107 protein-coding genes and 7 tRNA genes (2 of these 114 only partly in view) are annotated in these 114,051 nt (G+C 55.4%); 66 read left to right on the top strand and 48 right to left on the bottom strand.

From position 1 onward, the window contains the following. Together bcp and G6Q29_RS13320 are read right to left on the bottom strand one after the other, a co-directional pair. On the bottom strand, window positions 1–157 hold the 5' portion of the coding sequence (gene bcp / locus G6Q29_RS13325; RefSeq protein ID WP_023314630.1) for a thioredoxin-dependent thiol peroxidase. It extends 314 nt beyond the left edge of the window; only the first 157 of its 471 coding nucleotides appear in the window; it begins with the start codon at window positions 155–157; its stop codon lies off the left edge, out of view. Further along, window positions 157–726: a glycine cleavage system transcriptional repressor gene (locus G6Q29_RS13320; RefSeq protein WP_000213743.1), complete on the bottom strand. Its 570-nt coding sequence runs from the start codon at window positions 724–726 to the stop codon at window positions 157–159. Before G6Q29_RS13320 ends, bcp begins: the two co-directional genes overlap by 1 nt. A gap of 145 nt (window positions 727–871) precedes the next feature. On the opposite strand from G6Q29_RS13320, the gene dapA reads away from it, so the two are divergent. From dapA to ypfH, 6 genes are all read left to right on the top strand, one after another. Further along, window positions 872–1,750, top strand: coding sequence for a 4-hydroxy-tetrahydrodipicolinate synthase (dapA, locus tag G6Q29_RS13315; RefSeq protein ID WP_165465968.1), 879 nt, complete (start codon window positions 872–874; stop codon window positions 1,748–1,750). A 16-nt stretch (window positions 1,751–1,766) separates the two neighbouring features. Next, the gene (bamC, locus tag G6Q29_RS13310) at window positions 1,767–2,801 is read left to right on the top strand and encodes an outer membrane protein assembly factor BamC (protein ID WP_165465967.1); all 1,035 of its coding nucleotides are present in this window, start codon (window positions 1,767–1,769) and stop codon (window positions 2,799–2,801) included. A 109-nt stretch (window positions 2,802–2,910) separates the two neighbouring features. Further along, window positions 2,911–3,624 (top strand): phosphoribosylaminoimidazolesuccinocarboxamide synthase, encoded by a 714-nt coding sequence (gene purC / locus G6Q29_RS13305; protein ID WP_001171626.1) that lies wholly within the window; start codon window positions 2,911–2,913, stop codon window positions 3,622–3,624. 120 nt (window positions 3,625–3,744) lie between these two features. Then, window positions 3,745–4,614: a KPN_02809 family neutral zinc metallopeptidase gene (gene ypfJ / locus G6Q29_RS13300; RefSeq protein ID WP_001303362.1), complete on the top strand. Its 870-nt coding sequence runs from the start codon at window positions 3,745–3,747 to the stop codon at window positions 4,612–4,614. Then, on the top strand, window positions 4,614–6,560 hold the full coding sequence (locus G6Q29_RS13295) for a tRNA(Met) cytidine acetyltransferase TmcA (protein WP_165465966.1): 1,947 nt from the start codon (window positions 4,614–4,616) through the stop codon (window positions 6,558–6,560). The genes ypfJ and G6Q29_RS13295 overlap by 1 nt, the downstream gene beginning before the upstream one ends. Before the next feature lie 73 nt (window positions 6,561–6,633). Further along, window positions 6,634–7,329 (top strand): esterase, encoded by a 696-nt coding sequence (ypfH, locus tag G6Q29_RS13290; protein ID WP_165465965.1) that lies wholly within the window; start codon window positions 6,634–6,636, stop codon window positions 7,327–7,329. Between the two features lie 78 nt (window positions 7,330–7,407). Here ypfH and G6Q29_RS13285 read toward each other — a convergent pair whose 3' ends face one another. Genes G6Q29_RS13285 through G6Q29_RS13275 form a run of 3 tightly spaced genes read right to left on the bottom strand, consistent with a single transcriptional unit; the run spans window position 7,408 to window position 9,117 of the window. Then, window positions 7,408–7,605 carry a YpfN family protein gene (locus G6Q29_RS13285; RefSeq protein WP_000383991.1) on the bottom strand — a complete coding sequence of 66 codons (198 nt, stop codon included), beginning with the start codon at window positions 7,603–7,605 and terminating at the stop codon, window positions 7,408–7,410. Window positions 7,606–7,629: 24 nt separating this feature from the next. Further along, window positions 7,630–8,757: a succinyl-diaminopimelate desuccinylase gene (dapE, locus tag G6Q29_RS13280; RefSeq protein ID WP_165465964.1), complete on the bottom strand. Its 1,128-nt coding sequence runs from the start codon at window positions 8,755–8,757 to the stop codon at window positions 7,630–7,632. Between the two features lie 3 nt (window positions 8,758–8,760). Further along, the gene (locus tag G6Q29_RS13275) at window positions 8,761–9,117 is read right to left on the bottom strand and encodes an ArsC family reductase (protein WP_165465963.1); all 357 of its coding nucleotides are present in this window, start codon (window positions 9,115–9,117) and stop codon (window positions 8,761–8,763) included. Between the two features lie 387 nt (window positions 9,118–9,504). Between G6Q29_RS13275 and ypfM the strand changes: the two genes are divergently transcribed. Further along, a complete protein-coding gene (gene ypfM / locus G6Q29_RS13270) occupies window positions 9,505–9,564 on the top strand; it encodes a protein YpfM (RefSeq protein WP_015572204.1) in 60 nt (19 codons plus the stop codon). Between the two features lie 109 nt (window positions 9,565–9,673). Here ypfM and acrD read toward each other — a convergent pair whose 3' ends face one another. After that, entirely contained in the window at window positions 9,674–12,787 is a 3,114-nt protein-coding gene (acrD, locus tag G6Q29_RS13265) for a multidrug efflux RND transporter permease AcrD (RefSeq protein ID WP_165465962.1), read from the bottom strand. Window positions 12,788–12,928: 141 nt separating this feature from the next. Further along, window positions 12,929–14,623: a nitrate/nitrite two-component system sensor histidine kinase NarQ gene (narQ, locus tag G6Q29_RS13260; protein WP_165465961.1), complete on the bottom strand. Its 1,695-nt coding sequence runs from the start codon at window positions 14,621–14,623 to the stop codon at window positions 12,929–12,931. A 152-nt stretch (window positions 14,624–14,775) separates the two neighbouring features. Here narQ and aegA point away from each other — a divergent pair, with 152 nt between their 5' ends. The 3 genes from aegA to G6Q29_RS13245 all read left to right on the top strand — a co-directional run bounded on the left by aegA (window position 14,776) and on the right by G6Q29_RS13245 (window position 18,563). Then, window positions 14,776–16,752, top strand: coding sequence for a formate-dependent uric acid utilization protein AegA (gene aegA / locus G6Q29_RS13255; protein WP_165465960.1), 1,977 nt, complete (start codon window positions 14,776–14,778; stop codon window positions 16,750–16,752). A gap of 67 nt (window positions 16,753–16,819) precedes the next feature. Continuing rightward, window positions 16,820–17,413 carry a GDP-mannose pyrophosphatase NudK gene (nudK, locus tag G6Q29_RS13250; RefSeq protein ID WP_165465959.1) on the top strand — a complete coding sequence of 198 codons (594 nt, stop codon included), beginning with the start codon at window positions 16,820–16,822 and terminating at the stop codon, window positions 17,411–17,413. A 106-nt stretch (window positions 17,414–17,519) separates the two neighbouring features. Beyond that, window positions 17,520–18,563 (top strand): DUF1176 domain-containing protein, encoded by a 1,044-nt coding sequence (locus G6Q29_RS13245; protein WP_165465958.1) that lies wholly within the window; start codon window positions 17,520–17,522, stop codon window positions 18,561–18,563. A gap of 76 nt (window positions 18,564–18,639) precedes the next feature. On the opposite strand, the gene ygjK is transcribed toward G6Q29_RS13245, so the two are convergent. The 6 genes from ygjK to ebgR form a co-directional block, all read right to left on the bottom strand. Next, complete coding sequence (gene ygjK, locus G6Q29_RS13240; RefSeq protein ID WP_165465957.1) at window positions 18,640–20,991, bottom strand: alpha-glucosidase; 2,352 nt, start codon at window positions 20,989–20,991, stop codon at window positions 18,640–18,642. Window positions 20,992–21,006: 15 nt separating this feature from the next. Continuing rightward, entirely contained in the window at window positions 21,007–22,065 is a 1,059-nt protein-coding gene (ygjJ, locus tag G6Q29_RS13235; protein WP_165465956.1) for a protein YgjJ, read from the bottom strand. 38 nt (window positions 22,066–22,103) lie between these two features. After that, window positions 22,104–23,540: an amino acid permease gene (locus G6Q29_RS13230; protein ID WP_047733471.1), complete on the bottom strand. Its 1,437-nt coding sequence runs from the start codon at window positions 23,538–23,540 to the stop codon at window positions 22,104–22,106. Between the two features lie 53 nt (window positions 23,541–23,593). Further along, a complete protein-coding gene (locus tag G6Q29_RS13225) occupies window positions 23,594–24,043 on the bottom strand; it encodes a beta-galactosidase subunit beta (protein WP_165465955.1) in 450 nt (149 codons plus the stop codon). After that, window positions 24,040–27,123 carry a beta-galactosidase subunit alpha gene (gene ebgA, locus G6Q29_RS13220; protein ID WP_165465954.1) on the bottom strand — a complete coding sequence of 1,028 codons (3,084 nt, stop codon included), beginning with the start codon at window positions 27,121–27,123 and terminating at the stop codon, window positions 24,040–24,042. Before ebgA ends, G6Q29_RS13225 begins: the two co-directional genes overlap by 4 nt. A 146-nt stretch (window positions 27,124–27,269) precedes the next feature. Then, on the bottom strand, window positions 27,270–28,253 hold the full coding sequence (gene ebgR / locus G6Q29_RS13215) for a transcriptional regulator EbgR (RefSeq protein WP_165465953.1): 984 nt from the start codon (window positions 28,251–28,253) through the stop codon (window positions 27,270–27,272). Between the two features lie 139 nt (window positions 28,254–28,392). On the opposite strand from ebgR, the gene G6Q29_RS13210 reads away from it, so the two are divergent. After that, complete coding sequence (locus G6Q29_RS13210) at window positions 28,393–28,725, top strand: tRNA-binding protein (protein ID WP_165465952.1); 333 nt, start codon at window positions 28,393–28,395, stop codon at window positions 28,723–28,725. Between the two features lie 87 nt (window positions 28,726–28,812). Here G6Q29_RS13210 and tkt read toward each other — a convergent pair whose 3' ends face one another. Then, window positions 28,813–30,801 (bottom strand): transketolase, encoded by a 1,989-nt coding sequence (gene tkt / locus G6Q29_RS13205; RefSeq protein ID WP_165465951.1) that lies wholly within the window; start codon window positions 30,799–30,801, stop codon window positions 28,813–28,815. Between the two features lie 19 nt (window positions 30,802–30,820). Next, entirely contained in the window at window positions 30,821–31,771 is a 951-nt protein-coding gene (gene tal / locus G6Q29_RS13200) for a transaldolase (protein WP_165465950.1), read from the bottom strand. Between the two features lie 286 nt (window positions 31,772–32,057). Here tal and maeB point away from each other — a divergent pair, with 286 nt between their 5' ends. After that, entirely contained in the window at window positions 32,058–34,337 is a 2,280-nt protein-coding gene (gene maeB, locus G6Q29_RS13195) for an NADP-dependent oxaloacetate-decarboxylating malate dehydrogenase (protein ID WP_165465949.1), read from the top strand. Window positions 34,338–34,421: 84 nt separating this feature from the next. Here the strand turns inward: maeB and hemF are convergent, their stop codons facing one another. Together hemF and amiA are read right to left on the bottom strand one after the other, a co-directional pair. After that, entirely contained in the window at window positions 34,422–35,321 is a 900-nt protein-coding gene (gene hemF / locus G6Q29_RS13190) for an oxygen-dependent coproporphyrinogen oxidase (protein ID WP_165465948.1), read from the bottom strand. Continuing rightward, window positions 35,321–36,196 (bottom strand): N-acetylmuramoyl-L-alanine amidase AmiA, encoded by an 876-nt coding sequence (gene amiA, locus G6Q29_RS13185; RefSeq protein ID WP_165465947.1) that lies wholly within the window; start codon window positions 36,194–36,196, stop codon window positions 35,321–35,323. The genes hemF and amiA overlap by 1 nt, the downstream gene beginning before the upstream one ends. Window positions 36,197–36,409: 213 nt before the next feature. Here amiA and G6Q29_RS13180 point away from each other — a divergent pair, with 213 nt between their 5' ends. The 10 genes from G6Q29_RS13180 (at window position 36,410) to pdxK (ending at window position 44,702) form a co-directional block, all read left to right on the top strand. Then, window positions 36,410–36,835, top strand: a complete 426-nt coding sequence (locus tag G6Q29_RS13180) for a GNAT family acetyltransferase (RefSeq protein WP_003861292.1) — start codon at window positions 36,410–36,412, stop codon at window positions 36,833–36,835. Continuing rightward, window positions 36,822–37,271, top strand: a complete 450-nt coding sequence (locus tag G6Q29_RS13175; RefSeq protein WP_165465946.1) for a DUF2919 domain-containing protein — start codon at window positions 36,822–36,824, stop codon at window positions 37,269–37,271. Before G6Q29_RS13180 ends, G6Q29_RS13175 begins: the two co-directional genes overlap by 14 nt. 63 nt (window positions 37,272–37,334) lie before the next feature. Next, the gene (locus G6Q29_RS13170) at window positions 37,335–37,910 is read left to right on the top strand and encodes an RpoE-regulated lipoprotein (protein ID WP_155024725.1); all 576 of its coding nucleotides are present in this window, start codon (window positions 37,335–37,337) and stop codon (window positions 37,908–37,910) included. A 92-nt stretch (window positions 37,911–38,002) separates the two neighbouring features. Beyond that, window positions 38,003–38,902 (top strand): Dyp-type peroxidase, encoded by a 900-nt coding sequence (locus G6Q29_RS13165; protein ID WP_165465945.1) that lies wholly within the window; start codon window positions 38,003–38,005, stop codon window positions 38,900–38,902. Between the two features lie 173 nt (window positions 38,903–39,075). Further along, window positions 39,076–40,089 (top strand): sulfate ABC transporter substrate-binding protein, encoded by a 1,014-nt coding sequence (locus tag G6Q29_RS13160; RefSeq protein ID WP_165465944.1) that lies wholly within the window; start codon window positions 39,076–39,078, stop codon window positions 40,087–40,089. Continuing rightward, window positions 40,089–40,922: a sulfate/thiosulfate ABC transporter permease CysT gene (gene cysT / locus G6Q29_RS13155; protein ID WP_165465943.1), complete on the top strand. Its 834-nt coding sequence runs from the start codon at window positions 40,089–40,091 to the stop codon at window positions 40,920–40,922. Before G6Q29_RS13160 ends, cysT begins: the two co-directional genes overlap by 1 nt. Continuing rightward, window positions 40,922–41,797: a sulfate/thiosulfate ABC transporter permease CysW gene (gene cysW / locus G6Q29_RS13150; protein ID WP_003861305.1), complete on the top strand. Its 876-nt coding sequence runs from the start codon at window positions 40,922–40,924 to the stop codon at window positions 41,795–41,797. The genes cysT and cysW overlap by 1 nt, the downstream gene beginning before the upstream one ends. Then, window positions 41,787–42,881, top strand: coding sequence for a sulfate/thiosulfate ABC transporter ATP-binding protein CysA (gene cysA / locus G6Q29_RS13145; protein ID WP_165465942.1), 1,095 nt, complete (start codon window positions 41,787–41,789; stop codon window positions 42,879–42,881). Before cysW ends, cysA begins: the two co-directional genes overlap by 11 nt. A gap of 67 nt (window positions 42,882–42,948) precedes the next feature. Continuing rightward, complete coding sequence (gene cysM / locus G6Q29_RS13140) at window positions 42,949–43,860, top strand: cysteine synthase CysM (RefSeq protein ID WP_165465941.1); 912 nt, start codon at window positions 42,949–42,951, stop codon at window positions 43,858–43,860. Window positions 43,861–43,865: 5 nt separating this feature from the next. Beyond that, window positions 43,866–44,702 (top strand): pyridoxine/pyridoxal/pyridoxamine kinase, encoded by an 837-nt coding sequence (gene pdxK, locus G6Q29_RS13135; protein WP_165465940.1) that lies wholly within the window; start codon window positions 43,866–43,868, stop codon window positions 44,700–44,702. Between the two features lie 44 nt (window positions 44,703–44,746). On the opposite strand, the gene crr is transcribed toward pdxK, so the two are convergent. From crr to cysZ, 5 genes are all read right to left on the bottom strand, one after another. Further along, window positions 44,747–45,256, bottom strand: coding sequence for a PTS glucose transporter subunit IIA (crr, locus tag G6Q29_RS13130; RefSeq protein WP_003861316.1), 510 nt, complete (start codon window positions 45,254–45,256; stop codon window positions 44,747–44,749). Between the two features lie 40 nt (window positions 45,257–45,296). Then, window positions 45,297–47,024 (bottom strand): phosphoenolpyruvate-protein phosphotransferase PtsI, encoded by a 1,728-nt coding sequence (gene ptsI, locus G6Q29_RS13125; protein ID WP_165465939.1) that lies wholly within the window; start codon window positions 47,022–47,024, stop codon window positions 45,297–45,299. Window positions 47,025–47,069: 45 nt separating this feature from the next. Beyond that, the gene (ptsH, locus tag G6Q29_RS13120; RefSeq protein WP_000487600.1) at window positions 47,070–47,327 is read right to left on the bottom strand and encodes a phosphocarrier protein Hpr; all 258 of its coding nucleotides are present in this window, start codon (window positions 47,325–47,327) and stop codon (window positions 47,070–47,072) included. 317 nt (window positions 47,328–47,644) lie between these two features. After that, the gene (gene cysK, locus G6Q29_RS13110; protein WP_006811453.1) at window positions 47,645–48,616 is read right to left on the bottom strand and encodes a cysteine synthase A; all 972 of its coding nucleotides are present in this window, start codon (window positions 48,614–48,616) and stop codon (window positions 47,645–47,647) included. A 163-nt stretch (window positions 48,617–48,779) separates the two neighbouring features. Further along, window positions 48,780–49,541, bottom strand: coding sequence for a sulfate transporter CysZ (gene cysZ / locus G6Q29_RS13105; protein ID WP_165465938.1), 762 nt, complete (start codon window positions 49,539–49,541; stop codon window positions 48,780–48,782). Window positions 49,542–49,770: 229 nt separating this feature from the next. Here cysZ and zipA point away from each other — a divergent pair, with 229 nt between their 5' ends. The 3 genes from zipA to G6Q29_RS13090 all read left to right on the top strand — a co-directional run bounded on the left by zipA (window position 49,771) and on the right by G6Q29_RS13090 (window position 53,055). Then, window positions 49,771–50,754 carry a cell division protein ZipA gene (gene zipA / locus G6Q29_RS13100; RefSeq protein ID WP_165465937.1) on the top strand — a complete coding sequence of 328 codons (984 nt, stop codon included), beginning with the start codon at window positions 49,771–49,773 and terminating at the stop codon, window positions 50,752–50,754. Between the two features lie 68 nt (window positions 50,755–50,822). Beyond that, entirely contained in the window at window positions 50,823–52,838 is a 2,016-nt protein-coding gene (ligA, locus tag G6Q29_RS13095; protein ID WP_165465936.1) for an NAD-dependent DNA ligase LigA, read from the top strand. A 1-nt stretch (window position 52,839) separates the two neighbouring features. Further along, on the top strand, window positions 52,840–53,055 hold the full coding sequence (locus G6Q29_RS13090; RefSeq protein WP_003861328.1) for a DUF3820 family protein: 216 nt from the start codon (window positions 52,840–52,842) through the stop codon (window positions 53,053–53,055). Here G6Q29_RS13090 and G6Q29_RS13085 read toward each other — a convergent pair. Further along, a complete protein-coding gene (locus tag G6Q29_RS13085) occupies window positions 53,052–54,047 on the bottom strand; it encodes a bile acid:sodium symporter family protein (RefSeq protein WP_165465935.1) in 996 nt (331 codons plus the stop codon). The two genes, G6Q29_RS13090 and G6Q29_RS13085, sit on opposite strands and share 4 nt — an antisense overlap. Window positions 54,048–54,136: 89 nt before the next feature. Here G6Q29_RS13085 and G6Q29_RS13080 point away from each other — a divergent pair, with 89 nt between their 5' ends. Further along, window positions 54,137–55,072: a LysR family transcriptional regulator gene (locus tag G6Q29_RS13080; protein ID WP_165465934.1), complete on the top strand. Its 936-nt coding sequence runs from the start codon at window positions 54,137–54,139 to the stop codon at window positions 55,070–55,072. Here the strand turns inward: G6Q29_RS13080 and G6Q29_RS13075 are convergent. The 5 genes from G6Q29_RS13075 to G6Q29_RS13055 all read right to left on the bottom strand — a co-directional run bounded on the left by G6Q29_RS13075 (window position 55,069) and on the right by G6Q29_RS13055 (window position 55,925). After that, complete coding sequence (locus G6Q29_RS13075; RefSeq protein ID WP_165465933.1) at window positions 55,069–55,410, bottom strand: FlxA-like family protein; 342 nt, start codon at window positions 55,408–55,410, stop codon at window positions 55,069–55,071. The genes G6Q29_RS13080 and G6Q29_RS13075 overlap by 4 nt on opposite strands. 137 nt (window positions 55,411–55,547) lie before the next feature. Continuing rightward, window positions 55,548–55,623 (bottom strand) — tRNA-Lys (locus tag G6Q29_RS13070). A 4-nt stretch (window positions 55,624–55,627) separates the two neighbouring features. Next, a tRNA-Val gene (locus G6Q29_RS13065) sits at window positions 55,628–55,703 on the bottom strand. 29 nt (window positions 55,704–55,732) lie between these two features. Continuing rightward, window positions 55,733–55,808: transfer RNA gene (locus G6Q29_RS13060), tRNA-Val, on the bottom strand. A 41-nt stretch (window positions 55,809–55,849) separates the two neighbouring features. Further along, window positions 55,850–55,925 (bottom strand) — tRNA-Val (locus G6Q29_RS13055). A gap of 258 nt (window positions 55,926–56,183) precedes the next feature. On the opposite strand from G6Q29_RS13055, the gene gltX reads away from it, so the two are divergent. Continuing rightward, window positions 56,184–57,599 (top strand): glutamate--tRNA ligase, encoded by a 1,416-nt coding sequence (gene gltX / locus G6Q29_RS13050; RefSeq protein ID WP_165465932.1) that lies wholly within the window; start codon window positions 56,184–56,186, stop codon window positions 57,597–57,599. Between the two features lie 51 nt (window positions 57,600–57,650). On the opposite strand, the gene G6Q29_RS13045 is transcribed toward gltX, so the two are convergent. Continuing rightward, window positions 57,651–58,037, bottom strand: coding sequence for a YfeC-like transcriptional regulator (locus G6Q29_RS13045; RefSeq protein WP_165465931.1), 387 nt, complete (start codon window positions 58,035–58,037; stop codon window positions 57,651–57,653). Window position 58,038: 1 nt separating this feature from the next. Beyond that, a complete protein-coding gene (locus G6Q29_RS13040) occupies window positions 58,039–58,401 on the bottom strand; it encodes a YfeC-like transcriptional regulator (RefSeq protein ID WP_165465930.1) in 363 nt (120 codons plus the stop codon). Between the two features lie 217 nt (window positions 58,402–58,618). Between G6Q29_RS13040 and G6Q29_RS13035 the strand changes: the two genes are divergently transcribed. The 3 genes from G6Q29_RS13035 to G6Q29_RS13025 all read left to right on the top strand — a co-directional run bounded on the left by G6Q29_RS13035 (window position 58,619) and on the right by G6Q29_RS13025 (window position 61,212). Next, window positions 58,619–58,694 (top strand) — tRNA-Ala (locus G6Q29_RS13035). A gap of 41 nt (window positions 58,695–58,735) precedes the next feature. Beyond that, window positions 58,736–58,811, top strand: a tRNA-Ala gene (locus G6Q29_RS13030). Between the two features lie 211 nt (window positions 58,812–59,022). After that, on the top strand, window positions 59,023–61,212 hold the full coding sequence (locus tag G6Q29_RS13025) for a sensor domain-containing phosphodiesterase (protein WP_165465929.1): 2,190 nt from the start codon (window positions 59,023–59,025) through the stop codon (window positions 61,210–61,212). Window positions 61,213–61,254: 42 nt separating this feature from the next. On the opposite strand, the gene nupC is transcribed toward G6Q29_RS13025, so the two are convergent. Next, complete coding sequence (nupC, locus tag G6Q29_RS13020; protein WP_003861341.1) at window positions 61,255–62,442, bottom strand: nucleoside permease NupC; 1,188 nt, start codon at window positions 62,440–62,442, stop codon at window positions 61,255–61,257. Between the two features lie 345 nt (window positions 62,443–62,787). Here nupC and G6Q29_RS13015 point away from each other — a divergent pair, with 345 nt between their 5' ends. Further along, complete coding sequence (locus tag G6Q29_RS13015) at window positions 62,788–64,026, top strand: Nramp family divalent metal transporter (protein WP_165465928.1); 1,239 nt, start codon at window positions 62,788–62,790, stop codon at window positions 64,024–64,026. Between the two features lie 33 nt (window positions 64,027–64,059). On the opposite strand, the gene G6Q29_RS13010 is transcribed toward G6Q29_RS13015, so the two are convergent. Both G6Q29_RS13010 and mgrA read right to left on the bottom strand, forming a co-directional pair. Further along, window positions 64,060–64,407 (bottom strand): DUF2502 domain-containing protein, encoded by a 348-nt coding sequence (locus G6Q29_RS13010; protein WP_165465927.1) that lies wholly within the window; start codon window positions 64,405–64,407, stop codon window positions 64,060–64,062. A gap of 126 nt (window positions 64,408–64,533) precedes the next feature. Beyond that, entirely contained in the window at window positions 64,534–65,532 is a 999-nt protein-coding gene (gene mgrA / locus G6Q29_RS13005; protein WP_165465926.1) for an L-glyceraldehyde 3-phosphate reductase, read from the bottom strand. Between the two features lie 186 nt (window positions 65,533–65,718). Between mgrA and ipdC the strand changes: the two genes are divergently transcribed. Continuing rightward, a complete protein-coding gene (gene ipdC, locus G6Q29_RS13000) occupies window positions 65,719–67,377 on the top strand; it encodes an indolepyruvate decarboxylase (protein ID WP_165465925.1) in 1,659 nt (552 codons plus the stop codon). On the opposite strand, the gene G6Q29_RS12995 is transcribed toward ipdC, so the two are convergent. Beyond that, a complete protein-coding gene (locus G6Q29_RS12995; protein WP_165465924.1) occupies window positions 67,378–68,613 on the bottom strand; it encodes an ion channel protein in 1,236 nt (411 codons plus the stop codon). It lies immediately after the preceding gene. Between the two features lie 205 nt (window positions 68,614–68,818). Between G6Q29_RS12995 and glk the strand changes: the two genes are divergently transcribed. After that, window positions 68,819–69,784 (top strand): glucokinase, encoded by a 966-nt coding sequence (gene glk / locus G6Q29_RS12990; RefSeq protein WP_165465923.1) that lies wholly within the window; start codon window positions 68,819–68,821, stop codon window positions 69,782–69,784. Window positions 69,785–69,818: 34 nt separating this feature from the next. Here glk and G6Q29_RS12985 read toward each other — a convergent pair whose 3' ends face one another. Continuing rightward, the gene (locus G6Q29_RS12985; protein ID WP_165465922.1) at window positions 69,819–70,550 is read right to left on the bottom strand and encodes a LytR/AlgR family response regulator transcription factor; all 732 of its coding nucleotides are present in this window, start codon (window positions 70,548–70,550) and stop codon (window positions 69,819–69,821) included. Between the two features lie 13 nt (window positions 70,551–70,563). Next, a complete protein-coding gene (locus tag G6Q29_RS12980) occupies window positions 70,564–72,261 on the bottom strand; it encodes a LytS/YhcK type 5TM receptor domain-containing protein (RefSeq protein ID WP_165465920.1) in 1,698 nt (565 codons plus the stop codon). A 29-nt stretch (window positions 72,262–72,290) separates the two neighbouring features. Between G6Q29_RS12980 and G6Q29_RS12975 the strand changes: the two genes are divergently transcribed. Continuing rightward, window positions 72,291–72,470: a hypothetical protein gene (locus tag G6Q29_RS12975; RefSeq protein ID WP_165465773.1), complete on the top strand. Its 180-nt coding sequence runs from the start codon at window positions 72,291–72,293 to the stop codon at window positions 72,468–72,470. Between the two features lie 177 nt (window positions 72,471–72,647). Next, window positions 72,648–73,883 (top strand): alanine transaminase, encoded by a 1,236-nt coding sequence (gene alaC, locus G6Q29_RS12970; RefSeq protein WP_165465918.1) that lies wholly within the window; start codon window positions 72,648–72,650, stop codon window positions 73,881–73,883. Between the two features lie 57 nt (window positions 73,884–73,940). Here the strand turns inward: alaC and ypdK are convergent, their stop codons facing one another. The 4 genes from ypdK to G6Q29_RS12950 all read right to left on the bottom strand — a co-directional run bounded on the left by ypdK (window position 73,941) and on the right by G6Q29_RS12950 (window position 76,720). Continuing rightward, window positions 73,941–74,012 (bottom strand): membrane protein YpdK, encoded by a 72-nt coding sequence (gene ypdK, locus G6Q29_RS12965; RefSeq protein ID WP_099458937.1) that lies wholly within the window; start codon window positions 74,010–74,012, stop codon window positions 73,941–73,943. A 358-nt stretch (window positions 74,013–74,370) separates the two neighbouring features. After that, the gene (gene lpxP / locus G6Q29_RS12960; protein ID WP_207309795.1) at window positions 74,371–75,291 is read right to left on the bottom strand and encodes a kdo(2)-lipid IV(A) palmitoleoyltransferase; all 921 of its coding nucleotides are present in this window, start codon (window positions 75,289–75,291) and stop codon (window positions 74,371–74,373) included. Window positions 75,292–75,643: 352 nt separating this feature from the next. Then, window positions 75,644–75,715, bottom strand: a tRNA-Arg gene (locus G6Q29_RS12955). 75 nt (window positions 75,716–75,790) lie between these two features. Next, window positions 75,791–76,720 (bottom strand): formate/nitrite transporter family protein, encoded by a 930-nt coding sequence (locus tag G6Q29_RS12950; RefSeq protein ID WP_165465914.1) that lies wholly within the window; start codon window positions 76,718–76,720, stop codon window positions 75,791–75,793. A 314-nt stretch (window positions 76,721–77,034) separates the two neighbouring features. Here G6Q29_RS12950 and mlaA point away from each other — a divergent pair, with 314 nt between their 5' ends. Then, window positions 77,035–77,787: a phospholipid-binding lipoprotein MlaA gene (mlaA, locus tag G6Q29_RS12945; protein WP_165465913.1), complete on the top strand. Its 753-nt coding sequence runs from the start codon at window positions 77,035–77,037 to the stop codon at window positions 77,785–77,787. Window positions 77,788–77,832: 45 nt separating this feature from the next. Here mlaA and fadL read toward each other — a convergent pair whose 3' ends face one another. Continuing rightward, window positions 77,833–79,161, bottom strand: a complete 1,329-nt coding sequence (gene fadL / locus G6Q29_RS12940; RefSeq protein WP_165465911.1) for a long-chain fatty acid transporter FadL — start codon at window positions 79,159–79,161, stop codon at window positions 77,833–77,835. A gap of 372 nt (window positions 79,162–79,533) precedes the next feature. On the opposite strand from fadL, the gene G6Q29_RS12935 reads away from it, so the two are divergent. The 4 genes from G6Q29_RS12935 to sixA all read left to right on the top strand — a co-directional run bounded on the left by G6Q29_RS12935 (window position 79,534) and on the right by sixA (window position 84,217). Continuing rightward, entirely contained in the window at window positions 79,534–79,818 is a 285-nt protein-coding gene (locus G6Q29_RS12935) for a YfcZ/YiiS family protein (RefSeq protein ID WP_165465910.1), read from the top strand. Window positions 79,819–80,064: 246 nt separating this feature from the next. After that, window positions 80,065–81,375, top strand: coding sequence for an acetyl-CoA C-acyltransferase FadI (gene fadI, locus G6Q29_RS12930; protein ID WP_165465908.1), 1,311 nt, complete (start codon window positions 80,065–80,067; stop codon window positions 81,373–81,375). Next, entirely contained in the window at window positions 81,375–83,522 is a 2,148-nt protein-coding gene (fadJ, locus tag G6Q29_RS12925; RefSeq protein WP_165465907.1) for a fatty acid oxidation complex subunit alpha FadJ, read from the top strand. The genes fadI and fadJ overlap by 1 nt, the downstream gene beginning before the upstream one ends. A 209-nt stretch (window positions 83,523–83,731) precedes the next feature. After that, window positions 83,732–84,217, top strand: coding sequence for a phosphohistidine phosphatase SixA (sixA, locus tag G6Q29_RS12920; protein ID WP_003861375.1), 486 nt, complete (start codon window positions 83,732–83,734; stop codon window positions 84,215–84,217). A gap of 47 nt (window positions 84,218–84,264) precedes the next feature. Here the strand turns inward: sixA and smrB are convergent, their stop codons facing one another. Next, complete coding sequence (smrB, locus tag G6Q29_RS12915; RefSeq protein ID WP_015572246.1) at window positions 84,265–84,816, bottom strand: endonuclease SmrB; 552 nt, start codon at window positions 84,814–84,816, stop codon at window positions 84,265–84,267. A gap of 145 nt (window positions 84,817–84,961) precedes the next feature. On the opposite strand from smrB, the gene prmB reads away from it, so the two are divergent. Genes prmB through G6Q29_RS12885 form a run of 6 tightly spaced genes read left to right on the top strand, consistent with a single transcriptional unit; the run spans window position 84,962 to window position 89,513 of the window. Then, entirely contained in the window at window positions 84,962–85,894 is a 933-nt protein-coding gene (prmB, locus tag G6Q29_RS12910; RefSeq protein ID WP_003861381.1) for a 50S ribosomal protein L3 N(5)-glutamine methyltransferase, read from the top strand. Window positions 85,895–85,954: 60 nt separating this feature from the next. Then, window positions 85,955–87,040, top strand: coding sequence for a chorismate synthase (aroC, locus tag G6Q29_RS12905; RefSeq protein WP_165465905.1), 1,086 nt, complete (start codon window positions 85,955–85,957; stop codon window positions 87,038–87,040). 2 nt (window positions 87,041–87,042) lie between these two features. Further along, the gene (mepA, locus tag G6Q29_RS12900; protein WP_165465903.1) at window positions 87,043–87,867 is read left to right on the top strand and encodes a penicillin-insensitive murein endopeptidase; all 825 of its coding nucleotides are present in this window, start codon (window positions 87,043–87,045) and stop codon (window positions 87,865–87,867) included. Beyond that, window positions 87,867–88,676, top strand: a complete 810-nt coding sequence (locus G6Q29_RS12895) for a sulfite exporter TauE/SafE family protein (protein ID WP_165465902.1) — start codon at window positions 87,867–87,869, stop codon at window positions 88,674–88,676. The genes mepA and G6Q29_RS12895 overlap by 1 nt, the downstream gene beginning before the upstream one ends. Further along, on the top strand, window positions 88,676–89,221 hold the full coding sequence (locus G6Q29_RS12890; protein WP_165465900.1) for an elongation factor P hydroxylase: 546 nt from the start codon (window positions 88,676–88,678) through the stop codon (window positions 89,219–89,221). Before G6Q29_RS12895 ends, G6Q29_RS12890 begins: the two co-directional genes overlap by 1 nt. A 13-nt stretch (window positions 89,222–89,234) precedes the next feature. Continuing rightward, the gene (locus G6Q29_RS12885; protein ID WP_165465898.1) at window positions 89,235–89,513 is read left to right on the top strand and encodes a YfcL family protein; all 279 of its coding nucleotides are present in this window, start codon (window positions 89,235–89,237) and stop codon (window positions 89,511–89,513) included. A gap of 58 nt (window positions 89,514–89,571) precedes the next feature. Here G6Q29_RS12885 and mnmC read toward each other — a convergent pair whose 3' ends face one another. After that, entirely contained in the window at window positions 89,572–91,569 is a 1,998-nt protein-coding gene (gene mnmC / locus G6Q29_RS12880; protein WP_165465896.1) for a bifunctional tRNA (5-methylaminomethyl-2-thiouridine)(34)-methyltransferase MnmD/FAD-dependent 5-carboxymethylaminomethyl-2-thiouridine(34) oxidoreductase MnmC, read from the bottom strand. 158 nt (window positions 91,570–91,727) lie between these two features. On the opposite strand from mnmC, the gene fabB reads away from it, so the two are divergent. Together fabB and G6Q29_RS12870 are read left to right on the top strand one after the other, a co-directional pair. Further along, window positions 91,728–92,945, top strand: a complete 1,218-nt coding sequence (gene fabB, locus G6Q29_RS12875; RefSeq protein ID WP_003861395.1) for a beta-ketoacyl-ACP synthase I — start codon at window positions 91,728–91,730, stop codon at window positions 92,943–92,945. A gap of 68 nt (window positions 92,946–93,013) precedes the next feature. Then, window positions 93,014–94,192 (top strand): MFS transporter, encoded by a 1,179-nt coding sequence (locus G6Q29_RS12870; RefSeq protein WP_165465895.1) that lies wholly within the window; start codon window positions 93,014–93,016, stop codon window positions 94,190–94,192. An 87-nt stretch (window positions 94,193–94,279) separates the two neighbouring features. Here the strand turns inward: G6Q29_RS12870 and flk are convergent, their stop codons facing one another. Further along, a complete protein-coding gene (flk, locus tag G6Q29_RS12865; protein WP_165465894.1) occupies window positions 94,280–95,284 on the bottom strand; it encodes a flagella biosynthesis regulator Flk in 1,005 nt (334 codons plus the stop codon). A gap of 111 nt (window positions 95,285–95,395) precedes the next feature. Between flk and pdxB the strand changes: the two genes are divergently transcribed. The 15 genes from pdxB to hisP all read left to right on the top strand — a co-directional run bounded on the left by pdxB (window position 95,396) and on the right by hisP (window position 109,476). Continuing rightward, window positions 95,396–96,532 carry a 4-phosphoerythronate dehydrogenase PdxB gene (pdxB, locus tag G6Q29_RS12860; RefSeq protein WP_165465893.1) on the top strand — a complete coding sequence of 379 codons (1,137 nt, stop codon included), beginning with the start codon at window positions 95,396–95,398 and terminating at the stop codon, window positions 96,530–96,532. A 67-nt stretch (window positions 96,533–96,599) separates the two neighbouring features. Further along, window positions 96,600–97,613, top strand: a complete 1,014-nt coding sequence (locus G6Q29_RS12855) for an aspartate-semialdehyde dehydrogenase (protein WP_165465892.1) — start codon at window positions 96,600–96,602, stop codon at window positions 97,611–97,613. Further along, complete coding sequence (gene truA, locus G6Q29_RS12850; protein WP_165465891.1) at window positions 97,613–98,425, top strand: tRNA pseudouridine(38-40) synthase TruA; 813 nt, start codon at window positions 97,613–97,615, stop codon at window positions 98,423–98,425. Before G6Q29_RS12855 ends, truA begins: the two co-directional genes overlap by 1 nt. A 28-nt stretch (window positions 98,426–98,453) precedes the next feature. Next, entirely contained in the window at window positions 98,454–99,113 is a 660-nt protein-coding gene (locus G6Q29_RS12845) for a DedA family protein (RefSeq protein ID WP_165465889.1), read from the top strand. A 154-nt stretch (window positions 99,114–99,267) separates the two neighbouring features. After that, window positions 99,268–100,173, top strand: a complete 906-nt coding sequence (accD, locus tag G6Q29_RS12840; RefSeq protein WP_003861408.1) for an acetyl-CoA carboxylase, carboxyltransferase subunit beta — start codon at window positions 99,268–99,270, stop codon at window positions 100,171–100,173. 70 nt (window positions 100,174–100,243) lie between these two features. Continuing rightward, window positions 100,244–101,512: a bifunctional tetrahydrofolate synthase/dihydrofolate synthase gene (gene folC, locus G6Q29_RS12835; protein ID WP_165465888.1), complete on the top strand. Its 1,269-nt coding sequence runs from the start codon at window positions 100,244–100,246 to the stop codon at window positions 101,510–101,512. Beyond that, window positions 101,502–102,188: a cell division protein DedD gene (gene dedD, locus G6Q29_RS12830; RefSeq protein WP_006811408.1), complete on the top strand. Its 687-nt coding sequence runs from the start codon at window positions 101,502–101,504 to the stop codon at window positions 102,186–102,188. The genes folC and dedD overlap by 11 nt, the downstream gene beginning before the upstream one ends. Before the next feature lie 240 nt (window positions 102,189–102,428). Continuing rightward, entirely contained in the window at window positions 102,429–102,917 is a 489-nt protein-coding gene (gene cvpA / locus G6Q29_RS12825; protein WP_000262116.1) for a colicin V production protein, read from the top strand. Between the two features lie 33 nt (window positions 102,918–102,950). Further along, entirely contained in the window at window positions 102,951–104,468 is a 1,518-nt protein-coding gene (gene purF / locus G6Q29_RS12820; protein WP_006811407.1) for an amidophosphoribosyltransferase, read from the top strand. An 89-nt stretch (window positions 104,469–104,557) separates the two neighbouring features. Beyond that, window positions 104,558–105,127, top strand: coding sequence for a UbiX family flavin prenyltransferase (locus tag G6Q29_RS12815; protein ID WP_015572254.1), 570 nt, complete (start codon window positions 104,558–104,560; stop codon window positions 105,125–105,127). Window positions 105,128–105,417: 290 nt separating this feature from the next. Further along, window positions 105,418–106,200, top strand: coding sequence for a lysine/arginine/ornithine ABC transporter substrate-binding protein ArgT (argT, locus tag G6Q29_RS12810; RefSeq protein ID WP_165465887.1), 783 nt, complete (start codon window positions 105,418–105,420; stop codon window positions 106,198–106,200). A 225-nt stretch (window positions 106,201–106,425) separates the two neighbouring features. After that, entirely contained in the window at window positions 106,426–107,208 is a 783-nt protein-coding gene (gene hisJ / locus G6Q29_RS12805; protein WP_165465885.1) for a histidine ABC transporter substrate-binding protein HisJ, read from the top strand. An 88-nt stretch (window positions 107,209–107,296) separates the two neighbouring features. Beyond that, complete coding sequence (locus G6Q29_RS12800) at window positions 107,297–107,983, top strand: histidine ABC transporter permease HisQ (protein ID WP_006811404.1); 687 nt, start codon at window positions 107,297–107,299, stop codon at window positions 107,981–107,983. Then, complete coding sequence (locus G6Q29_RS12795; protein ID WP_003861424.1) at window positions 107,980–108,693, top strand: ABC transporter permease; 714 nt, start codon at window positions 107,980–107,982, stop codon at window positions 108,691–108,693. The genes G6Q29_RS12800 and G6Q29_RS12795 overlap by 4 nt, the downstream gene beginning before the upstream one ends. 9 nt (window positions 108,694–108,702) lie before the next feature. Further along, entirely contained in the window at window positions 108,703–109,476 is a 774-nt protein-coding gene (gene hisP / locus G6Q29_RS12790; protein WP_032673977.1) for a histidine ABC transporter ATP-binding protein HisP, read from the top strand. A gap of 152 nt (window positions 109,477–109,628) precedes the next feature. Here hisP and G6Q29_RS12785 read toward each other — a convergent pair whose 3' ends face one another. The 4 genes from G6Q29_RS12785 to yfcG form a co-directional block, all read right to left on the bottom strand. Further along, window positions 109,629–110,138: a GNAT family N-acetyltransferase gene (locus tag G6Q29_RS12785; protein WP_165465883.1), complete on the bottom strand. Its 510-nt coding sequence runs from the start codon at window positions 110,136–110,138 to the stop codon at window positions 109,629–109,631. A 44-nt stretch (window positions 110,139–110,182) separates the two neighbouring features. After that, the gene (locus tag G6Q29_RS12780; RefSeq protein WP_165465882.1) at window positions 110,183–111,076 is read right to left on the bottom strand and encodes a TIGR01777 family oxidoreductase; all 894 of its coding nucleotides are present in this window, start codon (window positions 111,074–111,076) and stop codon (window positions 110,183–110,185) included. A 13-nt stretch (window positions 111,077–111,089) separates the two neighbouring features. Next, window positions 111,090–111,458 (bottom strand): dihydroneopterin triphosphate 2'-epimerase, encoded by a 369-nt coding sequence (gene folX / locus G6Q29_RS12775; protein ID WP_032673976.1) that lies wholly within the window; start codon window positions 111,456–111,458, stop codon window positions 111,090–111,092. Between the two features lie 75 nt (window positions 111,459–111,533). Beyond that, window positions 111,534–112,163, bottom strand: a complete 630-nt coding sequence (yfcG, locus tag G6Q29_RS12770; protein WP_165465881.1) for a GSH-dependent disulfide bond oxidoreductase — start codon at window positions 112,161–112,163, stop codon at window positions 111,534–111,536. A 140-nt stretch (window positions 112,164–112,303) separates the two neighbouring features. Here yfcG and yfcF point away from each other — a divergent pair, with 140 nt between their 5' ends. The 3 genes in view from yfcF to yfcD are tightly spaced (at most 56 nt apart) and all read left to right on the top strand, a layout consistent with a single transcriptional unit that may run on beyond the window. After that, window positions 112,304–112,948 (top strand): glutathione transferase, encoded by a 645-nt coding sequence (gene yfcF / locus G6Q29_RS12765; RefSeq protein WP_165465880.1) that lies wholly within the window; start codon window positions 112,304–112,306, stop codon window positions 112,946–112,948. A 56-nt stretch (window positions 112,949–113,004) separates the two neighbouring features. Continuing rightward, window positions 113,005–113,556: a phosphodiesterase gene (gene yfcE / locus G6Q29_RS12760; RefSeq protein WP_165465879.1), complete on the top strand. Its 552-nt coding sequence runs from the start codon at window positions 113,005–113,007 to the stop codon at window positions 113,554–113,556. A gap of 55 nt (window positions 113,557–113,611) precedes the next feature. Next, window positions 113,612–114,051 carry the 5' portion of an NUDIX hydrolase YfcD gene (gene yfcD, locus G6Q29_RS12755; protein ID WP_006811396.1) on the top strand. It continues 127 nt past the right edge of the window, so only the first 440 of its 567 coding nucleotides appear in the window; its start codon is at window positions 113,612–113,614; the stop codon falls past the right edge of the window.

The following is a 114,051-nucleotide window of genomic DNA, read 5'->3' as shown; positions in this document are numbered from 1 at the left end:
GACCGCAGGCCTGTACGGTACAGCCCGGGGTCATGGCTTTCGGGTAGAAATAGACCAGAACACGCTGTCCCTGGAAGTCGGTCAAATTTACTTGCTCGCCGTCTTGATCCGGTAAGCTAAATTTCGGTGCGATATCACCGGCTTTCAGTGGGTTCATTACTCAACTCCATCCTGTTCGTGCTGCGAATAATCGACGACGCTTATACTGCCTTGCGCGTGTAATTCTGTACAGAGGGCTTTGAACGCTTGCTCGATATTTGACGCATCCTGCGAGGCAGGGCTGTGTGCGGTAATTTGAATAAACAGCGTCGGGATTGCGTTTTCATCGCCCGGCTGCGTGCGGGAAACCAGTTCGGCAATGTTCATCTGATGGCTGTCAAACAGCGCCGTAAAACGTTCAATCAGATGAGGTGAATCAGGCACTTCAACCTGTACCCAGACCGTGGCAGGCAGCGCCGGACGCGGACGCGCGGTGGTGCGCTTCATCACAATCAGTAAATCCAGCTCTGCGCCTTTCAGCGGCAGGGTAGATTCGATGAGGGTAATGGCATTCCATGTTCCGGAAAGCAGCATAATGAACGTGAACTCTTCGCCGAGCATAGCCAGCCGGCTGTCTTCGATGTTGCAGCCGCAGCTGCTCACGTGGCGAGTGATGGTATTCACGATACCCGGCCTGTCAGCACCCAGCGCAGTGATAACCAGGTAATGTTGTGATGAGGTTGTCAAACCTGTTCTTCCTTTGCGTGGTTAAGTCTTCCTAAGGAAAGCATAAAAAAAACATGCATACAACCGCCTGAGAGCCTCAGGTCGCTTGCTTTTATTACAGTTCCAAACGTAACATTGAGGCTCTTGTTCGCACAGAGGATGGCTCATGTTCACGGGAAGTATTGTCGCGCTTGTTACACCGATGGATGAAAAAGGTAATGTCTGCCGGTCAAGCATGAAGAAGCTCATTGATTACCATGTCGCCAATGGAACCTCGGCGATCGTTTCGGTAGGGACTACCGGTGAATCCGCAACGCTGAGCCACGAAGAGCATGGCGACGTTGTGATGCTGACCCTTGAGCTGGCTGACGGGCGTATCCCGGTCATCGCGGGTACAGGCGCAAACGCAACGGCAGAGGCAATTAGCCTCACTCAGCGTTTTAACGACAGCGGCATTGTTGGCTGTCTGACGGTGACCCCTTACTACAACCGTCCTACTCAGGAAGGTTTGTTCCAGCATTTCAAAGCCATCGCTGAACATACTGACTTGCCACAAATTCTGTATAATGTGCCGTCCCGTACCGGCTGCGATATGTTGCCGGAAACCGTTGGCCGTCTCTCGAAAGTAAAAAATATTATCGGGATTAAAGAGGCGACAGGGAACTTAAGCCGCGTTCATCAGATCAAAGAGCTGGTTTCAGACGACTTTATCCTGTTGAGCGGTGATGATGCGACCGCGCTGGACTTTATGCAGCTCGGTGGTAACGGCGTGATTTCCGTGACGGCGAACGTGGCGGCGCGCGATATGGCTGACATGTGCAAGCTGGCCGCAGCCGGTCACTTTGATGAAGCTCGCGTGATTAATCAGCGTCTGATGCCGTTGCACAATAAATTATTTGTCGAACCCAATCCGATCCCAGTGAAATGGGCATGTAAGGAGTTGGGGCTTGTAGCAACCGACACGCTGCGTCTGCCAATGACACCGATTACCGATCGCGGTCGTGAAATTGTCGCTGGCGCGCTGAAGCATGCCGGTTTGCTGTAAAGTTTAGGGAGATTTGATGGCTTATTCAGTACAGAAGTCGCGCCTGGCGAAGGTTGCGGGTGTTTCGCTTGTTATGCTCCTCGCTGCCTGTAGTTCAGACTCGCGCTACAAGCGCCAGGTGAGCGGTGATGAATCCTATCTGGAAGCGCCGCCGCTTGCTGAACTTCACGCGCCTGCCGGCATGATCCTGCCGATCCAGAACGGTGATTATAATATTCCGGTTACCAACGGCAGCGGCCTGGTAGGTAAAGCGCTCGATATTCGTCCACCTGCTCAGCCTCTGGCGCTGGTGAGCGGCGCGCGCACGCAGTTCACCGGTGATACAGCTTCTCTGCTGGTGGAAAGCGCACGCGGTACCACGCTGTGGCCGCAGGTTGTGAGCGTCATTCAGTCGAAAAACTATACGATTGATAAACGCGACGATGCCAGCCAGACCTTAACCACCGACTGGATTGAGTGGAACCGTCTCGATGAAGACCAGCAGTATCGTGGTCGTTATCAAGTCTCCGTTAAGCCGCAGGGTTATCAGCAGGCGGTTACCGTTAAGCTGTTGAATCTTGAACAGGCAGGAAAACCGGTTGCCGATCCGGCCGCCATGCAGCGCTACAGTACTGAAATGCTGAACGTGATTGCCGCAGGTCTGGATAAGAACGCTACCGATGCCGCAAACGCCGCGCAGAACCGTAACGGCTCAACCTTTGACGTGCAGAGCGGTGCAGACGATACCGGCCTGCCAATGCTGGTGGTGCGTGCGCCGTTTAACCAGACCTGGCAGCGTCTGCCAGCAACGCTTGAAAAAGTGGGCATGAAGGTGACCGACAGCACCCGTTCAACGGGCAGCATCACAGCGACCTATAAGCCGCTGTCGGATAGCGCCTGGCAGGAGCTGGGGGCAAGCGATCCACAGCTGCCTTCCGGTGACTACAAAATCCAGGTGGGCGACCTCGATAACCGCAGCAGCCTGCAATTTATCGATCCGAAAGGACACACGCTGACCCAGGCGCAGAACGATGCGCTGGTTGCTGCCTTCCAGGCCGCATTCAGCAAATAATAGCGAGGGCTGGTTAATCCAGCCCTTTTTATTTTCGTGCTACGCAAACGTGTGCGTGGCATAATATGGCCAGTTTTGAATACAAATCATCACACCAGGAGTAATGAAGATGCAGAAGCAAGCTGAGTTGTATCGTGGCAAAGCGAAAACCGTATACAGCACGGAAAACCCGGATCTGTTGGTGCTCGAATTCCGCAATGATACGTCAGCAGGAGACGGCGCACGCATTGAGCAGTTCGATCGTAAGGGCATGGTGAACAACAAGTTCAACCACTTCATTATGACCAAACTGGCCGAAGCCGGTATCCCGACTCAGATGGAAGCGTTGCTGTCCGATACGGAATGTCTGGTAAAAAAACTGGATATGGTGCCGGTTGAGTGCGTGATCCGTAACCGTGCCGCAGGCTCCCTGGTGAAGCGCCTGGGCATTGAAGAGGGTATCGAACTGAATCCACCGCTGTTCGATCTGTTCCTGAAAAACGACGCTATGCATGACCCGATGGTCAACGAATCCTACTGCGAAACCTTCGGCTGGGTAAGCAAAGAGAACCTGGCGCGCATGCAGGAACTGACCTACAAAGCCAACGACGTGCTGAAAAAGCTGTTTGATGACGCGGGCCTGATCCTGGTCGACTTCAAGCTGGAGTTCGGTCTGTACAAAGGCGAAGTGGTGCTGGGCGACGAGTTCTCTCCGGACGGCAGCCGCCTGTGGGACAAAGAGACGCTGGATAAAATGGATAAAGACCGTTTCCGCCAGAGTCTGGGTGGCGTGGTCGAAGCGTACGAAGCGGTTGCTCACCGTTTAGGCGTTAAGCTCGACTAAACTGCGCATTTGCCAAAGGATGTGGGCATCCTTTGGCGTCTTATCCTTGTTTACTATGGTAATCCTTTCATTAACCGCCTACGATCATAGCTATTATAAATGGAATAGTTCGAGGTGTTTATGCGCTGGCAAGGGCGTCGTGAAAGTGACAACGTAGAAGACAGACGCAGCAGTGGTGGCGGTGGTCCGTCTATGGGCGGGCCAGGTTTCCGGTTACCCAGCGGCAAGGGCGGCATTATTTTGCTGGTCGTCGTGCTGGTGGCGGGCTACTACGGCGTCGACCTGACCGGTTTGATGACCGGTGAAACCGGGCAACAGCAGCAGTATTCTCAGCGCTCCATCAGCCCGAATGAAGATGAAGCGGCGAAATTTACTTCCGTTATTCTCGCGACGACCGAAGATACCTGGGGTCAGCAGTTCGAGAAAATGGGGCGGACCTATCAGCCGCCAAAACTGGTGATGTACCGGGGCGCAACCCGCACTGGCTGCGGCACCGGGCAGTCCGTTATGGGGCCGTTCTACTGCCCGGCGGACAGCACCGTCTATATCGATCTCTCCTTCTATGACGACATGAAAAGCAAGCTGGGCGCCGACGGCGATTTTGCTCAGGGCTACGTGATCGCGCATGAAGTCGGCCACCACGTGCAGAAGCTGCTCGGCATTGAGCCTAAAGTGCGTCAGATGCAGCAGAATGCTTCTCAGGCGGAGGTGAATCGTCTGTCCGTACGCATGGAGCTTCAGGCCGACTGCTTCGCTGGCGTCTGGGGACACAGCATGCAGCAGCAGGGCGTGCTGGAAACAGGCGATCTGGAAGAGGCCCTGAATGCCGCGCAGGCGATTGGTGACGATCGCTTGCAGCAGCAGAGTCAGGGGCGCGTGGTGCCGGACAGCTTCACCCATGGTACCTCAGAGCAGCGCTACAGCTGGTTTAAGCGTGGCTTCGACAGCGGCAACCCGTCACAGTGTAATACCTTCGGCAAAGCGATGTGATGCTGGGGTTTAAACAGCTGGTTAACCAGCTTCAGCGTATCGGGCACCGCCGGTTGGTGGTGCTTAGCGGCGATGAAGCGTGGACGTTGAGCCAGGCGACCCTACTGCGCGATACGTTACCTGGAGACTGGCTGTGGCTGGAGGAAAACCCCTCCAAGGCTATCAGTGGCCTGCTGGGACGTGAATACCTGCACGCCGTTTTTGACGCGCGTCGCTGGTTTGACGTCTCAGCCTTCGCCGCCCTCAGCGGGACCCTGCGCGCCGGAAGCCTTCTGGTGCTGCTGGTGCCGCCGTTCTCCGTCTGGGCTGACAGGCCAGATGCGGATTCTCTACGCTGGAGCGACAGCGCCGAGCCGATCGCCACCCCGCATTTTGTTCACCATTTTTGCCGTACGCTGGCTGCCGATTCAGATGCCATCGTCTGGCATCAACATCGTCCTCTGTGCCTATCCGTTACGCCGAATTTACCTGCCTGGCAGCCTGCCAGCGGTGAGCCGCAGCGCGAGCAGGCTGAGATCCTCGACGCTCTTCTGACCATGCCTGTGGGCGTGGCCGCCGTGACGGCACCGCGCGGACGCGGAAAGTCCGCCCTGGCGGGCATGTTGCTCAACGGCATTCAGGGTAGCGCTGTAGTGACCGCACCGGCAAAAGGGGCGACGGATGTCATCGCGCGTTTCGCCGGGGAACATTTTCACTTTATGGCCCCGGATGCGCTGCTGGCCTCCACAACAGAAGCTGACTGGCTGATCGTCGATGAGGCAGCCGCCATCCCCGGCCCGCTGCTGGAGAAGCTGGCGTCGCGCTTTCCTCGCGTGTTGCTGACCACCACGGTGCAGGGTTATGAAGGCACGGGCAGAGGATTCGTGCTGAAGTTCTGCGCCCGGTTCAGCGGGCTTCGGCGCTATACCTTATCCACGCCTGTTCGCTGGGCTGTCGGATGTCCCCTTGAGCGCATAGTGGCGAACGCGCTGCTGTTCGACGATGCGCTTATCGATCGCAAACCGGAAGGAGAGGTGTATTTAACGTCGCTGGAGCCTGAGATGTGGGAGAGCGATCCGGCGCGCTGGGCAGGCGTGTATGAGCTACTGTGTGCCGCGCACTACCGGACGTCGCCCCTCGATCTACGCCGGATGATGGACGCCCCAGGCCAGCACTTTGCTGTTGCTCAGGCGGGCGCGGAGATCGCGGGCGCGCTCTGGCTGGTGGAGGAGGGGGGATTACCCTCTGAACTTAGCCGCGCAGTATGGGCGGGCTTTCGTCGGCCGCGTGGAAATCTGGTGGCGCAGTCGCTGGCGGCGCACGGCGGTTCGCCGCTCGCGGCGACGCTGAAAGGCCGACGCGTCAGCCGCATTGCGGTGCATCCCCATCGCCAGCGGGAAGGCATCGGCCAGCGGCTGATCCGCAGCGCCAGAGGTGAAGATTATCTCTCGGTCAGCTTTGGCTATACCGACGAGCTTTGGCGTTTCTGGCGACAGTGCGGTTTTGTGCTGGTGCGAATGGGCAGCCACCGGGAAGCCAGCAGCGGGTGCTATACGGCGATGGCGTTGCTGCCGCTGAGCGAGGCGGGGCATCAGCTCTGCGAACAGGCGCATCAGCGTTTATGTCGTGATATGCGGGTCCTGTCGGCCTGGAATGGCGAAAAGATCCCGGTGACGGATGCATGGGAAGCTACCCTTAATAGTGAAGACTGGCTTGAGCTGGCGGGGTTTGCGTTCGCGCACCGGGCATTTTCGACCTCGGTTGCGGCGCTGACCCGGTTGTTGTTAGCCGTGGACATGCCGCTCCCGGCTCTTCGGGGGAAAATGGAAGGGAATACGCACGATATCGGACGGAAAGCGTTGCTGGCAAAGTTACGCGAAGAAACCGCTCACGCGCTTGAAAGGCTTGATGACTCCCGTAGCCAGCAGCTGAAAGACGACATTCTGCAATGGCAATTTTTTCAATGACTTCTTCAGTAAAGTGGCATGGTCATTACCCCGCAGAGGCGTAAAATCCTGCTTATCAATTAAGGAGATCGCCATGAAACATGACCATTTTGTTGTGCAAAGCCCGGACACACCGGCTAAACAGTTACTGCTTCTGTTTCATGGCGTGGGCGACAATGCCGTCAATATGGGACAGATTGGCAGCTGGTTTGCACCCGTTTTCCCGCAGGCGCTGATCGTCAGCATCGGCGGCGTCGAGCCGTGCGGTCCGGACGGGCGGCAGTGGTTTTCCGTCGAGGGCGTGACGGAGGAGAATCGTCAGGCGCGTATTGATGCCGCTATGCCTGCGTTTATCGACACCGTACGCTACTGGCAGCAGCAGAGCGGCATAGGCGCCGACGCAACGGCGCTCATTGGCTTTTCGCAGGGGTCGATCATGTCGCTGGAGAGCGTGAAAGCGCAGCCGGGGCTGGTGTCCCGCGTGATTGCCTTTAACGGCCGCTTCGCGACGCTACCGCAAAGCGCGACGACGCAGACCACGATCCATCTCATTCACGGGGGGGAAGACCGGGTTATTGAACTTTCGCATGCGGTTGCGGCCCAGGATGCGCTGCTGCGTGAAGGTGGGGATGTTACGCTGGATATCGTGGACGATCTGGGGCATGCCATTGACGATCGCAGCATGCAGTTCGCGCTCGATCATCTGCGCTATACCGTACCGAAGCACTACTTTGATGAAGCGCTCAGCGGCGGTAAGCCGAATGACGATGATATCGTAGAGTTTATTTAAACATTTCCCCTCACCCTAACCCTCTCCCCAAAGGGGAGAGGGAACATAATAGCCCTCGCCCCTCTGGGGAGAGTACAATTACTTCTTCTGGTCCTTCTTCGGCCAGTCGTCTTCATCGTCCCACTTGTCGTTGAAATCACGGTGCGGCGGAAGATCCGGTTTGTTGGCAAGGAACTTTTTGTGGTCAACGCGCTTGAGATCTTTAATCACGTTAAGCAGTACGCCAACCAAAAACACCAACACCAGAATCCACCAGTACTTTGAAAGCCAGTCCATTCGCTAATCCTCTTTAAGCCCCCGTCAGGCGACGAGCTGCTCCATAATACGTTGATACATGCGGGCCAGCAGTTGTAAATCGGCAGCGTTCACGCATTCATTGATTTTGTGAATCGTCGCGTTAACCGGACCCAGTTCGACAACCTGTGCGCCCATGCGGGCGATAAAGCGTCCGTCAGACGTGCCGCCCGTTGTCAGCAGCTGTGGCTTAATTTCATTATAGTGCGCAATGGCGTTCACCACCGCATCCACCAGTTTACCGCGCTGCGTCAGGAACGGCTGGCCAGACAGCCACCAGTCGATGGTATAGCGCAGCTGATATTTCTCGAGTAGCGCAATCACGCGCGCTTTGATCGTCTCGTCGGTCAGTTCGGTGCTGAAGCGGAAGTTAAACTGAACGAAGAGATCGCCAGGAATGACGTTGTTGCTACCGGTGCCAGCCTTAATGTTGGCTATCTGCATGCTGGTTGGCGGGAAAAATTCGTTGCCTTTATCCCATTCAATGCCCACCAGTTCATTCAGCATCGGCGCGGCGCGGTGTACCGGGTTATCCGCCAGGTGCGGATAGGCAACGTGGCCCTGCACGCCATGAATAGTCAAATTACAGGTCAACGAGCCACGGCGGCCATTTTTCACCACATCGCCAACCACTTCGGTGCTGGACGGTTCGCCCACCAGACAGTAGTCCAGACGTTCATTACGCGCCATCAGCGCCTCAACGACCTTCACGGTACCGTTGTGGGCGCTGGCTTCTTCATCGGAGGTAATCAAAAACGCTAGACGGTTTTTATGGTTTGGATGCTGGGCGACGAAACGCTCTGCCGCCACGACCATCGCAGCCAGGGAACCTTTCATGTCCGCAGCGCCGCGTCCGAAAAGCATGCCGTCGCGAATGGTTGGCTCAAAAGGCGGGTTGATCCAGCGGTCTGCGTCGCCTGCGGGAACCACGTCGGTATGTCCGGCAAACGCCAGCGTTTCCCCCTGACCGCGCCATGCCCAGAAGTTCTGCGTATCGCCAAAATCCATGTGCTCCACGGTAAAACCGATGGCACGCAGGCGCTCAATCATTAATGCCTGACAACCTGCGTCGTCCGGGCTAAGAGAAGGACGGCGAATAAGCTGCTGAGTCAGCTCAATGACCGGGCATGACATAGACTACACCTCAACGAATAAATCTGAATAAAGGGTTTCACTGAAACCCAGCAGCATAGGCTGACCTGGCTTGCAGAGCAATGGGCGTTTGATGATTGCCGGCATTTCAAGCATCAGTCTGGCTGCGCTGTCGGCGTCGTTGATCGTGGCCCGGAGAGATTCATCCAGTTTTCGCCAGGTGGTCCCGCGGGTATTTAGCAGCGCTTCCCATCCCAGCTCGTTGATGGCGGAATGGAGAAATGCCGGGTCAAGCCCGTCGGCACGGTAATCGTGGAAGCGATAGTCAATGCTGTGTGCTTCCAGCCAGCGGCGGGCTTTTTTAATCGTGTCGCAATTCTTAATGCCGTACATCACAACCATAGTGAATCCTTTTGTTCTTTTGTGGATTAAATGTTCAATATTTTCGAAGATATATCCTTAAGTGGAATATAACACATTCGGAATTTTTCGTGATTTACAATTCTCCATAATTCAACGAACAACTGTAAGCTGAATAGTCTTTCATCTTTTAAGCATAGTTGTCCATCCTGTTTAAATTACCAATAAACTCAGAGGGAAATTAAAAATGCTGTCATTTTTCCGACTATTTCAAAATATTGCTGTAGGTCACATAAAATTTATCCGGCAACGCTCATAGTGATCCTAAACCTACCAGCACAGCGGGGCTCAATCACAGCAATCGGTTAAAGTGGCTTCACAATGATGATATGTTTTCGTAGAATGCGCATAATAATAAGAGAGGTTGTTATGATTGAACGTGAACTGGGGAACTGGAAAGACTTTATCGAAGGCATGCTTCGTAAATGAATTTCCGGTAAGAAATGCAAGAGCACTTAATAAACTAAAATAACCATAGTGTGAAAGAATCACACAATAAAAAGGCGGCCTGTACAGCCGCCTTTTTTATTTCAACGGGTTATTCCGGCTTTTCCTTCAACGGGAAACGGCGGCGTACCAGCACAAAGAACAGCGGTACGAAATAGAGAGCGAGTATCGTTGCAGAAATCATTCCCCCCATCACGCCTGTCCCTACTGCGTGCTGACTGCTGGAGCCTGCGCCGGAGCTGGTGGCCATCGGCAGGACGCCAAACACAAACGCCAGAGAAGTCATCAGGATCGGGCGCAGGCGCTGACGACAGGCGTGCAGCGTGGCGGCCATCAGTTCGTGACCTTTGGCATTCATCTCATTGGCAAATTCGACGATCAGAATGGCGTTTTTTGCCGACAATCCGATTACGGTGAGGAGTCCGACCTGGAAATAGACATCATTTTCCAGGCCGCGCATCCAGGTTGCCAGCAGCGCGCCGATGACCCCGAGCGGCACCACCAGCATCACCGAGAACGGCACTGACCAGCTTTCATATAGCGCCGCCAGGCAGAGGAATACCACCAGCAGCGAAAGCGCATACAGGGCAGGCGCCTGAGCGCCGGAAAGCCGTTCCTGGTAGGACATCGCCGTCCACTCAAGGCCAAAGCCGGTCGGTAACTGCTGAACCAGTTTTTCCATAATATCCATTGCGGTACCGGTACTGACGCCCGGCGCGGCTTCACCGACAATCTCCAGCGCCGAATAGCCGTTGTAACGCTCCAGACGCGGCGAACCGGTCTCCCAGCGTGACGTTGCGAACGCCGAGAACGGTACCATGCCGCCGGTATTGTTGCGCACATACCAGCGGTTGATATCGTCCGGCAGCATGCGGTATTTCGCGGCAGACTGAACGTAGACCTTCTTCACGCGGCCGCGATCCATAAAGTCATTCACGTAGCTTGAGCCCCACGCCGTTTGCAGGGTGTCGTTGATATCGTCGATGGCGACGCCCAGCGCCTGCGCTTTACGCTGGTCAATATCAACCTGTAACTGAGGGCTGTCATCCAGACCGTTATGCCGAACGCGGGTAAGCTGCGGATCTTTTCCGGCCAGATCCAGAAGTTTATCGCGAGCCGCCATCAACGCGTCATGCCCGGCGCCCGCGTGATCCTGAAGCTCCATATCAAACCCGGCTGAGCTGCCCAGGCCGCTGATGGCGGGCGGGCTGCTGGCGAAAACGCGCGCTTCCTTGATTTTGTTGAACGCTTTGGTTGCACGCTCAATGATGGCAAAGGAGGAGCCGGTATCGCTGTCGCGCTGATCCCAGTCTTTCAGGCGTACAAACATGCGCGCCACGTTCTGCCCGTTACCGCCAGGGCCAGAGCCAACGGTGGAGAAGACGGAAACCACGTTATCTTTCTCCTGGGTATGGAAGTAGTTTTCAACCTTCTGTACCACTTTCAGGGTCTGCTGCTGGGTTGAGCCGCTCGGTAACTGAACGGAGGTGATAAACATGCCGCGATCTTCCAGCGGCAGGAACGAAGTGGGTAGCCGCAGGAATAAGAGGACCATGCCGCCGAGCAGCAGGACATAAACCACCATCCAGCGCACGCTGCGGTGCAGTACTTTGCCCACGCCCGCTTCATAGCGCGCCGCATTGCGGTTGAACATGCGGTTAAACCAGCCGAAGAAGCCTTTTTGACCGTGGTGTTCGCCCTTATGCAGCGGTTTCAGCAGCGTCGCGCACAGGGCAGGGGTAAGGATCATCGCCACCAGTACCGAGAGCACCATCGCAGAGACGATGGTGATCGAAAACTGGCGATAAATCGCGCCTGTGGTGCCGCCAAAAAACGCCATCGGGATAAATACCGCCGACAGCACCATGGCGATACCGACCAGCGCGCCCTGAATCTGTCCCATCGATTTTCGCGTGGCCTCGCGGGGCGAAAGCCCTTCCTCGCTCATAATGCGCTCGACGTTTTCCACCACCACGATGGCATCATCCACCAGCAGGCCGATGGCCAGCACCATGGCGAACATGGTCAGGGTGTTGATGCTGTAACCGAAGGCATACAGCACCGCAAAGGTACCCAGCAGCACCACCGGCACCGCAATGGTGGGGATCAGCGTGGCGCGGAAGTTTTGCAGGAACAGGTACATCACGAGGAACACCAGCGCGATAGCTTCGAGCAGGGTCTTCACCACATCTTCGATGGAGGCTTTTACGAATGAGGTGGTTTCGTAGGCAACTTTGTACTCCAGTCCGTGCGGGAAGTAATGCGACAGTTCATCCAGACGCTCTAACACCCGCTGCGCGGTCGCCATTTCGTTGGCGCCGGAGGCCAGTTTTACCCCCAGTCCGGACGCGGCATTGCCGTTAAAGCGACTCAGGTAGTCATATTTTTCCGCCCCCATTTCCACGGTGGCGACATCCCCCAGACGCACTTCCGAACCGTCCTGATTCACGCGCAGAGTAATATTGCGGAACTGTTCAGGCGTCTGGAGCAGCGACTGAGAGTTGATGGTGGCATTAAGCGCCTGGTTATCCACGGACGGCGTACCGCCGAGCTGCCCCACGGCAATCTGGGCGTTCTGCGATTCGATAGCGTCGGTGACGTCTTTGGCGGTCATCTGCACGCTGTTCAGCTTGTTGGGATCCAGCCAGATACGCATGGAATACTGCGAGCCGTAGGCGTCGATATCACCCACGCCGTTGATACGGCTGAGCGGGTCCTGAATATTACTGGCGACGTAGTCCGCGATGTCCTGCTTATCCATCGAGCCATCGGTTGAAACAAACGCGATGGTCAAAATATTGGTGTCACCGGTTTTACGCACGGTCACCCCCTGGTTCTGCACCGCCTGAGGGAGTTTACGCAGGGCCGATTGCAGCTGGTTTTGCACCTGCTGCACCGCTTCGTCCGGATCCGTGCCCGCCGTAAAGCTCAGGGTTACCGTCGCCTGGCCCGTGGCGCTGCTCTGCGAGGACATGTACATCAGGTTATCAAGACCCGTCATGTTCTGCTCGATAACCTGCGTGACGGTATTTTCCAGCGTCTGTGCCGAGGCGCCAGGGTAGTTCGCCGTGATACGCACGTTGGGGGGCGCGAGGTCAGGGTATTGCTCAACAGGAAGGGACGTAATCGCCAGGACACCCGTCAGACACAACAGGATTGCAAGCACCCAGGCAAAAATGGGGCGATCGATGAAAAAATTCGCCATTAAAGTGTGACCTCGTTTTGCTGCACGTCATTATTGTTTATTGCCCGCCTAACTTTAGCGGTAAGGCCCTGGTCAAACGTGGAGAAATAAAGGAGATAATGTAAATTATCATGCGCTTTTTTCAGCGCGCCTTCTTTCCCGCTATTTTTCAGCCTGCGTCGCAGGCGTCCGGAACGTCACGCTGACCTGTGTACCGCCCTGTGGCGGCTGCGAGAAGCGTAACGTCCCGCCGAGCCGTCCCGCGCGTTCGCGCATGATATTCAGCCCGTAATGCCCCGGCGGTTCACTGGCGTCGCCGATACCAATACCGTTGTCGCGGATCGTAACCGTGTGTGTGCCGTCCGCGGTGGTGACGCAGCTGACCACAATCTCGCTGGCGTCGGCATGTTTAATCGCATTCAGTACCGCCTCTCGTACAATCTGCAAGAGGTGTACCTGTTTTTGCGCGTCCAACGCCAGCGACGAGAGACGGCAGTCGAGCACCAGCTTCGCGCTGGTCTGGCTTTGCAACCCGTCGAGAGATTCCTGTAGCGCGGCAGGAAGATTGGCGTGATTGAGCGTCAGGCGGAAGGTAGTGAGCAGCTCGCGAAGCTGATGCCAGGCGTTATTCAGCTCGCGGGAGAAGTCCGTAATGATGCTCTGCGCCGGGGCATTGTCGCCCGGCACGGCATGCTTCAGCAGCGTAAGCTGAATACGCAAATAGGAGAGCACCTGCGCCAAAGAATCATGCAGCTCGCGCGCGATGGTGGCGCGCTCCTCCATCAGCAGCAGCTGCTGATAATGTTTCTGCGCCTGGTTGAAATAGAGCCCCCGGCCCAGCATCGTCGCCACGCTTTCCATTAGCGGCAGGGGAACATCGCCCGTTGTGCTCTGCCAGCGCAATTCACCGTACAGGGTGTCCTGCATTAACACCGGTAAATTGTACATTTTCTCGACAGTTGATTCCTGGCCTTCGCACAGCTGCCAGTCGTCACTGGTGCGCAATTGCAGGTAATTCATCTGCGTATAGTCATACACAATCTGCAAAATGTGCCGGAAGCAGTGGCTGTCTATCTGCCCGGTATTCAATGCCTGTGAACATTTGAACAGCATTTCGAGCTGCTGATGCGCTTCGTTCAGGTGGCGGGTTTTTTCGGCAACGGAGTGCTCAAGGGAACGATACAGGGTGTGCAATTCCGCCGACATGTGGTTGAAGGCGTGGGAAAGCTGGCCCAGCTCGTTGGGCAGCGCGGTATCCGGCGCGGGAGTGTCGAATTGTCCCTGTTCGATACGCTCGCTCGCCGCGACCAGATTATTCAGCGGCAGTACAACCTGACGTCGGATGCGCCGCAGGGTGAAGACCGCCAGCAGCAAAATGCCCAGCCCGCCCGTCAGCGACATGAAAATTACCAGCTGAATTTTATGTTCAGTGTAGTACTGAAGCGCCAGCACAAAGGCATCTATCCTGCCCACAAAATCCTCAATGTGGTTCTGATACCACCCGGTATCGCCGCTGGCGATGCGTTTGTCCATCTCCTGCCAGCCAAGGTGAAGCTGCTGGTATCGCTGTTTGACGTCCTCTGGCACATACCAGCGGTTTAGCTTCTGCAACGCAGGCGCGCTCAGGGTTTTCTGCCAGACCGCGCGGTGCTCCGCCAGCGACGGGCTGGTGCGCTGCATTTCGTAGCCCAGGCGGTAGCTCTGCATACGCAGTGAACCGGCGATGTTAATCGCCTCGGCGTCGCGCTGGCTGCTGGCGAGTGTGACCAGCGCAATGGTGCTGATCAGAACGGACAATACAATCATCGAAAAGAAAGCCCGAGCCAGGCTTCCCGATACGGGGCGTTTAACAGTCACTCATCAGCTTCCTGAATTAAATTGATCTGCCACAGGTTCACTGGAAATAGTTCGGCTTCCTGGGCATTTGAACATTGCGTCGTCCTGCCGCTGTGGGTAAATACGATAACAATAGAAAGAATAAGGTTATTGAACCAAAAACAGGTGTTGTTATGAATCGTTTTATTATGGCCAACGCTCAGCAGTGTATCGGCTGTCGCGCCTGCGAAGTCGCCTGTGTAATGGCGCACAATGGGGAACAGCACGTGCTAAGCGAGCGCCATTTTCATCCCCGCATTACGGTCCTCACTTCTGGCTCCCAAAAAAGCCCCGTGACCTGCCACCACTGTGAAAATGCGCCCTGTGCGCAAAGCTGCCCGAACGGGGCGATCACGCAACACAGCGACAGCGTACAGGTCAATCAACAAAAATGCATTGGCTGTAAAGCCTGCGTCGTGGCTTGTCCGTTTGGCACGATGGACATGCTGGTCACCCCGCTGGAAAACGGTAGCGTAAAAGCCTCGGCGCACAAATGCGACCTCTGTCTGGGAAGGTCGCAAGGACCGGCCTGCGCGGAAAACTGCCCGGCGGAGGTGCTCACGCTGGCTACCCCGGCCGTGCTGGGTAACCTGGTTAAACAGCGCCGACAGCGCAGCGCAAGGCTGAACGCGCTGCCGTGGCACAGCGAGGCGATTCAGCCAGGACTTTCGCAAACCAAACGGCAGCAGATGCAAAACACTCCAGAACGCGGCGAGCCGGATAAGCTCAGCCCTGAAGCGCGCGCTTGCCATTTTAACGAAATTTACCTGCCTTTTCGCCCGGAACAGGCGCAGCGCGAAGCATCTCGCTGCCTGAAATGTGGTGAGCACAGCATTTGCGAGTGGACCTGTCCACTGCATAACCACATTCCGCAGTGGATTGAGCGCGTCAGGGCGGGAGATATTACCGGTGCGGCTGAGCTTTCTCACCAGACTAACTGTTTACCGGAAATTACCGGCCGCGTCTGTCCACAGGATCGATTGTGTGAAGGCGCCTGCACCCTGCGGGATGTGTCAGGGGCGGTGACCATCGGTAATATTGAACGGTTTATCTCGGATCGGGCGCTGGCGATGGGCTGGACGCCGGACGTCAGCCACGTTAAGCCGGTCGGTAAGCGCGTCGCCATCATCGGTGCCGGTCCGGCAGGGCTGGCCTGCGCCGACGTGCTGGTGCGCAGCGGCGTCGGCGTGACGGTCTACGATCGCCATCCGGAAATAGGCGGATTGCTGACCTTTGGTATTCCGGCCTTCAAGCTGGATAAATCCCTGTTAGCGCGGCGCAGAGAGATATTCAGCGCGATGGGCATCCGCTTCGTGCTGAACTGCGAGGTGGGAAAAGACGTGTCGATGGCTCAACTGCAAAACGACTACGATGCCCTGTTCATTGGCGTAGGGACCTATCGTTCGATGAAAGCGGGTATCCCTCACGAAGACGCACCGGGCGTGTACGACGCGCTGCCTTTTTTAGTGGCGAACACGCGAAACGTGATGGGTCTTGAGCCTGCCGCAGACGAGCCGTTTATCGACACGCAGGGTTTAAACGTGGTGGTGCTGGGTGGGGGGGATACGGCGATGGACTGCGTGCGCACCGCGCTGCGACATGGCGCGGCGAAAGTAACCTGCGCCTATCGGCGGGACGAGGCTAACATGCCCGGCTCAAAGAAAGAGGTCAAAAACGCGAAAGAAGAGGGCGCGGCGTTTGAATTTAATGTTCAGCCGGTTGAGCTCACGCTGGATACCGGCGGGAAGGTCAACGGTGTCCGGATGCTGCGCACCCGTCTGGGCGAGCCGGATGCGCAGGGGCGGCGGCGTCCTGTCCCGGTGGCGGGCAGCGAGTTTGTCATGCCTGCGGATGCGGTGATCATGGCGTTTGGTTTTAATCCGCACGCCATGCCGTGGCTTCAGGCGCAGGGCGTCGACACCGACGACTGGGGGCGTATCAGGGCCTCTGTGGAGAGCCGTTATCGCTACCAGACCTCCAATCCGCAGATTTTCGCCGGCGGTGATGCGGTACGCGGTGCGGATCTGGTGGTCACGGCCATGGCAGAAGGTCGCCACGCCGCGCAGGGGATCTTGGACTGGCTTGGCGTGCCGCCGCGGAATATGCAGTAATGCATACGGGCGACAAAGCGGGCATCACGGCGTAGTATAAACAGACTCATTTTGCCGTGGAGCCCGTATGTCCCTGAACATTACCGTTATTAAAGACAAAATCCTTTCTGAAAATTACTTTGTCCTGCGTAACATCACTTACGATCTCACCCGTAAGAACGGGGATATCATTCGCCATAAACGTGAAGTCTACGACCGGGGCAATGGTGCGACGATTCTGCTGTATAACCGAGAAAAGCAAAGCGTGGTGCTGATTCGCCAGTTTCGCATCGCGACATGGGTCAATGGCAACGCGGATGGACGTCTGATTGAATCCTGTGCAGGTCTGCTTGATGACGATGAGCCGGAAGTGTGTATCCGCAAAGAGGCCATTGAGGAGACGGGCTTTGAAGTGGGGGCGGTGCAGAAAGTCTTTGAGCTGTTTATGTCCCCTGGCGGGGTCACCGAGCTGGTTCACTTCTTCGTTGCGGAATATACCGATGCCCAGCGCACTCACCGGGGCGGCGGCGTGGACGATGAAGACATTGAAGTGCTGGAAATGCCTTTCGCTCAGGCTGTCAACATGGTGAAAAGCGGCGAGATCCGCGACGGTAAAGCGGTGATCCTGTTGCAGTATCTGCAAACCAGCGGGCTGATGAATGCTGCGGCGGAAGCGCAATAAGTTGCATTTCAGATAAATCTATCCGATAAATCCGATTGAGCCAGCCCGCCCAGGGCACGAAGATACGCCCCAGATTGACCTATTCGTTTCCGGGGCTGTGCCGTTCATGCGCTACTGCGTTTTTCTTCTCTTCTTCATCTGCGTGCTTCCCGCGCCTCGGGTGTGGGCTGCGCCTGCGCAGCAGTCTTTTTCAGACTGGCAGGTGACCTGCAATAACCAGAACTTCTGCGTAGCGCGCAACACCGGCGAGCATCGCGGGCTGGTCATGACGCTGAGCCGCAGTGCGGGGGCAAAAACGGACGCCAGCCTGCGTATCGATCTCGGCGGTCTTTCGGCGCCTCCGGTCAAAGAGCCTGATATCGCCCCGCGCCTGCTGCTCGACAATGTGCCGCTTAAACTCACCTCGCAACACTGGCAGTTAACCCCCTGGCATCTTAAAACAGACGATACGGGCACCATTACCACGTTTCTGAAAACCATTCAGGAAGGGCAGGCGATGACCCTGCGCGGGGGAAGGCAGACGATCTCCCTGGCCGGTCTAAAAGCCGCGCTGCTGTTTATCGACGCCCAGCAAAAACGCGTCGGAAGTGAAACGGCATGGATTAAAAAAGGGGATAGTCCACCGCTGAGCGTGCCACCTGCGCCGGCTTTGAAAAAGGTGGCCGTGGTGAACCCGACGCCAACGCCACTGACGCATAACGAACTCAACGATCTTCTGGATTACGGTACCTGGCGCATGAACCACAGCCAGTGCTCTCTCGATCCGAACCGGCGCGAGGTGCGCGTAACCGCCTTGACCGATGACAAAGCGCTGATGATCATCAGCTGTGAAGCGGGGGCATACAACACCGTCGATCTGGCGTGGCTGGTGTCGCGTAAAAAACCGTTTGCGGCCAGGAGCGTGAGATTGCGTCTGCCGTTTACCCCTTCCAGCCAGAGTAGCGACATGGAGCTGATGAATGCCAGCTTCGATGAAAAAACGCGCGAGCTGACCACGCTGGCATTGGGACGCGGGATTGGCGACTGTGGGATCCAGACCCGGTGGCGTTTTAACGGCCAGCGCTTCCGCCTGGTGCGCTACGCGGAAGAGCCAAGCTGTGATAACTGGAATGGGCCAGATGCCTGGCCCACGCTGTGGATCACACGCTAGTTTTGCCGGGTACCCGGCCTACAAAACCACGAACCGCAGGCGCGGTAAGGCGTAGCCGCCACCGGCCATGAGGGCATCACCGATCGCGCTTACGGAAAAAGTCGTTATACAGCATATACAAATGCGCCGCGCTCCAGGAGAAGTTAGGTGCGCCCTGCTGTGCTCCGGTCAGGGGGTTATAGTTCTCCTGAATCGGGCCGTCCGAGGTTAACCCTTTCGCATGCTTAAAGAAGGTTTCGGCCAGGGTTTGTGCCTGCTCACGATAGCCGTAACGTTCCATGCCTTTTAGTCCAAACCAGAACTGATCGACCCAGACCCGGCCGCGCCAATATATGTCTGCGCCGAACGCCGGGTTTGTCAGCGCGGCGGTGCCGAGCGGTACCCAGGTATTGAACTCCTTCGGATCCAGCATCACCTTGACCACGGCATCCGCATGTTGCTGCGTCGCGGCACCGTTAAACAGCGGAGACCAGCCTTCCGGCCCTTTACCGCGCTCGACGATAGGTTTGCCCGCACAGCCGTTCGCCAGCGGCTTATCCTCGATGCGAATATCATAGTAAAACCCGCTTTTCGCATCGAACATGCAGGTGTTGATATAGGTTGCGAGCTTATCTGCCAGCTGGCGATAGTGGCTGGCCTCCTGCTCTTTGCCCAGCAGACTCGCCATCTGCGCCAGATAGTGATTGTCGCTGTACAGATAGCTTGCCTGGTCAACGGACTCCTGTAATAAGGAATACCCTAACAGATCGCCTTTTTTACTCCTGTTTTCGGCAAATTTAACCGTCCAGTCGCTGCGTTTCCCGCCGTTTTCAACGTACTTATCCAGCTGCGCTTTATCGATAAACCCGAATACGGCGGCATCATCGCGCCCGGACTCCCACGAGGCGGCCACCTGCGCGGGGATCTCCAGGCTGTCGTACTGGCCGTTATCGATTATCCGCGCGTAGTTATTCAGGCCGGAAAGCGACTCTTCTTTATTACCTTTTTTCACCGTGAACAGCATCTCGCCGGTAGCGGTGTTATGGGCTTTATCACGCGTCGCACCGTACTCCGGCACGCCGTTGCCGTTATGATCGCGGTTACGCAGCCACCAGTCGTGATAGGCAACCAGTTTTGGATACATCTCGGCAAGCCAGGCTTTATCTTGCGTGGTGTTATACACCTCCATCACCGACCATGCCGCCAGGCTCGGCTTGGTGTTACGCTCGTTCCAGTTACCGCCGTCGCCGCCTCGTTCCGGGCTAAGGTTCCAGGCGATTAAATCCGGCACAAATCCGGCATCCTGCGGGCGCACCGGATCGTCGGGTTTGATCTGCCAGGAGAAGACCGCGCGGATGTTCTCTTTGGCGATCTCCGGGTTAAAATGCGCCATGGCAAATGCCTGTTTCCAGGTGTCCCACGGCCAGGTCTGGTTGCCGGAGAACCAGCGTCCGGTTACGGAGGGCGTCACCGTGTTAAAACGCACCGCGCCGCCTGGCGAACGCCAGTTACCGTTCAACGTCTCGATGGCTTTCACCGCCACGCGCGTTTGTTCTGGAGTCGCGTGCGGGTTGGTTAACCCTTTTTGTAAATACCTCTCCCAGCGCGCCTGCGAGGCGGCCATAAAGTAGGCCGGACGCGCCAGAATGTCGCGGATCTGCGGCTGTTCACGCGCGACGTCATCGGCGTTCAGCAGATGGGAGTAGGTAGTGTACAGCGTGGTGCTGCCGGAAATCTGTGCCCGGCTGGTAAAGCGATGTCCGTCAACGGTGGTCTCGGCAGGAAGAGATCGGTGTAACTGATATTCGGAACTGCCGGAGGTGAGCAGATCCCAGGTCGAGCGTACCTTGCCGAAGGTCACCTTCAGGCCGTCGCGCGTGGCTACAATCTTACGCTGATAATCAGGATATGCGCTGTCGATAGTCTTATTCGAACGCGGCTTGCCCTCTTTGGCCTCCAGTTTTTCCAGCAGCTCGCCATCCCACACCAGCTCCAGCGGCGTTTTGCTGGTAATACGGGTTTCAAGCAGCGAAGTACGCGCAGAAGCAAAGCGCAGCGTCATCTCGATCTGAATATCCCTGGCGCTCAGTTTCTGCACCAACGCGCCAGGGAGGCTGTAGGCTTTAAGGGTGAAATCCACTTTTTTGCCGTTCTGGTACACGGACAGGCGATCAAAATTCGTCGCCATAAAGTTGATGTACTCTTCGGTGAGCAGCGCTACGCCGGGAAATCCGCCCTGGGTCTGCGGCCCGTCCGGCAGCAAATGCCCATGCCAGGCACCCATATCAAAAAAGGGATTAAACCGCTGGTGGTCGTCGTAGTCGAAATCCTGCATGAAGAGCGGCGCGCCGGTACGGTTGATGACGTTTTTGAAGTCAGTTGCGGTGGCGGCGTGAGCCGAAAAACTGAGCGCCAGCGCGCAGGCCAGCGGCGTGAGGACGTATTTCATGGTGGTCGATCCTTTTTACCAGTAGAAGTATTGCATCAGGAAGACCCGATCGCTCGGGTCGCCGGAGGCATTTTTCATATAGAAGCGGCTGTCGGCAGCGGTGGCAAAATGCCCGCCGCCGTACTCGTACCAGATCCCGAACTGCATAAACGAGGTTGTTTCTTCAGCCGCATCGTCCGGACGATGTTTCGCGTAGCTGTAAGCAGTGGAGAGATAAACGCCTTTCAGGGCTTCCACCATGGCGCTGACCATAAATCCGCTCTCCGTGCCGGAGATGTTCTGTCCGTTTGCCCGTCCGGTGTGATGCCAGGCGCGTGCCGCCAGGTTGGGTGTTAAAACGCCTGTTAAGAAGAGCTGGCCGGTGCCGTCGGTAATTTCAAGACCGTTCATCCAGGTGACATCTTTCATGATGTCGTACTGAATATAGCCATTCGCCATTGCCGGATAGGTATATTTGTCGTCATAACGATCGTATTTGCCGAAGTGCAGCCAGGCCTTGCTTTCGTCATGGTGACCCGCTGGCGTGGCGGTGACGCTATAGCGCAGGTTGCCGGAGAGGTTTTGCACCTTTAGTGCGTACATGATGTCGCGGGTGTTGGGGATCACATAACCCAGATCCGGCGTAAAATCGCCCCACCATTGCAGGTCATCGAGAGATGAGTCCTGGCGCAGGCTGAGCATGATCTCGGTGCTGTTATCGGTTTTGTAACCGCCGTAGAAGCGGTTAATCCCACCTTCAAACCCGCCCCAGCTGTGATCGGGCACCCAGGCGTTGCCCTGATGATCCGCCTGTACGGTCCAGCCTTCGCCGTAAATCAGGCCGAACCAGTTCCCCTGTTTTATCTCCAGACCGCCCTCAATATAGGTGCCGTCGCTGTATTTATGTTTATCCTGACCTTCTAAATCCATATACCCACCGACGCCCATCTCGCCATAAAAACGAAATGACGAGGAGGCTATTGTCGGTGTTTTGGTGTCGTCATGTTCAGCGGGCCGGGCATCTTCTGCGGCAATAGCAGGGCAGTAGAAAGAGAGGGCAGCGAGTGCCCACAATGTTTTTTGTTTAATTTTCATAAACTCATCCCAATGAGATAAAATCCATGCCTTTTATTTCAGTTAATATTCGAGGCAGGTGATGCTTCAATTTGTTGTTGTTCTTTTGATAATCCCTTTACGTATTTGCTGTATTTCCACCAGGCAAATCCGAGGAATAAAACAATGCCACCAACGTTATAGAAAATAATCGTCAGAATATTGGCACCGGTAGGGAAAGTGGATGCCACAAAACCGATGGCGAAAATAACAATCAGCATCGACACTATGGTTATACCCGTGGTTCGTGAACCCATCCTGAAATCGCGCGGCAGGTGATCGAGCTTACGACGCAGGTTGAGGTAGGCCAGCATAATAAACAGCGGCGGTAACATTGAGGCTGCGGCTGTCATGTTGATGACGGTGTTCATCAGCTCCTGCGCGGTACTGGAGCCCATGGACGGGATAATCATCAGCGGGATCACAATCAAATACTGGATCCAGGCCGCGCGCGCCGGTACGCCGTTTTCGTTCAGCGCCACGGTTTTCGGACCAAAAATGCCGGTCGGGATCTCCGAGAAAAAGATTTTGACCGGCGTCGCCGTCCACATCAGCAGGGAGCCGAACATGGCGGTAAAGGAAACCAGACCGACGAAGCGGTTCATCAGCACTTCCGGCAGGCCAAACCACACCGCCAGACCGTGGAACACCTGCACCGAACCCCCGGTAAACTTCAACGCTTTGCTGCTGATAAAGACGTTGATCAGTACCGAGGAGATGGAGTACAGCACGCCGATAAAGATCCCCGCCAGGATGATCACTTTAACGAAAGATTTCGAACCGCCTTTCACATCGTTTACGTACACCGCGACGGATTCCGCGCCCCCGGCAGCCATAAATATCCAGGTGGTAATGCCGAGGAATGCCCAGTTAAAATGCGGGATCATCGCGTCGACGGTAATCGGATCAGCGGGCTGCACCCCACCCATTAGCGCCGCGCCCGCCAGCAGAATGTAAGAGAGCGTCAGCAGCAGCATCAGCGTGGAGGTTACGGACGTAATTGGCCCCAGCATCTTCGCCCCGTTGGTGGAGACCCACGTTGAGAAGGCGAACAGCACCATGCTTAGCACCGTTGTGGCAAATGGTGTGAGAATGTACTCATAGCCAAGAAAGGCATAAGAGGCATAGGCAATGACGCGCGGTAATAATGAGGTGAAGAAAAATAAATTCACGAACCAGTATGTATAAGCGGTAATAAATGCCCAGCGCCCGCCGAGTGAACTTTTTACCCAGGCATAAACTCCAGCTTCTGAGTTTTTATTCAACGAGACAAACTCAGCGATAATTAAGCAGAACGGGATAAAATAGAACAGGGTTGCTAAAAAGAACATCGGCGCGGAGGCAAGACCGAGTTCGATATTATTATTGATCACGTTGTTAAAACTAAACACGGCGGCAAAGGTCAGCGACAGCAGGCCGAATTTGCCGATGGTATTGCGTTTGGTGGTTTCAGACATAACGTTTCTCCGGGTAAGAGGCTAGCGGTGCTTCATTGGCACCGCTCGTTTTTTTATTTGTTATGGAAATAACCGTCTTCGATGGTCACATTGAGAATGACTTTTTTGACCGGCTCCTCGCTGATAAAGCGATACGCCTCATGGTTCTCACAAATTACGATCTGCCCCTCGCGCACCTGTTCGGTGGTACCCACGCCTTTCAGGTATTCTCGGTCGGTCTCATCGCGGTAGCACTCCACTGTCTGAAGCGCATCTTTGGCGGCATATTCAATTTTTTGCGCGCCCTGAAGGTAGTAATGCACCTCGAAATAGCGGCGATGCCCGACAAACAGCGCGTCGGTGCTGGCATCATTGGTCACACGGTAGGCCAGCGAATCGCCAATCGAATGGGCTACGCCGGGCAAGATATTATCGATATTGTTAATGGCTTCGGAGCAGCGCTGCCATTTGCGACCCGTGCGGTAATGCTGTTTAAACTGTTCCAGGCTCTCAAGAACGATCATTTGTCTGCCTCGCTGTGCAAATCTATGGAGAAGAAACCGGTGCCGAATTGCTGGCGTGCCAGCGCCATCGAGGCGATGCGGCCGCCATTGAGCGGGAGCAGTGTGAAGCCGTAGCGGAACGGCCTGAACCAGACGCGCCAGCTCTCAAGTACCTCGCTTCCCCAGGAATTGGAGCCTAAGCCCAGCACCTGCTGGTCAAGATTAAGCGTGATGTCATCGCAGCGGCGCAGTTCGTTGCAGTGCTGTGCGGCGTGAATGTTCTCAGCCGTGTAGTGCCAGGCGCTGAAGTGGAGAGGCTGTTGCGGTACGACCAGCACGCCGCTGCCATGCCGATCCGCGAGGGAGGCCCAGCGCACCTGCTGACGGTTGCCGTTGTTTTGCGGGAACGGATAATTTTCAAACATCTTATCAACCGTGGTGTGCCACAGGTCGATGGTGCTGGCCTGCTGGCTGTCCGGATAGTTTTCACCCGGCCCTCGCCCGTAGTAGCTCACCTGATCGAACCCGCCGTTGATGCCAAGCGTAAAGCCGATGCACGGAATGATGTGCGGGTATTCGCCGTAGCGCTCACCAGATAGCTCAACGTTGATTTGCCCGTCGGCGGCGATGCGCCAGCGATAGGTACAGCGCATGCCAAAATCAAACACTGGCGGGGCAATCAGGGTACGGGTGGTGACGATGACCGCATCGTCATGCTGCTCAACCTCGAAACCGCGCAGGTGTTCCTGCATGATCTGGAAATGATACGGCTGCCACAGCCCTTCATACTCCTGCTTATGGTTATCAATCATGGGCTTGAAGAAGTTAATCTTCGGCTCACGGGTAAGGTATTCCTCACCGTTCACCTGCCAGGCGCTGAGTTTTCCCGATACTTTAGAGAAGCTCGCGCGGAAGTTATGCCCGGTCACGGTGCAGCTCAGGCGATCTTCCTCCAGACGCAGCGGAGTGGCACTGGTGTTGATAAACGGTGTCGGGCGTGCCGTGCGGCCTTTTAACGGGAACTGATACACCGCGATCTCGTGCCCGACCTCGCTGTAGCGCGTGGGACTGTTTTTGATAATACGTACAGTCAGGAACGCTTCGCGCTCGTCCAGTTCCGGCACGTGCAGGCTGACGCAGCGGGAACTGTTGGGGGCCAACCCGGTGATGTTCAGTGGCGCGCAGTGCAGCGTTTCGCCTTCCGCACGCACCTCCGTGAGCAGGGTGTAATCGTCCAGGCTGGTGAACCATAAGCGGTTATCAACGTTCAGCTCACCGTTTTGCCAGCGCAGTTTGACCGGGGCGATCGCCTGCTTGTACTCACGCAAACCTGGCCCGGGGGTTTGATCGGCGTAGATCAGCCCGTCGAGGCAGAAGTTGTAATTATTGGGGTAATCACCGAAGTCGCCGCCATAGGCGTACCAGATGTTGCCGCTGGCGTCTGTTTTCTGAATACCGTGGTCGCACCACTCCCAGACATAATGTCCCTGAATGCAGTCGTGGCGATCGAACACGTTCTGATACTCGGTCAACCCGCCGGGACCGTTGCCCATCGCATGGGCGTATTCGCAGATAATGCGCGGTTTGGCGTGCGGGTACTCGCCAAACAGATTCATCAGCGGTACGCGGGTATACATGGTGGAGATAATATCCACCACCTCGGCGTCGCGATCTTCTTCGTAGTGAAGCAGGCGAGTATCATCCAGCGCTTTTGCCGCACGGGCCATCGCGCGGATGTTACAGCCGTAGCCGGACTCGTTTCCGAGCGACCAGATGATGATCGACGGATGATTTTTCTGCGCGTGAATATGGCGTTCGATACGCTCAACGTAGACCGGCTCCCACACCGGATCGTCCGTAATGCGGCTCAGGTCGCCGACGTTGGCGAAGCCGTGAGATTCCACATCCGTTTCAGCCATCACAAACAGGCCGTACAGGTCGCAAAGTTCGTAAAAGCGCGGGTCGTTCGGGTAGTGGGCGGTACGTACCGAGTTGATATTGTGCTGCTTCATCAGGATCAGGTCGCGCTCCACGCGATCCATCCCCACCGCGCGGCCCCTCAGATGATCGTTGTCATGACGGTTGACGCCGTGCAGCTTCAGATAACGGTTGTTAACGTAGAACAGGCCGTCTTTCACCTTGATATCCCGAAACCCGATGCGCTGCGGGATGATTTCCAGCGTCTGGCCATGGTTATCTTTTAAAGTCATGACCAGATGATAAAGATCCGGCGATTCAGCGGACCACTGGCGGGGTTGCCTCACCTCAATGCTGAAGGCGGTTTCCGCACGCTCGCTGACGGTCAGGTTGTCGGTTGTTCCCTGGTGCAGCACTGTCTCGCCGTCGTACAGGGTATAATCCAGTTGCACACAGCCAGGGCGTGCAGCAAGATTTTCCAGCTCAAGCTGACAGAAGAGGGTGGCGTCCCGGTATGCCTCGTCGAAGGTGGTTTTAACCGTGAAATCGCGGACATGCGTGAGTGATTTTCCCAGCAGGTAGACGTCGCGGAATATCCCCGCCGTCCACCACATGTCCTGATCCTCAATGTAGGTGGAATCTGCCCACTGCATAACCCGCACGCACAGCAGGTTTTGCCCGCTGTGTACCGCATCGCTGATATCAAACTCGGCAGACAGTCGGCTGCCTTTGCTAAAGCCTATATAGCGGCCATTCACGTAGACTTCGAAATAGGTTTCGACGCCGTCAAACTTGATAAGGGTCTGTTTATCTTGCCAGCTGTCAGAAAGCGTAAACCAGCGCTGGTATGCCCCGGTCGGGTTGTCTGACGGCACCCATGGTACGTCCACCGGGAAAGGAAAGCCTTCGTCGGTGTACTGCAACTGACCGTGACCTTCCATCTGCCACATGCCCGGCACGGTAATATCGCCCCAGTCGGCCATGTATTCTGAGGTAAAGTTTTCCGGGACAAGCAGCGGGTTCGTGAAGAAGCGAAAGTTCCACTTTCCGCTTAGCGACAGAAAGTGGCTGCTGGCTTCACGCGCAAATGTGCGCGCCCGGGATACGGTGTCATAAGAGAAGAAGTACGCACGCGGCGGGAGCCGGTTTTCATGCGTGAGTTGAATATTTTCCCAGCGATTCATGTGATCTCCCTGTAGGGGTAAAACATCATTGCTGGAGATTTTAGTAAATATTTTACTAAATAAAATCAGTAAAACCGATTTGCTTTAACTCGATCACGAAATTAAAAAAGCCGGGCGTGCCCGGCGGGAGAGTTAACAGGTGGAATTCAGCGGGTGGTGCCGCGCAGCTTCAGTACGCTCGGGACGAAGACCTGAAGCGGTAGCGCGCGGCCATCGCGGGCCTTTTCCAGCAGCAGATTAACGCCCTGGCTGCCCATCATTTCAGAGTGGATGCGCACGGTGGAAAGAGGCGGGAAGGTAAAGCGGGCGGTTGGAATGTCGTTCACGCTGATCAGTGAAATATCTTCCGGGATCGCCAGCCCTTTTTCGTGGATGGCGCGTAACACCCCGATGGCGATGGAATCAGAGGCCACGAACAAGGCGGAAGGCCAGCACTGTTGTGCCAGCATGGTTTTTGCCAGTTCATAACCGGACGAGCTGGAAAAACCGCCGCGCCAGATGTCCTGTTCCGACACCACCCCTTTCAGGAGCCCGTACTCCACGAAGGCGGCTTCCCGAATATCCGCCTTGCCTGGCTCATCTTCGCCGCCGATAAAGCCAATCCGCTTAACTCCCTGAGCAATAAAGAAATCCACGATCTGCTTGCTGATGCGCGAAAGGTCAATATCGACAGAATCGTACTCGCTGCCCGGTTCGTGAAAGTCGATAAAACAGACGTTGTCGGTCAACGACATTGCCGCACGTCGAAGCGCAGGGGAGGGTTTGCCTACAATCAACACCCCGGTGAGCTTTTTCAGCTCCGGCAGGGTGGCGTTGGCGTAGCAGTTATTCAGTTCGACACCCAGTTTTTCGCACTGCGTCTCAATGCCGTGGCGAATGGCAAGATAGTAAGGGTCGTTGATCTCCAGTTCCTGCTGGTAGCTGTAGAGCGCCAGAATATGTTGCTGACCGGCAGCGACAGACTGCATTTTACGGGAGGTCGTGCTTTTGTATTCCAGCTTCTCGGCAATCTCCAGAATGCGGTGTTTCGTCTCTTCTTTCACATTCAGCGTCGGGTCATCGTTTAAAACCCGGGATACCGTTGCCAGCGAGACGCCAGCTTCCGTCGCGATGTCTTTCAGCGTTGCCATGTTTGTCCTTATTCCCCACGAGATAGCTTATTGTAAAGGATGCGTTCGGACATGCATTAATTTTTAGTAAATAACATCCCTGTTGCCCTCGCCACTTACCGTGCTAGTATTTAGTAAAATTTTACCAAGGAGGCAAAAAGTGGAAACGGTAGCGTACGATGATTTTGCAAAGCTCGAGATCCGCGTGGGAAAGATTGTGGACGTTAAACGTCACGCCAATGCGGACAAGCTCTATATTGCGCAGATAGAGGTGGGAGGCAGAATTCTGCAAACCGTTACCAGCCTGGTGCCGTATTACCGGGAAGAGGAGCTGATGGGCAAAACGGTGGTGGTGTTGTGTAACCTGGCAAAGGCTAAAATGCGCGGTGAAACGTCTGAATGCATGTTGCTCTGCGCGGAAACCGATGACGCCCAAGAAAGTGTGTTATTAACGCCGGAGCGGGTGATGGCGGCAGGGGTAAGAGTGGTGTGAAAAAGCCGGGTGGCGGCTACGCCTTACCCGGCCTACAAAGCCTCGAACCGCAGGCCGGGTAAGCGACAGCGCCTCCCGGCAAAAGCACTACAGCACGCTAAGCGCCTTCTCCACTACGTTCTCAACGGTAAAGCCGAAATATGGGAACAGCTTGTCAGCCGGGGCGGATTCACCGTAACCATGCATCCCGACAATTGCCCCTTTCAGACCCACATATTTGTACCAGTAGTCGGCAATGCCAGCTTCAACCGCCACGCGCGCCGCGACGTTTGAAGGCAGCACCGATTCGCGGTATGCCTCATCCTGGGCATCAAAGATATCCGTTGAAGGCAGAGAAACCACGCGCACCGCATGACCCTCGGCGGTCAGTTTCTCCGCCGCTTTTACCGTGATTTCCACCTCGGAACCGGTGGCAATCAGGATCACGTCCGGCTTGCCGCCGCTGTCTTTCAGAATGTATCCGCCGCGGGCAATATTTTTCACCTGCTCCGGCGTGCGTTCGATCTGCGCCAGGTTCTGGCGCGACAGGATCAGCGCCGTGGGGCCGTTATGACGCTCTACGGCCAGCTTCCAGCCCACTGCCGCTTCAACCTGATCGCACGGACGCCAGGTGCTGAAGTTTGGCGTTAAGCGCAGGCTCGCCAGCTGCTCTACCGCCTGGTGCGTCGGCCCATCTTCACCCAGCCCGATAGAGTCGTGGGTATATACCATGATTTGCCGTGCCTTCATCAGGGCTGCCATACGCGCCGCGTTACGGGCATATTCGACAAACATCAGGAAGGTGGCGGTGTACGGCACGAAGCCACCGTGATGGGCAATGCCGTTAGCAATGGCGGTCATCCCGAACTCGCGCACGCCGTAGTGGATGTAGTTCCCCGCGATGTCCTCCTTCAGGGATTTAGAGCCGGACCAGATGGTGAGGTTACTTGGCGCCAGATCCGCCGAGCCGCCCAGCAGTTCGGGCAGGACAGGGCCGATCGCGTTCAGGGTGTTTTGTGACGCCTTACGGGTGGCAATTTTCGCCGGGTTGGATTGCAGGTTTTCAATCAGCGCCTGGGTTTTCTCTTCCCAGTCTTCCGGCAGGCCGCCGCTCATGCGGCGGGTAAACTCGGCCGCCAGCTCCGGGTACGCTTTTTTGTAGGCGGCAAACTTCTCGTTCCAGGCCTGCTGCGCTTTTTCACCGGCTTCGCGAGCATCCCAGGCCCTGTAGATCTCTTTTGGGATCTCAAAGGCCGGGTGTTTCCAGCCCAGTTTCTGGCGGGTCAGCGCCACTTCCTCTTCACCCAGCGCCGCGCCGTGCGCCTCTTCTTTGCCCGCTTTGTTCGGCGAGCCGAAGCCGATGGTGGTGCGGCAGATGATTAAGGACGGTTTGTCCTTCACGCTCTGCGCTTCCTCAATTGCTTTTTTCACCGCCTCAGGATCGTGACCGTCAATCTCGTGTACCACGTGCCAGTGATAGGCTTCAAAGCGTTTCGCCGTGTCGTCGGTAAACCAGCCCTCGGTTTCCCCGTCAATGGAGATGCCGTTGTGATCGTAGAAGCCAATCAGCTTGCCCAGCCCCAGGGTGCCCGCCAGAGAACAGACCTCGTGGGAGATCCCCTCCATCAGGCAGCCGTCACCCATAAAGACATAGGTGTAGTGATCGACAATCTCGTGGTCGGGTTGGTTGAACTGCGCGCCCAGCGTACGCTCGGCAATGGCCAGGCCGACGGCATTCGCCAGCCCCTGGCCCAGTGGGCCGGTGGTGGTTTCAACGCCCGGCGTATAGCCGATCTCCGGGTGGCCCGGCGTTTTGGAGTGCAGCTGGCGGAAGTTTTTTAACTCCTCAAGCGGCAGATCGTAGCCAGAGAGGTGCAGCAGGCTGTAGAGCAGCATCGAGGCGTGCCCGTTGGAAAGAATAAAACGGTCGCGGTCGTACCAGGTCGGATCGGTCGGGTTGTGCTTCAGGAAGTCGTTCCACAGCACTTCGGCAATATCAGCCATACCCATGGGGGCGCCAGGGTGGCCTGAATTGGCTTTTTGTACGGCATCCATGCTGAGGGCGCGAATGGCGTTAGCGAGCTCTTTACGGGACATAGTTCACTCCGTGGCAAGGTTAAAGTTTGGCGGCGAGAAGATCTTCGAGTTTGCGCTGGTCGACGGCGAACTGGCGGATGCCGTCCGCCAGTTTTTCTACGGCCATTGGATCCTGATTGTGCTCCCAGCGGAATTCCGCTTCGGTCATGGGTTTTGGTTTTGGCAGAACGGTAGAGGTCGGCACCAGCTTGCGGATCACCGTCTCTTCACTCTCCTGAAGCTTTTTCAGCAGGTCGGGGGAAATGGTCAGACGGTCGCAGCCCGCGAGCGCCAGGATCTGCTCGGTGCGGCGGAAGCTGGCCCCCATCACGATGGTCTGGTAGCGGTGCTGCTTGTAATAATCGTAGATATTACGCACCGATTTCACGCCGGGATCTTCGTCCACCACATACGGATCCATCGGCTGTTTTGCCTGATACCAGTCGTAGATACGCCCGACAAAGGGTGAAATCAGGAATACGCCCGCTTCGGCGCAGGCGCGCGCCTGAGCGAAGGAGAACAGCAGCGTCAGGTTGCAGTGGATCCCCTCTTTCTCCAGCACTTCCGCCGCGCGGATGCCTTCCCATGTGGACGCGAGCTTGATCAGGATGCGTGATTTATCGATCCCCTGCTCCTGGTAGAGTTCCACCAGGCGGCGAGCCTTGTTAATGCTCTTTTCCTGGTCGAATGAGAGACGGGCATCCACTTCGGTGGAGACGCGTCCCGGTATGCTTTTAAGAATTTCCGCACCGATATTGACCGCCAGCTTGTCGCTGGCTTCGGCGACCTGCTGCTCCTGCGTTTTCCCGCGCTGTTTGCCGTAGGCAAGGGCGTCATCAATGAGATGACTAAAGTGCGCAAGACCGGCTGCCTTGAGCAGCAGCGAGGGGTTGGTGGTCGCGTCTTCCGGCTGGTAGTGACGAATTGACTCAATGTCGCCGCTGTCTGCAACCACGGTGGTAAATTGTTTGATGCCGTCTAGCTGGTTCATAATTACTCCTTGGAAATAAAAGAGTTAGTCGAGTGCGTTAGGTCACACTTCTGAGAAAATCATGATGGACTTAACAAAAAAGCATAGCAGACGGGGGAGGCATTGCTCCCTGAGACGGGTAACATGGTTGTTATAAATTGATAACAATTTTTATGCTGCAATGGTGAGAGTTTGGCAGCCTTCAAAGTTTAAGAGCCTGCCTGCGGCGATACTATGCGGCACACCAGGGTGTGCATAGGACCGTCAACATCACCCTTTTTGACCGAAACGTGAAAGGAATAACAAGATGGATGATCAGTTAAAACAAAGCGCTCTCGATTTTCACGAGTTTCCTGTTCCGGGTAAAATCCAGGTATCCCCGACTAAACCGCTGGCGACCCAGCGCGATCTGGCGCTGGCCTACTCGCCGGGCGTAGCCGCTCCGTGCCTTGAAATCGAAAAAGATCCGCTGGCAGCGTACAAATATACCGCCCGTGGCAACCTGGTGGCCGTGATTTCTAACGGTACGGCGGTGCTGGGGTTAGGGAACATTGGCGCGCTGGCCGGTAAGCCGGTAATGGAAGGGAAGGGCGTTCTGTTTAAGAAATTTGCCGGTATCGACGTATTTGATATCGAAGTGGACGAACTGGATCCGGATAAATTCATTAACGTGGTGGCGGCGCTGGAGCCGACCTTCGGCGGCATCAACCTGGAAGACATCAAAGCGCCGGAATGTTTCTATATCGAGCAGAAGCTGCGCGAGCGTATGAACATTCCCGTGTTCCATGACGACCAGCACGGCACGGCGATTATCAGTACCGCTGCCATTCTCAACGGCCTGCGTGTGGTGGAGAAAAACCTCTCCGACGTGCGCATGGTGGTGTCCGGCGCAGGGGCGGCGGCGATCGCCTGTATGAACCTGCTGGTGGCGCTGGGGATGCAGAAACACAACATTGTGGTCTGCGATTCCAAGGGTGTGATCTATAAAGATCGTGAGCCAAATATGGCGGAAACCAAAGCGGCGTACGCGGTGGAAGACGACGGTAAACGCACGCTTGAAGAGGTCATTGACGGTGCTGACATTTTCCTCGGCTGCTCAGGCCCGAAAGTGCTGACCCAGGAAATGGTCCAGAAGATGGCGCGCGCGCCAATGATTCTGGCACTGGCGAACCCGGAACCGGAAATTCTGCCGCCGCTGGCGAAAGCGGTGCGTGAGGATGCAATCATCTGCACGGGGCGCTCCGACTACCCTAACCAGGTGAACAACGTGCTCTGCTTCCCGTTCATCTTCCGCGGTGCGCTGGACGTCGGCGCCACGGCAATCAACGAAGAGATGAAGCTCGCCGCCGTTCATGCTATTGCAGAGCTGGCGCACGCCGAGCAGAGCGAAGTGGTGGCCTCTGCCTACGGCGATCAGGATCTGAGCTTCGGCCCGGACTACATCATCCCTAAACCGTTTGACCCGCGTCTGATCGTGAAGATCGCGCCCGCTGTGGCCAAAGCGGCGATGGACTCCGGCGTGGCGACGCGGCCGATTAAAGATTTCGATGCCTATGTCGATAAACTCACCGAGTTTGTCTACAAAACCAACCTGTTTATGAAGCCTATCTTCTCCCAGGCGCGCGCTGACGCGAAGCGCGTGGTGCTGGCGGAAGGGGAAGAGGCGCGCGTCCTGCATGCCACGCAGGAGCTGATCACCTTAGGGCTGGCGAAACCGATCCTGATTGGTCGTCCGAGCGTCATCGAGATGCGTATTCAGAAGCTGGGTCTGCAAATTAAGCCGGGCGTGGACTTTGAGATCGTTAACAACGAATCCGATCCGCGCTTCAAAGAGTACTGGAACGAATACTATTCGATCATGAAGCGTCGTGGGATCACCCAGGAGCAGGCGCAGAGGGCGGTGATCAGCAATACCACGGTGATTGGCGCGATCATGGTTCACCGAGGTGAGGCGGATGCGCTTATCTGCGGCACCATCGGCGAGTACCATGAGCATTTCAGCGTGGTGCAGGAGATCTTCGGCTATCGCGAGGGCGTCCATACTGCCGGCGCAATGAACGCGCTGCTGCTGCCAAGCGGTAACACCTTTATCGCTGATACCTACGTCAACGACGATCCCTCCCCGGACGAACTGGCGGAAATCACCGTGATGGCGGCGGAAACCGTGCGCCGCTTTGGTATCGAGCCGAAAGTGGCGCTGCTGTCGCACTCCAACTTCGGGTCATCCAAATCCGCGGCGGCATGCAAAATGCGCCAGACGCTGGAGCTGGTGCGCGAGCGTGCGCCAGAGCTGATGATCGACGGTGAGATGCACGGCGACGCCGCGCTGGTGGAAAGCATTCGTAATGAACGTATGCCGGACAGCCCGCTGAAAGGCTCGGCGAACGTCCTGATTATGCCAAACGTGGAAGCGGCGCGTATCAGCTATAACCTGCTGCGCGTGTCGAGTTCTGAAGGGGTGACCGTAGGGCCGGTGCTGATGGGGGTGTCAAAACCGGTACATGTGTTAACGCCGATTGCCTCCGTGCGTCGTATCGTCAACATGGTGGCGCTGGCGGTGGTTGAGGCGCAGACGCAGCCGCTGTAATTTTTACCCTCACCCTAACCCTCTCCCAAAGGGAGAGGGAATTTATACTCCCTCTCCCTTTGGGAGAGGGCAGGGGTGAGGGGGTTACACCCAGTCCCGAACCTGAATAAACTCACGCAAGGCAGCCTCCGGGCTGCCTTCTTTGGGTTCAAAGCTGTACTCCCAGCGCACCAGCGGCGGCATCGACATCAGGATTGACTCCGTGCGTCCGCCGGTTTGCAGGCCGAACAGCGTCCCACGATCCCACACCAGGTTAAATTCCACGTAGCGCCCGCGGCGGTACAGCTGGAACTCACGCTCGCGTACCCCGTAATCAGTATTTTTACGCCGTTCGACAATTGGCAGATAGGCGTCAGTAAAGCCTTCACCCACCGCGCGCATAAAGCTGAACGCGGTATCAAAATCCGGCGTGTTGAGATCGTCAAAGAACAGCCCGCCGATGCCGCGCTGCTCGTCGCGGTGCTTCAGATAGAAATAATCATCGCACCACTTTTTGTATTTCGGGTAAACGTCTTCGCCAAACGGCAGGCAGAGGTCGCGCGCGGTGGTGTGCCAGTGCACGGCGTCCTCTTCGAAGCCATAGTAAGGCGTTAAGTCGAAACCGCCGCCAAACCACCAGACCGGCTCGGCGCCCGGTTTTTCCGCGATGAAAAAGCGCACGTTGGCGTGGCTGGTTGGCACAAACGGGTTATGCGGATGCACTACCAGCGAGACGCCCATCGCCTCGAAGCTGCGGCCCGCCAGCTCAGGACGATGCGCCGTGGCGGAGGCCGGCATTGCATCACCGTGGACGTGGGAGAAATTGACCCCTGCCTGTTCAAAAATACCGCCGTTACGCAGCACGCGGCTGCGCCCGCCGCCGCCCGCTTCGCGCTGCCAGGCGTCTTCCTGGAATTCACCGCCGTCCGCGGCGGAAAGTTTCTGGCAAATCGCGTCCTGTAGCTGCATCAGGAAAGTTTTGACCAGTTGTGCATTTGGTTTCATCAACGTTTCCTGGAGTGCGCTTTTTGGTTATCGAACCAGTTGAAATAACTGATGATCCCGGAGGCGATAGCGTTGGCGATCTTCTGGCGAAACGCCGTGGTGCCGAGCAGTCGCTCTTCTTCCGGGTTGGTAATGAACGAGGTTTCTACCAGCACGGAAGGAATGGACGGGGACTTAAGCACCACAAACGCGGCCTGCTCGGTGCTTTTACTGTGCAGACGGTGCACGGGCTTGATCCGTTTGAGGATATGCGAGCCGAGCGTCAGGCTGTTTTTGATGGTATCGGTCTGAACGAGATCAAACAGAACCTGCTGCAAGAGATGATCCTTATCGGTGGCTTTTTTCCCTGCCACCTCATCCGCCCGGTTTTCACGATCGGAGAGGTATTTCGCCATGGCGCTACTGGCGCCTCGGTTGGAGAGCGCGAACACCGAAGCGCCTGCGGCGGAAGGGTTTGTGAAGCCATCCGCGTGAATGGACATAAACAGGTCAGCGCCGTGCTTATGGGCAATCTCCACGCGATCGTACAGCGGAATAAACGTGTCGCCTGTTCGCGTCAGGCGGGCGTCAATACCGTTGCTGCGTAAAATCGATCGCACATTTTTTGCAATTGCCAGCACGACGTGTTTTTCTTTCGAACCGTTTCGCCCAATGGCGCCCGTGTCGATCCCGCCGTGGCCCGGATCGAGCATGACCAGACGCTTTGCGCCCGCTTTTTTGGTTTTCGGCTTGCTGTGTCCGTTACTGGTTTTAAGCGTGCTCTCTTCTTTTGCCTGAGCCTGCTTTGCGATGCCCGTTAACGTTAAGGCCGCCAGCCCCGCTTTGAGAACCTGACGACGCGATGTGAGTGCTTTTAATGGTTTGAATGTGCTCATGCGGCCTGAATTGTAAAAAAATGGGGTCCTGGTGTTATATCGTATCGCGGTTTGCGTGACGACATTCCTTATTGAGAATTGTTTTACTTTTCATTTCAATACGTGACAAAGTGACATTATGCCAAATTTTGGCGAGTTTTTCCCCGGTTATTGGCTAAATGCCCTGTTCACGCCATAATCACTGTTTTTAAACCCGAAAAGGCGGTTAATACCATGGAGATACGCGTTTTTCGCCAGGAAGATTTCGAAGAGGTGATCACCCTTTGGGAGCGCTGCGATCTGCTGCGTCCGTGGAACGATCCGGAAATGGATATTGAGCGAAAGGTGAATCACGACGTCAGTCTGTTTCTGGTCGCAGAGGTCAACGGCGAAGTGGTCGGGACGGTGATGGGCGGGTACGACGGCCACCGCGGATCGGCTTACTATCTGGGCGTGCACCCGGAATACCGCGCGCGTGGCATCGCTAACGCGCTGCTTAACCGTCTGGAAAAGAAACTGATCGCCCGTGGCTGCCCGAAAATCCAGATTATGGTCCGGGAAGATAACGACGTGGTGCTGGGCATGTATGAACGTCTGGGCTACGAGCATGCGGATGTCCTGACGCTGGGTAAGCGCCTGATCGAAGATGAAGAGTACTGAATTCCACCCTGGCGACTACGATGTTCACGGTCGTCTGCGTCTGCCTTTTTTATTCTGGTGCGTTCTGTTGTTGCAGGCCCGCACCTGGGTGCTGTTCGTGATGGCTGGCGCGTCGCGCGGGCAGGGCGAAACGTTACTGAATCTCTTTTATCCCGACCACGATGCGTTCTGGCTGGGGTTGCTGCCCGGTGTGCCGGCGGTGCTGGCATTTCTGTGCAGCGGTCGGCGTCAGGCTCTCCGGCGTTTCTGGCGCGCGCTTCGCTGGATGTTGATCCTGGCGCAGGTTGTGATCCTGGTCTGGCAACCCGTGCTCTGGCTGTACGGCGAGCCGCTTTCCGGTATCGGGATTGCGCTGGTGGTGGCGGATATTGTCGCGCTGCTGTGGCTGGTCACGAATCCCCGTTTACGCGCCTGTTTTACGCAAGAGTCAGATTAAAACGGCACTTTTTGCCGATACCACACTCCAACAAGCGTTGATTTACTACGTAAGGACGTCTCAATGAAATCGCTGCGTTTACTTTTATGCGCTCTCCCGCTGGCGTTAACCGGCTGTTCCACGCTCTCATCCATCAACTGGTCTGCGGCCTATCCGTGGAACTGGTTTGGCTCCTCAATGGAAGTGACCGAGCAGGGGGTGGGCAAAATCACCGCCTCGACGGCGCTGGATCAGGATGCCATTCAGGATGCCATCGGCAGTGATTATCGCCTGCGCAGCGGCATGAAAACCGAGAACGGCAATATCGTGCGCTATTTCGAAGCGTTGAAAGACGACAAGGTGGCGATGGTCATCAACGGCGATAAAGGTACGGTCAACCGCATTGCGGTGATGGATGAAGAGATCCCGACCTCAGGTGGCGTGAAGGTAGGTACGCCGTTTGGCGAACTCTATCAGAAAGCGTTTGGCCACTGCGCCAGCGTGCCGTCGGATGACAGCGTGGCGGTCGAGTGTAAGGCCGACGGCAGCCAGCACATTAGCTATGTATTCAGCGGCACCTGGAACGGTCCGGAAGGGCTAATGCCGTCTGACGACACCCTGAAAAAGTGGAAAGTGAGCAAAATTATCTGGAAGCAGTAATTTGCGCCTGAGCAAGCCGCCTCGCTGAAATCCAGGTATAATAGCCGCCATCAATGCCACGCTGTCGTGGCATCTTTTTTTCAGGAGGAGCGATGTCTCAGGTTCAGAGTGGCATTTTGCCAGAACATTGCCGCGCGGCTATTTGGATTGAAGCCAACGTCAAAGGGGACGTGGATGTCCTGCGCGCGGCCAGCAAAGTTTTCGTTGATAAACTGGCCACCTTCCAGGCCAAATTCCCGGAAGCCCATCTGGGCGCGGTGGTTGCCTTTGGTCACACCGTCTGGCGCCAGCTGAGCGGCGGCGAAGGCGCAGAAGAGCTGAAAGACTTTATCCCTTATGGCAAAGGTCTTGCGCCCGCCACGCAGTATGACGTCCTGATCCACATCCTCTCCCTGCGCCATGACGTGAACTTTTCCGTCGCTCAGGCAGCGATTGAGGCCTTTGGTGACAGCATCGACGTGCAGGAAGAGATCCACGGTTTCCGCTGGGTGGAAGAGCGCGATTTGAGCGGCTTCGTCGACGGCACCGAAAACCCGGCCGGGGAAGAGACGCGTCGCGAGGTGGCTGTAATCAAGGATGGCGTGGACGCGGGCGGCAGCTACGTGTTCGTCCAGCGCTGGGAGCATAACCTCAGGCAGCTTAACCGCATGAGCGTGCATGACCAGGAGATGATGATTGGCCGCACTAAAGACGCCAATGAAGAGATTGACGGCGATGCGCGTCCGGCCACTTCCCACCTGACCCGCGTTGACCTTAAAGAAGACGGTAAGGGGCTGAAGATTGTTCGCCAGAGCCTGCCGTACGGCACCGCGAGCGGTACACACGGCCTGTACTTCTGCGCCTACTGCGCGCGCCTCTACAACATCGAACAGCAGCTGCTGAGCATGTTTGGTGATACTGACGGCAAGCGCGACGCCATGCTGCGCTTCACCCGCCCGGTGACCGGCGGCTACTACTTTGCGCCATCCGTTGAGCGCCTGCTGGCGCTGTAATGGTTTTTCTCCCTCTCCCCGTGGGAGAGGGGCGGGGTGAGGGCATCAGGCCGCACCCCTTATTCCCTTTTCTGCTTCTAAATCACCAAACGGTATATAAAACCGTTACTCCTTTAGACTCCGTTATAAATATTATGACTATAAGATAGTCATCACATTTATAAGGGTGCGCAATGACCGTTACCGTACTGAAAAAAGGATCGCTGGCACTGGCAGGTTTACTGCTGGTGGCACAGGCGCAGGCAACCGAGTTGCTGAACAGTTCTTATGATGTTTCGCGCGAGCTGTTTGCCGCCCTTAATCCCGCATTTGAACAGCAGTGGGGGAAAGAGAACGACGGCGACAAGCTGACCATCAAACAGTCTCACGCCGGATCATCCAAACAGGCGCTGGCAATTTTACAGGGGCTGAAGGCGGATGTGGTGACCTACAATCAGGTGACTGACGTGCAGATCCTGCACGACAAAGGCAAGCTGATCCCGGCGGACTGGCAAAGCCGCCTGCCGAACAACAGTTCGCCATTCTACTCCACCATGGGTTTCCTGGTGCGCAAGGGCAACCCGAAAAATATCCACGACTGGAACGACCTGGTACGTTCTGACGTAAAGCTGATTTTCCCGAATCCGAAAACCTCCGGTAACGCGCGTTATACCTATCTGGCGGCGTGGGGCGCGGCGGACAAAGCTGACGGTAACGATAAAGCGAAAACCGAACAGTTTATGACCCAGTTCCTGAAAAACGTCGAAGTGTTTGATACCGGCGGCCGTGGCGCAACGACCACCTTCGCCGAGCGCGGGCTGGGCGATGTGCTGATCAGCTTTGAATCCGAAGTGAACAATATTCGTAAACAGTACGAAACGCAGGGCTTCGAAGTGGTTATCCCGAAAACTAACATCCTGGCCGAATTCCCGGTGGCGTGGGTGGATAAAAACGTCAAAGCTAACGGCACTGAGAAAGCGGCAAAAGCCTATCTCAACTATCTGTACAGCCCGCAGGCGCAGAAGGTGATCACTAACTATTACTACCGCGTCAACAATCCGGACGTGATGAACACGCTGAAAGACAAATTCCCGCAGACCGATCTGTTCCGCGTGGAAGATCATTTCGGCACCTGGCCTGAGGTGATGAAAACGCATTTTGCCAGCGGCGGTGAGTTAGACAAATTGCTGGCGGCGGGGCGTAAGTAATGTTTGCAGGATCAACAAGACGAGTGCTGCCGGGTTTTACCTTAAGCCTCGGGACCAGCCTGCTGTTCGTCTGTCTGATTTTATTGTTGCCGCTCAGCGCGCTGGTGATGCAGCTCGCCCAGATGAGCTGGTCTCAGTACTGGGAAGTGGTCACCAACCCGCAGGTGGTGGCGGCCTACAAGGTCACGCTGCTGTCTGCGTTCGTGGCCTCGATTTTTAACGGCGTGTTTGGCCTGCTGATGGCGTGGATCTTGACCCGCTACCGCTTCCCGGGCCGCACGCTGCTCGACGCCCTGATGGATCTGCCCTTTGCCCTGCCGACGGCAGTGGCCGGTTTAACGCTGGCGTCGCTGTTCTCCGTGAACGGCTTTTACGGCGAATGGCTGGCGAAGTTTGATATTAAAGTGACCTATACCTGGCTCGGTATCGCGGTGGCGATGGCCTTTACCAGCATCCCGTTTGTGGTGCGTACCGTGCAGCCGGTGCTGGAAGAGTTAGGCCCCGAATACGAAGAGGCCGCGGAAACCCTGGGCGCCACGCGCTGGCAGAGTTTCCGTAAGGTTGTGCTGCCGGAACTGTCTCCGGCCTTGCTGGCGGGGGTGGCGCTCTCCTTTACCCGCAGCCTCGGTGAATTTGGCGCGGTCATTTTTATCGCCGGGAACATCGCGTGGAAAACCGAAGTGACCTCGCTGATGATTTTTGTCCGTTTGCAGGAGTTTGATTATCCGGCCGCGAGCGCGATTGCCTCGGTGATCCTTGCCGCGTCGCTGCTGCTGCTGTTCTCGATTAACACTCTGCAAAGTCGCTTTGGTCGACGTGTGGTAGGTCACTGATGGCGGAAGTTACGCAATTGAAGCGCTATGACGCGCCCCGCATCAACTGGGGCAAATGGTTTCTGATTGGTACCGGCGTGCTGGTCTCCGCCTTCATTCTCGTTGTGCCGATGGTGTACATCTTCGTGCAGGCCTTCAGCAAAGGGATTATGCCCGCGCTGCAAAACCTGGCCGATCCGGACATGCTCCACGCCATCTGGCTGACGGTGATGATTGCCCTGATCACCGTGCCGGTGAATCTGGTGTTTGGCGTATTGTTGGCCTGGCTGGTAACGCGCTTTAACTTCCCGGGGCGTCAGCTGCTGCTGACCCTGCTGGATATCCCGTTTGCGGTGTCGCCGGTGGTAGCGGGTCTGGTTTATCTGCTCTTCTACGGCTCCAACGGTCCGCTGGGCGGCTGGCTGGATGAGCACGACCTGCAAATCATGTTCGCCTGGCCGGGTATGGTGCTGGTGACGGTCTTTGTCACCTGTCCGTTCGTGGTGCGCGAGCTGGTGCCGGTGATGCTCAGCCAGGGCAGTCATGAAGATGAAGCCGCGGTGCTGCTCGGCGCTTCCGGCTGGCAGATGTTCCGCCGCGTCACGCTGCCGAATATCCGCTGGGCGCTGCTTTACGGCGTGGTGCTGACCAACGCCCGTGCGATTGGCGAGTTTGGCGCGGTGTCGGTGGTATCCGGCTCGATTCGCGGCGAAACCCTGTCGCTGCCGCTACAGATTGAATTACTGGAACAGGACTACAACACCGTCGGTTCCTTTACTGCCGCAGCGTTGCTGACGCTGATGGCGATTTTGACCCTGTTTTTGAAGAGTGTGGTGCAGTGGCGTTTAGAAAATCAGGAAAAACGTCAGCATCAGGAGGGAAATCATGAGCATTGAGATTGCCAATATTAAGAAGTCTTTTGGTCGCACCCAGGTGCTGAATGATATCTCGCTGGATATCCCTTCCGGACAAATGGTGGCGCTGCTGGGGCCGTCTGGCTCCGGTAAAACCACGCTGCTGCGCATCATCGCCGGGCTTGAACACCAGACCAGCGGACATATCCGCTTCCACGGTACGGACGTGAGCCGCCTGCACGCCCGCGACCGCAAAGTGGGCTTTGTATTTCAGCATTACGCGCTGTTCCGCCACATGACGGTATTCGACAACATTGCGTTTGGCCTGACCGTGCTGCCGCGTCGTGAGCGTCCAGATACCGCCGCCATCAAAGCGAAAGTGACCAAACTGCTGGAGATGGTGCAGCTTGCGCATCTGGCGGACCGCTTCCCGGCTCAGCTTTCCGGCGGGCAGAAGCAGCGCGTGGCGCTGGCGCGCGCGCTGGCCGTTGAACCGCAAATCCTGCTGCTGGACGAACCGTTTGGCGCACTGGATGCCCAGGTGCGAAAAGAGCTGCGCCGCTGGTTACGTCAGCTGCATGAGGAACTCCAGTTCACCAGCGTTTTCGTGACCCACGATCAGGAAGAGGCGATGGAAGTGGCCGACCGCGTGGTGGTGATGAGTCAGGGTAATATTGAGCAGGTTGATGAGCCAGAGCAGCTCTGGCGTGAACCGGCGACCCGCTTTGTGCTGGAGTTTATGGGAGAAGTAAACCGCCTTCAGGGCACCATTCGCGGTGGTCAGTTCCACGTTGGCGCGCACCGCTGGCCGCTGGGATATACCTCTGCACATCAGGGGCCGGTCGATCTGTTCCTGCGCCCGTGGGAAGTGGACGTCAGCCGCCGTACCAGCCTGGATTCACCGCTTCCGGTGCAGGTGCTGGAAGCTAGCCCTAAAGGTCACTACACCCAAATGGTGGTTCAGCCCCTGGGCTGGTACACCGAGCCGCTCACCGTGGTTATGCGTGACGACGTGCCGCCACACCGTGGGGAGCGTCTGTTTGTGGGGCTGCAACACGCGCGCATTTATCACGGCAACGAGCGCATTGAGACGCGCGAGGATATTGCTCTGGCGGAGTCAGCCTGATAGGTTATTGAGTATGTTTTTCGCCCGGTGGCGTGATGCTTACCGGGCTTTTTATTGAGTAAAAATCGTGAATACACTCGAACACACCATCGGCAATACCCCTCTGGTCAAACTTCAGCGCATGGGGTGTGACAACGGCAGCGAAATCTGGGTCAAACTCGAAGGCAATAACCCGGCGGGGTCGGTAAAAGACCGGGCGGCACTGTCGATGATTGTCCAGGCTGAAAAACGCGGCGAGATTTCGCCCGGTGACGTGCTGATCGAAGCCACCAGCGGTAATACCGGTATCGCGCTGGCGATGATTGCCGCCCTGAAAGGCTACCGCATGAAGCTGCTGATGCCTGATAACATGAGCCAGGAGCGCCGGGCCGCCATGCGCGCCTATGGAGCCGAGCTGATTCTGGTGAGCAAAGAGCAGGGGATGGAAGGGGCGCGAGACCTGGCGTTAGCGATGGCAGAGCGCGGGGAAGGCAAGCTGCTCGACCAGTTTAATAACCTGGACAACCCGTACGCGCACTACACCACCACCGGCCCGGAAATCTGGCAGCAAACCGACGGGCGCATTACCCACTTTGTCTCCAGCATGGGGACCACGGGCACGATCACCGGTGTGTCCCGTTTTCTGCGCGAGCAGGAAAAAGCGGTCACCATTGTGGGCCTCCAGCCGGAGGAGGGGAGCAGCATCCCGGGCATTCGTCGCTGGCCGGCGGAGTATATGCCGGGCATCTTTAATGCGCAGCTTGTGGACCAGGTGCTGGATATTCATCAGCGCGAGGCGGAAAATACGATGCGTGAGCTGGCCGTGCGTGAAGGTATTTTCTGCGGCGTCAGCTCTGGCGGTGCCGTAGCGGGCGCGATCCGGGTGGCTGAGTCCACGCCTGGAGCGGTGGTCGTAGCGATTATTTGCGATCGCGGCGATCGCTACCTGTCTACCGGTGTCTTTGGTGAAGAGAGTTATTCGCAGGGGGCGGGGATTTAAGCGTCATGGAGATGATTTTATTCCGGGATAACACCCGGGCGCAGCAAACCGATATTGTCACCGTACAGTCGCAGGTGGTGTATGGCAGCGTGGGAAACAGCATCGCGGTGCCAAATATTCGCACCCACCGGCTGAACGTTACCGCCGTGCCGACGGTGCTGTTCAGCAATACGCCGCACTATGACACCTTCTACGGCGGGGTGATCCCGGACGAGTGGTTCAGTGGCTACCTGAAGGCGCTGGAAGAGCGCGAGGTCCTGCGCGAACTTAAAGCGGTCACCACCGGCTATATGGGCAGCGCCAGCCAGATCGTGCTGCTGGCGCAGTGGCTGAAGGCAATCAAAGTGCAACATCCCGATCTGCTGGTGCTGGTTGACCCGGTAATCGGGGATATCGACAGCGGGATGTACGTGAAGCCGGATATTCCTGAAGCCTACCGTGAGCATCTGCTCCCGCTTGCCCAGGGCATTACGCCCAACGTGTTTGAGCTGGAAGTGCTGAGCGGCAAACCGTGCCGTACGCCGGAGAGCGCCATTGCCGCCGCGCAGGGGCTGTTGTCCGACACGCTGAAATGGGTGGCGATCACCAGCGCGCCAGTGGCTGACGATCCGCAGAATATCCACGTCGTGCTGGTCAGCGAAGAAGGTGTTACCGTAAGCGCGCACCCGCGCGTAGAGACGGATCTGAAAGGAACGGGCGATCTGTTCTGTTCGGAGCTGGTCAGCGGTATTGTCGGCGGGAAAACCGTGGCCGATGCCATTCGCATGGCGGGCGATCGGGTGACTGACGTTATGATCTACACGCAGTCAAAAGGCTATGACGAGCTTATCCTGCCTGCATAAACAAAAATGGCGCCCGAAGGCGCCATTTTTCTGTGCGGCAAGAATTACTTCTTGATGCGGATAACCGGGGTTTCACCCACGGTGACGCTGCCAGACAGTTTGATCAGTTCTTTGATTTCGTCCATGTTGGAGATAACAACCGGAGTCAGGGTAGACTTCGCTTTTTCTTCCAGCAGTGGCAGATCGAATTCAATCACCGGGTCGCCAACTTTTACTCGCTGGCCTTCTTCCGCAATACGTTTGAAGCCTTCGCCTTTCAGTTCAACGGTGTCGATACCGAAGTGAACGAACAGTTCGATACCGCTATCGGATTCGATAGAGAACGCATGGTTGGTTTCAAAAATTTTACCGATGGTGCCGTCAACTGGAGCAACCATTTTGTTGCCAGTTGGTTTGATCGCAATGCCATCACCAACGATTTTCTCAGCAAACACTACATCCGGCACGTCTTCGATGTTGACGATCTCGCCGGAGAGCGGAGCAACAATCTCAATAGTTCCGGAGTCTTTCTTGTCATCAGAAACCAGAGATTTCAATTTATCGAACAAACCCATGATCTTCTCCTAAGCAGTAAATTGGGCCGCATCTCGTGGATTAGCAGATTGTTTTTTCTTCAATGAACTTGTTAACCAGCGTCATTAACTCGTCCGTTGTCGGTTGAGCAAGAGCCTGCTCTGCTAACACCTTCGCATCTTCGAAGTTCGTGTTACGGATAATCTTCTTAATGCGCGGGATGGAAATGGCGCTCATAGAGAATTCGTCCAGACCCATACCCAGCAACAGAAGTGTAGCACGTTCGTCGCCTGCAAGCTCACCACACATGCCAGTCCATTTACCTTCTGCATGAGAAGCATCAATAACTTGCTTGATCAAATTCAGTACGGACGGTGACATTGGCTGGTAGAGATGTGAAATCATATCATTACCACGGTCAACTGCCAGGGTGTACTGCGTTAAATCATTGGTACCGATACTAAAGAAATCAACTTCTTTGGCTAAATGACGCGCAATGGTCGCAGCTGCCGGTGTTTCCACCATCACGCCGATCTCAATGGATTCGTCAAATGCTTTACCTTCATCGCGCAGTTCCTGTTTGTAGATGTCGATCTCTTTCTTCAGTGCACGCACTTCTTCAACAGAGATGATCATTGGGAACATGATGCGCAGTTTACCGAACGCAGAGGCACGCAGGATTGCGCGAACCTGGTCACGCAGGATCTCTTTGCGATCCATGGCGATACGCACGGCACGCCAGCCCAGGAACGGGTTCTCTTCTTTCGGGAAGTTCATGTACGGCAGCTCTTTGTCGCCACCGATGTCCATGGTACGGACGATAACAGCCTGCGAGCCGCACGCTTCCGCAACCGCTTTGTACGCTGCAAACTGCTCTTCTTCCGTTGGCAGGGCGTCGCGATCCATGAACAGGAATTCAGTACGATACAGACCAACACCTTCCGCGCCGTTGCGCTCAGCGCCGTCAACGTCACGTACGGTACCGATGTTAGCGCACACTTCAACCTGATGGCCGTCCAGCGTGATGGCTGGCAGATCTTTAAGTTTAGCGAGTTCCGCTTTCTCGGTAGCAACCTGCTCCTGAACGGAACGCAGCTGCTCGATCACATCGTTAGTAGGGTTGACGTAAACCACATTGTTTACGGCATCCAGAATCAGATAGTCGTCGTTTTTCACCTGAGAGGTAACGCTACCGGTACCCACAATGGCTGGCAGCTCCAGAGAGCGCGCCATGATTGAGGTGTGGGAGGTACGTCCACCTGCATCAGTAATGAAACCCAGAACCTTGTTCAGGTTCAGCTGTGCGGTTTCAGACGGGGTCAGGTCAGCGGCAACCAGGATGACTTCGTCCTGAATCGCGCTCAGATCGATGATGGCCAGACCCAGGATGTTGCGCAGCAGGCGCTTACCGATGTCACGTACGTCAGCCGCACGTTCTTTCAGGTATTCATCGTCCAGCTCTTCCAGGGCAGATGCCTGACCTTCGATAACTTCATGCGCAGCCGCGTCGGCCGTCATGCCTTTATCTTTAATCAGGGCTATGATTTCCTGCTCCAGCTCCTCATCTTCAAGCAGCATAATGTGCCCCTCGAAGATGGCTTCTTTTTCTTCACCGAAAGTTTCGCCAGCTTTAGTTTTAATCGCTTCCAGTTGCGCAGATGCCTTGGCACGACCGCTCAGAAAACGTTCAACTTCCTGATCAACCTTGTCGGCAGAAATTTTTTTCCGGTCAATGACGATTTCGTCTTCTTTCAGCAGCAATGCTTTGCCGAAAGCGATACCCGGGGATGCTAAAATGCCTGAAATCATAACCCTACCTTACTTGTGACTGATATTGAAAAGAACCCGGTAAACTTACTCGAGTTCAGCCATCAGCTTAACCAGATGCTCAACTGCTTTCTGCTCGTCTTCACCTTCAGCGGAGATGGTAACAACGGTACCCTGAGTCAGTCCCAGAGTTTGCAGCTTGAACAGGCTTTTTGCGCTAGCGCTTTTGCCGTTGGAAGTCACAGTGATTTCAGAAGTGAAGCCTTTCGCTTCTTTAACAAACTGAGCAGCAGGGCGGGTGTGCAGACCGTTCGGAGCGGTAATGGTAACTTCTTGCTGGAACATTGTATTTCCCCAACTTATAGGTTTAGTGTTGTGGAACTAAAGTCTAGCCTGGCGACTTAACTTTAGCCTGTATAGTTAGCGCTGACGTTTCAATCGTCATTAAACATTATGCAGTGAAAGCAAGACTTGAACCAAATCATAAAATCGATTCAGCAGCGCTATTTCGTTCACCGATTAATTTCGCGCATCAAAATAATTGCTGGTTTAAATACCAGACCCAACGGGGTGAAGCAATGCCAGGAGGGGTAAAAGTTTGAAGCAGGCCACAAAAAAGCACCTGAAAAGGTGCTTTTTTACGCGTTTTTAACATGCTGGCATCACTGTTGCAGTTCTTTCTCAGTAAAGAGATCGGCAAACAGTGCTGTGCTTAAATAACGCTCACCCGAAGACGGTAGGATAACCACAATGTTTTTATTGGTAAAGGTTTCGTCTTCCAGCAGTTTGAGGGCTGCCGCAACCGCCGCACCGGAAGAGATACCCGCCAGAATGCCTTCCTCGTCCATCAGGCGACGCGCCGTAGAAATAGCTTCTTCATTGGTAATAGCGACGACTTTATCGATCAGTTTCAGATCCAGGTTACCTGGAATAAAGCCAGCGCCGATACCCTGAATTTTGTGTGGGCCAGGCTTAATTTCTTCACCCGCCAGCGCCTGAGCGATAACCGGTGAGTCGGTTGGCTCAACGGCAACGGTAATCAGATCTTTTTTACCTTTCGTGCCTTTAATATAGCGAGACACCCCGGTCAGCGTACCGCCGGTGCCTACGCCGGAGATAAACACGTCAACCTGACCGTCGGTATCTTCCCAGATTTCCGGGCCGGTGGTTTTCTCATGAATTTCCGGGTTGGCGGGGTTGCTGAACTGCTGGAGCAGGAGATATTTAGCCGGATCGCTGGCGACAATTTCTTCTGCCTTCTGAATTGCGCCCTTCATCCCTTTCGCGCCTTCGGTCAGGACAAGATTCGCACCCAGCGCTTTCAGCAGCTTACGGCGCTCAATGCTCATGGTTTCAGGCATAGTCAGCGTCAGCTTATAGCCGCGCGCCGCCGCAACATAGGCCAGAGCGATACCGGTATTGCCGCTGGTGGGCTCAACCAGCTCAACGCCAGGTTTCAGCACGCCACGCTTTTCAGCATCCCAAATCATATTCGCACCGATACGGCATTTTACGCTGAAGCTCGGGTTACGAGATTCGACCTTCGCCAAAATGCGTCCATTACCGATACGGTTCAGTCGAACCAGGGGCGTATGACCGATAGTCAGCGAGTTGTCTTCATAAATCTTACTCATGGCCTGTCCTTAACTGTATGAAATTGGGATACCGACCCAGCATACCTGTTGAACAGGTATGGGGAAGTAAGGAAATCGCATATCTATATGCTGCAAGGAAATAATGGGGATCAGTATGGAATAAGGGGCGGCATAAGCCACCCCTCTTTTACACATTTTTGCATTACTTCCATAGCGCGTGCTTAGCACGATAGCAGTCCACCCACATCGCTGTCGCTCCGCAAACGGCAACGGGCATGATGAACAAATTCAGGAAAGGGATCATGGTGAACAGGCTGGTAAGGGCACCAAACTGCATATTGGCAACCTTCTGAGTGCGCAGGGCAGTGCGCATCTCTTTAAACGGCACCTTGTGGTTATCGAACGGGTAGTCACAGTACTGAATAGCCAGCATCCAGGCGCTGAACAGGAACCACAGCACGGGCGCGACCGTCTGGCCGATCCCGGGTACAAAATAAAGGATAAGCAGCACAATCGCCCGCGGCAGGTACCAGGCGAACTTCTGCCATTCGCGCTTCATGATGCGGGGGATATCTTTCACGATCCCTACTACGCCTGTGTCAGGCGGCGCCGCACCGGTCAGGCGCGCTTCCAGCTGTTCGGCCAGCAGACCGTTGAACGGCGCGGCTATCCAGTTAGCTATTGTCGAAAAGAAATAACCGAAAACCAGCAGCACGGAAATGACCGCAATGGGCCAGAGCAAATAGTTCAGCCACTGTAACCAGTCCGGCACATAGCTCATCAGGGAAGGGATCCAGCTTTCCAGTCTGGTGAACAGCCACCAGAAGGCCCCGCCCATCAGAATAATGTTGATCAGCAACGGCAAAATAACGAAGCGTCGAATGCCCGGCAGGGAGACCAGTTTCCAGCCCTGAGAAAAGTACCAGATCCCGCTACGTGGGGGAGAAGAAGATGTTGAAACCATACCAGGCTGTACTCCTTTTTACACAACCAGTGGAATTGCCCGCCTATATTATCCAGTTACGGGCCAATGACCAGTTCGGAAATGTTCGAAAAACCAGCAAAAAGCACGATTTAGTTCATCTTTATGCTGTGAATGCTCTGCATACACTTGCACTTGACGTAAACGGCAAATACTCTTAGTGAGTAAATGTTTGCCGTGGTGGCAAGGTGTTAGAACAACAGAGAATATAATGATGCAGGATTTGCGTCTGATATTAATCATTGTTGGCGCGATCGCCATAATCGCTTTACTGGTACATGGTTTCTGGACCAGCCGTAAAGAGCGTTCTTCTATGTTTCGCGATCGTCCACTGAAGCGCATGAAGTCCAGTCGTGGCGAGGATGACGTTGAAGACGACATCGACGGTCTTGACGACGACGGCGTGGGTGAAGTTCGTGTTCATCGGGTCAATACTGCGCCCGGCGCAGCGCATGGAGAGCATGAAGCCCCGCGCGCTCCGCAGCACCAGTATCAACCGCCGTATGCCTCTGCCCAGCCGCGCCAGCCAGCGCCGCCGCCAGTGGAAGAACCTGTTCGTCATCCGCCGCAGCCGCCCGTGCAACAGCAGCCTGTTGCGCCTGTACAGCCACAGCCTGTGCAACAGCCTGTACAGCCGCAACCTGTGCAACAGCCAGCACAGCCAGTGCAGCAGCAGCCGCAGCCGCAGCCTGAACCGCCTGCGCCACAGCCCGCTCCGCACGCTGAGCCAGAGCCGGTTGCAGAGCCAGAACCGACTGTTGAAAAGCCGCAGCGTAAAGAAGCGGTAATTATTATGAACGTGGCTGCCCATCATGGCACCCATCTGAACGGTGACGTGTTGCTTAACAGCATCCAACAGGCAGGTTTTAAGTTCGGCGACATGAATATTTTCCATCGCCACCTGAGTCCTGACGGTAGCGGTCCGGCGCTGTTTAGCCTGGCCAATATGGTCAATCCAGGCACGTTTGACCCGGAAATGACCGGTGATTTCGTCACGCCGGGCGTTACGATCTTTATGCAGGTGCCGTCCTACGGTGACGAGCTGCAAAACTTTAAGCTGATGCTACAGTCCGCTCAGCACATCGCCGACGAAGTGGGCGGTGTGGTGCTCGACGATCAGCGTCGAATGATGACGCCGCAGAAACTGCGCGAGTATCAGGACCGCATCCGCGAAGTTAAGGAAGCGAACGCGTAATCGTCGCGTTAACTTCACCTCCTCCTCAACCCCCGCCTGTCGGGGGTTTTTCTCATTGATGGTGCGATATGGACTCAATCGAACAACAACTTACTGAACTGCGAACCACGCTTCGCCATCATGAATATCTCTATCATGTTATGGACGCACCGGAAGTGCCGGATGCGGAGTATGACCGCCTGATGCGCGAGCTGCGCGAGCTGGAAGCGCAGCACCCCGAACTCATCACGCCGGATTCTCCGACCCAGCGCGTCGGCGCGGAACCGCTGGGTGCTTTCAGCCAGGTGCGCCACGAAGTGCCGATGCTGTCGCTGGATAACGTGTTTGATGAAGAGAGCTTTCTGGCTTTCAACAAGCGTGTACAGGATCGCCTGAAAAGCGTCGACAATCTGAGCTGGTGCTGCGAGCTAAAGCTGGATGGTCTGGCCGTCAGTATTCTTTATGAGAACGGCGTTATGGTGCGTGCCGCAACGCGCGGTGACGGCACTACCGGGGAAGACATCACCGCCAATGTGCGCACTATTCGTGCGATCCCGCTGAAACTGCGTGGCGATAACATTCCCGCCCGGCTGGAAGTGCGCGGGGAAGTGTTCCTTCCGCAGGCGGGCTTCGAGAAGATCAACGAAGAAGCGCGTCGTACCGGCGGGAAAGTGTTTGCTAACCCGCGTAACGCGGCGGCAGGTTCGCTGCGTCAGCTCGATCCGCGTATCACCGCGAAGCGACCGCTTACTTTCTTCTGTTACGGCGTCGGGATCCTGGAAGGCGGTGACCTGCCAGATACCCACCTGGGTCGTTTAATGCAGTTCAAAGCGTGGGGATTACCGGTAAGCAACCGCGTGCAGCTCTGCGACTCTCCGGAGGCGGTGCTGGCGTTCTATCACAAGGTTGAAGAAGATCGTCCCACGCTCGGGTTTGATATTGACGGCGTGGTGATCAAGGTTAACTCCCTGGCGTTGCAGGAACAGTTAGGATTTGTGGCCCGTGCGCCGCGCTGGGCGGTGGCCTTTAAGTTCCCGGCGCAGGAGCAGATGACCTTCGTTCGCGACGTGGAGTTTCAGGTAGGGCGTACGGGGGCGATTACGCCTGTGGCGCGTCTTGAACCTGTGCAGGTGGCTGGCGTACTGGTAAGTAACGCCACGCTGCATAACGCTGATGAAATTGCGCGTCTGGGGCTGCGCATAGGTGACAAAGTGGTGATTCGCCGCGCGGGCGATGTGATCCCGCAGGTGGTTAACGTTGTGGAATCAGAACGTCCTGCCGATACCCGTGCCATCGAGTTTCCAGCCCACTGTCCGGTATGTGGTTCGGACGTTGAGCGCGTGGAAGGTGAAGCGGTAACGCGCTGTACGGGCGGGTTAATCTGCGGCGCGCAGCGTAAAGAGTCCCTGAAGCACTTCGTCTCCCGCCGGGCGATGGACGTCGACGGCATGGGCGATAAGATTATCGATCAGCTGGTTGAGAAAGAGTACGTCCATACGCCAGCGGACCTCTTTACCCTGACGGCAGGTAAGCTGACCGGTCTTGATCGTATGGGGCCGAAATCTGCCCAGAACATCGTCAACGCGCTCGAGGCGGCCAAAAACACCACCTTTGCCCGTTTCCTTTACGCGCTCGGCATTCGTGAAGTCGGCGAGGCGACGGCGGCAGGGCTGGCGGCCTATTTCGGCACGCTGGACGCGCTGGAGAAAGCCACTATCGACGAGCTACAGAAAGTTCCTGATGTTGGCATTGTGGTCGCCACCCACGTCTTTAACTTCTTTGCCGAAGAGAGCAACCGTGAAGTCATCGGCAAGCTGCTGGAAGAGGGCATCAAATGGCCTGCGCCGGTAGTGGTTAATGCCGAAGAGATCGACAGCCCGTTTGCCGGTAAAACGGTGGTGTTGACCGGCAGCCTGAGCCAGCTTTCGCGCGATGACGCGAAGGCTCGCCTGGTGGCGCTGGGGGCGAAAGTGGCGGGCAGCGTATCGAAGAAAACCGATCTGGTGATTGCCGGGGAGGCGGCCGGTTCGAAGCTGGCCAAAGCGCAGGAGCTTGGTATCGAAGTGATCGACGAAGCGGAAATGATGCGCCTGTTAGGAGAGTGACGTGGAAAAAGAGCAGCTCGTTGAGATCGCCAATACGGAGATGCCGTTCGGTAAATATAAGGGTCGCAGGCTGATTGATTTACCGGAAGAGTATTTGCTGTGGTTTGCCCGTAAGGATGAGTTCCCCGCCGGGCGTCTGGGCGAGCTGATGGCTATTACGTTACTGATCAAAACTGAGGGGCTAACCCAGCTGGTTCAGCCCCTGAAACGTCCTTAAACTTTCGCGGCGCGGGTCTCTTCCTGCGCCAGCTTTTCCGTCTGCGCCTTGTAACGCCGCGCCAGTACCGCACACACCATCAGCTGGATCTGATGGAAAATCATCAGCGGTAACACCATCATCCCAATGACGGACGTCGGGAACAGAATATTGGCCATCGGGATCCCGTTGGCGAGGCTCTTTTTCGAACCGCAAAACACAATGGTAATTTCATCGGCCTTATTGAAGCCGCATTTGCGGGCCACAAAGACGTTAACCACGATGACAATGGCCAGCAGAACGATGCTTACCACCACGATAAACAGCAGCGATCCTGCACCCACCCTGTGCCAGATGCCGTTCACGACGGCTTCGCTGAAGGCCGTGTAAACCACCAGCAGAATTGAGCTTTGGTCCGTTTTCCCGATCCATTTTTTATGTTTCGCCACAAACGCTCCAATCCAGGGACGGGATAAGTGTCCGAGCACAAACGGCAGCAGCAGTTGCAGACAAATTTTACCCACCTGCTCCAGACTGCCTTCCGCCCCGTGCATGTTCATCAGCAGACCAACCAGCAGTGGTGAAACAAAGATCCCTAGCAGGCTGGAAGCGGAAGCAGAACAGACCGCCGCCGCGACGTTACCGCCCGCCAGCGAGGTAAAGGCAATTGCCGACTGCACGGTGGCCGGCAAAATGCACAGATAGAGGAAACCGGTATACAGCGCCGGATCGACATTCACCGGTGCCCACCAGGCAAACAGCACGCCCAGTATCGGGAAGAGGATAAAGGTGCTGCACATTACCCACAGGTGGAGACGCCAGTGGCTACCGCCTGCAATAATGGCTTCCCGGGAGAGTTTGGCGCCATGCATAAAGAACAGCAGGGCAATGGCTGCCGTGGTCAGTCCCTCAATAACCGGAACGAAACCGCCCCGCGCCGGGAAGAACGAGGCCAGCAAGACGACGCCAATCAGGGTCAGCGTAAACGGATCAAGAATACGAAAAAGTTTCATAATCACTCCTGAAAACAGATGCCGCTATTGTGCTTACTTCCCTTTGAGAAATAAAATTGATTTATTGCATCCATTCATGAATTAAACAGATGAATTATTCGTTACGTCAGCTTCGCGTTTTTGTCACCGTCGCGCAGGCCCGCAGCTTTAGCCGGGCAGGGGAGATGATTGGCCTCAGCCAGTCGGCCGTCAGTCACAGCGTGAAAGAGCTGGAAATGCAAACCGGCGTGAAGTTGCTCGACCGTACGACGCGAGAAGTGGTGCTCACCGAAGCGGGACAGCAGCTGGCAACGCGTCTGGAAAGACTGCTGGATGAACTGAATAGTACGCTGAGGGATGTGGGGCGGCTTGGGCAACAGCTTTCCGGCACCGTGAGAGTGGCGGCGAGCCAGACGATTTCGGCGCATCTTATTCCCCAGTGCATCGCAGAAAGTAACCACCGCTATCCGGATATCGATTTTGTTTTGCACGACAGGCCGCAGCAGTGGGTACTGGAGAGTATTCGTCAGGGGGATGTGGATTTCGGGATAGTGATTGATCCCGGCGCGGTGAGCGACCTGGAATGTGAAGTGGTGCTCTCGGAGCCTTTTTTATTGCTCTGCCGCGATGATGATCCTCTGGCACCGCTGCCACAGGTGAGCTGGCAAGCCTTGCAGGGAGCAAACCTGGTTCTACAGGATTATGCATCGGGCAGCCGCCCGCTGATTGATGCCGCACTTGATGCTCAGGGCGTTAAGGCAACCATTGTGCAGGAGATAGGCCATCCTGCCACGCTCTTCCCCATGGTCGAGGCAGGCATTGGGATCAGCGTGCTGCCGGCGCTGGCGCTGCCATTGCCGCAGGGAAGTCGTTTAACGGTGAAGCGTTTCGTACCCTGTGTCGAGCGCCAGCTGATGCTGGTACGCCGTAAAAACAGGTCACTTTCCGGCGCGGCGCATGCCTGCTGGGATGTGGTGCGTATGCAGGCCAAACGTTTGATGGAGGCCCGCACACGCGATCCACTCTTTAACGAAACCAATATTTAGATGTAGATATTAATCTGATGATCCGCGGAGGGCTTATTGATGCCTTCCGCGGCCGCCTGACCTTTTTCCTGTTTTGGCATCGCCTCTTCGGCCTGCTGACGCTGCAATTGCGCCAGCTGTGCCTGCAACATAGCCAGCTGAGATTCGAGTAATTCTTGCTGCTTTTGTTTTTCTTCTGCTGTGGCATCACTCAGGGCCACTTCTTTGAGCTGCTGAGTGACTTTCGTTATCTGTTTGGTCAGACGGGTGATTTGGGAAGCAATGTCGTTTCCACCGGAGCTGTTATCTACGCTGCCGATTTCCATCGCCGACAGAGAAACGGGCTTAAGAGTTGTCATATTGAGATCCTTTTCGCCATAAAATAGAGGTATCGGCAAAGAAGGCGTGAGCTTGAGTAAAACAAGCGGTCTGGCTGCAATGGGAATTTGCTATATCGCAGATAGCAAAAAAGCGCCTTTAGGGCGCTTTTTTACATTGGTGGGTCGTGCAGGATTCGAACCTGCGACCAATTGATTAAAAGTCAACTGCTCTACCAACTGAGCTAACGACCCGAAATGGTGGGCGATGACGGGCTCGAACCGCCGACCCCCTCCGTGTAAAGGAGATGCTCTACCAACTGAGCTAATCGCCCATTTCGGAAATGCTGCGATAAGGTGAGAATGGTGGGCGATGACGGGCTCGAACCGCCGACCCCCTCCGTGTAAAGGAGATGCTCTACCAACTGAGCTAATCGCCCAATCTCAATTCTTATCTACACTGCGAGTCTACCGAAGTAGATGGTGGGTGATGACGGGCTCGAACCGCCGACCCCCTCCGTGTAAAGGAGATGCTCTACCAACTGAGCTAATCACCCCCGCTGTGTGGAGTCGCATTATAGGGAGAGTTGAAAATGAGTCAACGCATTTTCTAAAGTTTTTATTCGTTCGTCGTAAAATTAGTCAAAACGATCGCAAAATGGACTGTGGTGCATGATTTCCAAACAAAAACAGCAATCTCGAACCAGATAAAGTGATCGACATTGAGGAATCGGCCCACAGTGATAGAATATTCCCCATTGTTTTCTTCCCAGGATTTGCCGATTACCGGCATCTTTATAACGTAAGGCCATTTCATGAAAATCAAAACTCGCTTCGCGCCGAGCCCGACAGGCTATCTGCATGTCGGTGGTGCACGTACCGCTCTCTATTCCTGGCTTTTCGCACGTCACAACAAAGGTGAGTTTGTGCTGCGTATTGAAGACACCGATCTGGAGCGCTCAACGCCGGAAGCAATTGAAGCCATTATGGATGGGATGAACTGGCTGAATCTGGAGTGGGACGAAGGTCCATACTTCCAGACGAAACGTTTTGACCGCTATAACGCCGTCATTGACGAGATGCTGGTCGCAGGCACGGCCTATAAGTGCTACTGCTCCAGGGAGCGTCTGGATGCGCTGCGCGAAGAGCAAATGGCAAAAGGCGAAAAACCGCGTTATGACGGTCGTTGCCGCCATGACCACAGCGAGCATGCTGCTGATGAGCCTTGCGTAGTGCGTTTTGCTAACCCACAGGATGGCTCGGTTATCTTTGATGACCAAATCCGTGGCCCTATCGAATTCAGCAACCAGGAGCTGGATGACCTCATCATTCGTCGTACTGACGGGTCGCCAACCTATAACTTCTGCGTGGTTGTGGACGACTGGGATATGGAAATCACTCACGTGATCCGTGGTGAAGACCATATCAATAACACCCCGCGTCAGATCAACATTCTGAAAGCGCTGAACGCGCCTGTACCGGTGTATGCGCATGTATCGATGATCAACGGTGACGACGGTAAAAAACTGTCCAAACGTCATGGCGCGGTGAGCGTGATGCAGTACCGTGACGACGGCTATCTGCCGGAAGCGCTGCTGAATTACCTGGTACGTCTGGGCTGGGCTCATGGTGACCAGGAGATCTTCAGCCGTGAAGAGATGATCGAGCTGTTCTCTCTGAACTCGGTGAGCAAATCAGCCAGCGCGTTCAACACTGACAAACTGCTGTGGCTGAACCATCACTACATCAATACCATGCAGCCAGAATATGTTGCGACCTATCTGCAATGGCACATTGAGCAGGCAAACATTGATACCCGTACGGGCCCGGAACTGGCAGATCTGGTTAAGCTGCTTGGCGAGCGTTGCAAAACGTTGAAAGAGATCGCTGAGAGCTGCCGCTACTTTTATGAAGAGTTTGATGCGTTCGACGCCGATGCAGCCAAGAAGCACCTACGTCCGGTAGCGCGTCAGCCGCTGGAAGTGGTGCGTGACAAACTTGAAGCCCTTACCGAATGGACGGCAGAAAATATTCACCACGCAATTCAGGCTACCGCTGATGAGCTGGAAATTGGCATGGGTAAGGTCGGTATGCCGCTGCGCGTTGCGGTGACGGGGGCAGGCCAGTCACCGGCGCTGGACGTGACCGTTCATGCCATCGGCAAATCACGTAGCGTTGCGCGTATCAACAAAGCGCTGGGCTTTATTGCTGAGCGTGAAAGCCAGCAGTAATGCTCGTGTAATACAAATAACGGCAGGGTAACCTGCCGTTTTTTATGCCTGTTAATCAACAATACCAAGACGCGTGAGAAAGCCCTGCAAACCTTCACGAGCGAGTAACTTGTGCAAACGTTCCTGTTCGACAGTCGTCATGTTTTCCAGCGAGTCGATAATTTGTGGAAGCAGGCTGGATGAGGTTGCCACGCCGTAGTGGGAAGGGCTTTCCGCCACATGGTAAACAGCCCGACGGTTACGAATGGCGGGAAGACTAATGATGTGCTCCTTAACGTGCGCATCAATACATATCACCCTCGCTCTTCCGCCTTTTACACCGTTGATACCCTCCGTTTTCCATCCTTTTTGTCGTATCCAGCGATTAACGGTTTGTCGGGCGACGCCCAGACTGTCCGCCAGCTCTTCCGTGGTCATTTTGCTGCGTAATCTTTTCATATTAATTCTGGTCGCGAATTCCTAGACGTTTTAACAAACCGGTAATCCCTTCCCGCAGTAACAGCGATGTCATCTGCTGTTGTTCTTCCGGCGTCATTTCATTCGCCAGCGTCAGGAGCAGGGCGTGAAGTGAACCTTCGTGGTATGCCTTATCTGGCATTTCCGGCGACTCTGTTGCCCTGCGTGCGCTGCGAATAAAGTCGCGCACTTTTTCATTGACGTGTACCAGACGCGCCTTGCCACCCTGAACGCCAGGCTTTGGCGATGTAATCCAACCCTCTTTGCGTACCCATTTATTGATGGTCTGTCGGCTATAGCCAGTCAGCAGGGCTAACTCTTCTGGCGTCATTCGTTCCTTGATCATACAATTTCCTGAATATCTGTGGGGTTAATTAGTGGTTCATTTTATAGCACCGTTTTAGGTGAAAACGTGACAAGCTTAACTCCTGGCTGCGAGCAGGCTCGCAAAGTGTTTCATTTGCATGATTTTTCGGCGATTGAAAGGAGGAGGCTGAATTTGCCGTTGACACTTTGCGGCGGAATTCATATTATGCCGCCCGTCAACATGACAGCTTTACGACGGGGCTATAGCTCAGCTGGGAGAGCGCCTGCATGGCATGCAGGAGGTCAGCGGTTCGATCCCGCTTAGCTCCACCAAACTCTGAACCCAACAGAGGGCGGTAAGTAAAGTAACATGTGGGGCTATAGCTCAGCTGGGAGAGCGCTTGCATGGCATGCAAGAGGTCAGCGGTTCGATCCCGCTTAGCTCCACCAAAATTTAAACCCTCGTCGTAAGACGGGGGTTTTTTTATATCTTGTAAAATCTTTAGGCTGTTTTTGTTGCAATTAACGTCATTTTCTATACCTCACCTCAATCCAAATCAATAAACATGTCTATAAATAGACCTGAACTTGATTCGTAGAATTAATAAACCTATTATCCATCCGGTCAATGAGGCGATGGTAAAATAGATTAATCGGATTAATGAATAGAAAAGTTTACAATAATGTAAAAATATTTATGATTGCCCTGGCGCTAAGCCTGATTGCAATTCCTTTTTCTCGTTATATCTCTCCACATGCCCTCGTCAGCGGAAATGATGTTTATTTAGCGTGGTTGCCCTTAAGCGCCATGCTTGCCATCGTGTTGTTATTTGGACGACAGGCTATCATTCCATTGTTATTAGCATTTAGTGTTACTAATATTTATAACCTTGATTTAGCACCGCTACAATATGCCGTCTTATTATGTTGTCAGACGTTTTCCGTCTTCGCAGCCTGTGGCGTCATCCGTCTGGTGCTGGGAAAACGCTGGCGGCACAGCATGCCGAATAAGTACATTGGCATCTGTATTTTCTGGCTCGGATTTATGGTGCCTGTGGGCATCAAATTATCAATGTACCTGGCTGGCTATTTATTTGATTTCCCGGTGACGATCTCCTCTTATTTCGGCGAAGGCTCTGCAATTTATAACGTTATCGATATTCAGAGCCTGATTTGTGCCGCCCTGATTTTTACCATGATGTTCTATTATCCGTTAAGAATGATTATTAATCCTCGCTATGCGCGAACATTCTGGCGGCGAAGCGTGAAGCCCCTTTTTTGTAACAAAAAAGCGTTATTTACCGCTGTGTGGCTGATGCTGTTGGTCTCGATGATCGCTATTTTATGTGCACCTTTTGAGTCGCAGGTTATTGCCGGTTATTTGATGCCGATCGTCTTTATTCTGTTTACCCTGGGTATTGGTCGTCTGAGCTATGCGCTCATCTCTTTACTCTGGGCGGCGTCGGCGCTCATGTTGTTGACCTATAATTATAACTTTCTCAATGGCGTTGAATCGGGCCATTCGCTCTCCTTTATCCTGTCAGTGCTCATCTCTTTCGCTATCTGCCTGCTTTACATGTCGCGGATCTACCAGAAAAGTGAATGGCTGAAACAGGGGTGGCAGGAGAGGGCGCTCACCGATCCGCTCACCGGTCTGCCTAACATTCGTGCGCTGGAAGTGTTTCTAGAGCATCATCCTGAGGCCAAAGTCTGCTGCCTGCGCCTGGATAATCTGGAATTTCTGAGCCGTCACTACGGCATCCTCATGCGCGTGCACTGTAAAAAGATGGTCACCGCGTCGCTGCAACCGTTATTGCAAAAAGACGAGAAGCTCTTCCAGTTGCCAGGCAGTGAGCTGGTGGTGGTCTTGCTGGGGCCGGGAACGGCCGAGCGCCTGCAATATATGGTTGACCATCTGAACAGCCGTAAGATTATCTGGAATAAAACTGAGCTCGACATTGAGTTTGGTGCCTCCTGGGGGGAAGTGCCGGATGGAGAAAGTTTGCATCACACGCTGGGTCAGTTGAGCTGGCTGTCCGAGCAATCCTGTGCCGGGCATAACGTGCTGGCGTTAACCAACAGTCTGGATGATGTTTCCGGTCAGACGACGGACAGGGTGCTGATGCTGGCCCGCATAAAACGCGCCCTTGATAGCGGCAGGCTTCACCTTTACGCCCAACCAATCCATAACGCGCGCGGGGAAGGGTATTTTGAAATCCTCTCAAGACTGGAAAGCGATGGCGAGATGGTCACGCCTGACCGCTTTATTCCGCTGATTGCTCAGTTCAACCTGAGCCACCGATTTGACCTGAACGTGGTGGAAAAATTGCTGATGTGGATGTGTAGCCATCCGTCCGAACGTGCCGGAACGCGATTCTCGGTAAATCTGATGCCGCTGACGCTGATGCAAAATGAGATCGCGGCTGAAATCATTGCGCTGTTTGAACGCTACGCCGTTGCGCCGGAAGACATCGTGATTGAGATCACCGAGGAACAGGCTTTCTCTGACTCGGGAAGCAGCATTAGCAATATTCAGCAGCTACGGGATTACGGATTCCGCATTGCTATCGATGACTTTGGTACCGGCTATGCCAACTTTGAGCGCCTGAAGCGACTGGAAGCCGATATCATTAAAATTGATGGCAGCTTCGTGAAAGATATCTGCACCGACAGCATGGATGCGATGATCGTGCAATCCATTTGCAACATGGCAAAAACGAAATCGCTTTGTGTGGTGGCTGAATATGTGGAATCGGCTGAACAACGCGAGATGTTGCTGCGATTCGGTGTGGACTATTTGCAGGGCTATTTGATTGGCAAACCACTGCCCCTGACGGCACTGGAGGCATAAAAAAACCGGGAGCGATAACTCCCGGTTTTTTCGCGGTATGAATTACAGAACCAGTGCTGCGATAGAAGCAGACAGGACGCTCACCAGCGTTGAACCGTAAACCAGCTTCAGGCCAAAGCGAGAAACGACGTTACCTTGCTCTTCGTTGAGGCCTTTAATTGCGCCAGCAATAATACCGATCGAAGAGAAGTTCGCGAAGGAGACCAGGAAGACGGACAGGATCCCTTCCGCACGCGGGGAGAGTGTGCTGGCAATCTTCTGGAGATCCATCATCGCCACGAACTCATTGGAAACCAGTTTCGTTGCCATGATACTGCCCACCTGCAACGCTTCGTGAGCGGGCACACCCATCACCCACGCGACCGGGTAGAAGATGTAGCCCAGGATCCCCTGGAAGGAGATACCGAGTACGGCCGCAAACAGGGCGTTCAGCGCAGCGATCAGCGCGATAAAGCCAATCAGCATCGCGGCCACAATAATCGCAACCTTGAAACCCGCCAGAATGTATTCACCCAGCATTTCAAAGAAGCTCTGTCCTTCATGCAGGTTTGACATCTGAATGTTCTCTTCGCTGGCATCAACACGGTATGGGTTAATCAGCGAAAGAACGATAAAGGTGCTGAACATGTTCAGAACCAGCGCCGCAACCACATATTTTGGTTCCAGCATGGTCATATACGCGCCCACGATTGACATGGAAACGGTAGACATAGCGGTCGCCGCCATGGTGTACATGCGGTTACGGGACATCTTGCCGAGGATATCTTTATACGCAATGAAGTTCTCAGACTGACCCAGGATCAGGGAGCTGACTGCGTTAAAGGATTCCAGCTTGCCCATGCCGTTAACTTTCGATAACAGGAAGCCGATCGCACGGATAACCACCGGCAAAACGCGGATGTGCTGGAGGATACCGATCAGGGCAGAGATGAAGACGATAGGGCAGAGTACTTTCAGGAAGAAGAAGGCCAGACCCTGATCGTTCATGCTGCCAAAAACGAAGTTTGTCCCTTCGTTGGCAAATCCGAGCAGTTTTTCGAACATTTCGGAGAAGCCTTTCACGAAGCCGAGGCCTACGTTGGAGTTCAGGAAGAACCACGCAAGTAAAACTTCAATGACCAGCAGTTGGACAACATAGCGAATACGAATTTTTTTGCGGTCTGTGCTGACCAGCAATGCAAGTGCAGTAACGACAACGAGTGCCAGGACAAAATGAAGGACGCGGTCCATATTTGCTCCAAATATGAGGCAGGTTTAATTTCCGTGCACATTCTATGTAACAAGCACAAAGAAAACGAGATCAAGCCCACACTATAGTTACATCCTGTGACGAGTCTCAAAAATAGTGATCAACAAGACATTTTTGTTATGTTAGGTAAATGAGTGAAAAGTTAAGTTTGTGTGCTACGCTTCACAAATGTCCGCGCATTTTCACATTCTGTGACCTTGCTCCACCTGCCTGTCTATCGTTCCTGGCTATCAGAGAAATCATGTTAACCATTACAAATGAACTTGATAAGCATTCTCATTTTGGTAGCATAAAACATAGCACAGGCTATATTTCCAGAGGCAGAAATGACGAATAGTCGCGTAGAGAGTAGCAGCGGCAGAGCGGCACGCAAGCTGCGGTTCGCATTAATGGGACCTGCATTCATTGCCGCGATTGGCTACATCGATCCGGGTAATTTTGCGACCAATATTCAGGCCGGAGCCAGTTTCGGCTATAAACTGCTGTGGGTTGTGGTATGGGCCAATCTGATGGCGATGCTGATTCAGATGCTCTCCGCGAAGCTGGGTATTGCCACCGGGAAAAACCTGGCGGAGCAAATCCGCGATCGCTATCCGCGACCGGCAGTGTGGTTTTACTGGGTTCAGGCGGAAATTATCGCCATGGCTACCGATCTCGCCGAATTTATCGGGGCGGCAATCGGCTTTAAGCTTATCCTGGGCGTCTCCCTGCTTCAGGGGGCGGTGCTGACCGGTATCGCCACTTTCCTGATTCTGATGCTCCAGCGGCGGGGACAAAAACCGCTGGAGAAAGTCATCGGCGGCCTGCTGCTGTTCGTCGCTGCCGCCTATATTGTTGAGCTGATTTTCTCCCAGCCGAATCTGGCGCAGTTGACGAAAGGGATGGTGATCCCGTCGTTACCCACTTCTGAAGCCGTTTTTCTGGCTGCCGGGGTGCTGGGGGCGACCATTATGCCGCACGTCATTTATCTGCACTCTTCATTAACCCAGAATCTGCATGGCGGGACGAGTAAAGAGCGCTACTCCGCCTCAAAATGGGATGTGGCGATCGCGATGACCATTGCCGGATTTGTGAACCTGGCGATGATGGCGACCGCCGCCGCTGCGTTCCATTTTAACGGGCATACGGGGGTTGCCGATCTCGACCAGGCTTACCTGACGCTGGAGCCGCTGCTGAGCCATGCCGCTGCCACTATTTTCGGTTTAAGTCTGGTTGCTGCCGGTCTCTCGTCTACGGTTGTGGGGACGCTGGCCGGGCAGGTGGTGATGCAGGGGTTCGTACGTTTCCATATTCCGCTGTGGGTCCGCCGCTCGGTAACCATGCTGCCTTCCTTTATTGTGATCCTGATGGGGCTGGATCCGACCCGCATTCTGGTGATGAGTCAGGTGCTGCTGAGTTTCGGAATTGCGCTGGCGCTGGTGCCGCTGCTGATCTTCACCAGCAACAAATCGCTGATGGGCGATCTGGTAAATTCAACGTGGGTGAAGCGCGCCGGTTGGGCCATTGTGGTCGTGGTGGTGGCGTTAAACTTGTGGTTGCTGATAGGCACAGCCGCAGGCCTGTAAAAGAAAAAGGAGCCGGAAGGCTCCTTTTTGTTGTTAATGATGATGGCCGTGACCGTGGCCTCTGCCTTTACCATGACCCCAGCCGCCACGGCGGTCGTCACGATCGTTCCAGCCTTCGCGGTAGCCGCGTTCGTAAGCCTTACGCTTATCCCAGCCACGGTGATAGCCGTTATCGTGTTTCCACCAGCGGTTTTGACGCCATTCATAATGGCGGTGCCAGTAGTCACGGTCGCGCCAGTAGCCACCGTCCCAGTATCTGCCGTAGTCATCACGATCGCCAATTTGTAATTTAATCGATGGCAACAGGGTGATTTCGCCCGCAGTGGCAACCAGCGGGGCCGAAGCCAGTAATACCGCTGCAAGAATCAGTGACCTGAACATACTCTTCTCCTTCACGATCGGGGCCGCTGTGCGACCTGTTAACGCAATTTTACGAGTTGGTAAACATTCGTTTCATCGCCTCAACTCCTAAATCATGGGTGAGAGCACTTTTTGCTAAAAGTGATGTCAATTTGAGCTGGACAGGATCGCGTCTATCGTCTTCAGCTCCTCTGCGGAGAACCGACAATATTTAAGCATGCCCGCTGCATCATCTATTTGCCCGGTTTTGCTTGCGCCGATGAGCACGGATGTCACCGCATCGTGGCGCAGGATCCAGGCCAGCGCCATTTGCGAAAGTTTTTGCCCCCGTTTTTCCGCCAGCGTATTCAGCTTGCGCACCTTTTCCAGGTTTTTGTCGGTGATCTGCTCCGGATTCAGAAACTTACTGCCGCTTGCTGCGCGAGAATCCGCCGGGATGCCGTTCAGATAGCGATCGGTCAACTGTCCACCTGCCAGCGGGGAGAAGGGGATGCATCCCACCCCTTTTTGCTGCAACACGTCCAGCAAACCCTCTTCTGGCGCACGTTCAAACATGGAGTACTTCGGCTGGTGGATGAGACAGGGTGTGCCCAAATCCTCGAGTATCTCAATCGCCTGCCGTGCCACTTCTGCCGGGTAGTTGGACAGACCGATGTACAGCGCTTTGCCCTGACGGACCACATGGTCAAGCGCTTTCATGGTTTCACGAAGCGGCGTTTGTGGATCGGGGCGGTGGTGATAGAAAATATCAACGTACTCCAGTCCCATACGCTTGAGGCTTTGATCCAGGCTGGAAATCAGATATTTACGGGAGCCCCAGTCGCCGTAAGGCCCGTCCCACATGGTGTAGCCCGCTTTGGTGGAGATGATCAGCTCATCGCGCCAGGGAAGGAAATCTTCCTGCAAAATGCGCCCGAAATTACGTTCTGCCGAACCAGGAGGCGGGCCGTAATTATTGGCAAGGTCAAAATGCGTAATACCCAAATCGAAAGCGCGCTGTAAAAGTTGACGGCTATTTTCGAGCAGCGTCGCGTCACCAAAATTGTGCCATAGCCCCAGCGAGATAGCGGGAAGCTTGAGACCGCTGTGCCCACAGCGGCGATATTGCATTGTCTGATAACGATTTTTGTCAGGCTGATAACCCATTGGCGAGACCTCTGGCGCTGGAAAGAAAGGTCAGTGTATACGTTTACACTGACCTGAAAAAAGTGAGCATAGCTCAGCTTTTTTCGTAAAGCATTCTTTCCAGACCCTCATTGTCGTCAATTCTGGACACGCTTCACGCTTATTTAATACTCAGAGTGAGGTCAACGTCAGAAGGACACTTATAATATGCGTACCCCCTATTGCGTCGCCGATTACCTGCTGGACCGACTAACAGATTGTGGTGCCGATCATCTGTTTGGCGTGCCGGGCGACTATAACCTGCAATTTCTCGACCATGTGATCGACAGCCCGGACATCTGCTGGGTGGGCTGTGCCAATGAACTGAACGCGTCTTACGCCGCAGACGGCTACGCCCGCTGTAAGGGCTTTGCCGCGCTCCTGACGACATTCGGCGTTGGAGAGTTAAGCGCCATGAACGGTGTGGCGGGCAGCTTTGCCGAACATGTTCCCGTGCTTCATATTGTTGGAGCGCCGGGTATGGCGGCGCAGCAGCGAGGAGAGTTATTGCACCATACGCTGGGCGACGGCGAGTTCCGCCATTTCTATCATATGAGCGAACCCATCACCGTTGCACAGGCGGTGCTTACCGAACAAAACGCCTGCTATGAAATTGACAGAGTCCTGACCACTATGCTGCGGGAGCGCCGTCCGGGCTACCTGATGCTGCCCGCGGATGTGGCAAAAAAGGCCGCTACCCCCCCTGTAAGCGCTCTCACCGTTAACCCCGCACCGGCCGATTCAGCCTGCTTGCAGGCGTTCCGTGAGGCTGCCGAAAAGCGCTTGTCCACGAGCAAACGCACCGCGCTGTTAGCGGACTTCCTCGTACTCCGCCATGGTCTGCGCGCGGCCCTTCAGACGTGGGTGAAAGAGGTGCCGATGGCACACGCCACCATGCTGATGGGCAAGGGCATTTTTGACGAACGACAGAGCGGTTTTTATGGCACCTACAGCGGATCGGCGAGTGCTGCGCCGGTCAAAAAGGCAATCGAGGGGGCTGATACGGTGCTGTGCATTGGCACGCGCTTTACCGATACGCTCACTGCCGGATTTACCCACCAGCTGACGCCAGACCAGACGATAGAGGTTCAGCCCCACGCGTCACGCGTCGGTGACGTCTGGTTTACGGGTATCCCAATGAGGGAGGCCATTGAAACGCTGTCAGCGCTGTGTAAAACCTATGTTCGTGATACGCGAGCGCCATTGGATCACAGCGGCTTTTCGTTCCCGACTATCGAAGGGGCGCTGACGCAGGAGAGCTTCTGGCGTACCCTGCAAACGTTTATCCGCCCCGGGGACATTATTCTGGCTGACCAGGGGACGTCTGCTTTTGGCGCTATCGATCTGCGTTTACCGGCGGACGTGAACTTTATCGTCCAGCCGCTGTGGGGATCGATTGGCTACACGCTGGCGGCGGCGTTTGGCGCGCAAACGGCGTGTCCGAACCGACGCGTGATTGTCCTGACGGGTGACGGCGCCGCGCAGTTGACCATTCAGGAGCTGGGATCGATGCTGCGCGACAAGCAGCGCCCGATTATTCTGGTGCTTAACAACGAAGGATACACGGTGGAAAGGGCCATCCACGGGCCGGAGCAGCGCTATAACGATATTGCCCTCTGGAACTGGACGCAGATCCCGCAGGCGCTGAGCCTGGCGCCTCAGGCAGAGTGCTGGCAGGTCAACGAAGCGGAAGCGCTGGCGGAGGTGCTGGATAAAGTGGCACACCATGAGCGGCTTTCGCTGATCGAGGTGATGCTGCCGAAAGCCGATATTCCGCCGCTGTTGAGCGCGCTGACCAAAGCGCTGGAGGCGCGCAATAACGCCTGATTACCTGTCGTTTCGCCATCCCATCAGCATCGGTTTGCCCGCCAGCATGAGCCAGGCGGGCAACATCACGATACAGAGCAGCGGCAGAAGCGTGGTATCCGGCACGACAACAGCCGCCATAAACAGGCTCAGCCACGCATCGCGCGTGACCACCAGTACCAGCCCCAGAATGGAACAGGAGATGGTAATCGCCGCAGGGACAGCGTCAACGTGCTCATGCAGCATCAGCCCCAGCGCGACGCCAACAAATACCGCCGGGAAGATACGACCTCCCCGAAAACCACAGGCCGCCGCGACCACCAGCGCCGCCAGTTTTACCAGCGCGAACAGCAGATAATCGGAGACGCTAAAGACCTGGCTGAAGGCCAGCTGCTGCATCTCGTCCAGACCCTTAAACAGCGTAACCGTCCCGCCGATGGCGCCTAAAACGCCCAGAATAAAACCACCCATGCCAAGAATCAGCACCGGATGCTTCAGCCTGTGCATCAGGCGATGCAGGCGAGGGAGACACCACACCGCGACCATCCCCAGCGCAATGGCGATCGCGACGACGACGGCGCCGCTGAAAATATCGGTGAGTTGCATCTGGCCGTAGTGGGGAATGGGGAGTGAAAAATGGGGATGGAAAAACAGGCTGGTGGTGAGGGCTCCCGCAGCGGCAGCCATTAGCGGCGCGAAAAGTTTATCCCACAGCGGCACCTCATGATCGCTGCTGAGGGTTTGCGAAAAAATGAGCGCAGCCGCGACGGGTGTGCCAAACAGCGCCCCAATGGTGCCTGCTGACGCGAGGATCGTCCAGTCCAGCGCGCCAACGCGCGGGAAAAGACGCGCCCCCAGAAAGACTGCAAGCGCGATATTAACCGCCATAATGGGATGTTCAGGCCCGAGGCTCACGCCGCCCGCAAGACCGATAATCAGCGCGATAATAAGCCCCGGCAGAGCAGAGGGAGAGACAGGTGCGCCAATCAAGGGTTCCAGTGCCGGGTCCGGTCCGGCATGACCGGGGGTGTAGCGGATAACCAGCCCTACGGCAATCCCGGTCAGGGTCAGCATCATCATGATCCAGCCCGGCGAGTCAAGGCTGATACCGAGTTTTACCGGAAGCGCGGTCCACAAAATCGTTTGCAGCACCGCAGCCACTTTCATGACGACGATGAGCACCAGGCTCGACGCCACGCCAATAATCAGCGCCGGGACAGCCAATAACAGCATGGTTCTGGCTCGGGGATGGAGCATGATGATTTCCTTGTACAAAACGGCTTAACGTTACTTTGCACAATCAGCATTGTGGCCATAGTGCAAAAGGGGCTGAAACGGTAAAGTTATTATGTGACGAAGATCGATAATCCATGGGCAGTCACCTTCTGGTCGTTGTTGTTATCACGCCTTGAATTTACAGTGTCCCAAAGATTTATTCTGACTTTAGCGGAGCAGTAGAAGAATGACAAAGTATGCTTTGGTAGGTGATGTAGGCGGCACCAACGCGCGCCTTGCCCTGTGCGATGTGAACAGCGGTGAAATTTCTCAGGCGAAAACCTATTCAGGGCTGGATTACCCAAGCCTGGAAGCGGTGGTTCGCGTCTATCTGGAAGAGCAGAAAGTGAGCGTGGAAGACGGTTGTATCGCCATCGCCTGTCCGATCACCGGCGACTGGGTGGCGATGACCAACCACACGTGGGCCTTCTCAATTGCCGAAATGCGGAAAAACCTCGGCTTCTCGCACCTTGAAATTATCAACGATTTCACTGCGGTTTCCATGGCTATTCCGATGCTTAAACCAGAGCATCTGATTCAGTTCGGCGGCACAGCTCCGGTTGAAGGCAAACCGATTGCCGTTTACGGTGCCGGAACCGGTCTGGGGGTGGCGCACCTGGTCCACGTCGACAAACGCTGGGTCAGCCTGCCGGGCGAAGGCGGTCACGTGGATTTTGCGCCGAACAGCGAAGAAGAGGGCATTATTCTTGAGGAGCTACGCGCCGAGATTGGCCACGTGTCTGCCGAGCGCGTGCTTTCTGGTCCGGGTCTGGTGAACTTGTATCGGGCGATTGTGAAATCAGACGGTCGTCTGCCGGAAAATCTGCAACCTAAAGATGTGACCGAACGCGCGCTGGCCGACAGCTGTATTGACTGCCGCCGTGCGCTGTCGCTGTTCTGCGTCATCATGGGGCGTTTCGGCGGCAACCTGGCGCTGAACCTTGGCACCTTTGGTGGGGTCTATATTGCGGGCGGGATCGTGCCGCGCTTCCTCGATTTCTTTACCGCCTCCGGCTTCCGTGGTGGCTTCGAAGACAAAGGCCGCTTCAGGAGCTATGTCCAGGACATTCCTGTTTACCTGATTGTCCACGACAACCCAGGCTTACTGGGGTCCGGCGCGCATCTGCGTCAGGTACTTGGTCAGATCCTCTGACCTCATTCCCCTCTCCTGCGGGAGAGGGAACGCGCTACAGGTGCATGAGCTGGCGGAACTCTTTCACTCTGCTGCGGCTTACCGGCACCTGAAAATCCAGATCCTTCAGCCGCAAAATATAGGTGTTGTTAAACCAGGGTTCGATTTCGCGGATCTTGTTCAGGTTGACGCAGAACGAGCGGTGGCAGCGGAAGAAGCGGGCGGCCGGGAGTTTATTGCAGAATTCAGTGATGTTCATCGCCATAACGTAGGATTCACGCCGCGTATAGACAAACGTCATTTTTTCATGCGCTTCGGCATAGTAAATATCGTCGACAGGCGTGACGATGATCCGTTCGTCCTTCACCAGATTAATCGTGTCGTTTTCCCGCGCTACCGGGCTGGCACTTGCGGGTAATGCCTGCTGCTGCCACGCGGCTTCCAGCTTATGCAGCATGCTGATAATACGCGACTCCTGGTACGGCTTAAGAATATAGTCAAACGCCTCAAGCTCGAAGGCCTCCACGGCATGCTCTTTCCACGCGGTGACAAACACAATAAACGGCTTGTGGGCGAACTGATTGATATTTTGCGCCAGCAGGACGCCGTCCAGCGACGGAATATTAATATCGAGGAATATCGCGTCGACCCGGTTATGCTGTAAAAATTTCAGCACGTCCAGACCATCCTCAAAACAGCCTACAATCTCCATCTGGCTGTGGGTTTTGATAAGCCAGCTCAACTCCTGTTGAGCCAGAAATTCATCTTCTACGATGATGACTTTCATCTGTTACTCCGGCCTACGGCAACAAGGATATGGGGGCATTCACGGGCGTTCGCTCATTAGGAACATAAAAAGCAATCTCGGTGCCCGGCTCAAGGCGGTGAATATGCAGCCCGTCACCGTACAGCAGCCTGACCCGGTGATGCACGTTCAGCAGTCCGATCTTGTTGCCCGGCATTTCGTTTGATTTGACGCGCTCGATGACTTTCGGATCGATGCCGTGTCCGGTATCGCGCACGGCGATACGCACGCGGTTACCGCTTTCCGTCACGCTAATTGTTACCACGCCTTTGCCTTTACACGGCTGAATACCGTGAACAATGGCGTTTTCCACCAGAGGCTGGATCAGCAGGCTTGGGATCACGCAGTTGACCTCTTCATCAATATCGTAAATGACCGTCAGCTTATCGCCAAAGCGAGCCTGTTCAATCGCGATGTAATCCTTGATCTGATACAGCTCTTTTTTGATGTCGATCTGCTCGTCGTCTTTTAACTCAATGTTGTAGCGCAGATAGCGCGACAGATTAAAAATCAGCTGCCGGGCGGTGTCCGGATTCAGACGGATAGAGGACGAAATAGCGTTGAGCGCGTTAAACAGAAAATGGGGATTGATTTTGCTTTGCAGGGCACGCAGCTCTGCCTTATTTGCCATCTCGCGCAGTTGCTCCGCACGCGAAACTTCGAGTTGAGTGGAGATGATCTGCGACAGGCCAATCGCCATTTCCTGGAGGGAGGAGGTGATTTGGTGCGCATGGCAGTAGTAAATTTTCAGCGTCCCCGTGACCACGCCTTTTTCCCACAGCGGGATCACCAGCATTGAGTGGATCTCTGGCGTTCGATGGGCTTCATCATTGTTTTTAATGATGATTTTTCCGTAGTTAATCGCCTGTCTGGTGGTCGGGCTGATGGTGTCGTCGCTGTCGCGATAATTGTGCTCACCGACGCCAACGTAAGCCAGCACGTGGTCAATATTGGTGATGGCGACCGCATCGGCGTGAATGTCCCGGCGGATGATATCGCAAACCTGACGTAAAGATTCGGCGTTAACGTGCCGGAAAAGCGGCAGCGTCTTGTTGGCAATATCCAGCGCCAGCTTGGCCTGACGCGCGGCGCTGGCCTCCTTTTCGCCCTCCACGCTTTGTACCAGCAGCACGATAAAACCGATACAAACGCTTCCGAGTATCATTGGAATACCGATTTTCGAGACGATATCCAGCCCCAGCGCGACGGTGGGCGCCCAGACGATAACCAGGATCATGGTCAGCGTTTCGCAGATCATCCCCGCGATAATCCCCGCACGCCAGTGCTGCTTTTTCGGGATTTTGCGGTTTATCCAGCCTGAGAGCAGCCCGGCAATAATGCTGGTGATAAAGCAGGGGACTGCCGTCACGCCGCCAATATCAATCAGGTATCGATGGGTGCCGGCGATAACGCCTGTGATAATCCCGACCCAGGGGCCAAAAAGGATCCCGCCCGACATGACGGCGATGATGCGCACGTTCACCAGCGAGCCTTCTACCGGCACGCCGGACCAGGTGCTGAACAGGGCAAACATCGAAAAGATAAACGTGACGGCCAGCAGCTCTTTTGGCGAATGGGCAGATTTATGCAAAAGTTCGCGGAACAAACGGATGCGGATGAGGAAAAAAAGACAGATCAGCATTAATGCCGCGCGGTCGAACACCGCCAGGAGCATATTGAAGATTTCGTGCACGGTCAGGCCTGGGCAAACGGGAAAAATCTATGATAGAAAACATGAAGCCTGATGACCAGCTATCCATCAGATTTATCAAATGGGGAAAAACCATAGTTCTCAAAGGGGATTGTTGGCTTTTGACTGAAAGCCAGTGCTTTTCCGTTTGGGAAGAAACGTCAGGTAACGATACTGAAAACATTGTGTTAAATCGTAGCGCTAAAAACTAACTGTTCGCGATAAGAGTTCCGCTTTTCACTGCTATCGCATTCCCTTTTTAGCGCAAAATATTGTTTTGTTGTAATCCTCTCGACAGCGTCTTTTTCTTCAGGTTATTTTCTAAGCACGCCACACGGGTGGCAGCGTCGCTCGGACGGTCCGGGCGCTAACGTGACTCTGAGGAATCTATGGCTGAATTCAGTCCTGAACGCCGTTTTACGCGTATCGATCGTCTCCCCCCTTATGTTTTCAATATCACCGCTGAACTGAAAATGGCTGCGCGTCGGCGCGGCGAAGACATTATTGATTTCAGTATGGGTAACCCTGACGGCCCAACGCCGCCGCATATCGTTGAGAAGCTCTGTACGGTTGCTCAGCGTCCTGATACGCATGGTTATTCAACCTCACGCGGCATTCCCCGGTTACGTCGGGCGATCTCCCGCTGGTATCAGGATCGTTATCAGGTGGATATCGACCCTGAAAGTGAAGCGATTGTAACCATTGGCTCCAAAGAGGGGCTCGCCCACCTGATGCTGGCGACGCTGGATCACGGTGATACCGTGCTGGTGCCGAATCCGAGCTACCCGATCCACATTTATGGGGCGGTGATTGCCGGCGCGCAGGTTCGCTCTGTCCCCCTGGTGGAAGGCGTCGACTTCTTTAACGAGCTGGAACGGGCGATTCGTGAAAGCTATCCGAAGCCGAAAATGATGATCCTGGGTTTCCCGTCAAACCCAACGGCACAATGCGTCGAGCTCGAATTTTTTGAAAAAGTGGTCGCGCTGGCTAAGCGTTACGATGTGCTGGTGGTACACGATCTCGCCTACGCCGATATCGTTTATGATGGCTGGAAAGCGCCGTCTATTATGCAGGTGCCGGGTGCACGTGATGTGGCGGTTGAGTTTTTCACCCTGTCGAAAAGCTACAACATGGCGGGCTGGCGAATTGGTTTTATGGTGGGAAACAAAACGCTGGTGAGCGCCCTGGCGCGCATCAAAAGTTACCATGATTATGGCACCTTTACGCCGTTACAGGTCGCTGCCATCGCCGCGCTGGAAGGGGATCAGCAGTGCGTGCTTGATATTGCCGCCCAGTACAAACGTCGCCGTGATGTACTGGTAAAAGGGCTTCATGAAGCGGGCTGGATGGTGGAAATGCCTAAAGCCTCCATGTACGTCTGGGCGAAAATCCCCGAGCCGTATGCAGCGATGGGGTCTCTGGAATTTGCCAAAAAACTGCTTCAGGACGCGAAGGTTTGCGTCTCTCCAGGCATTGGCTTTGGTGACTACGGTGATACGCACGTGCGTTTCGCGCTGATCGAAAACAGCGACCGTATCCGTCAGGCTGTGCGGGGGATTAAAAGCATGTTCCGCGCGGATGGCCTGCTTACAGCGAAAGGCGTCACGGAACACCCCGAGTCGTAACGGACACTAAAAAAACAGGCGCCATCGGCGCCTGTTTTTTTGACTGCATTTTCTTAACTAGATCATCAGAGCAAACGTTCCGGCCCAAACTAAAACAATAACCGAAATGCCCATAAAGAAATATTTCACGTTTCATCGCTCCGCGTATCTTCCGGTACGCATTAAAAAAACAGAGTCCAACTGAGTATAGAGAGTTGAAATCATGCGAAAGGGGAAATAGGAATTATCCCGTTACGTCGCTAACTTCATCTCTGAATTCTGTGCTTTCCTGTCGCCAGACGGCGCTAATGTACGCCTAAATTTCAGGGGTGACAAGAGGCATTTTTTTAAATAATTTCCTATACTTACGAGTGTCGTGGAACGGCGACAGTTTGATTTCGGTACGCAATAAATGGCTGTTGAGCGACGGTCGAAAAAAGCCGTTACGCAGTGCGATTACAGGTATTTGAAAAGGTTAGTTTCTTAGCGAAACTAACCTCTGAAGGGGTTAGATATAGAGCGAGGCTTCGCCCAGTGGACGCGTTTTAAAGCGGCGGTGCATCCATAAATACTGCTCAGGTGCGCGCATAATCTCAAACTCAATGACCTTATTGATAAAGGTCGCGGCGTCACTCTCATCTTCAGGATAGTTCGCCATCTCTGGGGAGATGTGCAGTCGATAGCCTGATTTATCCGCTTTTCTGACCATGGTAACCGTTAACATGGCGGCGCCTGAGAGACGTGAAATCACAAAGGTACCGTTCGTCGTAGCGACATCTTTAACCGCAAAGAAAGGAGCAAAGCTGCTGCCTTTAGGGCCGTAATCCTGATCCGGTGCAAACCAGACGGCTTCACCTTTTTTCAGTGCGCCAACCATACCGCGTAGATTGTTACGGCTGATCATCGCCTTATTTGAACGCATGCGACCCCGCGTTTGTACCCATTCCATCAGCGCGCTGTTATGCGGGCGATAGGTTGCCATCATTGGCTGACAAAGGCCCATAACGCGGCCGCCCAGCTCAAGCGACATAAAATGCACGCCCACAACCATCACGCCGCGGTTTTGCATCTGGGCACGTTTCAGGTTATCCAGACCTTCCACGTCAAACCATTTACGGACACGCTCGTCAGGCCAGAACCAGGCCATACCGGTTTCAAGCAGCGCCATACCGATAGATTTAAAGTTTTCCGCAATCAGCGTTTCGCGCTGCTGCGCATTGTAATGCGGAAAGCAAAGTTCGAGATTTTTTCGGGCAATGGACTCACGACGCTTAAGGAAGTGACGCGATGCGCTGCCGAGCCTGGAGCCCAGGAAACGGATTACGGGATAAGGAAGTTGAACCAGCAGCCAAAGTACGCCAAGGCCGAACCATGTAAACCAGTAGCGCGGGTGCAGAAACGCCCGCTGAAATTTGGATTGAGACAAAATAGTGGAACCTATGTGAAGCCTGTGAAGGTAGCGCAGACTTCGCGATACCACGTGCCATTGAGACCGTAGGACGAGGTCATGGTTGCAGGCTTTACCGTTCTTTACGACGTTGCCTGGCCATTGCTGACTTGGGTGGGCGGCATAATGTAGCACCGTTATACATTATGAGCTATCACTCGTTTTTGATTAAAAAAGCGACATTTGCGGAGTGGGTTGATTTTGCTCATTTAATAAATAATGAAGGATTAGGCCACAGAAGAGGGCGCTGACAAACGTAGCCGGAAACAGTGTGGGAATCGGCAAGCTCAGAACTGGGTGGATCTGAAGGAAGGGGAATAAAGATGAGCAGAAGTGTCCCCTGCAGGAATCGAACCTGCAACTAGCCCTTAGGAGGGGCTCGTTATATCCATTTAACTAAGGGGACGAAGCGGCAAGAGTATAACGTTATTTACACTTTTCGTTAAGCGCATTGCCGCCTGACTGGTCAAAGAGTCACCGTTCACGCCGATTTTTCGGCTGTTTTATCCTTTTTTTCCTGAGCCTTAAGCTCGGCCTTACGCTTGTTGGACATGTCGTTGCGGATTTGCGCATGGCTCAGCAGCGCAAAGATAAAGGTCCCGCCACAAATGTTGCCTGCGAGGGTAGGCAGGGCGAACGGCCAGAAAAAGTCGCTCCAGTGGAGTGTGCCGTTAAATACCAGATAAAGGATTTCAACGGTTCCAACAACAATGTGCGTGGTATCGGCGAGTGCGATAAGCCAGGTCATCAGGATAATCACCACGATTTTCGCGCTGCCCGCTGAGGGGAACATCCAGACCATAGTGGCGATGATCCAGCCGGAGATAATGGCATTAGAGAACATTTCAACCGGCGTGTTTTTCATCACATCCATGCCAATTTTTACAAATGCGTCGCGGGTCGGTTCATCAAATATTGGCATATATTCGAACGCCCAGGCTGCGATGCCCGTACCGATGAGGTTCCCCAGCAGCACGACGCTCCACAGGCGCATCAGTAAGCCGAAATTACCGAGGGTCGGATTTTGCATGACGGGCAGTACGGCAGTAACGGTATTCTCCGTAAAAAGCTGCTGTCGCGCCATAATGACGATAATAAAGCCGAACGTGTAGCCTAAATTCTCCAGCAAAAAACCGCCCGGTACGCCTTCCAGCTGAACGTGAAATATCCCTTTGGCGAGCAGAGAGGCGCCCATCGACAGGCCGGCTGCAATGGCTGACCACAGCAGGGCCATCGCGTCGCGCTCCATCTCTTTTTCCCCGTCCTGGCGAATATGCTCATGAATAGCCATGGCGCGCGACGGCAGGCGATCTTCATCGACTTCTATCTCTTCTCCCCGGTCTTTCTCCTCACTTTCAATCTCAAGCTCCTCATTGCTTTCGCCAATTTTCTCTTCGCTAAGGTCTTTCATAACAGCTCCTTCGGGGTTATCGCTCTTTTAAGCGTAGCGGCTTTTAGCGCCTTGCCCGTGGGGATGCTCTTAAATTGCTGTAAATGGCAATAAAGGTGAGACATCTTTTTCAAAGCCAAGATAAAATTGCCAGCGAAACGAATTCTGAAAGACAGGCTATGCTGAAATTAGCGTGATGACACGAGCGGGTCGTCATCGTCCTCATAGACATCGGTAAGCGTGCTGTTACAATCACTTGCACGTTTCGGGCGGAGCGTCTCATGCTCCGCCACAGATGGCATTCAACGATAGCCATATTGAACAGGGAGAAATTTATGAAGCTTCGGCTGTCGGCGCTTGCGCTGGGCGTTACAATGCTTGTGGGCTGCGCCAGCTCTGGCGAGCAAACGGGACGCTCCGATCCTCTCGAAGGATTTAACCGTTCAATGTACAGCTTTAACTATAATGTGCTGGATCCGTATCTCGTTCGTCCGGTTGCCGTGGCATGGCGTGACTACGTTCCGCAGCCGGCGCGTAACGGTCTGAGCAACTTTACCAGTAACCTGGAAGAACCTGCGGTCATGGTGAACTACTTCCTCCAGGGCGACCCGTATCAGGGGATGGTGCATTTCACCCGCTTCTTCCTGAACTCCCTCTTGGGTATGGGCGGCTTAATTGATGTCGCAGGCATGGCGAACCCGAAACTACAGCGTGAACAGCCGCACCGTTTCGGCAGCACGCTGGGACATTATGGCGTAGGTTATGGTCCGTATGTGCACCTGCCATTCTACGGCAGCTTTACCGTGCGTGATGATGCTGGCGACATGGTGGATACGCTGTATCCGGTGCTGTCATGGCTGACCTGGCCGCTGTCGATTGGTAAATGGACCGTAGAAGGAATTGAAACACGTGCGCAACTGCTGGACTCTGACGGTCTGCTGCGCCAGTCTTCCGATCCTTACATTATGGTGCGCGAAGCCTACTTCCAGAACCATGACTTTATTGCCAACGGCGGTAAGCTGAAGCCGGAAGATAATCCGAACGCGAAAGCCATCGAGAACGAGCTAAAAGATATCGACTCGGAATAAATAAAAAAGGTGAGCAATGCTCACCTTTTTTTGATCTGCGCGCGATTAGAACGCGTAGTTGAAGTTCATGCCGTACAGCCAGGCTTTACCTTCAGAAGAGAACTCATACGGGCCTTCCTGGAACGACACTTTCTGACCGTGCATATAAGAGACGCCCGCATCGATAGAGGCATCTTTGTTAAAGGCATAGGTCGCACCGGCGCTCAGCCAGAAGCGGTCCTGATCCGGGATGGAGATAGAGCGCTTATCCGCTGGTACCGGGCTGTCATCGAAGGCAATACCGGTACGGAATGTCCAGTTGTCATCCATATAGTAAGTGGTCCCCAGCGCGATACGGTACGCGTCACGGAAGCTTTCATCTTTATAGAAGAGGGTATCGCCGTTGCTGTTGGTGGCCTTAAGTTCCTGGAACTGGCTCCAGCTGGTGTAGGTCAGGCTATAGTGAACGGCCCACTGCGGTGCCACTTTGTTATAACCCGACAGTTCCCACATTTCAGGTAAATGCAGGCTCAGAGAACCGCCTGTGGTGCGGCCATCGGTGCCCATTGGCAGACCGAAGCTGCCGAGGATCTGGTTATAAGCGGAAGGCAGGCTGCTCTTGTAGTCGCCATCAAAGTCAATTTTCACTTCAGAGCGGTAGGTAAAGCCGTAACGGTTATCCTTGTCGATTTCGTACAGGATACCGGCGTTCCAGCCAAAGCCCCACTCATCACCCTTCAGGTGCGCAATCTGGGTATCTGCAGGCAGTCCCGCAACCTGCTGCGCAAGGCCAGGGATGGGCGGCAGAACGCCTGAGCCCGCTACGATCTGACCGAGGTCACCCGCGTAACGTTCGATTTTCGCTCTGGCGTATACCGCATCAAAGCCAACGCCGAAGCTCCAGTGGTTGTTCAGACGGTATGCACCGCTCAGGTTCAGGTTGAGCGTTTCGAGGTCGGTTTTACCACCGTAAGCACCGGCCGCGTAGTTGTTATTAAACTCGGTCGCTAAACCGTAGTTTGAGGTGACGGATGCACCCCAGCCGAACTGATCGTTGATAGGCGCGACGAAGTGCAGGTTAGGTACCCATGCGGTAGGCGCGATGTTATCAGAGTTCAGGCTGGCGCCCGTAGGCGAGGTCCCGGTGATATCCACACCCGGATCGACAAAAATAGCGCCTGCGGAGAACATTGGGCGATCAAACATCATGATCAGCGCCGGGTTGCGGCTGGCATTGCCTGCGTCATCGGCAATCGCACCTTCCCCGGAATACGCACGGCCAAGGCCAGAGGAAGAAAATTCGTTTAACTGGAAGCCCGCTGACCAGGCGGACGTTGAGACGATTGCCACTGCAACTGCTAACGCAGTTTGTTTGAACAGGGTTTTCTGGCTCATGACCATAACCTCATTGAGTTATTTTTATTCAATAATTGTTACATACCGTAACAGGAGCGCGAAGTGTAGGGTCTGAGGTATGACATACAAATCAGACCAGTGGCGAGAGTATAGGTCTGACCAGCCAGAATGTTGCAAGTTTGTTTATTAATATTTTCAAACATGTTTCTTGAAACGAGATCTGGTTGGCAAATTTGTGGTCAGTGCGATTCATCTGAAAAGGTGAATTTTGTTTTAGATCATTTTTTAGTGTGATATTGGTCACTTATCCGAATTTGCGTCATTAACGGCTGGAGGGGGCTCGCGAGGGGGCGTAAAATAGCTGCAACGTGTTTTTCTCGCGCGTTGCGCGAATACAGAGGAAATTGAGCTATGAGTAAATGCAGTGCTGATGAAACCCCGGTTTGCTGCTGTATGGATGTTGGCACCATTATGGACAACACCGATTGCACCGCCTCTTACAGCCGCGTATTCCCTAACCGTGTAGAAGCGGAAGAGACGCTGGTCGCGCTGAGCCAGCGCGCGCGCGAAGTCGAATCCGATCCATGCGAAATCAAATCCACCTTCACGGAAGTTGACGGTGGCGTGCAGCTGGATATCGACTTTGTGTTCGCCTGCGAAGCTGAAACGCTGATTTTCCAGCTGGGCCTGCGTTAATCCTTTTTGCCCGGCGGCGCTTCGCTTGCACGGGTCTACGATAGTGCTGGCCGGGTAACGTAACGCTGTCACCCGGCAACAAACCGCTTTAACGCCCCTGACATGCAGGGGCGTTTTCTTTTTCTTCTCTGTGTCTTAGCTCGCAATTTTTCGCTTCCCCGATTGGCTCAATGTAAAAAAATAGTTAAGACTATTATCAGGTCAGACCACTTAACGTGCGCGCAAAATTTTTTACAGGGGAGTGTTATGAGTCAGGCATTACCGCTTATCACCCGTCACGGTGATCGCATTGCCATTGTCAGCGGGTTACGTACGCCGTTTGCGCGTCAGGCAACAGCGTTTCACGGTATACCGGCTGTCGATCTGGGAAAAATGGTGGTGGGGGAGATGCTGGCTCGCAGCGAGATCCCGCCAGAGGTTATTGAGCAACTGGTTTTCGGCCAGGTAGTGCAAATGCCGGAAGCGCCCAACATCGCGCGTGAAATCGTGCTGGGCACAGGCATGAATGTTCATACCGATGCCTACAGCGTCAGCCGCGCCTGCGCCACCAGTTTTCAGGCGGTAGCGAACGTGGCGGAAAGCCTGATGGCGGGGACCATTCGTGCGGGGATCGCCGGAGGCGCGGATTCTTCATCCGTGCTGCCCATCGGCGTCAGCAAACAGCTGGCCCGCATTCTGGTCGATGCCAACAAAGCTCGCACCACCGGTGCGAAGCTCAAACTCTTCTCGCGTTTACGCCTGCGCGATCTCATGCCCGTGCCACCTGCCGTTGCTGAATACTCCACCGGCCTGCGCATGGGCGACACTGCCGAGCAGATGGCAAAAACCTACGGTATTACCCGCGAACAGCAGGATGCACTGGCGCATCGCTCGCATCAGCTCGCTGCGAAGGCCTGGTCGGAAGGCAAACTTGCCGACGAGGTGATGATGGCTTACATCCCGCCTTTCCGCGAGCCTCTGGTGGAAGATAACAACATCCGCGGCGCCTCGTCGCTGGCGGATTACGCCAAACTGCGCCCGGCGTTTGATCGTAAACACGGTACGGTAACCGCAGCGAACAGTACGCCACTGACGGACGGTGCCGCCGCCGTGATCCTGATGACGGAATCCCGGGCGAAAGAGCTGGGCATCACTCCGCTGGGCTATTTGCGCAGCTACGCCTTCACCGCCATTGATGTCTGGCAGGACATGCTGCTTGGTCCGGCCTGGTCCACGCCGCTGGCGCTGGATCGCGCAGGGCTAACCCTCGCCGATCTCACGCTGATTGATATGCACGAAGCCTTTGCCGCGCAGACGCTGGCAAACGTGCAGCTTATGGCGAGCGAGCGCTTTGCCCGCGATGTGCTGGGCCGCGCACATGCCACAGGCGAAGTGGATCAGAGTAAATTCAACGTACTGGGCGGCTCCATTGCCTACGGCCATCCGTTTGCGGCTACAGGGGCGAGAATGATAACCCAGACTTTGCACGAGCTGCGACGCCGTGGCGGCGGTTTTGGTCTCGTCACCGCCTGTGCGGCTGGCGGCCTCGGTGCAGCAATGGTTCTGGAGGCTGAATAATGGAAACGATATCTGCATTTAATCTGACTGTTCGCCTCGATAACGTGGCCGTTATTACCATTGATGTTCCCGACGAAAAGATGAATACCCTGAAAGCCGAGTTCGGTGTTCAGGTGCGTGAGATGCTCAGACAGATCCGCGAAAACAAGGCCATTCGTGGTCTGGTGTTTATTTCGGCCAAGCCGGACAACTTTATTGCCGGGGCGGATATCAACATGATCGCCCGCGCGACAAGCGCTCAGGAAGCCGAAGATCTGGCGCGTCAGGGGCAGCAGGTGATGGCAGAGATCCATGCGCTGTCGATACCCGTTGTTGCCGCGATCCACGGAGCCTGCCTGGGCGGCGGGCTTGAGCTGGCGCTGGCCTGCCACAGCCGCATCTGTACCGACGATGCGAAAACTGTGCTCGGATTGCCGGAGGTTCAGCTTGGATTGCTGCCCGGTTCTGGTGGAACGCAGCGCCTGCCGCGTCTGGTGGGCGTCAGTACTGCGCTGGAAATGATTTTAACGGGTAAACAGCTGCGCGCCCGTCAGGCGTTAAAGGCGGGTCTGGTTGACGATGTCGTTCCGCACACAATCTTGCTTGAGGCTGCCGTTGAGCGGGCGCTAAAAGGTCGTCAGGCGAAACGGCCTCTTCCGGTGCGCGAGCGTATCCTCGCCGGGCCGCTTGGCCGCGCTCTGCTGTTCAATATGGTGGGTAAGAAAACCGGGCAAAAAACCAAAGGAAACTATCCGGCAACGACGCGCATTCTGGAGGTGATTGAAACCGGTTTATCTCAGGGGAGCAGCAGCGGGTATGCCGCGGAAGCGAAAGCGTTTGGCGAACTGGCGATGACGCCGCAGTCGCAGGCACTGCGTAGTATTTTCTTTGCCAGCACGGAGGTGAAAAAAGATCCGGGCAGCGAAGCTGAACCTGCTCCGCTACGCGCTATTGGCGTTCTGGGTGGGGGGCTGATGGGCGGCGGCATCGCGTTTGTCACCGCCAGCAAAGGCAAATTGCCCGTACGTATCAAAGATATCAACCCTAAGGGCATCAACCACGCATTGCAGTACAGCTGGCAGAACCTTGATCGCAAAGTGAAACGCCGCCATATCAAGGCAAGTGAGCGCGATAAAACCCTCGCGACGATCACTGGCACTACCGACTACAGTGGGTTCGCGCATCGCGATCTGGTGATTGAAGCCGTGTTCGAAGATCTGGCCCTTAAGCAGCAGATGGTGGCGGACGTTGAACAGCACTGCGCGCCGCACACCATTTTCGCGTCAAACACCTCATCTTTGCCGATTGGCGACATTGCGGCGAAAGCCGCTCGCCCGGAGCAGGTGATAGGGTTGCACTATTTCAGCCCTGTCGAAAAAATGCCGCTGGTGGAGGTGATCCCGCATACCACAACCAGCCCGCAAACTATTGCTACCGTAGTGAAGCTGGCAAAAAAACAGGGCAAGACCCCGATTGTAGTAGCCGATAAAGCCGGCTTCTACGTCAATCGCATTCTGGCACCCTACATTAACGAAGCGATGCGGTTGCTGACGGAAGGGGAGAAAATTGAGCACGTGGATGACGCCCTGGTGAAGTTTGGTTTCCCTGTCGGCCCGATCCAACTTTTGGATGAGGTAGGAATTGATACGGGCACTAAAATTATCCCTGTGCTTGAAACAGCTTATGGCGATCGTTTTGCGCCGCCTGCAAACGTTGTTTCTGCAATTTTGAAGGACGATCGCAAAGGCAGAAAAAATGAACGCGGTTTCTATCTTTACACTGCGAAAGGGCGTAAAAGCAAGAAACAGGTCGACCCTTCAGTTTATGCGCTTATTCCTGTCACGGGTCAGGGAAAACTGTCGGCGGTTCAGTGTGCTGAGCGCTGTGTGATGATGATGCTCAATGAAGCGGCGCGCTGCTTTGGTGAGCAGGTGATCAAAAGCGCGCGCGACGGCGACATCGGTGCCGTGTTTGGTATCGGTTTTCCGCCATTCCTTGGCGGCCCGTTCCGGTATATGGATACCCTCGGGGCGGGTGAAGTGGTTGCGATCCTGCAACGTCTGGCCTCGCAGTACGGTCCACGGTTTACACCTTGTGACGAATTATTGCAGATGGCAGAACAGGGTCAGACTTTCTGGCCTGCAAGGGAAACGGTTTGCGTAAACTGAAGTCAAAGAAGGGTAAATCCTGTGGTGAATGGACCTGTTCTGGCGAAATTGTAAACAGAGATTGACTATACTTACGCCATTGAGGTAAAAAACAGCGTTTCATTCACCGAATGGATCAGGCACAATGCCCGGCCATCGGGTTTTCTACCTCAGAGCATTAATCGCGGGTAGTTAACGCCGGTGATTCTGGTTAACAAAAGCGGTGCAATATGCAAGTTTTTATCATGCGTCACGGCGACGCGGCACTCGATGCCGCCAGTGACTCAGTACGTCCTTTAACCGTCTGTGGCTGCGACGAATCCCGTCAGATGGCGACATGGCTTAAAGGTCAAAAAGTGGACATTGAACGCGTTCTGGTGAGTCCGTTCCTGCGGGCAGAACAGACGCTGGATGTGGTAGGGGAGTGTATGAACCTGCCTTCCAGTGTCGATGTTCTCCCTGAACTCACGCCGTGTGGCGATGTAGGTCTTGTCAGTGCTTATCTTCAGGCGCTGTGCAATGAAGGTGTCGCTTCCGCACTGGTCATTTCCCACCTGCCCCTGGTGGGCTATCTGGTATCTGAGCTGTGCCCGGGCGAAACGCCACCGATGTTCACGACGTCCGCCATTGCCAATGTCACCCTCGACGAAACCGGCAAAGGGGTCTTTAACTGGCAAATGAGTCCGTGCAACCTGAAGATGGCAAAAGCAATCTGACGTGACGTGCGATATGGCGGGGTGCGACGGTGCCTCCCGCCATCCTGTCAGGGCAATTCTGGCGGCTGCCACTCCTCCACTTCAATCAGTACCAGCAATGCGGCATCTCCGCCGTACTCTTTGGGTGCCTGATGAAACGCCATCACATGTGGATGCTGGGCCAACCACAGCGGTGTCTGTTGCTTAAGAATATGTTTGCCATGCCCGTGCATCACGCAGGCGCAAAACACATGCTCGCGACGACATGCCGCAATCAACGCCCCCAGCTCCTGTTTCGCCTGCATCTGGGTCAACCCATGCAGATCGAGGAACAGCTCCGGCGAGTAATCTCCCCGGCGTAATTTTTTCAATTCAAAATGGCTGACGTCTTCGCGCACGTATTTCACCGCACCCTGAGTATTAAGCAGCGGCTGAAACTCATCTGAAAAATAGTGGCTGTTATCGGCCTGCTCCTGAAGCAACCGTTTGACCGGTACCTCGCTGACTTTTTTACGCTGCGGGCGATGGACAATGGTGTCGTGCGTGATTTGACGCGTCCCGGTCATCAGCTGGCGGAAGAGAGCCTGATCCTCCTCGCTGAGCGATGTTTTCTTTTTCATTCGTCATTCTCATCTCGTATTTCCGATAGTGTACCCGACTAAACGCATTTTTTAACCTCAAGCGACGCGCGTCATTGCTGATTTATCGCCGTCTTCATGGCAAACTAGCCGCCGAAAATTATGCGAGCATGCCCTGGAGGAAAGAGTGGATAAAATTTTTGTCGATGAAGCAGTAAACGAGCTGCATACCATACAGGACATGTTGCGCTGGTCGGTTAGCCGCTTCAGCGCCGCCAATATCTGGTACGGTCACGGTACGGATAACCCGTGGGATGAGGCCGTTCAGCTGGTGCTGCCGTCTCTCTACCTGCCGCTGGATATTCCGGAAGACATGCGCACCGCGCGCCTGACCTCCAGCGAAAAACACCGCATCGTTGAGCGCGTGATCCGTCGCGTGAACGAGCGTATTCCGGTGGCTTACCTGACCAACAAAGCCTGGTTCTGCGGCCACGAATTCTACGTTGATGAGCGCGTGCTGGTGCCACGTTCGCCGATTGGCGAGCTGATCAACAACCACTTTGACGGCCTGATTAACCATCAGCCGCAGCATATTCTGGATATGTGCACCGGCAGCGGCTGCATCGCCATTGCCTGCGCGTACGCCTTCCCGGAAGCGGAAGTGGACGCCGTCGATATTTCCACCGACGCGCTGGCCGTCACCGAACACAATATTGAAGAGCACGGGCTGATCCATCACGTCACCCCTATTCGTTCTGACCTGTTCCGCGACCTGCCGACGCTGCAATACGACCTGATCGTCACCAATCCGCCGTACGTGGATGCAGAAGACATGTCCGATCTGCCGAACGAGTACCGCCACGAGCCGGAGCTGGGCCTGGCGTCAGGCTCTGACGGGCTGAAGCTGACCCGCCGCATCCTGGCCTGCGCGCCGGATTATCTGACCGACGACGGCGTTCTGATTTGTGAAGTGGGCAACAGCATGGTACATCTGATAGAGCAGTACCCGGATGTGCCGTTCACCTGGCTTGAGTTCGACAACGGCGGTGACGGCGTCTTTATGCTGACTAAAGCGCAGCTGCTTGATGCACGCGAATACTTCAGCATTTACAAAGATTAATCCAGCGGGCTTCGGCCCGTTTCACAACGCTCAAACACAAACAACAACATCGGAGCCGTGATGGCAGGAAACAGTATTGGACAGATATTCCGTGTGACCACCTTTGGCGAGTCGCACGGTCTGGCACTGGGTTGTATCGTTGATGGCGTCCCGCCAGGCATCGAACTGACCGAAGCTGATTTACAGCATGACCTTGACCGTCGTCGTCCGGGTACCTCTCGCTACACCACGCAGCGTCGCGAGCCGGACCAGGTCAAAATTCTTTCCGGCGTCTTTGAAGGCCGTACCACCGGGACCAGCATTGGTCTGCTGATTGAAAACACCGATCAGCGCTCTCAGGACTACGGCGCGATTAAAGACGTCTTCCGCCCGGGCCACGCCGACTATACCTACGAACAAAAATATGGCTTTCGCGACTATCGCGGCGGCGGACGTTCTTCCGCGCGTGAAACCGCGATGCGCGTGGCGGCAGGGGCGATTGCCAAAAAATATCTCCAGCAGAAATGTGGCATCGTTATCCGCGGCTGTCTGACCCAGATGGGCGACATTCCGCTGGCGATCAAAGACTGGGATCAGGTAGAACTTAACCCGTTCTTCTGCGCCGATGTCGACAAGCTGGACGCGCTGGATGAGCTCATGCGCGGCCTGAAAAAAGAGGGCGACTCCATTGGCGCGAAAGTCACCGTGGTGGCCGACGGCGTGCCGGCTGGCTGGGGAGAGCCGGTCTTTGACCGCCTCGACGCCGATATCGCCCACGCGCTGATGAGTATCAACGCGGTGAAAGGCGTCGAAATCGGCGACGGTTTTGACGTGATTCAGCTTCGCGGCAGCCAGAACCGCGACGAAATCACGAAGGCGGGTTTCCAGAGCAACCATGCGGGCGGCATTCTGGGCGGTATCAGCAGCGGGCAGCAAATTATTGCCAATATCGCGCTGAAGCCAACGTCCAGTATTACCGTACCGGGCCACACGATTAACCGCGCTGGCGAAGAAGTTGAGATGATCACCAAAGGGCGTCACGATCCGTGCGTGGGGATCCGTGCGGTGCCGATCGCGGAAGCGATGCTGGCGATCGTGCTGATGGATCACTTCCTGCGCCAGCGCGCGCAGAATGCGGATGTGACGACCACCCTTCCACGCTGGTAACTATGAAAAAAACCGCAATCGCTCTGCTGGCGCTGCTGGTCAGTGGAGCAAGCCTGGCCGCCACGCCATGGCAGAAAATCACCCACCCGGTAGCGGGGAGCGCGCAGTCCATTGGCGCTTTCTCCAACGGGTGCATCGTCGGTGCGCAGGCGCTGCCGTTGCAGTCGGACACTTATCAGGTGATGCGTACCGATCAGCGACGTTATTTCGGCCACCCCGATCTGCTGCTATTTATTCAGCGTCTTGGGAACCAGGTGCATAACCTGGGGCTGGGGACGATGCTGATTGGGGATATGGGAATGCCTGCCGGTGGTCGCTTCAACGGCGGTCACGCCAGCCACCAGACCGGACTGGATGTGGATATCTTCCTGCAATTGCCGAAAACGCGCTGGAGCTCGGCGCAGCTGCTGAAACCGCAGGCGCTGGATCTGGTCTCGGCCGACGGTAAACGGGTCGTCGCCTCGCGATGGTCGCCGGAAATTTCCAGCATGATTAAGCTGGCGGCAGAGGATAACGACGTCACGCGGATCTTTGTCAACCCGGCCATCAAGCAGCAGCTTTGCCTGGATGCGGGAACGGATCGCGACTGGCTGCGTAAAGTGCGCCCGTGGTTCCAGCATCGTGCCCATATGCATGTTCGCCTGCGTTGCCCGGCGAACAGCCTGGAATGTGAAGATCAGCCGCTGCCGCCGCCTGGCGATGGTTGTGGTTACGAACTGCAAAGCTGGTTTGAACCGGCCAAGCCTGGAACCTCTAAGCCTGAGAAGAAGACACCGCCTCCGTTGCCGCCTTCCTGCCAGGCGCTACTGGATGAGCATGTACTTTAATGGATAATTTCGTCGATCTGTTCATGGTGTCACCGCTGCTGCTGGCGGTGCTCTTTTTTGTTGCGATGTTAGCCGGATTTATCGATGCCCTGGCGGGCGGCGGCGGGTTGCTCACCGTTCCGGCGCTGCTGGCGGCAGGCATGAGCCCAGCTCAGGCGCTCGCCACCAACAAACTCCAGGCATGCGGCGGCTCGCTCTCCTCCTCGCTCTATTTTGTTCGGCGCAAAGTGGTCAATCTCGCCGATCAGAAGCTCAATATCCTGATGACGTTTATTGGCTCAACGGCGGGCGCGCTGCTGGTCCAGCACGTACAGTCCGATATTCTGCGCCAGATCCTGCCGCTGCTGGTTATCTGTATCGGCCTCTATTTCCTGCTGATGCCAAAGCTCGGGGAAGAAGATCGGCAGCGTCGGCTGCACGGCCTGCCGTTTGCGCTGATTGCCGGTGGCTGCGTCGGTTTTTACGACGGGTTCTTTGGCCCGGGGGCTGGCTCGTTTTATGCGCTGGCATTTGTGACGCTGGCCGGGTTTAACCTCGCCAAATCTACCGCCCATGCCAAAGTCCTCAACGCGACCTCCAACGTCGGCGGTCTCCTGCTGTTTATCATTGGGGGCAAGGTTATCTGGGCTACCGGTTTTGTAATGATGGCAGGGCAGTTTTTGGGTGCGCGCGCAGGCTCGCGTCTGGTATTAAGCAAAGGGCAAAAGCTGATCCGCCCGATGATTGTTGTCGTCTCGGCGGTGATGAGCGCCAAACTTCTTTATGACAGCCATGGACAGGAGATCCTCACCTGGTTGGGGATGAACTAATGAACAGTACGCATAACTACGAACAGCTGATTGAGATCTTCGATAGCTGTTTTGCTGATGATTTTAATACCCGTCTGATTAAAGGCGACGACGAACCGATCTATCTTCCTGCTGATGATGAGGTTCCGTATAACCGCATCATCTTTGCCCACGGCTTTTACGCCAGCGGTTTGCACGAAATTTCACACTGGTGTATCGCCGGGAAAGCGCGTCGCGAGCGGGTGGATTTTGGTTACTGGTACTGCCCGGACGGGCGCGACGCCGCTACCCAGGGGCAGTTCGAAGATGTGGAGGTGAAACCCCAGGCGCTCGAATGGCTGTTCTGCGTGGCGGCGGGTTTCCCGTTCAATGTGAGTTGTGACAATCTCGAAGGTGACTTCGAGCCAGACCGTATCGTCTTCCAGCGCCGCGTGCATGCGCAGGTGATGGAATATCTTGAGAGAGGCATCCCGGAACGCCCGGCGCGCCTGATTGAGGCTTTACAGAATTATTACCACACGCCGGCGATCGCGGCGGAATGCTTCCCATGGCCGGAAGATCTTTAACAGAGGAAAGAAGATGATCGCAGAATTTGAATCACGCATTCTGGCGTTAATTGATGACATGGTGGAACACGCCAGTGACGATGAGCTGTTCGCCAGCGGTTATCTGCGCGGTCACCTGACGCTGGCAGTAGCCGCGCTGGAAGCGGGGGACGATCACTCTGCCGACGCCGTTCACGCAGAAGTCACTCGCAGCCTGGAAAATGCCATTCAGGCGGGGGAACTCTCTCCGCGCGACCAGTCTTTAGTACTGGGCATGTGGGACAATTTGTTCCAGCAGGCGAACGCGAAGTAAGTGTGTCACCTCCCTCTCCCTTTGGGAGAGGGCCGGGGTGAGGGCACCTGACCGCACCCTACTTAACCATTTTCCCCTTCAGCAGTTTCCTTACCCACAACCGGTTCGGATTCAACCCCGCGAGTGTAACTCTGTCCAGCGGAATCGGCTCATCGCTCATCTGTGCGGCTAACGCTTCAGCCAGCAGCGGTGCGGAACATAATCCTCGTGAGCCTAAGCCACCCAGCATAAACAGCTCGGGGTGAACGGGCGCACTTACCGCCGTTTCTTTGTTGTCTGCAAGATCCTGATAGACTTCAAGCGTGGCGTCATAGTCCGGCACGTTTCCCGCCATCGGCAGGTGATCGCGGGTCGCGCAGCGTACGCCGCATCGCGCCTGACCCTCACTGACGTCCACCGCTTTCGCCCACGCCGCGTCCGGGAAACAATCAACCAGCCGCTGACGGTTCTGTTGCTGATCCGCTTCGCTGTACTGCATATCTGTTTCACCACGATGGTAGCTGGCACCGATGCAGTGATGGCCGTTTGACGGATTTTGCGGCGTCAGGTAGCCGTCGTAACACAGCACCTGGCACAGCTTGCTCAGTTCGGGCGCGGTCGGGATATGGCTCACCTGGCCGCCGACCGGATAAACCGGCAATGACTCAGTCTGGGTAAACTGGCTGACATGATGTCCGTTAGCCAGTACAACGCTGGCATGCTGCACCTCTTTGCCGTCAGCAAAATGCAGTTTCCAGTGGGCAGTGCGGCTTAGCGATTGAACCTTATGGGCATAATGCACTGTCAACCCACGCGACTGCCCGAGGGTTATCGCCGCAGAAGTCAGTTCAGCCGGACACAGCCAGCCGCCGAGTGGATACTGAATACCGCCACAGCCGGTGTCGACGCCAGTGGTTTCTGTAACCTGCTGCGCCGTCACTGCATGGGCGATGGCCCCCGGCAGACCCAGCGACAGCATTTGTGTGATTTTCTGCTGGCTCTTCTCGTCCCAGCCGAGCTGCGTCACGCCGCACCAGTCGTGGTCGAACGCAACCGGCAGGCTATCGTAAAGGCGGCGAGCAAACGTAAACGCCGCCGGGAAGAACTGGAACAGTGCCGGATCGTGTGAACTTAATAAGGGATAAAGCGCGCCCTGACGGTTGCCTGATGCGCCCGTCGCCGGCGCCTCGTCAGCGCAGTAGAGCGTCACCTGCCAGCCCCGGTGCAGCAGCGCCAGCGAGAGCAGGGCGCTGGCAATACCGCCGCCCACAATGGCGACCTCACGCGACGCACTGGGGCGGCGAGCAAACCAGGGGGCCTGTGCCGGGATCGCCAGATCCTGCTCCATCATCCCGACCAGCATGTCGCGTTTGCGGCCAAAGCCTTTGGTTTTCCGCATGGTAAACCCCGCCTCCTGCAACCCACGGCGAACAAATCCCGCCGAGGTGAAGGTGGCAAGCGTTGCGCCCGGGCGTGCCAGGCGTGCCATGGCGCCGAACAGATGCGGGCTCCACATGTCCGGGTTTTTGGCGGGCGCAAAACCGTCCAGGAACCAGGCGTCCACCTTTTGATTCATTGAGTCATCGAGCTTATCGGTCAGGTCGTTAATATCGCCCAGCCACAGGTCGAGGATGACGCGTCCGTTGTCCAGAATCAGACGATGACAGCCACCGATAGCCGGAGGCCACTGGGCCTGAAGCTGTTCCGCCCAGTGGGCAAGCTCCGGCCAGCGCTGATGGGCAAGCCGGAGATCGTGCGCGGTAAGCGGAAATTTTTCGAAACTGATGAAATGTAATCTTTGTAAGGTAGCCTCGGGGTGTGCAGCGCGAAACGCGTCGAACGCCTGCCAGAGCGTCAGAAAATTCAGCCCGGTGCCGAAACCGCTCTCCGCTACGACAAACAGGCTGCGCGGATGCTCAGGGAAGCGGGTGCTGAGATGATTTCCTTCGAGGAAGACATAGCGCGTCTCTTCCAGTCCATTATCATTAGAAAAGTAGACGTCATCAAAATCTCGGGAAACAGGTGTACCCTCAGCGTTAAATTCGAGGTTGGCAGGTTGTATGGCGTTTTGTTTCACGTAAGTTACTCGTCCGACAGGCAGTGGCATGATCTTAACGATGTGAGCCTGTCGGTGCAAATTTCCACAGAAAATCGCTGATCGGACTTGTTCGGCGTACAAGTGTACGCTATTGTGCGACTCGAAACTTTTTATAGTGCGACTTACAGAGGTATTGAATGAAACGTGCAGTGATTACTGGCCTGGGCATCGTTTCCAGCATCGGTAATAACCAGCAGGAAGTCCTGGCATCTCTGCGTGAAGGACGCTCCGGGATCACTTTCTCTGAAGAGTTTAAAGATTCTGGAATGCGTAGCCACGTATGGGGTAACGTTAAACTGGACACCACCGGTTTAATTGACCGTAAAGTGGTTCGTTTCATGAACGATGCCTCTATCTACGCCTATCTTTCCATGCAGGAAGCGATCAAGGATTCTGGTCTAAGCGAAGATGTTTACCAGAACAACCCGCGCGTGGGGCTGATTGCAGGCTCAGGCGGTTCCTCTAAAGCTCAGGTGTTCGGTGCTGACGCTATGCGTAGCCCGCGCGGCCTGAAAGCGGTCGGTCCATACGTTGTGACCAAAGCTATGGGTTCTGCTGTGTCCGCGTGCCTGGCAACGCCGTTTAAAATCCACGGTGTGAACTACTCCATCAGCTCTGCCTGTGCAACCTCCGCACACTGTATCGGTAATGCGGTTGAGCAGATCCAGCTGGGCAAACAGGACATCGTATTTGCTGGCGGCGGCGAAGAGCTGGGCTGGGAAATGGCCTGTGAGTTCGACGCGATGGGCGCACTGTCCACCAAATACAACGAAACGCCAGACAAAGCGTCCCGTACCTATGACGCACACCGCGACGGTTTTGTTATCGCTGGCGGCGGCGGTATGGTTGTGGTTGAAGAGCTGGAACACGCGCTGGCGCGTGGCGCGCACATCTACGCTGAGATCGTGGGTTATGGCGCAACGTCCGACGGCGCTGACATGGTTGCGCCATCCGGCGAAGGCGCGGTGCGCTGCATGAAGATGGCGATGCACGGCGTTGATACCCCAATCGACTACCTGAACTCACACGGCACTTCTACTCCGGTAGGCGACGTGAAAGAGCTGGGTGCGATCCGCGAAGTGTTCGGCGACAACAGCCCGGCCATCTCTGCAACCAAAGCCATGACCGGTCACTCGCTGGGTGCGGCAGGCGTGCAGGAAGCAATTTACTCTCTGCTGATGCTGGAAAACGGCTTTATCGCGCCAAGCATCAATATCGAAGAGATGGACGAGCAGGCGGCCGGCCTGAACATCGTGACCGAAACCACCGAACGTGAGCTGACGACCGTTATGTCCAACAGCTTCGGTTTCGGCGGCACCAACGCCACGCTGGTGATGCGTAAGCTGAAAGCGTAAGCGTTTGAAGGTATAGTAGAAGGGAGCCGCACGGCTCCCTTTTTTTATGCCTGAACACGGAGTTATGCATGAAGGCTGTTACCCCTGAGAAGAGCGCTCTTTCCGGGAACCTTTCCCTTTTCCGCATCGCCTTTGCGGTGTTTCTGACCTATATGACCGTTGGTCTGCCGCTGCCTGTGATCCCCTTGTTCGTTCACCAGGAGCTGGGCTATGGCAACACTATGGTGGGCATTGCGGTAGGCATTCAGTTTTTAGCGACGGTGTTAACCCGGGGCTACGCCGGTCGTCTGGCGGATCAGTACGGCGCAAAACGCTCGGCGTTGCAGGGGATGTTTGCCTGCGGGCTGGCGGGGGGAGCCTGGCTGCTGGCGGCGCTGTTGCCGATAGAGGCAGCGTATAAATTCGCGCTGCTGGTGGCAGGGCGCCTGATCCTCGGCTTTGGCGAAAGCCAGCTGCTGACCGGCACCCTGACCTGGGGAATGGGACTGGTGGGACCTGCGCGTTCCGGAAAAGTGATGTCCTGGAACGGGATGGCGATATACGGCGCGCTGGCGGCTGGCGCACCACTGGGGCTGCTGATCCACAGCCAGTTTGGTTTTGCGGCGCTGGCAGGCACCACCATGGTATTGCCGCTTCTCGCGTGGGCGTTTAATGGTTCGGTGCGTAAGGTACCCGCCCATAAAGGCGAGCGTCCTTCGCTGTGGAGCGTAGTGGGGCAAATCTGGCAGCCAGGGCTGGGGCTGGCGCTTCAGGGGGTGGGCTTCGCGGTTATTGGTACCTTTGTCTCCCTCTATTTTATGAGCCGCGGTTGGGCGATGGCGGGCTTTACGCTGACGGCCTTTGGCGGCGCGTTTGTGTTGATGCGCGTGCTGTTTGGCTGGATGCCGGATCGCTTTGGCGGCGTGAAGGTGGCCGTGGCTTCACTTGTCATTGAGACCGTGGGTCTGTTACTGCTCTGGCAGGCGCCGTCCGCCTCCGTTGCGCTGCTGGGTGCGGCGTTAACCGGCTGCGGCTGCTCGCTGATCTTCCCGGCGCTGGGCGTGGAGGTGGTGAAGCGCGTGGCTCCACAGGTTCGCGGCACGGCGCTGGGCGGCTACGCAGCGTTTCAGGATATCTCTTACGGCGTCACCGGGCCGCTGGCAGGAGTGCTTGCAACGTCGTTTGGCTATCCTTCCGTATTTCTCGCCGGTGCGGTGTCAGCGGTGGTGGGGATTGTGGTGACGCTGGTAGCGTTTCGCAAGCGGTAGTATGTTGGCGGGTGGCGGCTTCGCCTTACCCGGCCTGATGTTCGAGCCGTTGTAGGCCCGGTAAGCGAAGCGCCACCGGGCAAATCCTCACGCAACCATCCAGAAAATCGCCAGTGCAATCAATAATGCAACAAGCATCAATCCCGGACGGGCAGAAAGCGTTTTGAACGTGTCAACTACGGGGGCAAACAGCGGGTTGTAAATCGGCTGAATGTTTCTTACCTCCGGCACGCCGCCTTCCCGCTCGGCGCGGCGAACGAAGATCTGATTGAGCACATCCTGCACCTGCGCGGTGGTCAGCACCGTTTGCGGCGTGGCCTGCCAGCTCTGCTGAGCGTAATCCCGAATCAGATCGAACTCGTGTGGTTCCAGCGGTTGTTTCAGCGCCGCCTGTACGCTGTGCAGGGTAGGGGCGCTCTGGGTACTGAGCGTCTGACGCGCCTGGAGCCAGGTCACCAAATGGGTAAATTGTTTCGCCGGGATCATCTCGCCCGCTTTCACGCCGGAAAGTTCCAGCATGGATTGCCAGATGAGCTTTGTTGGTTCGCCGGTGGCGGCAGCCAGCTTAGTGACCATCTGCTTGAGCGTATTATGCTCCGCTGGCTGCAACGGCCTCTCCGTCGACGGGCGCTGTTGCGGCTGCGGGATAGAAAGCTGATTGCTTTGCAGCAGGGTCAACACGGTTTTCAGCTGTTCCGGGGAAAGCTGGCTCAGGGCGGTATGACCGTACTGTTGACGGATAAAATCACTCACCGCCTGGCGATTATTTCCCTGGCCCAACAGCTCGGTCAGCTGCGAGATAATCTGGCGGGTAGTGTGTTGCTGCTGTGCGCTGGTAAGACGCTGGTTCAGGTTTTGTTCAGCGGCAGGAAAATGGCGCGACTGTAACGGCGCATCGTTTCTGACGCCCAGATCGTGCTTAACGCCGGCCCATACCTCTGCGTTTTGCTGTGAGGTCAACGCAATAAGGCGCGTGATCAGCCGCTCCAGTACGGTGCGTTGCTGCGTGGAGAGCGGTTGTTCGCCTGGTGTATTGGGCGTTACGGGGCCTTCACCCGGAGGGCGCGGAGGCGTACCTGAAATGGGCTGCATCGTCAAAAATCCTTAAAGTCAAACTCTGCGTACCCGGGCGGAGATATATGCCCGGCGGCGAGATTATGGCACACTTGGCAGGTTTACTTCCTCTCAAACAGGTACTCAGACGTGAAAATCCTCGTTGATGAAAATATGCCTTACGCCCGTGAGCTGTTCAGCCGCCTGGGTGAGGTTAAGGCTGTCCCTGGTCGTCCGATTCCGGTCAGCGAACTGGACGATGCAGACGCCCTGATGGTGCGCTCGGTGACCAAAGTAAATGAGGCGCTGCTCACCGGCAAAGGGGTAAAATTTGTCGGGACGGCAACGGCCGGGACCGATCATGTGGATGACCAGTGGCTTAAGCAGGCGGGGATTGGTTTTTCCGCGGCGCCAGGCTGTAACGCCATTGCCGTCGTGGAATACGTTTTCTCCTCGCTGTTGATGCTGGCCGAGCGCGATGGTTTTGCGCTGAAAGACCGCACCGTAGGGATTGTGGGTGTGGGCAACGTGGGCGGACGTCTGCAAAAGCGTCTGGAAGCCTGGGGCATCCGCACTCTGCTGTGCGATCCGCCGCGTAAGGATAACGGCGATGAAGGCGACTTCCGCACGCTGGATGAGCTGGTCGACGAGTGCGACGTCATTACCTTCCATACGCCGCTCTTTAAAGAGGGGTCGTACAAGACCCTGCATCTGGCCGACGAAAAGCTGATCCGCCGTCTGAAGGCTGGCACTATTCTGATAAATGCCTGTCGGGGGCCGGTAGTGGATAACGCGGCGCTGCTGGCATGTCTCGACGAAGGACAAGATCTTAGCGTCGTGCTGGACGTCTGGGAGCCAGAGCCGGATCTTAACGTCGCATTGCTGAATAAGGTGGACGTGGGTACCGCGCATATCGCGGGTTATACTCTCGAAGGTAAAGCGCGTGGCACAACCCAGGTGTTTGAGGCTTACAGCGCCTTCATCGGCCATCCGCAGCAGGTGGCGCTGGATTCGCTGCTGCCCGCCCCGGAATTTGGCCGCATTACCCTTCATGGCCCGCTCGATCAGGCAACGCTGAAAAGGCTGGTACATTTGGTGTATGATGTGCGCCGCGATGACGCGCTGCTGCGTAAAGTGGCGGGTATTCCGGGTGAGTTTGACAAGCTGCGCAAAAATTACCTTGAGCGCCGCGAGTGGTCTTCCCTGTATGTCATGTGCGATGACGCGTCAGCGGCGGGGCTGCTGAATAAACTGGGTTTTAACGCCGTCCATCACCCGGCGCATTAATGTCTTCTTAATGCTCCCTGTCGGATACTCCGACAGGGACGCTTATTTCTTTCTGGAGTAAACCACCATGTCTGAAGGCTGGAACATTGCCATTTTGGGTGCCACTGGCGCCGTGGGCGAAGCCCTGCTTGAAACCCTTGCTGAGCGTCAGTTCCCGGTGGGTGAGATTTACGCGCTGGCGCGTACCGACAGCGCGGGAGAACATCTGCGTTTCGGCGGGAAATCCGTGATGGTGCAGGATGCCGCCGCGTTTGACTGGACGCAGGCTCAGCTGGCGTTTTTTGTCGCAGGTGCGGAAGCCACGGCGTCCTACATTGAAGAAGCGACCAGTTCAGGCTGTCTGGTGATCGACCTGAGCGGCCTGTTCTCCCTGGAGCCGGATGTGCCGCTGGTGGTGCCGGACGTCAACCCGTTTGTGCTGGCTGACTACCGCAACCGCAATATCATTGCCGTGCCGAACAGCCTCACCAGCCAGCTGCTGACCGCGCTGAAGCCGCTGATCGACGACGGTGGTCTGTCGCGTATTTCCGTGACCAGCCTGCTGTCAGCTTCCGCTAACGGCAAAAAAGCCGTAGACGCACTGGCAGGGCAGAGCGCGAAGCTGCTGAACGGTATCCCTATCGACGAAGATGATTTCTTTGGTCGCCAGCTGGCGTTCAACATGCTGCCGCTTCTGCCGGATCGTGAAGGTTCGGTGCGGGAAGAGCGTCGTATCGTCGATGAAGCGCGCAAAATTTTGCAGGATGACGGGCTGATGATCTCCGCGAATGTCGTGCAGTCTCCGGTCTTTTACGGCCATGCGCAGATGGTCGGGTTTGAAGCCCTGCGTCCGCTGGCGGCTGAAGAAGCCCGCGACGCGTTTGGCCGCGGTGAGGACATTGTTCTTTCCGAAGAGAGCGAATTCCCGACCCAGGTGGGCGATGCTACCGGCAGCGCGCATCTCTCTGTGGGCTGCGTGCGTAACGATTACGGTATGCCGGAGCAGGTGCAGTTCTGGTCCGTTGCCGACAACGTGCGTTTTGGCGGCGCGCTAATGGCGGTTAAAATCGCGGAAAAACTGGTGCAGGAGTATCTGTACTGATGTCAGATGTGGAACAAAAGCCGGTCCATAAAATTGCCCTCGGCATAGAGTACGATGGCAGTAAATATTATGGCTGGCAGCGTCAGAATGAGGTGCGCAGCGTCCAGGAGAAGCTGGAGAAAGCGCTCTCTCAGGTGGCGAATGAACCAATAAGCGTCTTCTGTGCGGGCCGCACCGATGCCGGCGTTCACGGCACGGGGCAGGTGGTGCATTTTGAAACCACCGCCGTGCGCAAAGACGCGGCCTGGACCCTGGGTGTAAATGCGAATTTGCCTGGTGACATTGCCGTGCGTTGGGTGAAAGCTGTGCCGGATGATTTTCACGCGCGCTTCAGCGCGACGGCGCGGCGCTACCGTTATGTCATCTACAACCAGCGTCTGCGTCCGGCGGTATTGGGCCAGGGCGTGACGCATTTTTATGAACCGCTGGACGCAGAACGTATGCATCGCGCGGCGCAGTGTTTGATTGGAGAGAATGATTTTACGTCGTTTCGTGCGGTGCAGTGTCAGTCCCGTACGCCGTGGCGTAACGTCATGCACATTAACGTCAGTCGTTATGGCGCGTATGTGGTGGTGGATATCAAAGCCAATGCCTTTGTACATCATATGGTGCGGAATATCGTGGGCAGCCTGATGGAAGTGGGCGCCGGACACCAGCCGGAGAGCTGGATTGCAGAACTGCTGGCAGCGAAGGACAGAACGCTTGCGGCAGCAACGGCGAAAGCGGAAGGGCTGTATCTGGTTTCGGTGGATTATCCGGACCGGTTCGACCTGCCAAAACCGCCAATGGGCCCGCTGTTTTTAGCGGACTAAACAAAGGTGCAATTAGGGCTTAGACAATATGGACGTAATACGTTTTCTGATTGATTTCATCCTGCATATTGATGTTCACCTGGCGGAGCTGGTCGCGCAGTACGGCGTCTGGGTCTACGCTATTCTGTTCATGATCCTGTTCTGTGAAACCGGTCTGGTGGTGACCCCGTTCCTGCCAGGCGATTCGCTGCTGTTTGTGGCGGGCGCGTTATCCGCATTGCCAACGAATGATCTGAATGTCCATCTGATGGTCGTCCTGATGATCATCGCCGCAATTATTGGTGATGCGGTCAACTACACCATCGGGCGGGTATTTGGCGAGCGGTTGTTCAGTAATCCCGATTCGAAAATTTTCCGTCGCAGTTATTTAGATAAGACCCATGCGTTTTATGAGCGCCATGGCGGTAAGACCATTATCCTTGCCCGTTTTGTGCCTATTGTGCGTACATTTGCACCGTTTGTGGCGGGAATGGGTCACATGTCCTATCGTCATTTTGCCATGTACAACGTGGTGGGCGCGCTGCTATGGGTGCTGCTGTTTACCTATGCAGGCTACCTGTTTGGCGATCTGCCGGTGGTTCAGGAAAATCTTAAGTTACTGATTGTAGCGATTATTGTACTTTCCGTTCTGCCGGGGGTAATCGAAATTATTCGTCACAAACGCGCGGCGGCTAAACAAGCGAAGTAAGTGCACGCTGGCGGTTCGACCACTTTTTTATCCAAAGTTTCGGGCTGTTATGTTTTAATGTGCAACATTCATGGTCTGTTGGAGGCAAAAATGGCATTATTCGCCTCTTACAGCAAAACTGGCATACGACCAGGTTCAGGCAGAAAGGTTATCAATGAGCTGGATTGAACGAATTAAAAGCAACATTACCCCGACGCGTAAAGCGAGCATTCCTGAAGGGGTATGGACGAAGTGTGATAGCTGCGGCCAGGTTCTGTATCGCGCAGAGCTGGAACGCAATCTTGAGGTGTGTCCGAAGTGTGACCACCATATGCGTATGTCGGCGCGCAACCGCCTGCATAGCCTGCTGGACGAAGGTTCTCTGGTAGAACTGGGCAGCGAACTGGAGCCAAAAGATGTGCTCAAGTTCCGCGACTCCAAAAAATACAAAGATCGTCTGGCCTCTGCACAGAAAGAGACCGGCGAGAAAGACGCGCTGATCGTCATGAAAGGCACTCTGCACGAGATGCCGGTGGTTGCCGCCGCGTTTGAGTTCTCCTTTATGGGCGGCTCAATGGGCTCTGTGGTAGGTGCGCGGTTCGTGCGTGCCGTTGAGCAGGCGCTGGAAGACAACTGCCCGCTAATCTGCTTCTCCGCCTCCGGTGGCGCACGTATGCAGGAAGCGCTGATGTCCCTGATGCAGATGGCGAAAACCTCTGCGGCGCTGGCGAAAATGCAGGAGCGCGGTCTGCCGTACATTTCGGTACTGACCGACCCAACCATGGGTGGCGTCTCTGCGAGCTTCGCGATGCTGGGCGACCTGAACATCGCCGAGCCAAAAGCGCTGATCGGCTTTGCCGGCCCTCGCGTTATCGAGCAGACCGTGCGTGAAAAACTGCCGCCGGGCTTCCAGCGCAGTGAGTTCCTCATTGAGAAAGGCGCCATCGATATGATCGTCCGCCGCCCTGAAATGCGCCTCAAACTGGCCAGCATTCTGGCGAAGCTGATGAATCTTCCAGCGCCGAACCCGGACGAGCCGCGCGAAGGCGTGGTGGTACCGGATCAGGAACCCGAGGCCTGATAACTGAAAAGGGCAGGGCCAGATGGCGCTGCCCTTTTGCTTTCTAAACCGTTAATGACAACCGGGCATCATGGAAAATAAAAGCATTCCTCAAGCCACGTCGCCCCTGGCCGCGTGGCTTTCTTATCTGGAAAATCTGCACAGTAAAACTATCGACATGGGCCTTGAGCGCGTAAGCCAGGTTGCCGCGCGTCTTGACGTGCTGAAACCCGCGCCTTTCGTGTTTACCGTCGCCGGCACTAACGGTAAAGGCACCACCTGCCGTTCACTGGAATCTGTTTTGATGGCGGCGGGGTACAAGGTAGGCGTTTACAGCTCGCCGCATCTGGTGCGCTATACCGAGCGCGTGCGGGTGCAGAATACCGAGCTGGCGGAATCGGCCCATACGGCGTCGTTTGCGGCTATTGAAGCGGCGCGCGGGGAAACCTCATTAACCTATTTCGAATACGGCACTCTGTCGGCGCTGTGGCTGTTCAAACAGGCGCAGCTGGACGTGGTGATCCTGGAAGTGGGGCTGGGCGGGCGCCTGGATGCCACCAATATGGTGGATGCGGATGTCGCCGTCGTCACCAGCATCGCGCTGGATCACACCGACTGGCTGGGCCCGGACCGTGAAAGCATTGGCCGTGAGAAGGCCGGTATTTTTCGCGCGAATAAGCCTGCCGTGGTGGGGGAGCCGGACATGCCTCACACCATTGCTGACGTGGCGAAAGAGAAGGGCGCTCGTCTGCTGCGTCGCGGCGTAGACTGGCAGTATGAGGTACAGGACAACGGCTGGCGCTTTACCGATGCGCAGGGCGCGCTGGATAACCTGCCGCTGCCGCAGGTGCCTCAGCCGAACGCGGCAACCGCGCTGGCGGCATTGCGCGCCAGCGGATTAGCGGTAAACGAGCAGGCGATCCGCGATGGCATTCAGAATGCGCTGCTGCCGGGACGTTTCCAGATTGTCAGCGAGTCTCCGCGTCTGATTCTGGACGTGGCGCATAACCCGCACGCGGCGGCGTACCTCGCAGGACGTCTCAAATCGTTACCAAAAACCGGGCGCGTGCTGGCGGTTATCGGTATGCTTCATGATAAAGATATCGGCGGTACGCTGGCCTGCATGGAGAGTGTGGTCGATAGCTGGTATTGTGCTCCTCTGGAAGGGCCGCGCGGCGCGACTGCTGAGCAGTTGATGGAACATCTCGGCAAAGGCGAAATCTACAGCAGTGTGGTTTCGGCCTGGCGTGCCGCGATGGCGGAGGCTAAACCAGAAGATACCGTGCTGGTGTGTGGGTCATTCCACACGGTGGCACATGTCATGGAAGTGATGGACGCGGGGAGAACCGGTGGCGAGTAAGTTTCAGAACCGTTTAACAGGAACCATTGTGCTGGTCGCGCTCGGGGTGATTATTCTCCCGGGACTGCTCGACGGGCAAAAAAAGCATTACCAGGATGAATTTGCGGCCATACCGCTGGTGCCAAAGCCGGGCGATCGCGAGGAGCCTGACATGCTGCCAGCGGCAACGCAGGCACTGCCTGCCCAGCCGCCGGAAGGCGCAGCGGAAGAGGTGCGCGCGGGTGATGCAGCCGCACCGTCGCTTGATCCTTCGCGCCTGGCGACGAACAATAACATCGAAATTGATCCGGTGCCGGTAGAACAGCCTAAGCCGGTTGAAAAACCGAAACCGGTGGAGAAGCCGCAGCCGAAACCGCAGCGGGATAAAGCGGCCGAGCAACTGGCAGCCGCCTCAGAAACGCCACCGCCGGCAAAACAGGATGCGGCACCGACCGGTAAAGCCTACGTTGTTCAGCTCGGTGCGCTGAAAAACGCTGATAAGGTCAATGAGATCGTGAGTAAACTGCGCGGCGCGGGATACCGTGTTTATACTTCACCGACCACACCGGTGCAGGGTAAAATCACCCGTATTCTGGTGGGGCCGGATGCGTCGAAGGATAAGCTCAAAGGTTCGCTTGGCGAGCTGAAGCAAATCTCCGGCCTGAGCGGTGTGGTGATGAACTACAGCGCGAACTGATAAAATCTTCCCCTTACCCTAACCCTCTCCCCGTAGGGGCGAGGGGATGGTTTGCTCCCTCTTCCTTGAGGGAGAGGGGGAGCAGACGTCCACAGAGATGTCAAAAGGACCGTGGCGTTGATTATTTTTTCAGCGCCTTTTTTATTTACGCGCGGGAAGGAAATCCCTACGCAAACGTTTTCTTTTTCTGTTAGAATTCGCCCCGAACTGGATGACGGGGCGTTAAATCGTGGGACATATATGGTCTGGATTGATTACGCCATCATTGCGGTGATTGGTTTTTCCTGTCTGGTTAGCCTGATCCGTGGCTTTGTTCGTGAAGCGTTATCGCTGGTAACCTGGGGTTGTGCTTTCTTTGTTGCCAGTCATTACTACACTTACCTGTCTGTCTGGTTCACGGGCTTTGAAGATGAACTGGTCCGAAACGGAATCGCTATCGCGGTGCTGTTTATCGCGACGCTGATTGTCGGCGCTATCGTCAATTACGTGATAGGCCAGCTGGTCGAGAAAACCGGTCTGTCAGGAACGGACAGGGTGCTCGGCATCTGTTTCGGCGCGTTGCGAGGCGTGCTCATTGTGGCCGCGATCCTGTTTTTCCTGGATACCTTTACCGGGTTTTCCAAAAGTGAAGACTGGCAAAAATCGCAGCTCATTCCGGAGTTCAGCTTCATCATCAGATGGTTCTTTGACTATCTGCAAAGCTCGTCGAGTTTCTTGCCCAGGGCATAAACCCTGAGATGTGGCTTAACGAGGAAAAGACGAATGTGCGGTATTGTCGGTATCGCCGGTTTCATGCCGGTAAACCAGTCGATTTATGACGCGTTAACGGTGCTTCAGCACCGTGGGCAGGATGCTGCGGGTATCATCACCATAGATGCAAACAACTGCTTCCGTTTACGTAAGGCGAATGGCCTGGTAAACGATGTGTTTGAAGCCCGCCATATGCAGCGTCTGCAAGGTAATATGGGGATCGGTCACGTTCGTTATCCTACTGCTGGCAGTTCCAGCGCCTCTGAGGCTCAGCCTTTTTACGTTAACTCTCCGTATGGCATCACGCTTGCCCACAATGGCAATCTGACCAATGCTCACGAACTGCGTAAAAAGCTGTTTGAAGAGAAACGTCGCCACATTAACACCACCTCTGATTCTGAAATCCTGCTCAATATCTTTGCCAGCGAACTGGATAACTTCCGCCATTATCCGCTGGAAGCAGACAACATTTTTGCCGCCGTTGCCGCGACAAACCGTCTGATCCGTGGCGCGTATGCTTGCGTTGCGATGATCATCGGTCACGGCATGGTGGCCTTCCGCGATCCAAACGGCATTCGCCCGCTGGTGCTCGGCAAACGTGACCTCGGCGATGGCCGTTCCGAGTACATGGTTGCCTCCGAAAGCGTGGCGCTGGACACACTGGGCTTCGAATTCCTGCGTGATGTCGCGCCAGGCGAAGCGGTCTACATCACTGAGAAGGGGCAGCTGTTTACCCGTCAGTGTGCCGACAACCCGGTGAGCAACCCGTGCCTGTTCGAATACGTTTACTTCGCGCGTCCGGATTCGTTCATCGACAAGATTTCCGTCTATAGTGCGCGTGTGAATATGGGCACGAAGCTGGGCGAGAAGATTGCCCGCGAGTGGGACGATCTCGACATCGACGTGGTGATCCCAATCCCTGAAACTTCCTGTGATATCGCGCTGGAGATTGCGCGTATTCTGGACAAGCCGTACCGTCAGGGCTTCGTGAAAAACCGCTACGTGGGCCGTACCTTTATCATGCCGGGCCAGCAGCTGCGTCGTAAGTCCGTACGTCGTAAGCTGAACGCTAACCGTGCCGAGTTCCGCGACAAGAACGTGCTGCTGGTGGACGACTCCATCGTGCGCGGCACGACGTCTGAGCAGATCATCGAGATGGCGCGTGAGGCCGGGGCGAAGAAAGTGTATCTCGCCTCCGCAGCGCCGGAAATTCGCTTCCCGAACGTGTATGGCATTGATATGCCAACCGCTAACGAGCTGATTGCTCACGGTCGTGAAGTGGATGAAATTCGCCAGATCATCGGGGCCGACGGCCTGATTTTCCAGGATCTGAACGATCTGATCGACGCGGTGCGCGCCGAGAACCCGGATATTCAGCAGTTCGAATGCTCGGTATTCAATGGGATCTACGTGACGAAAGACGTTGACCAACAGTATCTCGACTATCTGGATTCGCTGCGTAACGACGATGCGAAAGCCGTTCAGCTGCAAAACGATCTCGAAAGCTTAGAGATGCACAACGAAGGTTGATGCGTATGCAGGTGAGGGCGCTCGCCCTCACTTGCAACTCCCCGTAAAATGCTGCACAGTCTGCCCTGAAATCAGCAAGGGCGAAAATCATGAAACGACTCATTGTAGGGATCAGCGGTGCCAGCGGCGCGATTTATGGCGTCCGGCTGTTACAGGTGCTGCGTGACGTTGCAGGCGTAGAAACCCATCTGGTGATGAGCCAGGCGGCGCGTCAGACCCTCTCTCTTGAAACCGATCTCTCTCTGCGCGACGTGCAGGCCCTGGCTGACGTTGTCCACGATGCCCGCGATATTGCCGCCAGCATCTCCTCAGGCTCGTTCAAAACGGCCGGTATGGTTATCCTGCCCTGTTCCATTAAAACGCTCTCCGGCATTGTGAACAGCTATACCGACACGCTGGTGACGCGCGCGGCGGATGTGGTGCTCAAAGAGCGTCGGCCGCTGGTACTTTGCGTGCGGGAAACGCCGCTCCACCTGGGACATCTGCGTTTAATGACGCAGGCAGCCGAACTGGGGGCCGTGATTATGCCGCCGGTCCCCGCGTTCTATCATCGTCCGCAAACGCTGGACGATGTCATCAACCAGACCGTTAACCGCGTACTGGATCAGTTCGATATCGACCTGCCGGAAGATCTCTTTACCCGCTGGCAGGGGGCGTGAAGCTGTGCACACACAAAGTGCATGAAAAGACAATTTGCCCTGTTTCAGGGCAAAACTGCAACCGCGATCATATCCTCGACATTTAATTCGCTTTTTCCCTTTTTCTCTTTCCGGTTCGTTCGGCAGACCTGCTATCTTTCACCATTAAGGCAGTATCGCAACGTTTTATTAACATATTTAACGTCGTAGTTTTAACCCGACGACAATGTGGCATAAGACCTGCAAGAGCAGCCTGCAACACAACACACAACATAAACCATAATAAAATCACGGTTCTTGAGGGTAAATGTATGAAGAAGACGGTTCTGGCTCTGTCTTTGCTCGTGGGCTTGAGTGCAGCAGCAGGCAGCTATGCAGCGCTTCCACAGACAGTTCGTATCGGTACAGACGCAACCTACGCGCCATTCTCATCCAAGGATGCGAAAGGTGATTTCGTGGGATTTGATATCGATCTGGGAAATGAGATGTGCAAACGCATGGAAGTGAAATGCACATGGGTGGGCAGCGACTTTGACGCGCTGATCCCGTCGCTGAAAGCCAAGAAAATTGATGCCATTATCTCTTCTCTCTCCATCACGGAAAAACGTCAGCAGGAGATCGCCTTCTCTGAGAAGCTCTACGCTGCCGACTCACGTCTGATTGCCGCGAAAGGCTCGCCAATCCAGCCGACCATCGACTCGCTGAAAGGCAAACATGTTGGCGTGCTTCAGGGCTCGACCCAGGAAGGTTTCGCCAATGCCAACTGGCGCGAGAAGGGCGTCGATGTGGTCGCCTATCAGAATCAGGATTTGATCTATTCTGACCTGGCGGCTGGCCGCCTGGATGCTGCGTTCCAGGATGAGGTTGCCGCGAGCGAAGGCTTCCTGAAGCAGCCTGCGGGTAAAGAGTACGTCTTTGCCGGACCGTCGGTAAAAGACAAAAAGTACTTTGGCGACGGCACCGGTATTGGCCTGCGTAAGGATGATACCGAGCTCAAAGCTGCCTTCGACAAAGCGTTTAATGAGCTGCGTAAAGACGGTACCTACGACAAACTGGCGAAGAAATACTTCGATTTCAACGTCTACGGTGATTAATGGCTGAATGACATGCACTAATTTGGTGCGTGTCACGGGGTTATGTTCCGGTATGGTGCAACGCATGCACCATGCTGGACCGCTGTGTGCATAGTTAAGCATTTATAATGCAAAAATTCCCGTTCAGAGGCATTAATCTTTGCCTGAATGAGGGGATTAATGGCACATTAACGACACCCCGTCGTCGTAAAAATCTCGTATTAAGACAGTTTGTTGAGGACAGATATGAAAAAACTGGTGTTGTCACTTTCTCTGGTACTGGCTTTTTCCAGCGCCACCGCGGCATTCGCAGCAATTCCGCAGAAAATTCGTATTGGAACTGACCCAACCTATGCACCTTTCGAATCGAAGAATGCGAAGGGGGAGCTGGTCGGTTTTGACATCGATCTGGCTAACGAGCTGTGCAAACGCATTAAAGCGCAATGTACCTACGTTGAAAACCCGCTGGATGCGCTGATCCCGTCCCTGAAAGCGAAAAAAATTGACGTGATCATGTCCTCCCTGTCCATCACAGAAAAACGTCAGCAGGAGATAGCCTTCACGGACAAACTCTACGCGGCGGACTCACGTCTGGTGGTGGCGAAATCCTCTGACATTCAGCCAACCCTTGAATCTCTGAAAGGCAAACGCGTGGGCGTGTTGCAGGGTACGACGCAGGAAACCTACGGCAACGAGCACTGGGCACCTAAAGGGATTGAAATTGTCTCTTATCAAGGCCAGGAAAATATCTACGCAGACCTGACGGCAGGCCGTATTGACGCGGCATTCCAGGATGAAGTGGCGGCAAGCGAAGGCTTTCTGAAACAGCCTGTGGGTAAAGATTACAAATTCGGTGGTCCGTCCATAAAGGATGAAAAACTCTTTGGCGTCGGCACCGGTATGGGTCTGCGTAAAGAAGACAACGAACTGCGTGAGGCTCTGAACAAAGCGTTCGCCGAAATGCGTGCGGACGGCACCTACGATACGCTGGCGAAAAAGTACTTCGATTTTAATGTTTACGGCGGCTAATCGCCCCGTCTGATAACGTGCGGCCCCTCCCGCTACGGGAGGGGAAAAGACACGGTTCCACCACTCACGAGACGACAGGGCACGCGGTATGCTGTACGGATTTTCTGGCGTTATTTTACAGGGCGCGCTAGTCACCCTTGAGCTGGCTATCAGCTCCGTGGTACTGGCGGTGCTGATAGGCCTGGCGGGCGCGGGGGCAAAATTATCCGCCAACAGACCGCTGGCGCTGATATTTGAAGGCTATACCACGCTGATACGCGGCGTACCTGACCTCGTGCTGATGCTGCTGATCTTTTACGGTCTGCAAATCGCACTTAACGGCGTGACGGATGCCATCGGCATGGATCAGATCGATATCGACCCCATGGTGGCTGGTATTATTACCCTTGGTTTTATCTACGGCGCCTATTTTACAGAGACCTTCCGCGGCGCTTACATGGCCGTGCCGAAGGGGCACATTGAAGCGGCGACTGCCTACGGTTTTACCTCTTCACAAACGTTTCGCCGGATCATGTTTCCGGCCATGATGCGCTATGCGCTGCCGGGTATCGGTAATAACTGGCAGGTTATTCTCAAGGCAACGGCGCTGGTCTCCCTGCTGGGTCTGGAAGATGTGGTGAAGGCCACCCAGCTGGCAGGTAAAAGCACCTGGGAGCCGTTCTATTTTGCGGTGGTCTGCGGTGTGATCTATCTGGTCTTTACGACCGTCTCCAATGGTGTGCTGCTTCTGCTCGAACGTCGCTACTCCGTGGGTGTGAAGAGGGCTGACCTGTGATTGAGATTATTCAGGAGTACTGGAAATCCCTGCTGTGGACAGATGGCTACCGCTTCACCGGCGTCGCCATCACGCTGTGGCTGCTGATCTCCTCGGTGGTAATGGGCGGCATTCTGGCGGTGTTTCTCGCCATTGGCCGCGTGTCGAACAATAAATTTATCCAGTTCCCTATCTGGCTGTTCACCTACGTGTTTCGCGGTACGCCGCTGTACGTGCAGCTGCTGGTGTTCTATTCCGGGATGTACACGCTGGAGATCGTGAAAGGCACCGAGATGCTGAACGCGTTCTTCCGCAGCGGTCTGAACTGTACGGTGCTGGCGCTGACCCTCAATACCTGCGCCTACACCACTGAGATCTTCGCCGGGGCCATCCGTTCTGTGCCGCACGGTGAGATCGAGGCGGCGCGCGCGTACGGCTTCTCGTCCGTGAAGCTCTACCGCTGTATTATTCTGCCTTCGGCGCTGCGTATTGCGCTGCCGGCCTACAGCAACGAAGTGATTTTAATGCTGCATTCGACGGCACTGGCGTTTACCGCCACGGTACCTGATCTGTTAAAGATTGCCCGCGATATTAACTCTGCCACCTACCAGCCGTTTACGGCGTTTGGCATTGCGGCAGTGCTCTATTTGATCATTTCTTACGTCCTGATCAGCCTGTTCCGTAAGGCTGAAAAACGCTGGTTGCAGCATATAAAACCGTCGACGCACTGAGAATTTATGATGGCTGAGAACAAATTAAACGTAATTGATTTGCACAAGCGCTACGGCGAACATGAAGTGCTGAAAGGGGTGTCGCTGGAGGCTAACGCGGGCGACGTGATCAGTATTATCGGCTCATCAGGTTCGGGTAAAAGTACCTTCCTGCGCTGCATCAACTTCCTCGAAAAGCCGAGCGAAGGGTCGATTGTGGTGAGCGGACAGAACATTAACATGGTCCGTGATAAAGACGGCCAGCTTAAGGTGGCGGATAAAAACCAGCTGCGCCTGCTGCGTACACGCCTGACGATGGTGTTCCAGCACTTCAACCTCTGGAGCCACATGACGGTGCTGGAGAACGTGATGGAAGCGCCGATTCAGGTGCTCGGCTTAAGCAAGCAGGAAGCGCGCGAGCGTGCGGTGAAATATCTGGCGAAAGTGGGTATCGACGAGCGTCAGCAGATCAAATATCCGGTGCACCTGTCAGGCGGTCAGCAGCAGCGCGTTTCCATCGCCCGCGCGCTGGCGATGGAGCCGGAAGTATTGCTGTTTGATGAACCGACTTCCGCGTTGGATCCTGAACTCGTTGGCGAAGTGCTGCGCATCATGCAGAAGCTGGCGGAAGAGGGCAAAACGATGGTGGTGGTAACGCACGAGATGGGCTTTGCCCGTAACGTCTCTAACCACGTTATTTTTCTGCATCAGGGCAAGATTGAGGAGCAGGGGCATCCGGACGAGGTGCTGGCGAACCCGCAAAGCCCGCGTTTACAGCAGTTCCTGAAAGGCTCGTTGAAGTAGGTTTGGCCTTTCTCCCTTTCCCTGTGGGAGAGGGCCGAGGTGAGGGCATCAGGCCGCAGAGTCGCCCAATTGCCCGGTGGCGCTACTGTATGACCGGGCCTGCTGGCTGGGGTTTCTCCCTCTCCCTGTGGGAGAGGGTCGGGGTGAGGGCTTCAGACCGCATTACACTCCAGCCGATACACCCAGTCGTCATACTGCACGCCGTTAATCGCGTAGGCCTTCTCCAGCACCTGCGTACGTACAAAACCGGCTTTCTCCAGGACCCGCACCGACCCGCCGTTATCCGCCAGCACGTACGCGTTAATCGCCTTCACGCCCGTCTGGTTGAACGCATACTCACACACTGCGCGCAGCGCCTCGCTGGCAATGCCTTTTCCCTGCGCGGCAGGCACAACCGTGTAGCCGATATCCGCCTCTTCACGGTTCGCTGCACTGATTTGCAGGCCAATATCCCCGAGCGGCGTAACGTCGTTGTGCAGACGGATAACAAAGACATGCTCCGCCATCAGGCGTGCGGCAAATACGCGACGCGTCTCTTTTTCCGGCGTAATAGCGGCCATGTAGCGCATGATGGCGGGGTTTTCGCGCAAGGAGCGGAAGAACGCCCAGTCAGAAGGTTCGAAAGGGGTGAGGTGAAGCCGGGTTGTGGAAAGGGTTGCCATAGTTACGCCATATCATCCAGAGATGGCGTATAACTGTAACATATTCACTGCACCACATCCCCCAGCGCCTCTTCTAAGTCATACCAGCGGAACGTAAATCCGGCCGCTTCCAGCCGTTTTGGCAGCGCGCGCTGCCCGCCCAGCACCAGCACCGAAGACTCACCCATCAGCAGCCGAATCGCCGTCGCAGGTACGCGCAGCACTGCCGGACGATGCAGGGCATGACCAAGGGCGTGAGCAAATTGTTCATTACGTACCGGATACGGAGACACCATGTTAAATGGCCCGCGCAGGTCGTTATCCAGCAGCCAGAGAATGCCGTTGACCATGTCGTCGATATGGATCCACGCCAGATACTGTCGTCCGTTACCGATGGGTCCGCCAAGCCCCATTTTAAACGGCGGCAGCATTTTACCGAGAATACCGCCCTTCGGGGCAAGCACTACGCCGGTGCGCAGCAGGCAGACGCGTGTTTTATCGCTCTGCGCCGCGCAGGCGATACGTTCCCACTGGGCGCAGAGTTTATGGGTAAACTCGTTGTGCGGTGGCTCCTCTTCGGTCACCACCACTTCACCGAGATCGCCATAGTAGCCTGTAGCAGAGCCGGAAATCAGCACCGAGGGCGGCGTCTCGCTGTTGCGAATCAGCTCAACCAGCCTTTCGGTCATGTTCCAGCGGCTGCTGCATAAACGCTGTTTTTGCTCTTCGGTCCAGCGTTTATCGGCGATTGGTTCACCTGCGAGGTTGATGACGGCGCCAAAGCCGTCCAGATCCTGCTTTTCCGCCAGGCCTTTCCAGATCTCAACGCCGGCGCCCAGCGCCTGGCGCGCTTTCTCCGGGCTGCGCGTGACCACGGTGATGTCGTGATGCAACGCCTGCAAGCGTGGAATGAGATGGCGGCCAATCAGGCCCGTACCGCCGGTGAGCAGGATCTTCATACAACCTCCAGGTTTACGCCTGGCGCTGCCAGCTTAACGTCATAGAGACGGAATCGGCGTAACGCAGGGCGTGAAGTTTATCGATCTCCACTTCAGCATAAGTGACCCAGTGATGTTCGCGTGCGATGTCGAGCACATCCTGAGTTAATTTTTCCAGTAGCGCAAAACGGTTGTTTTCAACGTACTGGATGATGCTTTTGGTGATCGTGCGATAGTTCAGCGCGTCATTGATGTCCTCGCTGGCGCGCGCCTTGTCTGCCGGGTAGTGGATCACCACATTCACCACGATATCCTGGCGATTAGCGATCTCCTCCTCTTTGATACCAATGAATGTGCGTAAGCGTAAATTTTTTATACGAATTACAGCGTCATGCTGGGACATTGCAGGTCTTCTCCGTGTCAGTATTTCCACCTCATCATACATGAGGAGAACACCTCTACCCAACGGGGCGCAGGCTCAAATCTGATGGATTTTTTGCATGGCGCGCTCGGTGGCCGGGCGGGTCCGGATGCGCTCAAACCAGTTGTTCACCGCCGGATAAGAGGCCAGATCGATCCGGTGACGTTCATGGGTGTTGACCCACGGCCAGCAGGCAATATCTGCGATGCTGTAATGCTCCCCTCCCAGCCACGGTGATTTCTCCAGCCGACGGTTCAGTACACCGTAAAGGCGCTGGGTTTCGACCTGATATCGTTCAATAGCGTAAGGGATCGTCTGCGGCGCATAGGCGGTAAAGTGATGATTCTGCCCCAGCATCGGCCCGAGGCCGCTCGACTGCCAGAATAACCATTGCAGCGTGTGATGACGCTCGCGCAACTCCCCGCTCAGGAGCTTGCCGGTTTTCTCTGCCAGATAGAGCAAAATCTCTCCAGACTCAAACAGGCTTAACGGTTTGCCGCCGTCGGAAGGCTGGTTATCAATGATGGCCGGAATTTTATTGTTGGGCGATATGGCCAGAAAAACGGGGCGAAACTGGTCGCCTTTACTGATATCCACGCGAATGATCCGGTAGTCCAGTTCGGCTTCTTCGAGAAAGAGGGTGATCTTATGGCCATTAGGGGTGGGGGCATAATAGAGATCTATCATTCTCAACTCCTGTCAGTGCGAATAGTGTTGCCATGAAAAGTCAGTATAGGTGTTTGTTGTAAATCGTGAGTTTTCATCAAGTGACAGCGAGGTAAAGAGATTATATGTTGAATGAAAACCGATAAGCCGATGAGGATGTTATGAGCCAGCCTGTAATAACGTTGTGGTCCGACGCGAACTTCTTTTCTCCTTATGTCATGAGCGTTTATGTGGCGCTGGCAGAAAAGGGGCTTGCCTTTAGTCTTAAAACCGTTGACCTGGACAGCGGCGAACATCTTAACCCTCAGTGGCAGGGATATACGCTCACCCGCCGTGTCCCTGTGCTGGAGATAGACGGTTTTGAGTTGAGTGAATCCTCAGCGATTGACGAATACCTTGAGGACCGTTTTGCCCCACCAGAGTGGGAACGCATCTATCCTCACGATCTGCAAAAGCGCGCCCGCGCCCGCCAGATCCAGGCGTGGCTGCGCAGCGATCTGGTGCCGATTCGCGTGGAACGGTCCACGGACGTGGTCTTCGCCGGCGTCAAAAAGCCCGCCCTCACCGAAGAAGGCTTATCCAGCGCCCGGAAGTTGATTGATACCGCATCATCGCTGCTGGCGCAGGGTAATCCCAACCTGTTTGGCGAGTGGTGTATTGCCGATACCGATCTGGCGTTGATGCTCAATCGCCTGATACTCAATGGTGATGCCGTCCCACAGCAGCTGGTGGAGTACGCCACATTCCAGTGGCAACACGCGTCGGTACAGCGCTATCTGGCACTCTCTGCTAAGCACGCGGGCTGATAAGACGGGGCGCTTGAGGTATGATAGGGGCAGTCTGTATTCCCGAGGAGTAACTGATGAAACTGATGTTTGCGTCGGATATTCATGGATCGCTGCCCGCGACCGAACGCGTGCTTTCTCTGTTCGCCCAAAGCGGGGCGCAATGGCTGGTGATCCTGGGCGATGTGTTAAACCACGGCCCACGTAATGCGTTGCCGGAAGGCTATGCTCCCGCGCAGGTGGCTGAAAAACTAAATCATTTTGCCTCGCGCCTCATCGCCGTTCGCGGCAACTGCGACAGCGAAGTTGACCAGATGCTACTGCATTTTCCCATCACCGCTCCCTGGCAACAGGTGTTGATGGAAAACAGCCGTTTGTTCCTGACCCACGGGCACCTGTTCGGCCCGGATAATCTGCCGTCACTCGCCGCTGGCGATGTCCTGGTTTACGGCCATACTCATATTCCGGTGGCGGAAAAACGCGGGGCGTTTTATCACTTTAACCCCGGGTCTGTCAGCATTCCTAAAGGCGGCAACCCGGCAAGCTACGGCATGTATGAAGACGGGACATTAAGCGTTATCGCACTTAATGATCAGCAAGTTATTGCGAAGATAGCGATTAATCCGTAAGTTACACCACAACTGCAAACGCGCCGAAAGAGCGCTTAGACGAGAAGGTTTCCCGATGGTGGAGCAGAATCATTTGGCAAGTACTGAGTGGGTTGACATTGTCAGCGAAGAAAATGAAGTGATCGCGCAGGCCAGCCGCGAACAAATGCGTGCGGAGCGTCTGCGTCACCGCGCGACGTACATCGTTGTTCACGACGGTATGGGCAAGATTCTGGTCCAGCGTCGCACCGACACCAAAGATTTTCTTCCTGGTATGCTGGATGCCACAGCGGGTGGCGTCGTGCAGGCCGATGAAGTATTGCTGGATTCCGCGCGCCGTGAAGCGGAAGAAGAGTTAGGTATCGCTGGCGTGCCGTTTGCCGAGCACGGGCAGTTTTATTTCGAAGATGAACATTGTCGTGTCTGGGGCGGGCTGTTTAGCTGCGTTTCCCACGGGCCTTTTGCCTTGCAGGAAGAGGAAGTGAGCGAAGTATGCTGGATGACGCCGGAAGAGAT

It is taken from the genome of Enterobacter cloacae (assembly GCF_011078175.1).
Lineage (GTDB): Bacteria > Pseudomonadota > Gammaproteobacteria > Enterobacterales > Enterobacteriaceae > Enterobacter > Enterobacter cloacae_Q.
The sequence above is the reverse complement of the archived record's forward strand: the minus strand, read 5'-3'. Positions and strand labels throughout refer to the sequence as shown.

Excerpts from the sequence above, each read along its gene's own strand:
- fadI (WP_165465908.1), top strand. The coding sequence starts at position 80,065 with ATGAGTCAGGCATTACCGCTTATCACCCGTCACGGTGATCGCATTGCC.
- ypfJ (WP_001303362.1), top strand. The coding sequence starts at position 3,745 with ATGCGCTGGCAAGGGCGTCGTGAAAGTGACAACGTAGAAGACAGACGC.
- G6Q29_RS13180 (WP_003861292.1), top strand. The coding sequence starts at position 36,410 with ATGGAGATACGCGTTTTTCGCCAGGAAGATTTCGAAGAGGTGATCACC.
- cvpA (WP_000262116.1), top strand. The coding sequence starts at position 102,429 with ATGGTCTGGATTGATTACGCCATCATTGCGGTGATTGGTTTTTCCTGT.
- yfcG (WP_165465881.1), bottom strand. The coding sequence starts at position 112,163 with ATGATAGATCTCTATTATGCCCCCACCCCTAATGGCCATAAGATCACC.
- G6Q29_RS13295 (WP_165465966.1), top strand. The coding sequence starts at position 4,614 with ATGCTGGGGTTTAAACAGCTGGTTAACCAGCTTCAGCGTATCGGGCAC.
- nudK (WP_165465959.1), top strand. The coding sequence starts at position 16,820 with ATGTCCCTGAACATTACCGTTATTAAAGACAAAATCCTTTCTGAAAAT.
- ebgR (WP_165465953.1), bottom strand. The coding sequence starts at position 28,253 with ATGGCAACGCTGAAAGACATCGCGACGGAAGCTGGCGTCTCGCTGGCA.
- G6Q29_RS12995 (WP_165465924.1), bottom strand. The coding sequence starts at position 68,613 with ATGCTCCATCCCCGAGCCAGAACCATGCTGTTATTGGCTGTCCCGGCG.
- accD (WP_003861408.1), top strand. The coding sequence starts at position 99,268 with ATGAGCTGGATTGAACGAATTAAAAGCAACATTACCCCGACGCGTAAA.
- cysK (WP_006811453.1), bottom strand. The coding sequence starts at position 48,616 with ATGAGTAAGATTTATGAAGACAACTCGCTGACTATCGGTCATACGCCC.
- flk (WP_165465894.1), bottom strand. The coding sequence starts at position 95,284 with ATGCAGCCCATTTCAGGTACGCCTCCGCGCCCTCCGGGTGAAGGCCCC.
- zipA (WP_165465937.1), top strand. The coding sequence starts at position 49,771 with ATGATGCAGGATTTGCGTCTGATATTAATCATTGTTGGCGCGATCGCC.
- cysT (WP_165465943.1), top strand. The coding sequence starts at position 40,089 with ATGTTTGCAGGATCAACAAGACGAGTGCTGCCGGGTTTTACCTTAAGC.
- amiA (WP_165465947.1), bottom strand. The coding sequence starts at position 36,196 with ATGAGCACATTCAAACCATTAAAAGCACTCACATCGCGTCGTCAGGTT.
- G6Q29_RS12975 (WP_165465773.1), top strand. The coding sequence starts at position 72,291 with ATGATAGAAAACATGAAGCCTGATGACCAGCTATCCATCAGATTTATC.
- cysA (WP_165465942.1), top strand. The coding sequence starts at position 41,787 with ATGAGCATTGAGATTGCCAATATTAAGAAGTCTTTTGGTCGCACCCAG.
- G6Q29_RS13085 (WP_165465935.1), bottom strand. The coding sequence starts at position 54,047 with ATGAAACTTTTTCGTATTCTTGATCCGTTTACGCTGACCCTGATTGGC.
- cysW (WP_003861305.1), top strand. The coding sequence starts at position 40,922 with ATGGCGGAAGTTACGCAATTGAAGCGCTATGACGCGCCCCGCATCAAC.
- G6Q29_RS13010 (WP_165465927.1), bottom strand. The coding sequence starts at position 64,407 with ATGTTCAGGTCACTGATTCTTGCAGCGGTATTACTGGCTTCGGCCCCG.
- yfcE (WP_165465879.1), top strand. The coding sequence starts at position 113,005 with ATGAAACTGATGTTTGCGTCGGATATTCATGGATCGCTGCCCGCGACC.
- ypfH (WP_165465965.1), top strand. The coding sequence starts at position 6,634 with ATGAAACATGACCATTTTGTTGTGCAAAGCCCGGACACACCGGCTAAA.
- G6Q29_RS12935 (WP_165465910.1), top strand. The coding sequence starts at position 79,534 with ATGAGTAAATGCAGTGCTGATGAAACCCCGGTTTGCTGCTGTATGGAT.
- G6Q29_RS12800 (WP_006811404.1), top strand. The coding sequence starts at position 107,297 with ATGCTGTACGGATTTTCTGGCGTTATTTTACAGGGCGCGCTAGTCACC.
- G6Q29_RS13025 (WP_165465929.1), top strand. The coding sequence starts at position 59,023 with ATGAATAGAAAAGTTTACAATAATGTAAAAATATTTATGATTGCCCTG.
- pdxK (WP_165465940.1), top strand. The coding sequence starts at position 43,866 with ATGGAGATGATTTTATTCCGGGATAACACCCGGGCGCAGCAAACCGAT.
- G6Q29_RS12780 (WP_165465882.1), bottom strand. The coding sequence starts at position 111,076 with ATGAAGATCCTGCTCACCGGCGGTACGGGCCTGATTGGCCGCCATCTC.
- sixA (WP_003861375.1), top strand. The coding sequence starts at position 83,732 with ATGCAAGTTTTTATCATGCGTCACGGCGACGCGGCACTCGATGCCGCC.
- G6Q29_RS13075 (WP_165465933.1), bottom strand. The coding sequence starts at position 55,410 with ATGACAACTCTTAAGCCCGTTTCTCTGTCGGCGATGGAAATCGGCAGC.
- tkt (WP_165465951.1), bottom strand. The coding sequence starts at position 30,801 with ATGTCCCGTAAAGAGCTCGCTAACGCCATTCGCGCCCTCAGCATGGAT.
- ptsI (WP_165465939.1), bottom strand. The coding sequence starts at position 47,024 with ATGATTTCAGGCATTTTAGCATCCCCGGGTATCGCTTTCGGCAAAGCA.
- ptsH (WP_000487600.1), bottom strand. The coding sequence starts at position 47,327 with ATGTTCCAGCAAGAAGTTACCATTACCGCTCCGAACGGTCTGCACACC.
- gltX (WP_165465932.1), top strand. The coding sequence starts at position 56,184 with ATGAAAATCAAAACTCGCTTCGCGCCGAGCCCGACAGGCTATCTGCAT.
- yfcF (WP_165465880.1), top strand. The coding sequence starts at position 112,304 with ATGAGCCAGCCTGTAATAACGTTGTGGTCCGACGCGAACTTCTTTTCT.
- truA (WP_165465891.1), top strand. The coding sequence starts at position 97,613 with ATGTCAGATGTGGAACAAAAGCCGGTCCATAAAATTGCCCTCGGCATA.
- G6Q29_RS13080 (WP_165465934.1), top strand. The coding sequence starts at position 54,137 with ATGAATTATTCGTTACGTCAGCTTCGCGTTTTTGTCACCGTCGCGCAG.
- fadL (WP_165465911.1), bottom strand. The coding sequence starts at position 79,161 with ATGAGCCAGAAAACCCTGTTCAAACAAACTGCGTTAGCAGTTGCAGTG.
- G6Q29_RS12985 (WP_165465922.1), bottom strand. The coding sequence starts at position 70,550 with ATGAAAGTCATCATCGTAGAAGATGAATTTCTGGCTCAACAGGAGTTG.
- bamC (WP_165465967.1), top strand. The coding sequence starts at position 1,767 with ATGGCTTATTCAGTACAGAAGTCGCGCCTGGCGAAGGTTGCGGGTGTT.
- folC (WP_165465888.1), top strand. The coding sequence starts at position 100,244 with ATGGAAAATAAAAGCATTCCTCAAGCCACGTCGCCCCTGGCCGCGTGG.
- ligA (WP_165465936.1), top strand. The coding sequence starts at position 50,823 with ATGGACTCAATCGAACAACAACTTACTGAACTGCGAACCACGCTTCGC.
- aroC (WP_165465905.1), top strand. The coding sequence starts at position 85,955 with ATGGCAGGAAACAGTATTGGACAGATATTCCGTGTGACCACCTTTGGC.
- G6Q29_RS12845 (WP_165465889.1), top strand. The coding sequence starts at position 98,454 with ATGGACGTAATACGTTTTCTGATTGATTTCATCCTGCATATTGATGTT.
- ipdC (WP_165465925.1), top strand. The coding sequence starts at position 65,719 with ATGCGTACCCCCTATTGCGTCGCCGATTACCTGCTGGACCGACTAACA.
- G6Q29_RS13015 (WP_165465928.1), top strand. The coding sequence starts at position 62,788 with ATGACGAATAGTCGCGTAGAGAGTAGCAGCGGCAGAGCGGCACGCAAG.
- G6Q29_RS13245 (WP_165465958.1), top strand. The coding sequence starts at position 17,520 with ATGCGCTACTGCGTTTTTCTTCTCTTCTTCATCTGCGTGCTTCCCGCG.
- hemF (WP_165465948.1), bottom strand. The coding sequence starts at position 35,321 with ATGAAACCAAATGCACAACTGGTCAAAACTTTCCTGATGCAGCTACAG.
- alaC (WP_165465918.1), top strand. The coding sequence starts at position 72,648 with ATGGCTGAATTCAGTCCTGAACGCCGTTTTACGCGTATCGATCGTCTC.
- mepA (WP_165465903.1), top strand. The coding sequence starts at position 87,043 with ATGAAAAAAACCGCAATCGCTCTGCTGGCGCTGCTGGTCAGTGGAGCA.
- aegA (WP_165465960.1), top strand. The coding sequence starts at position 14,776 with ATGAATCGTTTTATTATGGCCAACGCTCAGCAGTGTATCGGCTGTCGC.
- glk (WP_165465923.1), top strand. The coding sequence starts at position 68,819 with ATGACAAAGTATGCTTTGGTAGGTGATGTAGGCGGCACCAACGCGCGC.
- G6Q29_RS13040 (WP_165465930.1), bottom strand. The coding sequence starts at position 58,401 with ATGATCAAGGAACGAATGACGCCAGAAGAGTTAGCCCTGCTGACTGGC.
- mgrA (WP_165465926.1), bottom strand. The coding sequence starts at position 65,532 with ATGGGTTATCAGCCTGACAAAAATCGTTATCAGACAATGCAATATCGC.
- ygjK (WP_165465957.1), bottom strand. The coding sequence starts at position 20,991 with ATGAAATACGTCCTCACGCCGCTGGCCTGCGCGCTGGCGCTCAGTTTT.
- maeB (WP_165465949.1), top strand. The coding sequence starts at position 32,058 with ATGGATGATCAGTTAAAACAAAGCGCTCTCGATTTTCACGAGTTTCCT.
- G6Q29_RS13160 (WP_165465944.1), top strand. The coding sequence starts at position 39,076 with ATGACCGTTACCGTACTGAAAAAAGGATCGCTGGCACTGGCAGGTTTA.
- ygjJ (WP_165465956.1), bottom strand. The coding sequence starts at position 22,065 with ATGAAAATTAAACAAAAAACATTGTGGGCACTCGCTGCCCTCTCTTTC.
- G6Q29_RS13170 (WP_155024725.1), top strand. The coding sequence starts at position 37,335 with ATGAAATCGCTGCGTTTACTTTTATGCGCTCTCCCGCTGGCGTTAACC.
- purC (WP_001171626.1), top strand. The coding sequence starts at position 2,911 with ATGCAGAAGCAAGCTGAGTTGTATCGTGGCAAAGCGAAAACCGTATAC.
- argT (WP_165465887.1), top strand. The coding sequence starts at position 105,418 with ATGAAGAAGACGGTTCTGGCTCTGTCTTTGCTCGTGGGCTTGAGTGCA.
- purF (WP_006811407.1), top strand. The coding sequence starts at position 102,951 with ATGTGCGGTATTGTCGGTATCGCCGGTTTCATGCCGGTAAACCAGTCG.
- G6Q29_RS12890 (WP_165465900.1), top strand. The coding sequence starts at position 88,676 with ATGAACAGTACGCATAACTACGAACAGCTGATTGAGATCTTCGATAGC.
- G6Q29_RS13225 (WP_165465955.1), bottom strand. The coding sequence starts at position 24,043 with ATGATCGTTCTTGAGAGCCTGGAACAGTTTAAACAGCATTACCGCACG.
- mlaA (WP_165465913.1), top strand. The coding sequence starts at position 77,035 with ATGAAGCTTCGGCTGTCGGCGCTTGCGCTGGGCGTTACAATGCTTGTG.
- G6Q29_RS12785 (WP_165465883.1), bottom strand. The coding sequence starts at position 110,138 with ATGGCAACCCTTTCCACAACCCGGCTTCACCTCACCCCTTTCGAACCT.
- G6Q29_RS12950 (WP_165465914.1), bottom strand. The coding sequence starts at position 76,720 with ATGAAAGACCTTAGCGAAGAGAAAATTGGCGAAAGCAATGAGGAGCTT.
- fadJ (WP_165465907.1), top strand. The coding sequence starts at position 81,375 with ATGGAAACGATATCTGCATTTAATCTGACTGTTCGCCTCGATAACGTG.
- folX (WP_032673976.1), bottom strand. The coding sequence starts at position 111,458 with ATGTCCCAGCATGACGCTGTAATTCGTATAAAAAATTTACGCTTACGC.
- G6Q29_RS12870 (WP_165465895.1), top strand. The coding sequence starts at position 93,014 with ATGAAGGCTGTTACCCCTGAGAAGAGCGCTCTTTCCGGGAACCTTTCC.
- G6Q29_RS12855 (WP_165465892.1), top strand. The coding sequence starts at position 96,600 with ATGTCTGAAGGCTGGAACATTGCCATTTTGGGTGCCACTGGCGCCGTG.
- G6Q29_RS13165 (WP_165465945.1), top strand. The coding sequence starts at position 38,003 with ATGTCTCAGGTTCAGAGTGGCATTTTGCCAGAACATTGCCGCGCGGCT.
- G6Q29_RS12815 (WP_015572254.1), top strand. The coding sequence starts at position 104,558 with ATGAAACGACTCATTGTAGGGATCAGCGGTGCCAGCGGCGCGATTTAT.
- G6Q29_RS13175 (WP_165465946.1), top strand. The coding sequence starts at position 36,822 with ATGAAGAGTACTGAATTCCACCCTGGCGACTACGATGTTCACGGTCGT.
- tal (WP_165465950.1), bottom strand. The coding sequence starts at position 31,771 with ATGAACCAGCTAGACGGCATCAAACAATTTACCACCGTGGTTGCAGAC.
- G6Q29_RS13230 (WP_047733471.1), bottom strand. The coding sequence starts at position 23,540 with ATGTCTGAAACCACCAAACGCAATACCATCGGCAAATTCGGCCTGCTG.
- nupC (WP_003861341.1), bottom strand. The coding sequence starts at position 62,442 with ATGGACCGCGTCCTTCATTTTGTCCTGGCACTCGTTGTCGTTACTGCA.
- hisP (WP_032673977.1), top strand. The coding sequence starts at position 108,703 with ATGGCTGAGAACAAATTAAACGTAATTGATTTGCACAAGCGCTACGGC.
- smrB (WP_015572246.1), bottom strand. The coding sequence starts at position 84,816 with ATGAAAAAGAAAACATCGCTCAGCGAGGAGGATCAGGCTCTCTTCCGC.
- G6Q29_RS13045 (WP_165465931.1), bottom strand. The coding sequence starts at position 58,037 with ATGAAAAGATTACGCAGCAAAATGACCACGGAAGAGCTGGCGGACAGT.
- ebgA (WP_165465954.1), bottom strand. The coding sequence starts at position 27,123 with ATGAATCGCTGGGAAAATATTCAACTCACGCATGAAAACCGGCTCCCG.
- G6Q29_RS13285 (WP_000383991.1), bottom strand. The coding sequence starts at position 7,605 with ATGGACTGGCTTTCAAAGTACTGGTGGATTCTGGTGTTGGTGTTTTTG.
- fabB (WP_003861395.1), top strand. The coding sequence starts at position 91,728 with ATGAAACGTGCAGTGATTACTGGCCTGGGCATCGTTTCCAGCATCGGT.
- acrD (WP_165465962.1), bottom strand. The coding sequence starts at position 12,787 with ATGGCGAATTTTTTCATCGATCGCCCCATTTTTGCCTGGGTGCTTGCA.
- G6Q29_RS12885 (WP_165465898.1), top strand. The coding sequence starts at position 89,235 with ATGATCGCAGAATTTGAATCACGCATTCTGGCGTTAATTGATGACATG.
- crr (WP_003861316.1), bottom strand. The coding sequence starts at position 45,256 with ATGGGTTTGTTCGATAAATTGAAATCTCTGGTTTCTGATGACAAGAAA.
- dapE (WP_165465964.1), bottom strand. The coding sequence starts at position 8,757 with ATGTCATGCCCGGTCATTGAGCTGACTCAGCAGCTTATTCGCCGTCCT.
- dapA (WP_165465968.1), top strand. The coding sequence starts at position 872 with ATGTTCACGGGAAGTATTGTCGCGCTTGTTACACCGATGGATGAAAAA.
- G6Q29_RS12895 (WP_165465902.1), top strand. The coding sequence starts at position 87,867 with ATGGATAATTTCGTCGATCTGTTCATGGTGTCACCGCTGCTGCTGGCG.
- G6Q29_RS13275 (WP_165465963.1), bottom strand. The coding sequence starts at position 9,117 with ATGGTTGTGATGTACGGCATTAAGAATTGCGACACGATTAAAAAAGCC.
- hisJ (WP_165465885.1), top strand. The coding sequence starts at position 106,426 with ATGAAAAAACTGGTGTTGTCACTTTCTCTGGTACTGGCTTTTTCCAGC.
- cysZ (WP_165465938.1), bottom strand. The coding sequence starts at position 49,541 with ATGGTTTCAACATCTTCTTCTCCCCCACGTAGCGGGATCTGGTACTTT.